The 115,343-nt window shown below is 38.4% G+C and carries 113 protein-coding genes and 1 tRNA gene (1 of these 114 only partly in view); 16 read left to right on the forward strand and 98 right to left on the reverse strand.

Going from position 1 to position 115,343, the window contains the following annotated elements:
• Positions 1–111 precede the first annotated feature (111 nt).
• The 11 genes from secG to OK414_RS26295 all read right to left on the reverse strand — a co-directional run bounded on the left by secG (position 112) and on the right by OK414_RS26295 (position 10,851).
• Positions 112–345, reverse strand: coding sequence for a preprotein translocase subunit SecG (gene secG / locus OK414_RS26245; RefSeq protein ID WP_013059697.1), 234 nt, complete (start codon positions 343–345; stop codon positions 112–114).
• 209 nt (positions 346–554) lie between these two features.
• Entirely contained in the window at positions 555–1,850 is a 1,296-nt protein-coding gene (gene eno / locus OK414_RS26250) for a phosphopyruvate hydratase (protein WP_013059698.1), read from the reverse strand.
• Between the two features lie 24 nt (positions 1,851–1,874).
• Positions 1,875–3,407: a 2,3-bisphosphoglycerate-independent phosphoglycerate mutase gene (gene gpmI, locus OK414_RS26255; RefSeq protein WP_034648416.1), complete on the reverse strand. Its 1,533-nt coding sequence runs from the start codon at positions 3,405–3,407 to the stop codon at positions 1,875–1,877.
• The gene (tpiA, locus tag OK414_RS26260; protein WP_013085385.1) at positions 3,407–4,162 is read right to left on the reverse strand and encodes a triose-phosphate isomerase; all 756 of its coding nucleotides are present in this window, start codon (positions 4,160–4,162) and stop codon (positions 3,407–3,409) included. The genes gpmI and tpiA overlap by 1 nt, the downstream gene beginning before the upstream one ends.
• 175 nt (positions 4,163–4,337) lie before the next feature.
• Positions 4,338–5,522: a phosphoglycerate kinase gene (locus OK414_RS26265; protein ID WP_013059701.1), complete on the reverse strand. Its 1,185-nt coding sequence runs from the start codon at positions 5,520–5,522 to the stop codon at positions 4,338–4,340.
• Between the two features lie 309 nt (positions 5,523–5,831).
• Complete coding sequence (gap, locus tag OK414_RS26270) at positions 5,832–6,839, reverse strand: type I glyceraldehyde-3-phosphate dehydrogenase (protein WP_013059702.1); 1,008 nt, start codon at positions 6,837–6,839, stop codon at positions 5,832–5,834.
• A gap of 45 nt (positions 6,840–6,884) precedes the next feature.
• Positions 6,885–7,913: a sugar-binding transcriptional regulator gene (locus OK414_RS26275; protein WP_034648413.1), complete on the reverse strand. Its 1,029-nt coding sequence runs from the start codon at positions 7,911–7,913 to the stop codon at positions 6,885–6,887.
• 133 nt (positions 7,914–8,046) lie between these two features.
• On the reverse strand, positions 8,047–8,295 hold the full coding sequence (locus OK414_RS26280; protein WP_013085387.1) for a glutaredoxin family protein: 249 nt from the start codon (positions 8,293–8,295) through the stop codon (positions 8,047–8,049).
• 12 nt (positions 8,296–8,307) lie between these two features.
• Positions 8,308–9,618 (reverse strand): RNA polymerase factor sigma-54, encoded by a 1,311-nt coding sequence (rpoN, locus tag OK414_RS26285; protein ID WP_263045911.1) that lies wholly within the window; start codon positions 9,616–9,618, stop codon positions 8,308–8,310.
• A 286-nt stretch (positions 9,619–9,904) separates the two neighbouring features.
• On the reverse strand, positions 9,905–10,579 hold the full coding sequence (locus OK414_RS26290; RefSeq protein ID WP_263045912.1) for a hypothetical protein: 675 nt from the start codon (positions 10,577–10,579) through the stop codon (positions 9,905–9,907).
• A 200-nt stretch (positions 10,580–10,779) separates the two neighbouring features.
• Positions 10,780–10,851 (reverse strand) — tRNA-Arg (locus tag OK414_RS26295).
• 220 nt (positions 10,852–11,071) lie between these two features.
• Between OK414_RS26295 and clpP the strand changes: the two genes are divergently transcribed.
• Positions 11,072–11,659: an ATP-dependent Clp endopeptidase proteolytic subunit ClpP gene (gene clpP / locus OK414_RS26300; protein WP_013059707.1), complete on the forward strand. Its 588-nt coding sequence runs from the start codon at positions 11,072–11,074 to the stop codon at positions 11,657–11,659.
• 32 nt (positions 11,660–11,691) lie between these two features.
• On the opposite strand, the gene OK414_RS26305 is transcribed toward clpP, so the two are convergent.
• From OK414_RS26305 to uvrB, 25 genes are all read right to left on the reverse strand, one after another.
• Positions 11,692–11,946 carry an HPr family phosphocarrier protein gene (locus OK414_RS26305; RefSeq protein WP_013059708.1) on the reverse strand — a complete coding sequence of 85 codons (255 nt, stop codon included), beginning with the start codon at positions 11,944–11,946 and terminating at the stop codon, positions 11,692–11,694.
• A gap of 28 nt (positions 11,947–11,974) precedes the next feature.
• Entirely contained in the window at positions 11,975–12,919 is a 945-nt protein-coding gene (whiA, locus tag OK414_RS26310; protein ID WP_013085390.1) for a DNA-binding protein WhiA, read from the reverse strand.
• Positions 12,920–12,952: 33 nt separating this feature from the next.
• Positions 12,953–13,939 carry a gluconeogenesis factor YvcK family protein gene (locus OK414_RS26315; protein WP_013085391.1) on the reverse strand — a complete coding sequence of 329 codons (987 nt, stop codon included), beginning with the start codon at positions 13,937–13,939 and terminating at the stop codon, positions 12,953–12,955.
• Positions 13,936–14,829, reverse strand: coding sequence for an RNase adapter RapZ (gene rapZ, locus OK414_RS26320; RefSeq protein ID WP_013059711.1), 894 nt, complete (start codon positions 14,827–14,829; stop codon positions 13,936–13,938). Before rapZ ends, OK414_RS26315 begins: the two co-directional genes overlap by 4 nt.
• A gap of 41 nt (positions 14,830–14,870) precedes the next feature.
• A complete protein-coding gene (locus tag OK414_RS26325; protein ID WP_013059712.1) occupies positions 14,871–15,329 on the reverse strand; it encodes an 8-oxo-dGTP diphosphatase in 459 nt (152 codons plus the stop codon).
• A gap of 303 nt (positions 15,330–15,632) precedes the next feature.
• Positions 15,633–16,586, reverse strand: coding sequence for a thioredoxin-disulfide reductase (gene trxB, locus OK414_RS26330; RefSeq protein ID WP_013059713.1), 954 nt, complete (start codon positions 16,584–16,586; stop codon positions 15,633–15,635).
• Between the two features lie 111 nt (positions 16,587–16,697).
• On the reverse strand, positions 16,698–18,200 hold the full coding sequence (locus tag OK414_RS26335) for a tetratricopeptide repeat protein (RefSeq protein WP_013085393.1): 1,503 nt from the start codon (positions 18,198–18,200) through the stop codon (positions 16,698–16,700).
• A gap of 181 nt (positions 18,201–18,381) precedes the next feature.
• Positions 18,382–19,005, reverse strand: coding sequence for a bifunctional phosphoribosyl-AMP cyclohydrolase/phosphoribosyl-ATP diphosphatase HisIE (gene hisIE / locus OK414_RS26340; RefSeq protein WP_013059715.1), 624 nt, complete (start codon positions 19,003–19,005; stop codon positions 18,382–18,384).
• Positions 19,002–19,760 (reverse strand): imidazole glycerol phosphate synthase subunit HisF, encoded by a 759-nt coding sequence (gene hisF, locus OK414_RS26345; RefSeq protein ID WP_016765868.1) that lies wholly within the window; start codon positions 19,758–19,760, stop codon positions 19,002–19,004. The genes hisIE and hisF overlap by 4 nt, the downstream gene beginning before the upstream one ends.
• Positions 19,760–20,494, reverse strand: coding sequence for a 1-(5-phosphoribosyl)-5-[(5-phosphoribosylamino)methylideneamino]imidazole-4-carboxamide isomerase (hisA, locus tag OK414_RS26350; RefSeq protein ID WP_013085396.1), 735 nt, complete (start codon positions 20,492–20,494; stop codon positions 19,760–19,762). Before hisA ends, hisF begins: the two co-directional genes overlap by 1 nt.
• Entirely contained in the window at positions 20,481–21,128 is a 648-nt protein-coding gene (hisH, locus tag OK414_RS26355) for an imidazole glycerol phosphate synthase subunit HisH (RefSeq protein ID WP_034648409.1), read from the reverse strand. The genes hisA and hisH overlap by 14 nt, the downstream gene beginning before the upstream one ends.
• Positions 21,129–21,713 (reverse strand): imidazoleglycerol-phosphate dehydratase HisB, encoded by a 585-nt coding sequence (hisB, locus tag OK414_RS26360; RefSeq protein WP_013059719.1) that lies wholly within the window; start codon positions 21,711–21,713, stop codon positions 21,129–21,131. It lies immediately after the preceding gene.
• Between the two features lie 50 nt (positions 21,714–21,763).
• On the reverse strand, positions 21,764–23,056 hold the full coding sequence (gene hisD, locus OK414_RS26365; RefSeq protein ID WP_263045913.1) for a histidinol dehydrogenase: 1,293 nt from the start codon (positions 23,054–23,056) through the stop codon (positions 21,764–21,766).
• Positions 23,057–23,071: 15 nt separating this feature from the next.
• The gene (gene hisG / locus OK414_RS26370; protein ID WP_013059721.1) at positions 23,072–23,704 is read right to left on the reverse strand and encodes an ATP phosphoribosyltransferase; all 633 of its coding nucleotides are present in this window, start codon (positions 23,702–23,704) and stop codon (positions 23,072–23,074) included.
• Entirely contained in the window at positions 23,704–24,885 is a 1,182-nt protein-coding gene (locus tag OK414_RS26375; protein ID WP_034648405.1) for an ATP phosphoribosyltransferase regulatory subunit, read from the reverse strand. Before OK414_RS26375 ends, hisG begins: the two co-directional genes overlap by 1 nt.
• Before the next feature lie 183 nt (positions 24,886–25,068).
• Positions 25,069–25,596, reverse strand: a complete 528-nt coding sequence (locus OK414_RS26380) for an acyltransferase (RefSeq protein ID WP_034648402.1) — start codon at positions 25,594–25,596, stop codon at positions 25,069–25,071.
• Positions 25,593–26,240, reverse strand: a complete 648-nt coding sequence (gene ppaX / locus OK414_RS26385) for a pyrophosphatase PpaX (protein ID WP_034648399.1) — start codon at positions 26,238–26,240, stop codon at positions 25,593–25,595. Before ppaX ends, OK414_RS26380 begins: the two co-directional genes overlap by 4 nt.
• Positions 26,241–26,300: 60 nt before the next feature.
• Complete coding sequence (lgt, locus tag OK414_RS26390) at positions 26,301–27,134, reverse strand: prolipoprotein diacylglyceryl transferase (protein ID WP_013085403.1); 834 nt, start codon at positions 27,132–27,134, stop codon at positions 26,301–26,303.
• Between the two features lie 16 nt (positions 27,135–27,150).
• Positions 27,151–28,086: an HPr(Ser) kinase/phosphatase gene (gene hprK / locus OK414_RS26395; protein ID WP_016765874.1), complete on the reverse strand. Its 936-nt coding sequence runs from the start codon at positions 28,084–28,086 to the stop codon at positions 27,151–27,153.
• A 188-nt stretch (positions 28,087–28,274) separates the two neighbouring features.
• Positions 28,275–28,640 carry a phage holin family protein gene (locus tag OK414_RS26400; RefSeq protein ID WP_013085405.1) on the reverse strand — a complete coding sequence of 122 codons (366 nt, stop codon included), beginning with the start codon at positions 28,638–28,640 and terminating at the stop codon, positions 28,275–28,277.
• Positions 28,641–28,642: 2 nt separating this feature from the next.
• The gene (locus tag OK414_RS26405; RefSeq protein ID WP_013059728.1) at positions 28,643–28,837 is read right to left on the reverse strand and encodes a PspC domain-containing protein; all 195 of its coding nucleotides are present in this window, start codon (positions 28,835–28,837) and stop codon (positions 28,643–28,645) included.
• Positions 28,838–28,878: 41 nt separating this feature from the next.
• Positions 28,879–29,970 (reverse strand): DUF4097 family beta strand repeat-containing protein, encoded by a 1,092-nt coding sequence (locus OK414_RS26410; RefSeq protein ID WP_034648394.1) that lies wholly within the window; start codon positions 29,968–29,970, stop codon positions 28,879–28,881.
• 38 nt (positions 29,971–30,008) lie between these two features.
• Entirely contained in the window at positions 30,009–30,320 is a 312-nt protein-coding gene (locus tag OK414_RS26415; RefSeq protein ID WP_013059730.1) for a hypothetical protein, read from the reverse strand.
• 87 nt (positions 30,321–30,407) lie between these two features.
• Positions 30,408–33,284 carry an excinuclease ABC subunit UvrA gene (gene uvrA, locus OK414_RS26420; RefSeq protein ID WP_013085407.1) on the reverse strand — a complete coding sequence of 959 codons (2,877 nt, stop codon included), beginning with the start codon at positions 33,282–33,284 and terminating at the stop codon, positions 30,408–30,410.
• A 6-nt stretch (positions 33,285–33,290) separates the two neighbouring features.
• A complete protein-coding gene (uvrB, locus tag OK414_RS26425) occupies positions 33,291–35,270 on the reverse strand; it encodes an excinuclease ABC subunit UvrB (protein WP_013059732.1) in 1,980 nt (659 codons plus the stop codon).
• Positions 35,271–35,606: 336 nt separating this feature from the next.
• Here uvrB and OK414_RS26430 point away from each other — a divergent pair, with 336 nt between their 5' ends.
• Complete coding sequence (locus OK414_RS26430; RefSeq protein WP_034648388.1) at positions 35,607–37,268, forward strand: sigma-54 interaction domain-containing protein; 1,662 nt, start codon at positions 35,607–35,609, stop codon at positions 37,266–37,268.
• A 66-nt stretch (positions 37,269–37,334) separates the two neighbouring features.
• On the opposite strand, the gene pruA is transcribed toward OK414_RS26430, so the two are convergent.
• The 8 genes from pruA to ftsE form a co-directional block, all read right to left on the reverse strand.
• On the reverse strand, positions 37,335–38,906 hold the full coding sequence (gene pruA / locus OK414_RS26435) for an L-glutamate gamma-semialdehyde dehydrogenase (protein WP_034648381.1): 1,572 nt from the start codon (positions 38,904–38,906) through the stop codon (positions 37,335–37,337).
• Positions 38,907–38,933: 27 nt separating this feature from the next.
• Positions 38,934–39,848, reverse strand: coding sequence for a proline dehydrogenase (locus OK414_RS26440; RefSeq protein ID WP_263045942.1), 915 nt, complete (start codon positions 39,846–39,848; stop codon positions 38,934–38,936).
• Positions 39,849–40,165: 317 nt separating this feature from the next.
• Positions 40,166–40,390: a DUF2198 family protein gene (locus OK414_RS26445; RefSeq protein WP_013059736.1), complete on the reverse strand. Its 225-nt coding sequence runs from the start codon at positions 40,388–40,390 to the stop codon at positions 40,166–40,168.
• A 26-nt stretch (positions 40,391–40,416) separates the two neighbouring features.
• Positions 40,417–41,607, reverse strand: coding sequence for a PDZ domain-containing protein (locus tag OK414_RS26450; protein WP_016765880.1), 1,191 nt, complete (start codon positions 41,605–41,607; stop codon positions 40,417–40,419).
• Between the two features lie 162 nt (positions 41,608–41,769).
• Positions 41,770–43,209 carry a S41 family peptidase gene (locus OK414_RS26455; protein WP_013059738.1) on the reverse strand — a complete coding sequence of 480 codons (1,440 nt, stop codon included), beginning with the start codon at positions 43,207–43,209 and terminating at the stop codon, positions 41,770–41,772.
• A gap of 173 nt (positions 43,210–43,382) precedes the next feature.
• Positions 43,383–44,591, reverse strand: a complete 1,209-nt coding sequence (locus OK414_RS26460) for a murein hydrolase activator EnvC family protein (protein WP_034648370.1) — start codon at positions 44,589–44,591, stop codon at positions 43,383–43,385.
• A gap of 160 nt (positions 44,592–44,751) precedes the next feature.
• On the reverse strand, positions 44,752–45,642 hold the full coding sequence (gene ftsX, locus OK414_RS26465; protein ID WP_016765882.1) for a permease-like cell division protein FtsX: 891 nt from the start codon (positions 45,640–45,642) through the stop codon (positions 44,752–44,754).
• A complete protein-coding gene (gene ftsE / locus OK414_RS26470; protein ID WP_013085414.1) occupies positions 45,632–46,318 on the reverse strand; it encodes a cell division ATP-binding protein FtsE in 687 nt (228 codons plus the stop codon). The genes ftsX and ftsE overlap by 11 nt, the downstream gene beginning before the upstream one ends.
• A gap of 338 nt (positions 46,319–46,656) precedes the next feature.
• Between ftsE and OK414_RS26475 the strand changes: the two genes are divergently transcribed.
• Positions 46,657–47,193 carry a flavodoxin family protein gene (locus OK414_RS26475; RefSeq protein ID WP_013085415.1) on the forward strand — a complete coding sequence of 179 codons (537 nt, stop codon included), beginning with the start codon at positions 46,657–46,659 and terminating at the stop codon, positions 47,191–47,193.
• A gap of 25 nt (positions 47,194–47,218) precedes the next feature.
• On the opposite strand, the gene cccB is transcribed toward OK414_RS26475, so the two are convergent.
• The 6 genes from cccB to secA form a co-directional block, all read right to left on the reverse strand.
• Complete coding sequence (cccB, locus tag OK414_RS26480; protein ID WP_013059743.1) at positions 47,219–47,533, reverse strand: cytochrome c551; 315 nt, start codon at positions 47,531–47,533, stop codon at positions 47,219–47,221.
• 124 nt (positions 47,534–47,657) lie between these two features.
• Positions 47,658–48,374: a twin-arginine translocase subunit TatC gene (tatC, locus tag OK414_RS26485; protein ID WP_034648361.1), complete on the reverse strand. Its 717-nt coding sequence runs from the start codon at positions 48,372–48,374 to the stop codon at positions 47,658–47,660.
• A 59-nt stretch (positions 48,375–48,433) separates the two neighbouring features.
• On the reverse strand, positions 48,434–48,652 hold the full coding sequence (locus OK414_RS26490; protein WP_034648359.1) for a twin-arginine translocase TatA/TatE family subunit: 219 nt from the start codon (positions 48,650–48,652) through the stop codon (positions 48,434–48,436).
• Positions 48,653–48,678: 26 nt separating this feature from the next.
• Positions 48,679–50,412, reverse strand: coding sequence for an alkaline phosphatase D family protein (locus OK414_RS26495; protein WP_370531032.1), 1,734 nt, complete (start codon positions 50,410–50,412; stop codon positions 48,679–48,681).
• A gap of 304 nt (positions 50,413–50,716) precedes the next feature.
• Positions 50,717–51,815, reverse strand: a protein-coding gene (gene prfB, locus OK414_RS26500) for a peptide chain release factor 2 (RefSeq protein WP_114324550.1) whose coding sequence is annotated in 2 segments (ribosomal slippage) — positions 50,717–51,751 and positions 51,753–51,815 — 1,098 coding nt in all. Because the reading frame shifts where the segments join, the coding sequence is not laid out codon by codon here.
• Between the two features lie 99 nt (positions 51,816–51,914).
• On the reverse strand, positions 51,915–54,431 hold the full coding sequence (gene secA, locus OK414_RS26505; protein WP_034648353.1) for a preprotein translocase subunit SecA: 2,517 nt from the start codon (positions 54,429–54,431) through the stop codon (positions 51,915–51,917).
• A gap of 226 nt (positions 54,432–54,657) precedes the next feature.
• Here secA and OK414_RS26510 point away from each other — a divergent pair, with 226 nt between their 5' ends.
• A complete protein-coding gene (locus OK414_RS26510; RefSeq protein WP_016765889.1) occupies positions 54,658–55,062 on the forward strand; it encodes a GNAT family N-acetyltransferase in 405 nt (134 codons plus the stop codon).
• Positions 55,063–55,133: 71 nt separating this feature from the next.
• Here OK414_RS26510 and hpf read toward each other — a convergent pair whose 3' ends face one another.
• From hpf to OK414_RS26535, 5 genes are all read right to left on the reverse strand, one after another.
• A complete protein-coding gene (gene hpf, locus OK414_RS26515) occupies positions 55,134–55,685 on the reverse strand; it encodes a ribosome hibernation-promoting factor, HPF/YfiA family (RefSeq protein ID WP_013059750.1) in 552 nt (183 codons plus the stop codon).
• A 189-nt stretch (positions 55,686–55,874) separates the two neighbouring features.
• Positions 55,875–56,276 (reverse strand): flagellar assembly protein FliT, encoded by a 402-nt coding sequence (locus tag OK414_RS26520; RefSeq protein ID WP_234943174.1) that lies wholly within the window; start codon positions 56,274–56,276, stop codon positions 55,875–55,877.
• Positions 56,216–56,617, reverse strand: coding sequence for a flagellar export chaperone FliS (gene fliS / locus OK414_RS26525; protein ID WP_025752547.1), 402 nt, complete (start codon positions 56,615–56,617; stop codon positions 56,216–56,218). The genes OK414_RS26520 and fliS (OK414_RS26525) overlap by 61 nt, the downstream gene beginning before the upstream one ends.
• Positions 56,618–56,633: 16 nt before the next feature.
• On the reverse strand, positions 56,634–58,436 hold the full coding sequence (locus tag OK414_RS26530) for a flagellar hook-associated protein 2 (protein WP_216875709.1): 1,803 nt from the start codon (positions 58,434–58,436) through the stop codon (positions 56,634–56,636).
• Between the two features lie 202 nt (positions 58,437–58,638).
• Entirely contained in the window at positions 58,639–59,319 is a 681-nt protein-coding gene (locus OK414_RS26535) for a hypothetical protein (protein WP_016765892.1), read from the reverse strand.
• A 331-nt stretch (positions 59,320–59,650) separates the two neighbouring features.
• On the opposite strand from OK414_RS26535, the gene OK414_RS26540 reads away from it, so the two are divergent.
• Entirely contained in the window at positions 59,651–61,048 is a 1,398-nt protein-coding gene (locus OK414_RS26540; RefSeq protein WP_034648348.1) for an amino acid permease, read from the forward strand.
• 37 nt (positions 61,049–61,085) lie between these two features.
• Here the strand turns inward: OK414_RS26540 and OK414_RS26545 are convergent, their stop codons facing one another.
• Positions 61,086–62,798, reverse strand: coding sequence for a sodium:solute symporter family protein (locus OK414_RS26545; protein WP_047931143.1), 1,713 nt, complete (start codon positions 62,796–62,798; stop codon positions 61,086–61,088).
• A 628-nt stretch (positions 62,799–63,426) separates the two neighbouring features.
• On the opposite strand from OK414_RS26545, the gene betB reads away from it, so the two are divergent.
• Both betB and OK414_RS26555 read left to right on the forward strand, forming a co-directional pair.
• On the forward strand, positions 63,427–64,917 hold the full coding sequence (gene betB, locus OK414_RS26550) for a betaine-aldehyde dehydrogenase (protein ID WP_263045914.1): 1,491 nt from the start codon (positions 63,427–63,429) through the stop codon (positions 64,915–64,917).
• Between the two features lie 21 nt (positions 64,918–64,938).
• Positions 64,939–66,141: an iron-containing alcohol dehydrogenase gene (locus tag OK414_RS26555; protein WP_074681776.1), complete on the forward strand. Its 1,203-nt coding sequence runs from the start codon at positions 64,939–64,941 to the stop codon at positions 66,139–66,141.
• 42 nt (positions 66,142–66,183) lie between these two features.
• Here OK414_RS26555 and cudC read toward each other — a convergent pair whose 3' ends face one another.
• The 15 genes from cudC to OK414_RS26630 form a co-directional block, all read right to left on the reverse strand.
• Entirely contained in the window at positions 66,184–66,738 is a 555-nt protein-coding gene (cudC, locus tag OK414_RS26560) for a choline uptake/conversion transcriptional regulator CudC (protein WP_034648343.1), read from the reverse strand.
• A 228-nt stretch (positions 66,739–66,966) separates the two neighbouring features.
• Positions 66,967–67,197 (reverse strand): carbon storage regulator CsrA, encoded by a 231-nt coding sequence (gene csrA, locus OK414_RS26565; protein WP_263045915.1) that lies wholly within the window; start codon positions 67,195–67,197, stop codon positions 66,967–66,969.
• 24 nt (positions 67,198–67,221) lie between these two features.
• On the reverse strand, positions 67,222–67,644 hold the full coding sequence (fliW, locus tag OK414_RS26570; protein ID WP_016765897.1) for a flagellar assembly protein FliW: 423 nt from the start codon (positions 67,642–67,644) through the stop codon (positions 67,222–67,224).
• Positions 67,645–67,725: 81 nt separating this feature from the next.
• A complete protein-coding gene (flgL, locus tag OK414_RS26575; protein ID WP_034648341.1) occupies positions 67,726–68,607 on the reverse strand; it encodes a flagellar hook-associated protein FlgL in 882 nt (293 codons plus the stop codon).
• Positions 68,608–68,609: 2 nt separating this feature from the next.
• On the reverse strand, positions 68,610–70,133 hold the full coding sequence (gene flgK / locus OK414_RS26580) for a flagellar hook-associated protein FlgK (RefSeq protein ID WP_128821407.1): 1,524 nt from the start codon (positions 70,131–70,133) through the stop codon (positions 68,610–68,612).
• A gap of 18 nt (positions 70,134–70,151) precedes the next feature.
• A complete protein-coding gene (locus tag OK414_RS26585) occupies positions 70,152–70,613 on the reverse strand; it encodes a flagellar protein FlgN (protein WP_223269021.1) in 462 nt (153 codons plus the stop codon).
• 21 nt (positions 70,614–70,634) lie between these two features.
• Positions 70,635–70,889 carry a flagellar biosynthesis anti-sigma factor FlgM gene (flgM, locus tag OK414_RS26590; protein ID WP_263045916.1) on the reverse strand — a complete coding sequence of 85 codons (255 nt, stop codon included), beginning with the start codon at positions 70,887–70,889 and terminating at the stop codon, positions 70,635–70,637.
• Positions 70,890–71,048: 159 nt separating this feature from the next.
• A complete protein-coding gene (locus OK414_RS26595; RefSeq protein WP_263045917.1) occupies positions 71,049–71,462 on the reverse strand; it encodes a TIGR03826 family flagellar region protein in 414 nt (137 codons plus the stop codon).
• 61 nt (positions 71,463–71,523) lie between these two features.
• Complete coding sequence (locus OK414_RS26600; RefSeq protein WP_233335182.1) at positions 71,524–72,159, reverse strand: ComF family protein; 636 nt, start codon at positions 72,157–72,159, stop codon at positions 71,524–71,526.
• Positions 72,160–72,212: 53 nt separating this feature from the next.
• A complete protein-coding gene (locus OK414_RS26605; RefSeq protein ID WP_171776515.1) occupies positions 72,213–73,721 on the reverse strand; it encodes a DEAD/DEAH box helicase in 1,509 nt (502 codons plus the stop codon).
• Between the two features lie 79 nt (positions 73,722–73,800).
• The gene (locus OK414_RS26610) at positions 73,801–74,646 is read right to left on the reverse strand and encodes a DegV family protein (protein ID WP_034648322.1); all 846 of its coding nucleotides are present in this window, start codon (positions 74,644–74,646) and stop codon (positions 73,801–73,803) included.
• 106 nt (positions 74,647–74,752) lie between these two features.
• Positions 74,753–75,190, reverse strand: a complete 438-nt coding sequence (locus tag OK414_RS26615; protein ID WP_263045918.1) for a YaaR family protein — start codon at positions 75,188–75,190, stop codon at positions 74,753–74,755.
• 119 nt (positions 75,191–75,309) lie between these two features.
• Positions 75,310–75,741 carry a flagellar export chaperone FliS gene (fliS, locus tag OK414_RS26620; RefSeq protein ID WP_080743085.1) on the reverse strand — a complete coding sequence of 144 codons (432 nt, stop codon included), beginning with the start codon at positions 75,739–75,741 and terminating at the stop codon, positions 75,310–75,312.
• Positions 75,742–76,163: 422 nt separating this feature from the next.
• Positions 76,164–76,847 (reverse strand): response regulator, encoded by a 684-nt coding sequence (locus OK414_RS26625; protein ID WP_013059772.1) that lies wholly within the window; start codon positions 76,845–76,847, stop codon positions 76,164–76,166.
• A gap of 77 nt (positions 76,848–76,924) precedes the next feature.
• Entirely contained in the window at positions 76,925–78,073 is a 1,149-nt protein-coding gene (locus OK414_RS26630) for a sensor histidine kinase (RefSeq protein ID WP_034648316.1), read from the reverse strand.
• A gap of 439 nt (positions 78,074–78,512) precedes the next feature.
• Here OK414_RS26630 and OK414_RS26635 point away from each other — a divergent pair, with 439 nt between their 5' ends.
• Together OK414_RS26635 and OK414_RS26640 are read left to right on the forward strand one after the other, a co-directional pair.
• Positions 78,513–79,148 carry a YigZ family protein gene (locus tag OK414_RS26635; RefSeq protein WP_013085443.1) on the forward strand — a complete coding sequence of 212 codons (636 nt, stop codon included), beginning with the start codon at positions 78,513–78,515 and terminating at the stop codon, positions 79,146–79,148.
• 195 nt (positions 79,149–79,343) lie between these two features.
• Entirely contained in the window at positions 79,344–80,342 is a 999-nt protein-coding gene (locus OK414_RS26640) for an LCP family protein (RefSeq protein ID WP_034648314.1), read from the forward strand.
• 38 nt (positions 80,343–80,380) lie between these two features.
• Here OK414_RS26640 and OK414_RS26645 read toward each other — a convergent pair whose 3' ends face one another.
• Positions 80,381–81,433 carry a glycosyltransferase family 4 protein gene (locus OK414_RS26645; protein WP_013059776.1) on the reverse strand — a complete coding sequence of 351 codons (1,053 nt, stop codon included), beginning with the start codon at positions 81,431–81,433 and terminating at the stop codon, positions 80,381–80,383.
• A gap of 626 nt (positions 81,434–82,059) precedes the next feature.
• Here OK414_RS26645 and OK414_RS26650 point away from each other — a divergent pair.
• A complete protein-coding gene (locus OK414_RS26650) occupies positions 82,060–82,593 on the forward strand; it encodes an NfeD family protein (RefSeq protein ID WP_034648312.1) in 534 nt (177 codons plus the stop codon).
• Between the two features lie 20 nt (positions 82,594–82,613).
• On the forward strand, positions 82,614–84,143 hold the full coding sequence (locus OK414_RS26655; protein ID WP_013085445.1) for a flotillin family protein: 1,530 nt from the start codon (positions 82,614–82,616) through the stop codon (positions 84,141–84,143).
• A gap of 36 nt (positions 84,144–84,179) precedes the next feature.
• Here the strand turns inward: OK414_RS26655 and OK414_RS26660 are convergent, their stop codons facing one another.
• From OK414_RS26660 to galU, 3 genes are all read right to left on the reverse strand, one after another.
• A complete protein-coding gene (locus OK414_RS26660) occupies positions 84,180–84,887 on the reverse strand; it encodes a WecB/TagA/CpsF family glycosyltransferase (RefSeq protein ID WP_013059779.1) in 708 nt (235 codons plus the stop codon).
• Between the two features lie 66 nt (positions 84,888–84,953).
• Positions 84,954–86,237: a nucleotide sugar dehydrogenase gene (locus tag OK414_RS26665; RefSeq protein ID WP_263045919.1), complete on the reverse strand. Its 1,284-nt coding sequence runs from the start codon at positions 86,235–86,237 to the stop codon at positions 84,954–84,956.
• 245 nt (positions 86,238–86,482) lie between these two features.
• Positions 86,483–87,367 carry a UTP--glucose-1-phosphate uridylyltransferase GalU gene (galU, locus tag OK414_RS26670; RefSeq protein WP_016765909.1) on the reverse strand — a complete coding sequence of 295 codons (885 nt, stop codon included), beginning with the start codon at positions 87,365–87,367 and terminating at the stop codon, positions 86,483–86,485.
• A 241-nt stretch (positions 87,368–87,608) separates the two neighbouring features.
• Here galU and OK414_RS26675 point away from each other — a divergent pair, with 241 nt between their 5' ends.
• The 3 genes from OK414_RS26675 to OK414_RS26685 all read left to right on the forward strand — a co-directional run bounded on the left by OK414_RS26675 (position 87,609) and on the right by OK414_RS26685 (position 93,138).
• A complete protein-coding gene (locus tag OK414_RS26675; protein ID WP_263045920.1) occupies positions 87,609–89,171 on the forward strand; it encodes a replication initiation protein in 1,563 nt (520 codons plus the stop codon).
• Complete coding sequence (locus OK414_RS26680; protein ID WP_047933499.1) at positions 89,164–91,794, forward strand: DEAD/DEAH box helicase; 2,631 nt, start codon at positions 89,164–89,166, stop codon at positions 91,792–91,794. The genes OK414_RS26675 and OK414_RS26680 overlap by 8 nt, the downstream gene beginning before the upstream one ends.
• Positions 91,795–92,091: 297 nt before the next feature.
• Positions 92,092–93,138: a LysM peptidoglycan-binding domain-containing protein gene (locus OK414_RS26685; RefSeq protein ID WP_263045921.1), complete on the forward strand. Its 1,047-nt coding sequence runs from the start codon at positions 92,092–92,094 to the stop codon at positions 93,136–93,138.
• A 517-nt stretch (positions 93,139–93,655) separates the two neighbouring features.
• Here the strand turns inward: OK414_RS26685 and ssb are convergent.
• Positions 93,656–94,018, reverse strand: a complete 363-nt coding sequence (gene ssb, locus OK414_RS26690; RefSeq protein WP_016765913.1) for a single-stranded DNA-binding protein — start codon at positions 94,016–94,018, stop codon at positions 93,656–93,658.
• A gap of 96 nt (positions 94,019–94,114) precedes the next feature.
• On the opposite strand from ssb, the gene OK414_RS26695 reads away from it, so the two are divergent.
• Complete coding sequence (locus tag OK414_RS26695; RefSeq protein WP_013085451.1) at positions 94,115–94,552, forward strand: YwpF-like family protein; 438 nt, start codon at positions 94,115–94,117, stop codon at positions 94,550–94,552.
• Between the two features lie 523 nt (positions 94,553–95,075).
• Positions 95,076–95,498 carry a helix-turn-helix domain-containing protein gene (locus OK414_RS26700; RefSeq protein ID WP_034648293.1) on the forward strand — a complete coding sequence of 141 codons (423 nt, stop codon included), beginning with the start codon at positions 95,076–95,078 and terminating at the stop codon, positions 95,496–95,498.
• Between the two features lie 28 nt (positions 95,499–95,526).
• Here the strand turns inward: OK414_RS26700 and fabZ are convergent, their stop codons facing one another.
• The 22 genes from fabZ to wecB form a co-directional block, all read right to left on the reverse strand.
• Positions 95,527–95,961 (reverse strand): 3-hydroxyacyl-ACP dehydratase FabZ, encoded by a 435-nt coding sequence (fabZ, locus tag OK414_RS26705; protein WP_013059788.1) that lies wholly within the window; start codon positions 95,959–95,961, stop codon positions 95,527–95,529.
• A gap of 83 nt (positions 95,962–96,044) precedes the next feature.
• Positions 96,045–96,866, reverse strand: coding sequence for a flagellar hook-basal body protein (locus OK414_RS26710; RefSeq protein ID WP_034648291.1), 822 nt, complete (start codon positions 96,864–96,866; stop codon positions 96,045–96,047).
• 23 nt (positions 96,867–96,889) lie between these two features.
• The gene (locus tag OK414_RS26715) at positions 96,890–97,714 is read right to left on the reverse strand and encodes a flagellar hook-basal body protein (RefSeq protein WP_263045922.1); all 825 of its coding nucleotides are present in this window, start codon (positions 97,712–97,714) and stop codon (positions 96,890–96,892) included.
• A 114-nt stretch (positions 97,715–97,828) separates the two neighbouring features.
• Positions 97,829–98,830 (reverse strand): rod shape-determining protein, encoded by a 1,002-nt coding sequence (locus OK414_RS26720; RefSeq protein WP_013085455.1) that lies wholly within the window; start codon positions 98,828–98,830, stop codon positions 97,829–97,831.
• Positions 98,831–99,016: 186 nt separating this feature from the next.
• Positions 99,017–99,280 carry a sporulation transcriptional regulator SpoIIID gene (spoIIID, locus tag OK414_RS26725; protein ID WP_013059792.1) on the reverse strand — a complete coding sequence of 88 codons (264 nt, stop codon included), beginning with the start codon at positions 99,278–99,280 and terminating at the stop codon, positions 99,017–99,019.
• A gap of 275 nt (positions 99,281–99,555) precedes the next feature.
• Positions 99,556–100,386, reverse strand: coding sequence for a M23 family metallopeptidase (locus OK414_RS26730; RefSeq protein WP_016765919.1), 831 nt, complete (start codon positions 100,384–100,386; stop codon positions 99,556–99,558).
• Positions 100,387–100,548: 162 nt separating this feature from the next.
• On the reverse strand, positions 100,549–101,571 hold the full coding sequence (spoIID, locus tag OK414_RS26735) for a stage II sporulation protein D (RefSeq protein ID WP_263045923.1): 1,023 nt from the start codon (positions 101,569–101,571) through the stop codon (positions 100,549–100,551).
• Between the two features lie 162 nt (positions 101,572–101,733).
• The gene (gene murA / locus OK414_RS26740; RefSeq protein ID WP_013085458.1) at positions 101,734–103,038 is read right to left on the reverse strand and encodes a UDP-N-acetylglucosamine 1-carboxyvinyltransferase; all 1,305 of its coding nucleotides are present in this window, start codon (positions 103,036–103,038) and stop codon (positions 101,734–101,736) included.
• A gap of 31 nt (positions 103,039–103,069) precedes the next feature.
• Positions 103,070–103,810 (reverse strand): YwmB family TATA-box binding protein, encoded by a 741-nt coding sequence (locus OK414_RS26745; RefSeq protein WP_013059796.1) that lies wholly within the window; start codon positions 103,808–103,810, stop codon positions 103,070–103,072.
• 160 nt (positions 103,811–103,970) lie between these two features.
• Positions 103,971–104,207 (reverse strand): DUF1146 family protein, encoded by a 237-nt coding sequence (locus tag OK414_RS26750; RefSeq protein WP_013059797.1) that lies wholly within the window; start codon positions 104,205–104,207, stop codon positions 103,971–103,973.
• Positions 104,208–104,481: 274 nt separating this feature from the next.
• Complete coding sequence (locus OK414_RS26755; RefSeq protein ID WP_013085460.1) at positions 104,482–104,886, reverse strand: F0F1 ATP synthase subunit epsilon; 405 nt, start codon at positions 104,884–104,886, stop codon at positions 104,482–104,484.
• A 26-nt stretch (positions 104,887–104,912) separates the two neighbouring features.
• Positions 104,913–106,334: a F0F1 ATP synthase subunit beta gene (gene atpD / locus OK414_RS26760; RefSeq protein WP_013059799.1), complete on the reverse strand. Its 1,422-nt coding sequence runs from the start codon at positions 106,332–106,334 to the stop codon at positions 104,913–104,915.
• A gap of 36 nt (positions 106,335–106,370) precedes the next feature.
• Positions 106,371–107,228, reverse strand: a complete 858-nt coding sequence (locus OK414_RS26765; RefSeq protein WP_013059800.1) for a F0F1 ATP synthase subunit gamma — start codon at positions 107,226–107,228, stop codon at positions 106,371–106,373.
• Positions 107,229–107,333: 105 nt separating this feature from the next.
• Positions 107,334–108,842 (reverse strand): F0F1 ATP synthase subunit alpha, encoded by a 1,509-nt coding sequence (gene atpA / locus OK414_RS26770; protein ID WP_013085461.1) that lies wholly within the window; start codon positions 108,840–108,842, stop codon positions 107,334–107,336.
• Positions 108,843–108,857: 15 nt separating this feature from the next.
• Positions 108,858–109,403 carry a F0F1 ATP synthase subunit delta gene (locus OK414_RS26775; protein WP_013059802.1) on the reverse strand — a complete coding sequence of 182 codons (546 nt, stop codon included), beginning with the start codon at positions 109,401–109,403 and terminating at the stop codon, positions 108,858–108,860.
• Complete coding sequence (locus tag OK414_RS26780; protein ID WP_013085463.1) at positions 109,400–109,918, reverse strand: F0F1 ATP synthase subunit B; 519 nt, start codon at positions 109,916–109,918, stop codon at positions 109,400–109,402. Before OK414_RS26780 ends, OK414_RS26775 begins: the two co-directional genes overlap by 4 nt.
• A 102-nt stretch (positions 109,919–110,020) precedes the next feature.
• Positions 110,021–110,233: a F0F1 ATP synthase subunit C gene (gene atpE, locus OK414_RS26785; protein ID WP_013059804.1), complete on the reverse strand. Its 213-nt coding sequence runs from the start codon at positions 110,231–110,233 to the stop codon at positions 110,021–110,023.
• Positions 110,234–110,323: 90 nt separating this feature from the next.
• Positions 110,324–111,034, reverse strand: coding sequence for a F0F1 ATP synthase subunit A (atpB, locus tag OK414_RS26790; RefSeq protein ID WP_013059805.1), 711 nt, complete (start codon positions 111,032–111,034; stop codon positions 110,324–110,326).
• Between the two features lie 18 nt (positions 111,035–111,052).
• A complete protein-coding gene (locus OK414_RS26795; protein ID WP_013059806.1) occupies positions 111,053–111,424 on the reverse strand; it encodes an ATP synthase subunit I in 372 nt (123 codons plus the stop codon).
• A 6-nt stretch (positions 111,425–111,430) separates the two neighbouring features.
• Entirely contained in the window at positions 111,431–111,652 is a 222-nt protein-coding gene (locus tag OK414_RS26800; RefSeq protein ID WP_013085464.1) for an AtpZ/AtpI family protein, read from the reverse strand.
• A 297-nt stretch (positions 111,653–111,949) separates the two neighbouring features.
• Positions 111,950–114,142, reverse strand: a complete 2,193-nt coding sequence (locus OK414_RS26805) for a S8 family serine peptidase (RefSeq protein WP_263045924.1) — start codon at positions 114,140–114,142, stop codon at positions 111,950–111,952.
• Positions 114,143–114,209: 67 nt separating this feature from the next.
• Positions 114,210–115,343 carry the 3' portion of a non-hydrolyzing UDP-N-acetylglucosamine 2-epimerase gene (gene wecB, locus OK414_RS26810; RefSeq protein ID WP_016765923.1) on the reverse strand. It continues 18 nt past the right edge of the window, so the window shows 1,134 of its 1,152 coding nt (coding positions 19–1,152); the start codon falls outside the window, past its right edge; its stop codon occupies positions 114,210–114,212.

Here is a 115,343-nt window from a genome sequence, read left to right on the forward strand (position 1 = left end):
ACTTAAAAATGAAATTAAAGTATTCAACACGCCCATTAAAAAACCACCTAATACATAAGTTGGTATACACCAAGTACATATGCATTAGGTGGCAGTCTATCCAGTAACATATTAAAGTTTGAAATAAGATACAGCAAGTGTTAACACAAAGAATAAGATAGATAACACTACTGTCAAACGGTGTAAAACTAAGTCAATTCCACGTGCTTTTTGTTTCCCAAATAACGTTTCAGCTCCACCGGAAATAGCTCCAGATAATCCAGTAGTTTTACTTGATTGTAAAACGACCACAACAATCAAAGCAATTGAAACAATCACTAGCAAAGTAATCAGCAATGTATGCACTAAGACACACCTCCTACACCAAGTAATAGTCCATCAGCGGGGTTTCTTCATCCCTTCTGATTGGCATTACCGGGGATAAAGTACGCGCACTACGCTAAGGTTAATTTATCATAAAAAACCCTCTCGTACAAGTAATGGCAGTGAAATACAACGGATTTTAACGTAAAAAAAACGGACGACAATCGTCATCCGTTTTTTATACTTTCAACTTATTTTTTTAAGTTGTAGAAAGATTTAGCGCCATCGTATACAGCTAGAACACCTAACTCGTCTTCGATGCGTAATAATTGGTTGTATTTCGCAATACGATCTGTACGGCTCATAGAACCAGTTTTGATTTGACCAGCGTTTGTTGCAACAGCGATATCAGCGATTGTTGCATCTTCAGTTTCACCAGAACGGTGAGAAACTACTGCTGTGTAACCAGCACGTTTAGCCATTTCGATAGCTTCGAACGTTTCAGTTAATGTACCAATTTGGTTAACTTTGATAAGGATAGAGTTACCTACGCCTTGTTCGATACCTTGAGCAAGTTTTTTCGTGTTTGTTACGAATAGATCGTCACCAACAAGCTGTACTTTTCCGCCAATGCGCTCAGTTAATAGCTTGTGACCATCCCAGTCATTTTCGTCTAAACCGTCTTCGATTGAAACAATTGGGAATTCGTTAACTAACTGCTCGTAGAAATCTACCATTTCAGCAGAAGTTACGCCTGTACGGCCTTCGCCTGCTAAATCATATTTACCAGTTTCTTTGTTGAAGAATTCAGAAGAAGCTACGTCCATACCTAATTGGATGTCTTTACCAGCTTCGTAACCAGCTTTTGTGATTGCTTCTACGATTACTTCTAATGCTTCACGGTTAGAACCTAAGTTAGGAGCGAAACCACCTTCGTCACCTACAGCTGTGTTTAAGCCTTTAGCAGATAAAACAGATTTTAACGCGTGGAATACTTCAGCACCCATACGGATTGCTTCTTTGAATGTAGGAGCTCCTACAGGTAAGATCATGAATTCTTGGAAGTCAACGTTGTTATCAGCATGAGAACCACCGTTGATGATGTTCATCATTGGAGTTGGTAATTGCTTAGCGTTGAATCCACCAAGGTAACGGTATAATGGAAGACCTACGAAATCAGCTGCTGCGTGAGCTACTGCCATAGATACACCAAGAATAGCGTTGGCACCTAATTTACCTTTGTTTTCAGTACCGTCTAACTCGATCATAAGGCGGTCAATACCGATTTGATCAGTTACGTCCATACCTACTAATTCAGGAGCGATAATTTCGTTTACGTTTTCTACTGCTTTTAATACACCTTTACCTAGGTAGCGAGATTTGTCACCATCGCGTAATTCTACTGCTTCGTATTCACCAGTAGAAGCACCACTTGGTACTAAAGCGCGTCCGAAAGCGCCTGATTCAGTATATACTTCAACTTCAACTGTTGGGTTACCGCGAGAATCTAATACTTCGCGTGCATAAATGTCAAGAATTGCTGGCATTTTAAAACTCTCCTTTATAATTAATTATTTAATTAATGTTTTACCTGTCATTTCTTTTGGCTGTGCTACATCTAGAAGAGTAAGCATCGTAGGAGCTAGATCTCCTAGAATACCATCTTCACGAAGCTCTAAGCCTTGTTTGGTTACGATTACTGGAACAGGATTCGTTGTATGAGCCGTCATTGGATTACCTTCAAGTGTAATCACTTCATCAGCATTACCATGGTCTGCTGTGATGATTGCTGTACCGCCTTTAGCTAAAATTGCATCAACGATTTTGCCTAAGCACTCATCTACTGTTTCAATCGCTTTTACCGTTGGTTCTAGCATACCTGAATGGCCTACCATATCAGGATTTGCAAAGTTTAACAAAATAGCGTCTTGCTTATCGCCTTCGATTTCTGCAAGCAACGCGTCCGTCACTTCATAAGCACTCATCTCAGGTTTCAAGTCATATGTTGCTACTTTTGGTGAATCGATTAAGATACGTGTTTCACCAGGAAACTCTGCTTCACGTCCACCGCTCATAAAGAACGTTACGTGAGGATATTTTTCTGTCTCGGCAATACGAAGCTGCTTTAAGTTATTTTGAGATAATACTTCACCAAGCGTGTTATCTAAGTTATTTGGCTTAAAGGCTACATATCCGTCAACTGTTTCGCTGAAGTGAGTTAAACATACAAAATGTAAGCTTTTCGGATGTTTTTCACCGCGATCAAATGAACGGAAATCTTCGTTTGCGAACGTATTTGAAATTTGAATTGCGCGATCTGGACGGAAGTTGTAGAAAATAACTGCATCTTCGTCTTGAATTGTCGCAACTGGCGATCCGTCTTCTTTTGTAATAACAGAAGGTAAAACGAATTCGTCATAGATTCCATTTTCATACGAATCTTTTACGCACTCTTCAGCGCTTGTATATGATGGACCTTCGCCGTACACCATTGCGCGGTATGATTTCTCTACGCGCTCCCAGCGTTTATCGCGGTCCATTGAGTAGTAACGTCCTGAAAGTGTTGCAATTTCACCAACGCCGTACTCTTCAATTTTTTCATTAAGTTCTTTTAAATACGTTTCAGCAGATTGAGGTGCTACGTCACGGCCATCTAAGAAACCATGAATGTAGACTTTTTCTAAGCCTTCACTCTTAGCTAGACGCAATAATGCATATAGATGTTCGATATGACTGTGTACGCCGCCATCAGATAAAAGACCGAAAAGATGAAGGTTTGTACCCTTTTCTTTTGCGTGCTTTACAGCTGCTAGAAGCGTTTCGTTTCGTTCAAACTCGCCTTCACGAATTGCTACGTTTACACGAGTTAAGCTTTGGTACACAATTCGGCCTGCGCCGATGTTTAAGTGACCTACTTCAGAGTTACCCATTTGGCCTTCTGGTAAGCCTACAGCTTCTCCAGACGCCTGAAGTGTAGCATGAGGATACTCGTTCCAGAAACGGTCGAAGTTTGGTTTTTTTGCATGTGTTACCGCATTACCTTTATCTTCATCGCGTAATGCAAAACCATCTAAGATGATTAATGCTACTGGCTTTTTACTCATTACTTACCAGCCTCCAAAAGCTGTAAGAAAGAATCTGCTTCTAAGCTTGCTCCACCTACTAAAGCTCCGTCAATGTCTGATTGAGACATATATTCTTTAATATTAGCAGGTTTTACGCTACCGCCGTATTGAATACGTACAGCATCTGCAACATCTTGAGAGAATTGTTCTGCAACAACGCTACGGATGTATGCACAAACTTCGTTTGCACCTTCAGCAGTTGAAGATTTACCTGTACCGATTGCCCAAATTGGCTCATATGCAATAACCGTTTGCTTTACTTGCTCATCAGTTAGACCAGCTAATGCTTTTTGCACTTGATTAGCTACAACTGTTTTTGTTTGATCTTGTTCGTACTCTTCGTTTGTTTCACCGCAGCAAACGATTGGTGTTAAACCGTGTTTGAATGCAGCAATTGTTTTTTGGTTTACTGTTTCGTCCGTTTCAGCAAACATTTCACGACGCTCAGAGTGTCCTAAAATGACATAGTTCACACCTAAGTCTGCTAAAGCAACAGGGCTCACTTCTCCAGTGAACGCACCGTTTTCTTCAAAGTGCATGTTTTGTGCACCAATTTTTAAGTCTGTGCCTTTAGTCGCTTCTACTAAACGATCTAAAAATAGTGCAGGTGCACATACTACTGAATCTACGCTTTCAGGAGATGGTACTGCTCCTTTTACTTCTTCAACAAAGCTAGTTGCTTCAGAAAGTACTTTGTTCATTTTCCAGTTTCCTGCAATAATTGGTTTACGCATGTATAACACCGTCCTTTGTTTATTGTGGGTTTTCCCTTCACGCGTTAGATGTCCAAGAGGGTGCTGTTAAAAGTGATTCGGTCCCTTTTATCTCTTGGTCATCCATCTTCGCTGCTTGATAATTTTTTATATTATCAGTCGTCAGGTCGGTCCTCCGTCTTACTGAAACATAAACTTACTTATCGTTTAATGCAACTACGCCTGGAAGTTCTTTACCTTCCATAAACTCTAGTGACGCACCGCCACCTGTAGAAATATGGCTCATTTTATCAGCTAAGTTGAATTTTTCAACAGCTGCTGCAGAGTCTCCTCCGCCGATTACTGAATATGTGTCAGTTGCTTCTGCTAAAGCTTCTGCTACTGCTTTTGTTCCGTTAGCAAATGCATCTAATTCAAATACACCCATTGGTCCATTCCAAATAACTAACTTAGAGTTTTTGATTACGTCAGCATAGATTTCACGCGTTTTCGGTCCTGCGTCTAAGCCTTCCCAATCGCTTGGAATATCTTCAATTGATACAACTTGAATATTAGCATCATTTGAGAAGTCATCTGCTACTACCACGTCCACTGGCATGTAGAAGTTTACTCCGTTTTTCTTAGCTTTTTCCATGAAAGATTTTGCAAGTTCAATCTTGTCTTCTTCAAGAAGTGATTTACCTACTTCATGGCCTAGTGCCTTAATAAATGTGTAAGAAAGTCCTCCACCGATGATTAAGTTATCTACTTTATCAAGCAAGTGGTCAATTACACCGATTTTGTCTTTAACTTTTGCTCCACCAACGATTGCAGTAAATGGACGTTCTGGGTTTGATAATGCTTTTGAAAGCACATCAAGCTCTTTTTCCATTAAGAAACCTGCTACTGCTGGAATATGTTGTGCAATTCCTTCTGTTGAAGCATGCGCACGGTGAGCTGCACCGAATGCATCGTTTACGTACACGTCTGCTAATTCAGCAAATGCTTTTGCTAATTCAGGATCGTTTTTCTCTTCACCTGGGTAAAAACGTACGTTTTCAAGTACTAAAACATCGCCTTCGCTCATGCCGTCGATTGTTTTCTTTACTTCTTCACCAAAAGCTTCGTCAGCTTTTGCAACGTCTTTACCAAGAAGAGCTTGTAAACGTTCTGCAACAGCATTTAGACGTAACTCTTCAACAACTTCGCCTTTTGGACGTCCAAGATGGCTAGCTAAAATTACTTTTGCACCTTGTTCTACTAAATATTGAATAGTAGGAATAGCTGCACGAATACGAGTTTCGTCTGTTACTTTTCCGTCTTTCATTGGTACGTTAAAGTCTACGCGACAAAATACTCGCTTTCCTTTTACATCGATGTCTTTCAACGTTTTTTTGTTCATCGTTAAAAGGCCTCCTTAAGTATTTATGGTACTAAGCAAGTAGGCTTCTATGTAATCATCAATCCACAAACCACCGTAGATTTCATTTTATATATTGGCGCCTTTCTATATAAAGTGAAACTCCAGTTAGCTGCTTATGACGCTTTTTCATGTAGAAGCCAATACATAAATCAAGGAAGAGGGGGTATGCCCCTCTCTTCCTTAGCAAGTCTTATTATAGTCGTTCTATTTTCAGATATCCAATAAAAAAGGAAAGTCTAGTCGATTTCTGTCTTATTGAATAAAATAGAAGCGAATTTTAAGTTATTCTTATAGTCCTTTAGCAGCGATGTATTGAGCAAGGTCTACTACACGGTTAGAATATCCGCTCTCGTTATCGTACCAAGAGATAACTTTAACCATGTTACCTTCCATTACCATTGTAGATAATGCATCGATTGTAGAAGAGTTGATGTTACCATTGTAGTCACCAGATACTAGTGGCTCTTCGCTGTAACCAAGGATGCCTTTAAGATCGCCTTCAGCAGCTTCTTTAAGAGCGTTGTTTACATCTTCAACAGTTACTTCTTTGTCAAGTTCAGCAACTAAGTCTACTAAAGAAACGTTTGGAGTTGGAACACGCATAGCTCCACCGTTTAATTTACCTTTTAATTCAGGTAATACTAGAGATACAGCTTTAGCAGCACCAGTTGAAGTTGGGATGATGTTTTCAGCAGCTGCACGAGCACGACGGTAATCTTTGTGTGGTAAGTCTAAGATTTGTTGGTCGTTTGTGTAAGAGTGAACTGTTGTCATCATTCCGCGTTTAAGACCGAACTTGTCATTTAACACTTTAGCAAATGGCGCTAAGCAGTTAGTTGTACAAGAAGCGTTTGAAATTACGTTGTGGTTAGCCGCATCGTATTTGTCTTCGTTAACACCCATTACGATTGTGATATCTTCGTCAGATGCTGGAGCAGAGATGATTACTTTTTTAGCTCCTGCTTCTAAGTGTTTCGCAGCGTCAGCGCGTTTTGTGAAGAATCCAGTAGATTCAACAACGATTTCTACGCCTTGTTTGCCCCAAGATAATTGAGCTGGGTCACGTTCAGCAGAGATTTCGATTGTTTTACCGTTTACTACTAAGTTGCTACCATCTACTACTACTTCTGCATCTAATTTTCCGTGTACAGAATCATATTTTAAAAGGTGAGCAAGCATGTTAGCATCTGTTAAGTCGTTGATTGCTACTACTTCAACGTTATCATTTTTTAAAGCTGCGCGGAATACATTACGGCCGATACGACCAAATCCGTTAATACCAATTTTTACTGCCATGGGTATTTCCTCCTTGAATGTAAAAAGTATTTTTTATATGAGGGATTAATTAAAACCCCTTACTAACTCTTTTGCGGCGCCTTCATCTGTAATGAGAATCGAATCATGCGCTTGTTGCATAAACGCTTTAATTGCCTTTGCTTTTGATGAACCTCCTGCAACAGCAATAACACATTTATTGTTCTTTAAATCATCGAGTTGTATGCCAACTGTTTTAACTTTATGAACAACTTCGCCTTGATGATTAAAATAGTATCCAAATGCCTCACCTACAGCATGTCCATTTTTCACTTTTTCTAAGTCTGCTTGTGGTGTTTTACGGCGTTCTGCCATTGTCATAGCGTCTCCTATTCCGTGAACAACCATACCAGCGGACTTAATTAAATGAAGCATGTCTTTAATAGATGGTTCACCGATAATGGATCGGTATGCTTCATCACTAAGCTGATCTGGAACATGAAGCAAGCGATAGTGACTCATGGACTTTTCAGCCATCTTAGCACAAATCGTATTTGCTTGGTTTTGTACATTTTCACCTAGCCCTCCGCGAGCAGGTACAAAAAGTACATCAGGGTGTTTTAAATCAGGTGTCATCATTTCGGCAACGGCGGCAAGCGTCGTACCACCTGTAACAGCAACGGTATTTTTTTTACCAACAAGGCGCTCCTTGATACACGAAACAGATGCTCGACCCATTTCATTTTTGACCCAAGGAGACTGATCACTATCTCCAGATACAACAACAACTTCTGATAAAGAAAACGCCTCTTTTAATGTTGTTTCCAATAACCGAAGTCCTGAAACTTCCTTCATTACTTCTTCTAATTCAGCCAGAAGGAGCTCTCCCTCATTTGTAAGCGTCATTCCACTAGGGTAAATGTCAATCAAATCTTGTTCTTTTAAGAATGTTACTTCGCTTCGTAACACACGCTCTGTTAGCCCAAGGCTTACAGCTAAGTTTCTGCGGCCAATCGGCTGCATTAAACGTATGTATTGCAAGATTTGATAGCGCTTTTGCATAACTGAGAGAAGTTCAGGTAATAATTTTCGTTGTACTTCTATTAAAGAACGCATGTTAAAATCCCCTTAAGGCATAAACTCGCTGGACACATTTCGTCCCGTATAGACATATTATGTCCCACCTTGCGCAAAAAAAATTCACCCTGCTACAAAATCTATTCTAACAGGAGTGAATCCTTTATTCAACTCATGTGTTGCCTATTTTTAAAAGTAAGCGTTTTCTTAATGGAATACCTGTTATTTTTCCATATTCCACTTCTTCTCCGTCCATTTCTACTACAGGAATCGTAAGATGATATTTTTCCAACCACTCATCGTTTTTATAAATATCTCGTTCAATAAGCTGAAAGGGAAAATCCGACTGCAGCTCTGCAAGCAGCTTCTTTGCATCATCGCATAAATGACAGCTATTTTTGGTATACAGTACGACTTCCACATTCCCACTCCTTTACTGCGTGACAAAAAGTTTTCGTTGACTGGATGGTAGAACGTTTAATTGATCTCGATATTTGGCTACCGTTCTTCTTGAAATAGTAACGTTATAATTGCTTTGCAAGACGTTAGCTAACTGCTGATCTGAAAGCGGACGCTGTTTGTTTTCTTCTGATACTAGCTTTTTAAGCAGTTCTTTTACATGAGTTGTAGAAGTCGCTTCGTTGTTGCCCAGTTGAATACTAGTTGAGAAAAAAGATTTCATTGAAAAGGTGCCAAAAGGTGTTTGAATATATTTGTGCCGAGTAGCACGGCTAATCGTCGATTCATGCACGGACGTTTGTTCCGCTACTTCCTTCATTGTTAAGGGTTTCAAATACGAAGGACCCTTTTTAAAAAATGCTTCTTGTTCAACAAGTAAGGTATTCATTAATGCGTTTAATGTATCTTTGCGTGTGTATAAACTTTTCATAATCCATTGAAATTCACGATATTTCTCTTGTAAATAAGAAAACATTTCTTGGTTTTGCCTGTTTTTCAGCTGGAGTTTGTATTGTTCATTCACTGAAAGGCGAGGTTCCAAATCCTCATTTGCATAAGCAACGACATTTCCATCTTCAATTTTTACAATAAAATCCGGTACAATGAATCGTTCATTGGACTTCATATAAAATGATCCAGGACGAGGATTTAATTTTTTAATCTGTTCATGTAATTGTTGAAGAGCTTCAAGTGAGATTTGACATAACTTTGAGATTTTCATCCATTTTTTATACGCAAATTCCTCAAAGTGATGTGTCAAAATTTGCTCTATTTTTTCTGTCCATTGATTATTCCTTTTTAATTGAAGCATTAAGCACTCTTGTAAACTTCTTGCCCCTACTCCTGCCGGGTCCATCTGCTGCACAAGCTGGAGAGCCTTTTCAACCTGCTCTTGACCTTGACCAAGCTGGTTAGCAAGTATAATTAACTCATCGTGCAAATAGCCAGCATCATCCAGACTATGAATAACAAACTCAACGGCTGCCTGCTCACATTCATCTAATTTTAATAATGCGGATTGATTCATTAAATGTTCGTACAGCGTTTCTTTAGGAGCTGGTATACTGCTCATATAATCTGTTGAATCAGAAGTTGCATGATTTTTTTGATTGTGAGATGTATAGACGGGCAGCTCTGAAAAATCTATAAGCGGATTTTGAAGCGCCTGCTCATGTAAAAACGCTACAATATCCATCGATGAATATTGTAAAAGAGAAATAGCTTGTGATAATTCTTTTGACATCGTCAGCTTTAACGACTGCTGCTGAAATAATCCAATCTCCATTATTTCTCCCCTCCCCTTTATCTATTTTACTATAAAAACGCTTTCAAAGAGCATGTAACTATTTTTTATATGTAATTTTTTCATCAAAAAATCTCCGTCAACCTTTGTTAACGAAGCGGTTCATCCTATTTTTAATTACTAACCATCAAAAAAGTAATAGAGCTATGTACCTTTATAACTTTTCATTATAATTCGCACCAACCACATGATCCGAGTAATAATCCGACATGACGTTCTCTTCGTCATGTCGGATTTTCTGCATGTGTATAATATATAGAAGAATTACTTATTGAATGGTCTGTGCCATTTGCATAAACTTGTCCAAGTTTTCTTCGTCGTTTTTCGTGAAGATGGTTAGCTTCGTTGGTTTCTTTCCTTTAACCAACACAGCGTTTACCTTATGATCGCCAGATGTGGCTTCATACCAAACAGAATCTTTGAAGATTCCATTCTCTTCAAGATTCTTTTTCTCTGCTGCATTTTTATCAACTGCTGTTGCCGTTTGTTTAACAGATTGAGCAGCGTCGTCCATCGATGCTTTTGATGACATCATTTCGATACGCATAAATTGAGAATCATCTGAAGTTAATACTAACGCATCTTTTCCTGGTTCTTCACCCGTTAGTTTATAACCGTCCATTACTTGAATAGAATAATCTTGTTCTGGGCTTTTTGTTAGTTTTGTTTCTGAAGAAGACGTTGACTGTTCATCATCCGCTGTTTCGCTAGTTGATGATTGACTTCCTGAAGGTTTGGCTGAGACCTCAGAAGAATCCGCATCTTTTTTCGAATCTTCTTTTGCAGCGCCTGATGTTTGATCAGATTTAGAAGCTGTGTCCTGCTGAACATTTTCTGCTTGATCATTAGACTTCGGCTGAGCAGAATCTTCGTTCGTCCCGCATGCAGACAGCAATAGTGCTACCGATGCACTGACAATGAAAAGTTTGTTCATACATTTCATATTTATTCCTCCTCCGTGTTTCTTTTCCTTATATACTGTTTTATAGTATTCTGACAAATTCCGCAACCGGTACAATGGAATTAATTCTTGCTTCCTTACGCGTATAAGAGGGTATAGGAGGAAAATAAATATATTTTTTTGAGAAGATGAGTCTTTTTACTCAAAATAAAAAACGTTGCGTAATCCGCAACGTTTTAAGACGCCCTCGACAGGATTCGAACCCACCCTAAGAGAACCGGAATCTCTTGTGCTATCCACTACACTACGAGGGCATATTTGTCACAACTTCCATTATAGGAGAGAAAACTTCTCTTTTCAATAGAATACTACGTTTATTTTTTTTAGAAGGGGGAAAAATTTTAATAATGTCAAAGAGGAATATATAGTCTTTTAAGCGAATATGTGTAGTAGAGGTTCTTTTGTTTGACCTTTATTGACCATACGTGTATTATAGGTACATAACAAATTATTCTTGTTAAGGAGGAATTTAATATGAACTTAATTCCTACAGTTATTGAACAAACAAACCGTGGTGAACGTGCTTATGACATTTATTCACGTTTATTAAAAGACCGCATTATTATTTTAGGTAGTGCTATTGACGATAATGTAGCTAACTCAATCGTTTCTCAGCTTCTATTCTTAGCTGCTGAAGACCCAGAAAAAGATATCTCACTTTATATCAACAGTCCAGGTGGCTCTATTACAGCTGGAATGGCTATCTACGATACGATGCAATTCATTAAGCCAAAAGTTTCTACAATTTGTATCGGTATGGCTGCATCAATGGGTGCTTTCTTACTGGCTGCTGGTGAAAAGGGCAAACGTTTTGCTCTTCCAAACAGCGAAGTAATGATTCATCAACCTCTTGGTGGTGCTCAAGGACAAGCTACTGAAATCGAAATTGCGGCAAAACGTATTCTATTCTTACGTGAAAAACTAAATTCAATTTTAGCTGAGCGTACAGGTCAACCGTTAGAAGTGCTACAACGTGATACAGATCGTGATAATTTCATGACTGCTGAACGCGCTTTAGAATACGGTCTAATTGACAAAGTATTAGAAAACGACCCTAAATAAAAAAAGCCTTTCCCGGAGCGGGAAAGGCTTTTTTATGCATCGTTCTCTACGTAAGCTACTAACGCATCCATTGCTTCTTTTTCATCTACCCCTTCAACAATGAGCGTAATAAGAGAACCGTTATTAATCGCTAAGCTCATTAACCCCATGATACTTTTAGCGTTGACCACTTTCTCATCTTTCTTCAAGTACACATCAGATGTAAAACGAGTTGCTTCTTGCACAAATAGTGCGGCAACACGAGCTTGTAATCCCGTTTTTAATTTTACTTCTACTTGTTTTTCCATGATAAAATCCTCCCCCTTGCAATTCCCCTTATGTGACTGGCTGACCGGCGCGAAGCTTGTCTGCTATTTGGTCAATTTTACGCAACCGATGGTTAATGCCCGATTTGCTAATTTGACCTCCAGATACCATCTCACCAAGCTCCTTTAACGTAACGTCTTGGTATTCCACACGCAAACGAGCAATTTCTCTTAGCTTTTCTGGTAAGATGTCTAATCCAGCTGTTTCATCAATATAACGAATGTTTTCCACTTGACGAATAGCCGCTCCGATCGTTTTATTTAAGTTAGCTGTTTCACAATTGACTAAGCGATTAACGGAATTTCGCATATCTCGGACGATTCTTACATCCTCAAACCGTAAAAGAGCGTTATGGGCTCCAATGATATTTAGAAACTCCGTAATTTTTTCAGCTTCTTTCAAATAGTTAATATAGCCTTTTTTCCGTTCTAATGTTTTACTATTCAATTGAAATTCGTTCATTAAATTGCATAAAGCTTCGTTGTGCTCTTCATACAATGAAAAGATTTCAAGATGGTACGATGATGTCTCTGGGTTATTAATAGAACCGCCGGCTAAAAATGCGCCTCTTAAGTAGGATCGCTTACAGCATTTCTTTTGTACTAGCTCTGGTGAAATACGATGTGTAAACGTGAATCCTTCTTCTACAATTTTTAAGTCTTCCAAAAGCATTCTCGTTTTCTCTACTAATCGAACAATATACACATTATTTTTCTTCAATCGCATTTTCTTACGTACAAGCAGTTCTACTGACACATCATAATTTTTCTTAAGCAGGACATAAATGCGCCGAGCAATCGCTGCGTTTTCTGTTTGAACATCAACCGTGAATTTTTTATTCGAAAAAGAAAGTGAACCATTCATTCGAATTAATGCAGAAAGCTCTGCTTTTGCACAGCAATCTTTGACTTCTAAATTCGTTAACTCTTTTTTTGTTTCTGATGCAAATGACATAACTTCACCTCCAATCTACATACGGAAATGGTGTTAAACACCCGTATTCGCTTTACCTTGCAGCGATGTCAGCATAGAATACACAAGCTTTGCTACTTTTTTTGTATCATGCCTAATTACGCTGCCGTCATACTGAATAATTTGATCTTCAATCACTTCTAACCCTAATTTTAGCAATACTTCACGATCATATTCTACAGGCTGAGCCTGCTCTACTTGATATTTCTTTTTTAAAGGTGCTGGAATAGGTGCATTATTGACGATAATTGCATCTAAAAATGCACACGGCATATGATTGTAAAGCGCTTTAATATGATCACTTGCCTTAAAGCCCAATGTCTCACCCGGCTGCGTCATCACGTTGCATACGTACACTTTCTTGGCTTTTGTCGAACAAAGCTCGTTACAAATATCCTGCACCAGTAAATTCGGCAAAATACTTGTATAAAGACTTCCGGGCCCCAACACAATTAAATCAGCGCGTCGAATCGCTTTTATTGTCTCGACAAGCGGTTTCACATCGGCGGGCGATAAAAATACTTTATTAATTTTTTTATTAACTTCTGGAATTTTAGATTCACCTGTTACGATGGATCCATCTTGCATCTCCGCATGCAGCACAACACTTTGATTAGCTGCTGGAAGTACTTTCCCTCTGACGTTTAGTACTTTGCTCATTTCTCGTATAGCATGCACAAAATCGCCAGTAATAGACGTCATAGCTGCAAGCAACAAATTGCCAAGAGAATGGCCTGTAAGCTCATTTCCTGTATCAAATCGATGCTGAAAAAGCTCTTCAACTAGTGGCTCTACATCAGATAAAGCAACTAGCACATTTCGAATATCACCAGGAGCAGGGATTTCAAGTTCATCGCGCAATCGGCCAGAACTTCCCCCGTCGTCTGCTACGGTTACGATGGCTGTAAGATCAAGAGGGTATTCCTTCAACCCTCTTAACAGCACTGGTAAACCCGTTCCTCCCCCAATGACGACAACTTTTGGAAGCTGTTCACTGCTCATCTATGATTTTCCTTTCTCCTCTCAATGTCACGATGAGAAATATGAGTTTTGTATTCATTCTGGAAATGGTGACCTAAATATTCAGCTAATGTGACGGAGCGATGCTGCCCGCCTGTGCATCCTATAGCAATGACCAGCTGGCTTTTACCTTCTCGCTTGTATTGTGGAAGCATAAACGAAAGTAAGTCTACTACTTTTTCAATGAACTTTTGAGTTTCCGTCCATTTTAATACGTAAGAAGAAACCTCTTCTTCAAGCCCTGTTTTAGGACGCATATGGTCAATGTAGTGAGGGTTTGGCAAAAAGCGCACATCAAAGACTAAATCAGCGTCAATAGGTACACCATATTTAAAACCAAACGACATCACATTAACAGTAAAAACCTGTGAAGCGTGCGACGAAAACTGAGTTAAAATCTTTTCTCTAAGCTCTCTTGGTTTTAACTCTGACGTCTCATAAATAAGCTGAGCTCTTCCCTTTAACTCCTCAAGAAGCTCACGTTCCATACCAATTCCTTCTAAAGGTAAACCCGAAGGAGCTAGCGGATGTGAACGTCTTGTTTCTTTATAGCGTGTCACCAATACAGAATCTTTTGCATCTAAAAATAAAATTTGTGGCGTGACCCACGTTGTTTCACTCATGTTATCTAATGCTTCAAACAGGCTTTCAAAAAACTCTCTGCCTCGCAAGTCCATAACAAGAGCAACTTTATTCATTTTATTCCCTGACTCTTTCATGAGTTCTAAAAATTTCGGTAGCAATGTAGGGGGTAAATTATCTACACAAAAGAACCCTAAATCTTCAAAACTCTGAATTGCTACTGTTTTTCCTGCACCTGACATTCCAGTAATAATCACTAATTGAATATCGCTTACAGACCCAGTACTCATTTTCCATCCCCCTCAATCTATGCATACATGTCTATTTATCATTAACAAGGATCAATTCGATAAGATAATAACTCGAAATCCGTTGTATACGTAAAGTTGCCATAAATAACACCCGACCCTTTTGCTACATAATCGATAATGTGATGATCTCCCGGCGCCATCGGCAATTCACTTACTTCACTCAAATTATGCCAACCAAGTTTGCCTTCTTCTGATTCTAGCACATTTGTCCCATCAAAATCTGTAGCAAAAAAAGTAAACATCATCCATTCAGATGAAATTTGATCGTTTTCTTTCATCGTAAAAGTAAAGATACCTTTTACAGTGGGATTTTTCAAATAAATTCCCGTCTCTTCACGAAATTCTCTTACAACAGAGTCTTTTACAGATTCTCCTTGCTCCATTTTCCCACCCGGGGCCACCCACCAGTTTCTTCGTGGCTTTTGAAGCAACAATACTTTATCATCTTTCATTAATACACAATTTGTGACCCTTTGCATGTTTTCCACCTCATCATATGTATACTGACATTTTCTTTTATTATACTACGAAACAAACTTCTCTCACAACGGAGATGAACTAACTATTACTAAATTTTCTGAAAATAATCAATTGCTGTTATATACGTAAATCCAATCTGTTATAGTCACAAAAAAGAGGCATAGGAACACGTCCTATGCCCGACATACATATATTTTATAAAAGGGGGTCAATTACTATCTATATAGTACCCCATCAATGTTTCACAGGTGTTACAGAACAGTTAAAACCGAATTACGTTTTGTAAAAGGTTGATTTCAGCCTTATTGCTGAATAGCTTTTAACTTTTCTTTTAACTCTTCTACATAGTGCTGAGCCGCTTGAGCCGCAATGCTGCCATCACCTGTAGCTGTTACAATTTGACGAAGAGCCTTTTCACGAACATCTCCAGCTGCGAACACACCTGGTACTTTTGTTTCCATTTGCTCGTTCGTTTCAATATATCCTTCTTTATTCGTGATGTTTAGGCTTTCGAATGGTTTTGTTAGTGGAACCATTCCAACATAAATGAATACGCCGTCCGCACCGAACTCGCGCTCTTCACCTGTTTTGGTGTCTACTAACGTTACGCTGCCTACTTTACCGTCTTTTTCATTTACTTCTTTGACCGTTGTATTCCAAATAAAATCAACTTTTTCGTTGTCAAATGCACGCTGCTGTAGGATTTTCTGCGCACGAAGCTCATCACGTCGGTGAATAATTGTTACTTTTGTTGCGAAGCGTGTTAAATATACGCCTTCTTCAACTGCAGAGTCTCCACCGCCTACAACGACTAGCTCTTTACCTTTAAAAAATGCGCCGTCACATACAGCACAATAAGATACGCCGCGGCCGCCTAGTTCTTTTTCTCCTGGCGCGCCTAATTTTTTATATTCCGCACCAGTAGCAACGATTACTGAACGTGTTTTATATTCTTTGCTGCCTGCACGAACTGTCTTGTATTCTTCTCCGTCGATGATTTCTTTAATATCACCGTACGCATATTCCGCACCGAATTTTTTTGCATGCTCAAACATTTTGTTAGAAAGGTCAGGGCCAAGGATATGGTCATAACCTGGATAGTTTTCTACATCTTCCGTATTAGCCATTTGACCGCCTGGAATTCCGCGTTCAATCATTAGTGTTGATAAATCTGCACGAGATGTATATACAGCAGCAGTCATACCTGCTGGACCTGCCCCAATAATAATGACATCATAAATTTTTTCTTCTGTCATTGCTTTACACTCCTTTTAGGAAATTCCTTCGTAGTTGATTCCAAATTTATGGATAATTATTTCGTTACCACTATCCTAATATGTTCTTCCTATTATCGTCTATTTTTTTGCTCAATTTAATAATGTATTCACAATTTTACTGTACTTTCTCACTGTTGCAGCGGAAATGGAATATTGTTTTGCCGCATCGGCTTGAGTAATAGCCTGCCTTTTTTCTTTCGCCCATATATATGTGACGGCTGCAGCCCATGCATTTACGTTCACATGCTGAAAATCATAGGATTGTTTATATACCTGTACATATACATAAAACCAAAAGCTTAAAAGATCCTGGGTATCACTTTCATTCTGCGATTCCATCTCCAGTTCAATAACATCTGCCACCTCAAAAATCACATGTTGTTTATCCTGCCATACATACGTATATACTTCATCCAAAAGTGTACTCATATGTATAGAAGACTTGATTTCTTCTAAAAGGAGCAGGCGCTGTTGTTCAGGAAGCTTTTTTGCCATATACAAGCTGTAAAGCTGATCGTGAACATTTTTTGTTGCACACTTCTTTTTCGCTGTAACATCCACTTTCGATTGAAAAACCTTCGCAGCTTTTTGACTGATGCGCCAAGGCTCCTCTCCTTCTTTATCAGGAACGTCTTCCAATGCCAGCTTCCACATTTCTTTAGCGAACGCTTCACGCCCGGTATAGTAAGAAGCATATGAGAGCCAATAATGAAATGAGTTGTCTCCTTGAAATCCTTGTGTATAAAGCTTTTTTAACCATCTGTATGATAGTTTGTATTGACCAATCAATGCAAATGTTGCTCCAAGCTTATAGCGGTGTTCAAATGACATTGGATAAACGCGGCTAAGCCCGTCTGTAAGCTCCTCAACTTCTTTATGCTTATGGCAATAATAATAGAAAATCAGCTGATTGCATAACGCATGAAGATTTCCAGGGTTTTTCTCCAATACTTCATTCAGCAAATCCATTGCCTCATCAATTTTATTTAAATAAAAATAAGCTAACGCTAAATTATTATATGCAGACCAGAATTCTGGATACTCATCAATTATTTCAGTTAACAAATCCACTGCTTCTTCAAAATTTGTTGCTTCAAGCAGTCGTTTTGCTTGTTCTTGTTTTATAATCAGCATGTCCCCTAGCTGATTTTTAGGCTCTTCATCTTCTTCATCCACATCAATTGATAGTAAATCTAACAGATCTGTAGCCGATCGAAAGAGGTCACCATTTGGAAAATGCTCAATGTAATACATCGCGTATTTTTTTGATTCTTCAAACAGTCCAAGATGCGCATAGCTGTTGGCTATATAGTAGTAACAGCTTCCTAATGTATCGTCCATATGATGAATCACATGGAGAAAAAGCTCGTTGGCATCTTGATAATCTCCCTGCTCCGTTAAAGCTACTCCAACGTTTGTAAGAAGCTGTGGATTACGGGCATTTTCTTTGTTTGCACGCGTTAAATACTTGAGCGCTTTATCCGACTCCTCTTCTTCAAACGCCTGCAGCGCTTTTTCGAAATAGAAGTCACCCGTTTGCGAAAATGGAATTACTTGTGCCATTTTTTGAATTACTTTTGAGTGTTTTTCCATTAAGCCCTCCAAATAAGTTGATAATTTCGACGTTCGTAGTATATCACATTTGCCAAGAAGTTTAATACCTCTATTCAAAAAAGGAGCCTGTAAGCAGTCGTTTCTTGACGCAAATAAGAGAAGGTTTTGCCTCTTTTATCTAAAATGAGACAACTCCTTCTCTCTTTTCACTATGTAGCTATTAGCTAGAGTGACGCTCTTTTAATACTGATAGGACATCGTCTAAAGGCAGCTTTTGCTCACGAAGTAAAACAAGTACGTGGTACAATAAATCTGCAACTTCCCACTTCAGTTCATCATGGTCACGATTTTTTGCTGCAATAATCACTTCACCAGCTTCTTCTCCTACTTTTTTGAGGATTTTATCTACGCCTTTATCGAATAAGTATGTTGTATAAGCTCCTTCTGGCATTTCAGCTTCACGCTTAGCGATTACTTCTTCTAGCTCATTAATAATAGCAAACCGATTATCGTTTTGTTTATTTTCGCCAAGAATTGTTTCATTAAAGCAGCTGTAAGCGCCCGTATGACAAGCAGGACCTTGAGGCTCCACTTTTACAACAAGAGAATCAGCATCACAGTCATATGCCATGCTCACAATTTTTTGTGTGTTTCCAGAGGTTGCCCCCTTGTGCCACAACTCTTGTCGAGAACGGCTGTAAAACCATGTTTCACGTGTATCAATTGATTTTTGAAGTGATTCTTCGTTCATATAAGCCAATGTTAAAACTTCTTTGCTCACAGCATCTTGTACAATAGCTGGCACAAGTCCATCACTGTTGAATTTAATATTTTCAATCGTCATCGAATGCTCACTCCTTGTTGTTTTGCATAGCTTTTAATTTCTTTTACAGATGTTTCTTTATAGTGAAAGATCGAAGCCGCCAAAGCCGCGTCAGCTTCCCCTTTTTCAAACGCATCGACAAAATCTTGACCATTTCCTGCGCCGCCGGAAGCAATAACAGGAACGCTCACCGCTTGGCTGACTGCTTTGGTTAATGCTAAATCAAACCCTGACTTTTCACCGTCTTTATCCATACTCGTTAACAAGATCTCACCCGCACCGCGCTTTACTGCTTCTCTTGCCCAGTCGATTACTTCCCAGTCCGTTGCATTGCGGCCTCCGTGTGTGTAGACTCGCCATGATTGTAAGCTTTCATCGTACTTAGCATCGATGGCTACCACAATACACTGAGCTCCAAAAAAGTCGGACCCTTCTGTAATCAGTGTTGGATTGAGTACGGCCGCTGTATTTAATGACACTTTGTCTGCACCAGCACGAAGCATTCTTTTCATATCTTCTAATGCATTAATTCCTCCGCCCACCGTAAAAGGAATCGCTAGCTGAGATGCTACTTCTTCTACAACATGTACCATCGTTTTGCGTCCTTCATGAGAAGCAGAAATGTCTAAAAAGACTAATTCGTCTGCGCCTTCTTCGTCATAAAATTTCGCCAACTCTACAGGATCTCCTGCATCTCGAAGTTCCACAAACTGAACTCCTTTTACCACACGGCCGTCCTTTACATCTAAACAAGGAATGATTCGTTTTGTAATCATTACGCTTTCACCTCTTGAAGTGCTTCAGCTACTGTAAACTTATTTGTATAAAGTGCTTTCCCTACAATGGCACCAATAACGCCGTCAGCTTCATATTTCTTTAGTGCATCTAGATCAGCAAGTTTACTAACTCCCCCTGATGCAATCACACCTTTTCCAGTAGCCTTAGCCATCTCAACAATTCCTTCCACATTAGGACCAGACAGCATACCATCAGTAGAAATATCCGTGAAAATAAATGTTTCCGCACCAGCATTAGCCAATTCTTTTCCTAGTTCTGTCGCTTTGATTGTAGATGTTTCCACCCAGCCTTCCGTCGCAACATAGCCATCACGTGCATCAATACCAATAGCAATACGCGCACCATATTCCTTCAGCATTTTTTTCACAAATTCAGGATTAGAAATAGCTGCACTTCCTAAAATAACACGGTCAATTCCGTTTTCTAAGTAGTAAGCAACGTCAGCTTCTGAGCGAATGCCTCCTCCAATTTGCACACGTACATCTAATTTCTTTTTCACGCCTAGCACAAATTCATCATTCACGCGCTTAGCCGCTTTTGCGCCGTCTAAATCAACCATGTGAATCCACTGAGCGCCTTCACTTGCGAATTGTGTGGCCATATCTACCGGAGAATCTCCGTACACCGTTTCTTTTGAGTAATCTCCTTGAAGCAAACGGACGCACTTTCCTCCGCGCATATCAATGGCTGGATATATTTCAAATTTGCTCATACGATGGGCTCCTTTTCTCTACGAAGTTTGCATAATTTTGCAGCATTTGCATTCCGATTGCACTGCTTTTTTCAGGATGGAATTGAGTGCCAAATACGTGTTCTTTTCCAACAACTGCTGGAACTTCGACATCATAAGGACTTGTTGCTAAAAGCACGTCTTGATCATTTGTTTTTACGTAATAAGAGTGAACAAAGTACACGTGACCTTCACTGATTCCATCAAGCAGAGCAGATTGCTGATGAAAATCTAAAGAGTTCCAGCCCATATGCGGAACTTTATATGTCTGTCCTTCGGCAGTAATGCCGGGAATACGCTCGACTCTCCCTTTTAACAGTTCCAGCCCTTTTGTTACACCGTTCTCATCGCTTTCTTCAAATAAAAGCTGCATACCTAAACAAATTCCAAGCAAAGGCATTCCTTTTGCTACTTCTTCTTTAATAAAGTCCGTCAGCTTTGTTTGATTCAGCTGTTCCATCGCATCTTTGAATGCTCCAACCCCAGGAAGAATCAGCCCTTTTGCCTTACTTAGTTCTGCAGGATCTGCGGAGATAATATAGTCATAGTTTAATCGTTCCAGAGCTTTACTTACGCTGTATAAGTTGCCCATCCCATAGTCGATAATTCCAATCATTTACAACATCCCTTTCGTCGAAGGCACACCTTTGACACGCGGATCAATCGTTGTCGCTTCGTCCAAAGCACGTGCTAATGCCTTAAATACTGCTTCAATAATGTGGTGCGTATTTTTACCGTAGTGTACAATTACATGTACATTCATGCGAGATTCTAATGCGAATTTCCATAAAAATTCATACACAAGCTCTGTATCAAATGTACCAACGCGCGACGCGGGAATATCACCTTTAAATTCAAAATGAGGACGATTGCTTAAATCTACTACGACTTGAGCCAACGCGTCATCCATTGGTACAAAAGCATTTCCATAGCGTTTAATTCCTTTTTTATCACCGAGCGCTTCTTTGAACGTTTGACCAAGGCAAATACCGATATCTTCCGTTGTATGGTGATCATCAATCTCCGTGTCCCCGTCTGCTTTTACATCAAGGTTAAACTGTCCGTGTTTTGTAAATAAATCGAGCATATGATTTAAAAAAGGAACGCCTGTATCAATGTTCGCTTTTCCTTCTCCATCGATTCCAATCGCTAATGCAATATCCGTTTCGTTTGTTGTACGTTTAATACTTGACTCTCTCATTGTGAAACTCCTTTCAACTGTGCATGTAATAAGTAAAGAAAAGAACATTTCTACTCTTTTCTTTTAATCTCCACCTTATTTTTAAAGCGTTCTTCAACCGCCCTTGCATGAGCTTCTAGCCCTTCTAAACGAGCAAATGCTGAGATTTTCGAGACATTTTTCTGGAGAGCTTGTTGGCTGTATGAAATGATACTAGACTTTTTCACAAATGAATCAACTGATAAAGGACTTGAGAATTTTGCTGTCCCATTTGTTGGAAGAACATGGTTTGGTCCCGCGAAATAATCGCCAACAGGTTCTGAGCTGTATCTTCCTAGAAAAATAGCACCGGCATGACGAATGGAACCTAAAAGTTCAAGTGGACTTTCAGTCATAATTTCTAAATGCTCAGGAGCTAATTGATTAACAGCTTCAATCGCTTCTTCTAATGACCCGGTCACATAAATAGCGCCATGGTTATCAATAGAAGGTTTTGCAATTTCTTTACGAGGTAAAGATTCCACTTGTCTTTCCACTTCTTCTTTAACAGCTTCGGCTAATGTCATCGAAGGTGTAACTAAAATACTTGAAGCTAATTTGTCATGTTCTGCTTGAGACAATAAATCAGCGGCCACTTCGTTCGGCTTAGCCGTATCGTCTGCTAGTACGACAATTTCACTAGGTCCAGCAATTGAGTCAATGTCTACTAAGCCATATACTTCTCTTTTCGCTAATGCAACAAAGATATTACCTGGCCCTACAATTTTATCGACGGATTGAATTGTTTCTGTTCCATAGGCAAGTGCTCCTACTGCCTGAGCTCCCCCTACTTTATAAATCTCTTTGACCCCAAGCTCACTCGCTGCTACCACTACTCCAGCAGGAAGCGCGCCGTCTTTTCCTGGAGGTGAAACCATCACGATACGTTTTACACCTGCCACTTGAGCAGGAATGACATTCATCAAAACTGAAGAAGGATAAGCCGCAAGGCCTCCCGGTACATAAACACCTACTGCATCTAAAGGCGTTACTTTCTGCCCTAAAATGGTGCCGTCTTCTTTTGTTGTCATCCAAGACTGCTCGACCATTCTTTCGTGGTAATCACGAATGTTGTCAGCAGCTTCACGAATGATTGACAGCATATCTGCATCAACCAGCTCATAAGCACGCTTCTTTTCTTGTTCTGTCACAAGCAAAGAAGAAAGCTCAACGCCGTCAAATTGGGCTGTATACCTTTTTAAAGCTTCGTCTTTTTGCTCTTGCACCTGCTTTAAAATATTTACGACAATTTCTCTTTGAGCACTTGTCCCTTGATCAATCGTACGCTTTAAGCTCACTTGTTCTGTTACACGTGTAATTTTCAATGTATGTCACCTCTTTTATACAGGTTGAACCACTTGGGCTAAACGATTCACTAAATCATCAATTCGTTCGTCTTTTAAACGATAGCTCACAGGGTTCACAATCAAACGCGATGTAATATCTTCAATATGCTCCAATTCAACAAGTCCGTTCTCTTTTAGTGTTTGTCCCGTTGATACAATATCAACGATCCGATCAGCCAGGCCGATTAAAGGCGCTAATTCAATTGAACCATTCAATTTTATAATTTCTACTTGCTCTCCTTGCTCCCTGAAATAAGTAGATGCTACATTTGGATATTTGGTTGCCACTTTTTGAGCAATTTCTGATTTTTTAGCATTAGGCAAACCGGCAACGGCCAAATGACATTTACTAATATTTAAATCCAACAGCTCATAAACATCTCGTTCTTCTTCTAACATTACGTCTTTACCTGCAATACCAAGATCCGCTACTCCGTATTCTACATAAGTAGTAACGTCCATTGGTTTTGCTAAAATAAAGCGCATGTTCTCTTCAGGAATATCTACAATCAGCTTGCGCGAATCGTCAAATTCTGGCGGCAATTGAAAGTCTGCTTGACGCAAAAGTTCAGCTGCTTCTTCAAAAATACGTCCTTTTGGCATTGCAATTGTTAATAGTTCACTCATTATTGTCCCCCCTTGCCTCGTTTTCCAATTAGAAACGTGACTTCTTCAAACTGTGCAGTAAATACATCAACATCATCAACGCCTGCAATTTCCTGAGTCACTACCCGGTATCCTTGCTTGCGCTGCTCAGTAGCTAAAGCTAACGCCTCATCCAAACGCTCCTGGCTATATAATATGCCGTATACTGCTGAAGGCTCATATACTTCTTCGCCCAGCGCTTCAATTAAGCGGTCAAGCTGAATTCCAAATCCTGTAGCTGGTGTTTTAGACGCAAATTTTTCAAGAAGCTGGTCATAACGTCCTCCATTACCGATATGGAAACCAACGTTTTCAGCAAAGACTTCAAATAAAATACCTGTGTAATAGCTCATATGACTGACTAAGTTAAAATCAATTTTAATTTCATCCGTTACACCGTATGCATCAAGCATATTCCATAGCTTTTTCAAATCACCGGCTGCTTTTTTACCAGCTTCGTTTTCAACTAGTTCAACCGCTTCTTCAATCTTCTTTTCATCTCCGCGCAGGTTAAGCAGCTGAAGAAGACGCTGTTTATCAATAGAAGATAGATTCAAATCTTTTACATGATTACGATAGCCCACATAATTTTTCTCATATAAAAAGCGGCGAAGCACGTTAGCACGTTCTTCATTTCCGACAATTTCTAAAAAAAGCGAATTAACAAACCCGATGTGGCCAATTGCCACTTTAAATGATTTAAGTCCCGCTCTTTTTAATGCGCCGATCATGAGAGCAATCACTTCAGCATCGCTGCTCATCGTAGCGTCTCCAATTAGCTCAACGCCTATTTGTTCAAACTCCGCCGGGCGGCCACCCTCACGCTGCTGAGCTCGGAATACATTTGCTTCATAAGCTAAGCGCAAAGGAGAATTATTTAAAAGTTTTGAAGCGGCCACACGTGCAAATGGTGTTGTTACATCCGGTCGCAGCACAAGCGTATGCCCTTCTTTATCTAAAAGTTTAAACAATTGTTGATCTAAAATAGCTGATGCGCTTCCTACCGTCTCGTAGTATTCCACAGTAGGCGTTGCCATATATTGATAGCCCCAGCTGCCGATTTCATCTGCCAGCTGATTGCGAACTTGTTTTTTTCTTTCAAAAAGAGCTGGCAGGGTATCTCTCATTCCAAGGGGTTTTTCAAACATAAATAACTTTGACATTCCGACACGTCCTTTAAGCTTGATTTTATCTATTAAGGAACCATTGATAGGTTGATTTTACTTTATCACACTAATGTATTAGCGAAATAACAAATTAAAGTTATTGATAGTTTACACCCGATAAAGTCAGCCGTCAACCGCCAGCTGTTCAAATTTACAAAAAAAACCACAGCTTAGTTCTTGCTAAGTTGTGGCTTTAGGTTCTGCTTCCCTGCGCTTTTCCATTTCTTCTTTTGTATAGATGACACGCATAGGGTTACCTCCAACAAAGAAACCGGGTGCTACATCTTTATGAACCACCGTTCCAGCCGCTACAACCGCTTTGTTGCCGATTGTTACGCCTGGAAGGATGGTGCTATTTGCTCCAATCATCACTTCATCCCCAATGATGACATCTCCAAGACGATATTCCGTTATCAGATATTCATGAGCGAGAATAGTTGTATTGTATCCGATAACCGTATTGCGTCCTACTTGTATTTTTTCAGGAAACATAATATCGAGCATCACCATAAGGGCAAAGGATGTTTGAGGTCCTACTTTCATCCCTAAGCACACTTTGTACAGCCAGCTTTTCATCGAAAGAAAAGGTGTATAGCGAGCGCATTGAATGATTAGGAAGTTGCGCACTACTTTCCAAAAAGGCACGGTCTTATAGACATGCCAAAGGGAATTAGCTCCTTTAACCGGATAGCGCGTCGTTTTTCTCACTGACGTTCTCCTTTTAATATATCAATTAAATCCGTCATATTCTCTAAAATAATATCAGGATTATAAGAAGCGATATGATCTCTTCCTTTTGCACTCCAAGCAACTCCAGCTGTTTTCGTATAAGCTCTTTGGCCAGAAACGATGTCATGATGGTTATCTCCCACCATCAGTGCTTCTTCAGGTTTAGCATCCAATAGCTTCAGTGCTTTTTCTACCGGCTCAGGATGCGGCTTTGCATTTGTTACGTCTTCAATTGCGACAATCGTATCAAAGAACTGCTCTAACTTCGTTAACTTAAGCCCCATCATGACCGTATTTCTTTGCTTTGTTGTGACAATACCTAATTTATAATTCTGCTCGTGCAGCCATTTAACTGTTTCAAGTACGCCTTCAAATTCTTTAACAAGCAAATCGTGATTGGCTAGATTATGCGTGCGATACATCTCAATCATTTCGTTTACTTTCGTTTTATCCATTTCTACAAACGTGTCGTATAAAGGAGGCCCCATAAACTGTAAAATATCTTCACGAGTATATTGTTCAGGATAATAGTGATTAAGCGTATGAGTAAACGAGGCAATAATTAATTCATTTGTATCAATTAACGTACCGTCTAAATCAAACAAAACCGTATTAATCGTCATTATTCATTTCCTTCCCTTGCGTCAAATCAAGTTTGTGTAAACCTTGTAGCTTTTCTTCATTTACGCCTTAGATTGTGCTTCTTCATTCTCTAAGTATTTCTGTTTACTCATTCCCGTCACGCGGCGGACAATAATTAAAATAATGGCTATTACAATCAGTGCAAGTGAAACAACTTGAGCGATTCTGAGTGTATGCGTCAACATTAAACTATCCGTGCGAAGCCCTTCTACAAAGAAGCGTCCAACTGAGTACCAGATTAAATAAGATAAGAAAATTTCTCCTTTTCGCAGACTGGTGCGGCGAAGTACCATCAACAGGATAAATCCGGCAAAATCCCATAATGATTCGTATAAAAACGTAGGATGATAGTATGTACCATTAATATACATTTGGTTAATAATAAAATTTGGAAGGTGCAACCCTTCTAAAAAAGCACGGGTAACCGGCCCCCCATGTGCCTCTTGATTCATAAAGTTTCCCCAGCGCCCAATGGCTTGGCCAAGGATTAAACTAGGCGCAGCAATATCAGCCAACTTCCAAAATGAAATCTTTTTTACTTTCGAATACACAATGGCAGTTAATACGCCTCCGATTAAGCCACCATGAATGGCAATCCCACCTTGCCAAATCTGAGGTATTTCATTTAAATGCTTTGAATAGTATCCCCATTCAAAGGATACATAATAAATTCGTGCACAAATAATAGCTATTGGCACAGCAAATAAGATAAGATCAACAAATGTATCTTTTGATAAGCCTCTTCTTACACTTTCTCTTGTCGCAATATAAAGACCTAATAGAACACCTGCACCGATAATTACGCCGTACCAGTAGACCGTTAGAGGGCCAATTTCAAGGAAAACGCGATCTAACGGCTGAATAGTTGCTTCCACAAGTTAACACCCTTTCTTATAAATCTTCACGGTCTCCTTCTTCAATTACATCTGTTAGACGTGCAGAAAATTGTTCTGCTGCGTTAATACCCATACGCTTTAAGCGGAAGTTCATTGCTGCCACTTCAATGATAACAGCTAAGTTTCGTCCCGGACGTACTGGCAATGTAATTTTTGTAACGTCTGTATCAATAATTTTCATTTTATCTTCTTCTAAACCAAGGCGATCATAATGTTTCTGCTGATCCCATGTCTCTAACTGAATAACAAGTGAAATTCGCTTATAGCTTCGTACAGCTCCTGCGCCGAATAGCGTCATCACATTGATGATCCCTAGTCCTCGAATTTCAAGCAAATGCTCGATTAAACCAGGCGCATTTCCTACAAGCGTGTCTTGATCTTCTTGACGGATTTCCACACAGTCATCGGCTACTAGACGATGTCCCCTCTTAACAAGCTCTAGAGCTGTTTCACTTTTACCAACGCCGCTTTTTCCCATGATTAATACACCAATTCCGTATATATCAACTAATACGCCGTGCATGGCAGTAGTAGGTGCTAGCCGGCTTTCAAGAAAATTCGTTAAATGGCTGGAAAGTCGCGTTGTTTTAAAGCTTGAACGCAACACAGGAACTGATTCACGCTCTGAAGCTTCGATAAGTTCTTTCGGTACCTCCATTTCGCGCGAAACAATGATAGCCGGCGTGATATCTGTACACATCTTTTCCATCCGAACTTTTTTTTGTTCATCATCTAATTGTTTAAAAAATGATAGTTCTGTTTTACCTAACAGCTGGATACGTTCTGCTGGGTAATATGTAAAATAACCTGCCATTTCAATACCTGGACGTGAAATATCACTTGTTGAAATAGGACGGTCGATTCCTTCTTCTCCGCTAATAAGCTCTAATTTAAATTTCTCAATGATGTCTTTTGTACGTACTTTAACCACCGTGCATCCTCCTTTTATGAACAGTCATATACCTGTTCATGTCTACAGTATATCCAACTCTCGCTTTTATGTCGCGTTTGGTTCTAGCCATTTTATTTTATCATTAATACGGAAAGAAAAGAAAAAAAAGATGGCATAGGCTGCATCGCCTTACCATCTTTTTTAGAAAATTAAATATTGCAAGAAAGTTATCTTCTATTTTGAAGCGGTTCAACAATCACTCGTTGAATAAGCGCATTTAAAAGCGACATAATTACTGAGGCTAAAAGTGCTGTACCAAACCCGTCAATATTAAAAGAATCTCCCATAACACTTTGTGTAATCATCAGCGTAATGGCATTAATGACGAATAAAAACAGCCCAAGCGTAAGAAATGTCACCGGCAGGGTAAGTAAAATTAAAACCGGCTTAACAAACACGTTCAAAATAGATAGAATCAAGCTCGCGATAATAGCTGCACTGACTGATTCCAAGTGGAAAGTGTCGATATAACCTGCAATTACGATTAATACGAGGGCATTGATTAAAATACTAATGATTCCACGCAATAACATCTTTAGAAATCTCCTTCTTCATTTGGAACTAAAAACACAAAAATCATATATAAAATGACCGGAGTACCTACTGTAAAAAATAAACTGATGATAAACAATACGCGGAGTAGTGAAGCATCTATTCCGATATACTGAGAAATACCGCCGATAACACCCGCAAGCTTGCGATTTGTTCGCGAACGATACAACTTTCGCACGTTAATCATCTCCTTTGTTTTTTTACTAAAACAAGTGTTTTCTATTTTATAACAATTGAGCCCGTTTTGGATTCAGCTAACAATTTATAGCCTTTCGGCGAAGCGACATTTGCTTTGAAACGAAGTTGTTTCATCACCGTTTCTTTTTTCTCATCTACTATTTCCATCTCAGGAAGTGTACACGTAAAATTCCCAAAGTTAGATTTCAAATCTCCATCAACGGAGAGATGAGGCGGCGTATAGAGCGTAATGCTTCCTGTAGTCGTTTTGAAAAATGCTTTTTCAATGCGCTCTCCTTTTAAATACGTATCGATATCTCCGTTAAATGTCTGAACATCAATCTTTTTTGTATCTCCATCAAATTTAACCGTTCCATTGATTGTTTCAAGCTCACATTTCGAAGCGAGTATCCGAGAAAGTTCCATATGCCCGTTTGATGTCTCCATTTCAAGAGAATGGCTGTTCACATCGTAAAAGCGGATGGTACCATTAGCTGTTTTGGCTTTCAGGTCTCGTACGCTTAGTCTTTCCCCATCGATTGAACCATTAAACATACGGAGCTTGACGCGTTCATATTCCATTTCTGGAATATAAATAATCGCTTTCACTTTCATTTGCTTTTGCTGAATTGCAAAGCGCAATTTGCCATTTTCGATCGAAAATGCCGTATGCTGCAAGAAAGTGCGGCGCGCTTCATCCGAATTTTCTACTCTGTAGATAGCAGCTTCACACTCTATTCGTACTTCTGTACTTCCCCAAGGTCGGAGTTGAACACTTCCATTTGCTAAATCTACGTCAATCTCTTGAATATATGCTTCTGATTGTTGAAAGATGTGCTGAACGTCAATCGAAGGACCAAAGTTAAAATCTAAATCTCCTTCTTTTACTTTTTTTACCGTTTGATCTACAAATGTAAATAATTTTTCCTTTAAAGAGCTTTGAGATGACTTAGAAGCGTACGTTTTTTTCTGTTTTCCTCCTACATAAGGGGATAGCTCAGCTTTATCAGGCGTAGCATAGGAAGAATCATTAGCTGAGTCTTTTTCCAGTGAATTTAGCAAAGTTAAAGCCTCATCTACGCTAAGTTTCCCTTCTTCTACCATCTGTAAAATTTGTTTGCGCTTTTCACTCATACCTTCCATCTCCTCTTTGCGTTTTAGTCATTTAACTTTTATCTGCTTAATATTTGTATCCCTTTTACAATATTCCATACAAACACAACAACATTAACTAAAGAAACAACAACTAAAGCTACAATTAAAAGAATAAATACCGTTCCACTAGAGCCAGTAAGAGCAGGAAGCAAGAAAAATAAGAACAAGATCGCTGTAGCGATAGGTAATAAATGTGACAAAAATGCAGTTTTTGCATGTTTCTTTACTTCTATGTTATGAACAACAAAATAAATAATAATAGGTAATAAAAATGGTGCAAAGAAAACGCTAAAATAATTTAAGGAAGATAGTATGCGATTTCCTTCCATAATAATCAGCTCCTTATATCATGTATTACGGTTTAATGAGTTAAAAAGTTTCATTCTTTATAAAAAAGACACCAATGCTGGTGTCTTTTAACGAGTTAATGCCTCTGCTTTTTCAACTTTCTTCTCCATACGCTTACGGTCACGTTCTAAAATTGGCTTCAAATAATGACCCGTATAGGATTCTTTTACTTTTGCCACTTCTTCTGGCGTACCCATAGCCACAATTTGTCCGCCTTTATCTCCACCTTCAGGCCCTAAATCAAGCAGGTAATCAGCAGCTTTAATGACGTCTAAATTATGTTCGATCACTAGAACTGTATCTCCATTTTCAACTAAACGCTGGAGCACTTTTAATAATCGTGCAATATCATCGACATGAAGACCGGTAGTCGGTTCGTCTAAAATGTACAGCGTTCTTCCTGTTGAGCGGCGGTGAAGCTCTGAGGCTAACTTTACACGCTGTGCCTCTCCACCGGATAAAGTAGTAGCCGGCTGTCCAAGCGTGATATAGCCAAGTCCTACATCGTAAATTGTCTGCAGCTTCCGCTTAATCTTTGGAATGTTTTCAAAGAAGTGAAGCGCGTCTTCAACGGTCATATCCAACACATCTGAAATGTTTTGATCTTTGTATTTCACTTCTAAAGTTTCACGGTTATATCGTTTGCCGTGGCAGACTTCACAAGGGACGTATACATCTGGCAAGAAATGCATTTCAATTTTGATAATACCGTCTCCTCGACAAGCTTCACAGCGGCCGCCTTTCACGTTAAAGCTAAAACGGCCTTTTTTATATCCGCGCACTTTTGCTTCGTTTGTTTGGGCAAATACATCTCGAATGTCATCGAATACACCTGTATACGTTGCAGGGTTCGAACGAGGCGTACGGCCTATGGGAGACTGATCAATATCAATGACTTTATCTAAGTGTTCAATGCCTTTGATTTCTTTATGTTCTCCTGCTTTGCTTTTTGCTTTATGCAGCTTTTGCGCCAATGATTTATGAAGGATATCATTTACCAACGTACTCTTACCTGATCCGGATACACCTGTAACAGCCGTGAACATACCTAACGGAAGCTTTGCTTTTACATTTTTTAAATTGTTTTCTTTTGCTCCTATAATTTCAATCATTCGATCTTTATCTATTGACCGTCTTTCCGCTGGAAGAGGAATAAACTTCTCTCCTGATAGATATTGACCCGTTAAAGAGTTTTCATCCTCCATCACTTCCTGAGGCGTACCTTGAGAAACCACAGCACCCCCGTGTACTCCGGCTCCTGGTCCGATATCAATTAAATAATCAGCTGCCATCATCGTATCTTCGTCATGTTCTACAACAATCAACGTATTTCCAATATCGCGCATATCTTGCATTGTGCGAATTAAGCGATCATTGTCACGCTGATGAAGACCGATAGAAGGTTCATCTAAAATATAAAGAACCCCCGTCAAGCGAGAACCAATTTGAGTAGCTAAACGGATCCGCTGTGCTTCTCCTCCTGAGAGAGTTCCAGCAGAGCGGTTTAATGTTAAGTAATCAAGTCCCACGTTAATAAGAAAGCTTAGACGCTCACGAATTTCACGCAGTATCATATCCGCAATCTTCATGTCTTTTTCAGATAGGCTGAGACTTTCAAAAAAATCATATGCTTCTTTTACTGAGAAGCGGGTTGTATCTCCTATATGCTTTTCGTCAATAAGCACCGCTAAGCTTTCCCGTTTCAAGCGATTTCCTTTACATTTTGGACAAGCTTGCTGAGCCATGTACTTTTCCATTTGCTCACGGATATAATCTGAACTTGTTTCATGATAACGGCGCTCTACATTCCGAAGCACGCCTTCAAATTCGATATGATTTTCTCTTACTTGGCCAAAATCATTTTCATAGCGAAAGTAAATTTTTTCTTTACCGCTGCCATATAATACTTTATCAAATAAATGTTCCGGGATATCTCGCACCGGCACGTCCATATCGATGCCGTAATGTGTACATACGGCTTCAAGCAGCTGCGGATAGTATTGAGAACTTGTTGGCTCCCAAGGTGCAATTGCGTGCTGACGAAGCGTTAAGTCATAGTTAGGAATAACTAAATCTTTATCCACTTCTAATTTCGTGCCTAACCCGTCACAAGTTGGACACGCCCCGTACGGACTATTAAATGAAAACATGCGGGGCTCAAGCTCTCCAATGGAGAAACCACATTTTGGGCAAGCATGATGCTCACTAAAAAGCAGTTCTTCTTCACCTATCACATCAATAATTACTTTCCCTTCTCCAAGGCGAAGAGCTGATTCCAAAGAGTCCGACAAACGAGCGGCTACACCTTCTTTTACAACAACGCGATCAATCACTACTTCAATGGAGTGCTTTTTGTTTTTTTCCAGTTCAATTTCTTCTGTTATTTCACGCATTTCTCCGTCTACTCGAATGCGAACGTACCCTTCCTTTTTAATATCTTCTAACACTTTTACGTGGGTGCCTTTTCGGCCAGATACCACAGGTGCCAGTACTTGAAGCTTTGTGCGTTCAGGGTACTCTAAAATTCTATCTACCATTTGCTCAATCGTTTGAGATGTAATTTCGATTCCATGATTAGGACAAATCGGCTTTCCTACACGAGCAAACAAAAGGCGCAAATAGTCATAGATTTCCGTCACAGTTCCGACGGTTGAACGAGGGTTTCTGCTCGTTGTTTTTTGGTCGATTGAAATAGCAGGCGACAATCCTTCGATTGAATCTACATCCGGCTTATCCATTTGACCTAAAAACTGTCTTGCATATGCCGAAAGCGACTCGACATAACGTCTTTGTCCTTCTGCATAGATTGTATCGAATGCCAAAGAAGATTTACCAGAACCTGATAACCCTGTTAATACCACTAATTTGTCTCGTGGGATTTCAATATCGATATTTTGCAAATTGTGGGCTCGTGCACCTTTTACCACGATTTTTTCCATCGCCATGTTTTATCACCCTTCCGCTTTTAATTCTAGAATCAAGTCACGAAGCTCAGCTGCGCGTTCAAAGTTAAGCGCTTTGGCTGCTTCTTTCATTTCTTGTTCCATTTCTTCTACGAGCTTTGCTTTTTCTTTTTTGTTGAGCTTATCAAATGCCGGTGCTTCTTCATACGTTTCTGTATCTTCTGCTACTACTGTTGCACGAATTGAGCCTCGAACTTCTTTTTGAATCGTTGTCGGTGTAATACCATGCTCTTCATTGTAAGCTTCTTGAATACTTCTACGACGCTTGGTCTCATTGATAGCAATGTCCATGGAGTTTGTGATGCGATCTGCATACATAATGACATGTCCATTAGCATTTCGTGCAGCACGTCCGATGGTTTGAATAAGCGATCGTTCTGAACGTAAGAATCCTTCTTTGTCGGCATCTAATATGGTTACTAACGAAACCTCCGGAATATCTAAACCTTCACGAAGTAAGTTAATTCCTACAAGCACATCATATTTTCCAAGCCGCAGCTCTCGGATAATTTCAATACGCTCGAGCGTCTTCACCTCAGAGTGAAGATATTGAACTTTAATGCCAATTTCTTTTAAGTAGTTCGTTAAATCCTCAGACATTTTCTTTGTTAACGTCGTAACGAGCACTCGTTCATTTCGCTTAATCCGATCATGAATTTCTCCAATTAAATCATCAATCTGTCCTTCAATTGGTCGAACTTCAATATTTGGATCCAATAATCCCGTTGGACGGATAATTTGTTCAATCACATCAGGTGCCTTCTCAAGTTCGTAAGGACCTGGTGTTGCAGAAACATGAACAATTTGGTTAATATGCTGTTCAAATTCATCAAATTTAAGCGGGCGGTTATCTAATGCGGACGGCAAGCGGAAACCATGGTCTACTAACACTTGTTTACGTGCTTGGTCTCCATTGTACATTCCTCTAACTTGAGGAATCGTAACGTGTGATTCATCCACAACAAGAAGGAAATCTTCAGGGAAGAAGTCCAGCAGTGTATAAGGTGTAGAACCAGCGGGACGAAGCGTTAAATGACGAGAGTAGTTCTCGATTCCCGAACAAAAGCCCATTTCTCTCATCATTTCTAGGTCGTAGCGCGTGCGCTGCTCCAAGCGCTGCGCTTCTAAAAGCTTGCCTGCTTCTTTTAGCTTCTCTAGCTGTTCTTCTAGTTCTTTTTCAATATTTTGAATGGCAACACGCATTTTTTCTTCTCTCGTGACAAAGTGAGATGCCGGGAAGATAGCTACATGTTCACGATCACCAATGATTTCTCCTGTTAGAGCGTCAACTTCTCGAATGCGGTCAATTTCATCACCGAAAAACTCGACGCGAATACAGTGTTCATCTCGAGATACAGGGAAAATCTCCACAACATCACCGCGAACGCGAAACGTTCCGCGTTTAAAGTCAATATCATTTCTTTCGTACTGTACATCTACTAGCGTACGAAGCAGCTGATTACGCTCTTTCTCCATTCCTACTCGAAGAGATACGACCATTTCTTTGTATTCTTCCGGAGACCCTAAGCCATAAATACAGGATACGCTGGCAATAATAATGACATCTTTTCGTTCAAAAAGAGAAGAAGTTGCCGAGTGACGAAGTTTATCAATTTCATCATTAATGCTTGCATCTTTTTCAATAAATGTATCTGTTTGAGGTACATAGGCTTCAGGCTGATAGTAATCATAGTAACTGACAAAGTATTCGACTGCATTATTAGGAAAAAACTCTTTAAACTCACTGTACAATTGACCAGCAAGCGTTTTGTTATGAGCCATAATTAATGTCGGCTTATTTATTTCCTTAATAACATTAGACATGGTGAAGGTTTTTCCCGTTCCTGTAGCACCTAATAAAACTTGATGCTGCTTACCTTCTTTAATTCCTTTCACAATCTTTTCAATTGCCTTTGGCTGATCACCTTGCGGTTGATATGGGGATACTAATTCAAACTGATCTTTCAAATGAAGGCCTCCGTTTCCATTTTCTTGTTTTATCTATTTTTTATTACGATATGTAAAAACCGAAAACACGAACTGATATTCGTATTTTATCACTTTATACTCATAAATGAAACTAATCAGTATTAATCTTATATAGTGTTTGTTTGTTTTTATTTTTTACCCTGTTACTTTATTACCCACTAAATTCTTATACTACCCTTTTCGAAGGAAATACAACTCTTTGGATGAAAGCAATAAAAGAAAGTAAGCTGCATGATTGTTTGAAAAAAATAGGCTTTTGCGCCAATTTCTAAATTATGATACAGTATAAAAAATATGTACTGAGAGGGGTTTAGTATGGCAAGCGTTGATCAAGTTCTTATAAATAACTCCTTTATAACAGTTGAAGAATCAACTTCTTTAGCTAAAGTGACATCTGAACTTTCCAACTACGACTTCGTTGTAGTCACAGCAAGTACCTTTTATGTAATACAAAAAGATGAACGATACCTTTTAACAGGTCATGACGAGGCATCGTCCATAAAAAAAGTAATAGCGGATACAAATTGGCCTTCATCTTCTACTTCTACGTTAGCCAATTTACAAGCCAACACAAACTGGAACAGACCAGTCCTCATTCAAGCAGAAAACCAAGAAACCACAATAGGACTTGTAACACCTTCACAGTGGATTACACATTTGCAGAGCCAAAATGAGATATTAGCTTCCTATTTTGATACATTGGCAGAAACCATTAATGATGCAGTGACAGCGGTCGATAATGAAGGAAATGTAATCTTGTGGAATACTGCTGCGGAACATACGTATAAGATTCAGAGAGATGATATTATGGGGAGAAAAATCGGAGAGCATTTCAAAGATGAATCCATCATTCTACATACGATTCTAAATGAAGGGCGTCCTGTGCGCGGAACGTATCATCGTCCTAATGAACAAACTCACGTGCTCATCAATGCATCTCCTATTATAAGAAATAACCGAGTCATAGGTGGAGTCGCAACCGAACATGACATTACCAATATTGTACGATTAAATGAAGAAATTGATGTGTCTCTTCTCATTCCAAAAGATAATCCATTTTCTTCTTTCGCGGGTATCAGTCCTGAAATTAAGCAAGCCGTTGACATTGCCAAAAAAGTGGCATCTACAGATATGCCTATTTTATTAACAGGAGAACCTGGTTCTGGGAAAGAAATGCTGGCTCAGGCCATTCACTACGGCGGATCCAAACATAAAGAACCTTTTTTATCTTTAAACTGCGCGACTATTCCATCGGGACTCTTGGAAATTGAGCTCTTTGGTCATCAAAAAGATGTCTTTTCAGAAGATCCAACAACCATTGCAGGAAAACTCGAGCAGGCTCATAACGGGACGCTATTTATTGAAGAAATTGATAAAATGCCTCTCGAAATTCAAGTTAAGTTTCTCCGTTACTTGGAAGAACGATCCTTTTATCACGTTGGAGGCACGGAAGAAATTCAAGTTCAAACCCGAATTGTAGCCTCTACCACGACGCCTTTGGAAGAGTTGCTAAAAGCCGGTGAATTCCATGAAAACCTTTACTATTTGCTGACCGTCATTAATATTATCATTCCGCCGCTTCGAGACCATAAAGAAGACATTGAAGCATTAACTCAGCAATTTGTACAGGAATTTAGTAAAAAGTATAAAAAGAAGGCTCCTTTCATCAGCTCTGAAGTTCTCGAAGCCTTTATGCAATACGATTGGCCAGGCAATATTCGCGAGCTGAGAAATACGATTGAACGAATGACTTTTCTAAGTGATCAGTCGTTGATTACCCTTACGCACCTTCCTGACAACCTGAAGGATGCAAGTTCTTTCACAGAAGTTCAAAAAGAAGAAGATTCTCTCCAAGAAGCTAGGCTAATAGAAGAGACTCTTCAAAAAACCTATGGAAACAAAAGTGCAGCAGCGGATCTGCTTGGCATTTCACGCGGCACCCTTTACAACAAAATCAAAGAATATGGATTAAACTAATCAAAAAATTCGACACGAAGCCAAAGATGCTTCGTGTCGAATTTTTTGATTTCCTATAGACTGAACTTATTTCTGTTTTCTCGCTGTCATCTTCCCTTGTGTAAATAATAGAAGATAATCATACCCTCCGGCTTTCGAGTCCGTTCCGGACATATTAAAACCGCCAAAAGGATGAACACCAACTAATGCTCCTGTACATTTTTTGTTAATATATAAGTTACCGCAGTGCATGGTAGCTAACGCCCTTTGAATTCTCTCTTCGGTTTCAGAGAAAAAGGCTCCCGTTAAACCGTAATCAGTTTCATTGTAAATCTCAATGGCTTCTTCCCAGTTAGCTGCTTTTGTCAACGCAAGGACCGGTCCAAAAATCTCTTCTTGCATAATTCGTGCTTTTGAATCCACATCTTTGAATACTGTAGGTTCTACATAATAGCCATTTCCGGGAGCTTTAGCTCCCCCGGCAATAAGCTTTCCTTCTTCTTTGCCAATTTCAATGTAGGCCAATACTTTTTCATACGCTTTTTGATCAATAACAGGTCCCATAGAAGGGTTGTCTTCAGGCAGTCCGACGGTTAATTCTTTTGTTAATGCGGCTACCTTTTGGGCAACCTCTTCATAAACAGATTCTACAATAATCGCTCGAGAGCCAGCGGAACACTTTTGGCCTTGAAATCCAAACGCAGATGCTACGATCGCTTGCGCTGCCGCGTCTAAGTCTGCCGTTTCATCTACTACAACGCCATCTTTTCCTCCCATTTCAGCAATGACGCGTTTCAGCCAAATTTGTCCAGACTGTACTTTTGAAGCACGTTCATAAATACGACATCCTACTTCTCTTGATCCCGTAAAAGAAATAAAACGAGTTTGAGGATGTTCGACTAAATATTCTCCAACTTCTATGCCATCTCCAGGGATAAAATTTAGAACACCAGACGGAAGACCGACTTCCTCCATTAATTGAACAAATTTCGCAGCAATAACCGGTGCAGAATCAGCTGGCTTTAAAATAACCGCATTTCCAGATACAATTCCAGCTACAGTCGTTCCAGCCATAATGGCAAGCGGAAAATTAAAAGGTGAAATGACTACTCCTACTCCTAAAGGAATATACGTCATCTCTGTTGTTTCACCTTCTACCGGCGTTAAAGGCCGATGCTCATTCGTTTCACTTAAACGAATCATTTCTCGCGCATAAAATTCCATAAAGTCAATAGCTTCCGCGGTATCCGCATCAGCTTCTGCCCAGTTTTTCCCCACTTCATAAACGAGCATGGCAGAAAATTCATACTTTCTTTTTCTCATCAGCTCTGCTGCTTTGAATAAATAATCAGCACGTTCAGCAGGCGGGACGTGCTTCCATGATTGAAATGCTGCTGATGCTTCTTGCATTGCCTGCTCAGCATAAGCTTTAGTGCCACGGCTTACTCTCCCAATCACTTCATCTACTTTTCCCGGGTTCGTAGAGACAATCACTTCTTCTGTTGAGATTTTATCCTTTCCAATCGTGAGAGGATATGTTTGTCCCAATTCTTTTTTCACTTTCATTAACGCCGCTTGCATCGCTTGTTTATTCTCTTCTAACGAAAAATCAGTAAACGGTTCATTTTTAAAAACTGAGATTTTTGTACTTACTGTCATTTCAACCAGTCCCCTTTAATTAGAAATTTATTTCGCGAAGTTTTTCAGCACGAACCATACGTTGGCGGGACGTTCGGCTAGGCGTCTCATGAAATACCCAAACCAATCAATGCCGTAAGGAACATAAACCCTGACTTTATATCCTTCTTTTACTAGACGGTCCTGCAGCTCTACGCAAATTCCATAAAGCATTTGGAACTCAAATTGGTCATTTGAAATACTATTTTCTCTTACTAATCGTTTTGTGTACTGAATCATTTCTTCATCATGACTTGCTACAGCTGTATAGTGACCATTTAATAAATGCATTTTAATGATTTTTTTATAGTTTTCATCTACGTCTTTCTTTTCTGGAAATGATACTTCTGGTGATTCTTTATAAGCTCCTTTTACTAGACGTAAATTAGCTTGATATTGATGTAAGTCATTCATATCTTGTTCTGTACGATAAAGATACGCTTGAATCACAATTCCAACATTATCAAATTCTTTGCGTAATTCTTTATACATATCAAGGGAGATTTGGCAGTGCAAGTAGTCTTCCATATCAATTCGAACAAAAATATTATTCATTCTGGCCGTGTGTAGAATTCTGCGCATATTTTCCATACAAAGCTCTTTGCTAATATCCAATCCTAAAGAAGTCATCTTTAATGATAAATTTGATTGAACGCCCGATTCTGCAATGGCTTCTAGTGTCTGAATGCACATGGCAGTAGACAACCTGGCTTCCTCTTCTGTAAAAACAAATTCTCCTAAATGATCAAGTGTAACAACTTTTCCATTATTGTTAAGCTCCTTAGATGTTTGAATTGCTGATTCGGTTGAGTCTCCAGCAACAAAACGAGCTGCCCCCATCCTCAATCCATACTTTTTAGCTAATTTGTTCATTGAATGATTTTTGCCAAGCGACTGAAACATCGTTCTCATTAATACTTCCATCAATCCTAAACCTCCTTTTATTTTTTAAAATTAAAAAAATAAACTAAATTTTCAGATTAATAATTTTATTTTTCTATACCCTCCTCACATTTCTGTACACTTATTTAAATAAATTTATACATAAGTGTTTAAAATATTTTACAAATAAACATATTTGTCTAATTAATTTGATTATACTCGCTCATTAAATGAACCGAAACAATATTGTTATAAGTTCTAACTCACTTTTTTACACACAAAAGCTCTCCACGTTGTGCAGAGAGCTTTTGTGTACAGTTTAATAATAAGCGATTAACTTATCATCAAACCAACAATCTTTATTTTCCAGCTGCTAGCATGCTTTTTGCATATATAAAACCGATGGCTGCTGAAAGTAAATCTATTAAAATAATAAGCGGATAATCTGCGTACCCTTTATATACAGAAACAGCTATCAACAAAAGCGTCAGCGCTGTGGCAACATATAAGTTATATGTTACTCTAGCAAACAGAACAAGCAATATGGCGGGTAGAAAAACTGCGGCAATCGTTTTGACTTCCACAAACATTTCTCCTTTTTATCCGTCTTTTAACCAGCTTGTGAATCACGTTTTGTATAATTGTGTACAAACAAAATACCTAGTTCATGATGTTCGTTGTCATACAATGCTCGCTGAGTAAAGCGAACTTCTCCATTTTCGTCAATAACTTCTAGCTTACAAAAAGCACGGTTATTAACTTGTAATGCTTCATAAAATTTATGGACTTCAGATACAGCGATTCCATTTACCTTAATAATCACTTCTCCTACTTTCAAACCCATTTTCTCTGCCGGAGAATGAGGGATGATTCCTAACACAACCAAACCTTGTGTACGCTTAGTAAATAGTGCGGGCGCTTTTTCATCGCTCCGACGCTGCTGCAAACGAATCCACTCTCTTCCTATGATCGCTAGAATAACAACAGCTACAGCGGCAAGAGGATAAAAAATGGCAGCAATCGTAATGACCGTTAATCCCACGCCTAATGCTAATACACGCTTACCGGTAAATTCAATAGATTTAAACGGCACCATACTTTGAATTCGCTGATAAAAACCGATAGCAAAAGGAACAAAAAACAGGCTAAATGACGTTCCGTCAATAGATAACACAGGCCACCATGGAAACACAGACGTAATGGCGCTGCCTGGAATTAAGACAAAAAGCGGGACAACCCATAATTTTTGAGAGTAATGAGCTCCAATTTCCTGCCCTCTTTTACTTTTCACAATGGCTGGAGACGTACCTTTTGCTCCAAATTTCCAAATTAAATATCCTTCTGCTAATACAAGCAGAGACATTAAAATAGTCAGAGAAGGTAAATCTGCGTTATGAGCTTGCACAGACCACGTTTGAATAAATCCTTCACCGAAACCAGATGCCGGAATAACCAAGGTTGCAAGCACAGCCAGTCCTACGGTGTAAGAAGGAGAAAGCCATTTAAACGTCCAAGGGCCGCTTATGATAAAAGTTAAAACAGCTACAAGTACAATCATTCCTATAGATACATAGACACCTAGCAACACGGTAACAACGGATAAAATCAACCCAATAATGATACCTGGAAAAAATAAATATTTTGCTTCTAAAATAAAATCAAACACGCGAACATGAAAATTCTGACGCTCTCTCTTGACGCGAGAAAGACCTACAAAAAACGAGACGAGCAGAAATAAATAAGTTAACGGATGTAAAAACAAACGTCCGATACCTTTTAAAAGCTCTAATGCAAAATCCATTTTTTCACCACCTGTATTTTTCACATTTTTATTACAACATTTACGATTGATTGTTATGTATCATAGGCTTCTTTATTTTATCAAAATGCATCACTAACCGACAATGTTGTTTTTACTAAAAAAGTTCCGTGCTTTGGAAAAGCACGGAACTTTTTCTACTTCTTATTGACTAGCTAGCTTTAAAGCCGTTTGAAGCTGACGATCTTCATCTTTTGATTTAATTTTTTCTAGAAGTTTTGTTTGTAAAAGCGCTGCTGTATCTTCATCGATTTCACCTGTAGCTTTTTGCTTATTGGCTTTTTGGAATGCAGTTACAGCTGTTTCTGTCTCTTTACTAAAGTATCCGTCTGTACGTCCAGGTTCAAAGCCAAGGCCTTTTAGCATCACTTGAGCATTCTTCACTTGGTCACCTGTCATATCACGTGTTAATGGCTTTTTATCAACTTGAATTGGATTTGCATAATAATAATCCGGCTGCTTGACTTCTACTGTTGGCTTTATACCTTTTTCGTTAATCCAGTTTCCATCAGGCGTTAGCCATTTATAGAACGTTAATTTTAAATTACTGCCGTCTTCCATTGGAACAGCTTGTTGAACGGTTCCTTTTCCATAGGATTTTTCACCGACTAGCTTGTATCCTCCTGCTTCTTTTAATGCCCCGGCAAGAATTTCAGAAGCGGATGCACTCCCTCCATCAATCAAGGCCACAATTGGATAATCCTTTTGCTTTTTCATTGAAGAAACCACTTTTTGACGTTCACCGTTACGATCTTCAATTTGGATATATGGCTTTTTATTCGTTACTAATTTATCAAGCATTTTTTCAACGCTCGTTAAATAGCCACCAGGATTTCCCCGAACGTCTAGAACTAAGCCATCGATATTTTTATTTTCAAGTTTTTTCAACTGTTTCGTAAATTCGTCTCCCGTTGATTCAGAGAATGACGTAATTTCCATGTAGCCAATTTTTTTATTGTTTACATTTTTAACAGAAGAATAGACGGTTTCAATTGGAATCTCATCTCTTACAACTTTTACTTTCATCGTTTCTTTCACGCCCGGTCGTTGAACATCTAATGTCACGGTAGAGCCTTTTTTACCGCGAATTTTTAATACTGCTTCATTCAATTCCAGACCCGCGATACTTTTACCATCGATCTTTAAAATCTGATCATTTGGTTTTAATCCTGCTTTTTCCGCAGGAGATTGTTTAAACGGAGCTACGATTGTTACTTTTCCATCTACCATGCTTACTTCAGCGCCAATTCCCTCAAACGATGAATCAAGAGACTGCGTGAATTGCTGTGCCGTTTTCTTATCCATGTAAGATGAGTGAGGGTCTCCTAAGGTTTGTACCATCCCTTGGATTGCGCCATCTAATAATTTTTTGTCATCTACATCTTTGTAATATTTTGAAGATATCAGTTCATAAGCTTGCTTGATTTTGTCTAGCTCTTCCTTTTCCACTTTACTATCATTTGAAGAAGTTGTAAGGGGGGTACTGACCGTTCCAGCATTTGCATACTGAATGCCAAAATATGTACCAGCTGCTCCAACAACTAAGGAGAGTGCCATTAATAGTGCAACGATTTTCCGATTCAAGTTCTTTCATCCTCCTCAACCTTAAGCCATCTCTTCTTATTATAATAGATACAACCAAAACTATGTAATAAAAAGGATGCATGTGTTATTTGTAGCAAAAGGCACCACACAAATCAAGTGCGATGCCTTTTTGTTAAACTATATGTTGAGCTTGTACCACGTATGCTAGGAACTTAAAATTTAATATAACTTTCAGGGTTTACAGCGGAACTTTTACCTTTCCAATCGCCTTTATGCAATTCAAAATGCAGGTGAGCACCAAACGAACGTCCTGTGTTCCCTATATAACCTAATTGTTGACCTTTATTGATAGATTGACCGCTTGAGACGCTGTAGCTCTCTAAATGAGCATAAACTGTAACCCACGTCTGACCTTCTACATTGTGACGAATAAATACGGCATTACCAAAAGAAGAAGAGTGATATGCTCTAATTACCTTTCCGCTTGCTGCGGCTACAACTGGCACACTTTCTCCTCGCTTTCCAATATCAATACCATAGTGTCCTCTTCCAAACGTTTCTCGATACCCAAAATGAGATGTTACCGGGCCCTTTGCTGGCCTCATAAACGACCCGCTTGTAACAGGGGGTGCCTCCTCCGTTGCCCCGGCTTTTTCAATTTCTTGCTGTTGAGCTTGTACTGCATTTTTTTGATCAGCTAAAATAGAAGCTTGCTCTTCTAATCCAACGGCTTCTTCATTAAATTCTTTTTCCTGATCTTTGAGCGTTTGCATGAGCTGATTCTTTTCATCCACTTGTTTTTGCAGCTGCGCACGAAGATTTTTAAGCTCTTCAAGCGCTTGATTTACTTCCGTTAGCTTGTTTTGAACTTTTGTTTCTTTCTCTTCTTTTGCCTTTTTATCGGCTTCATGCTGCATTAACAAATCACGGTCAGCCCCTACAATTGTCGAAACCGCACTCACTCTGCTAATAAAGTCTCCGAAGCTTTCAGAGCCTAGCAGTACATCTATGTAATCCACAGACCCGCCATTTTCTTGTAAAGCCCGAGCACGTTTTTTTAATAGCTCATTTTGTTTTTCAATTCGTTTTTTTACAACGTCAATCTCGCTTTTCAGCTTTTCGACGTCTTGCTTTGCTTTTTCTACTTCAGATTCACGGCTGCGGATATCTGCATTCGTTTGTCCGACTTCTGAATCCAAGCGCGCAATCTCAGCTTCTTCATTTTTTTGCTTTTCTTGAACCTCTTTTAATTTCTCTTTATTTTGATTAATATTTTGGTTCACATCATCACTTTTTTTCTCTAAATCACTGAGTTTAGTAGTGCTGGCACTTTGTGCATAAGCAATTTTTTCATTACCTATCCAAGCCGCACTTAGTCCAACTAAAACTGCTGCTGTCATTACTAATGTCTTACGTGTCATTTGTTTCTCCCCATCTGCACATATTTCCCCGTATAAACGGGCATTAGCAAGACCCCCATTAGCACTTTTTTCTATTTTTATGTGTAATTACACAACAACCTCACATTTGATAAACATCAAATGTGAGGTTGTTGTAATCTATTATGTTAAAAATCTATTCTTATTTTCGCAAGAACTTACGGATGGATAATGTACTTCCCCACATCCCAATTAGACCGCCGATTAACAGTAACAGTAGCGATACTTGAAGCACGAATGGAAAGGCAGGTAAAAGTTCAAAGAATCCATCAAATTTAGGTTGAACTTCATTATATAAAACGCTGTATACACCGATAATAACTGCAATTGGCACAATAGAACCAAGCACTCCTAAAAACAGACCTTCAATAAAGAACGGCCAGCGAATAAAGGAGTTTGTGGCTCCAACTAAGCGCATAATTTCAATCTCTTCACGGCGAGCTACAATCGTAATTTTAATTGTATTTGAAATTAGGAACATTGCTGTAAATAGAAGCCCTAAAATCAGCACTACTCCGATATTACGAGCTACTTTCAGCACTTTAAATAACTTTTCAACTTGATCTTGGCCGTATTGAACTTTTGCTGCATACGGATATTTCTCAATTTGTTTAGCTACTTTTGCGACATCAGTCGGCTCTTTTGTTTTAACAACAAATACATCATTTAATGGGTTTTGCTGTTCAAACGGTTCAAAAGCTTGTCCTTCATCACCCATACTATTAATCAAATCTTTTAACTCTTTATCTTTAGAAGAAAACGTCACCGTATCAACTTGCTTAATTGCATCTAGCTTTTCCTTCATTGCTTTTCGATCATCTGCTGTCGCTGCAGCATCAACGTGAACGCGAATTTCCACATCATTTTCAATCAATTTAGCAATGTGGTTTAAATTCATCATCAACATAAAAAATACGCCTACAAGCAAGAGCGTCACGGTAACAGCACTTGCAGATGCGAATGTCATCCAGCCGTTTCTTCCTAAACTTTTAGATCCTTCACGTAAGTGGCGACCGAATGTCCTAGCCTTCATATCCGTATTCACCTCTTACTTCATCGCGCACAACATTCCCATTTTCAATCGCAATTACGCGCTTTCGAATTGTATTTACAATTTCACGGTTATGCGTTGCCATTAAAATAGTCGTACCGCGTTTATTAATCTCCTCAAAGATATCCATAATTTCCCACGAAGTCTCCGGATCAAGATTCCCTGTCGGTTCGTCGGCGATGACAACCTTAGGACTATTCACAATTGAACGCGCAATAGACACACGCTGCTGCTCTCCTCCAGATAGTTCATCAGGGAAAGAATCCATTTTACCCTTTAACTTAACAAGCTCTAGCACCTCTAGCACTCGCTTTTTAATTTCTTCGGGACTTTGCTCAATTACTTCTAGTGCAAAAGCAATGTTTTCGTAGACCGTTAATTTTGGAAGCAGCTTGAAATCTTGAAAGACTACACCAATATGACGTCTAAAGATAGGAACTCTGCTATCTTTTATTTTTGCTACATTTGCACCGTTTACAATGATATTTCCTGAAGAAGGCTTTTCTTCACGATACATCATTTTAATAAAAGTGGATTTTCCTGCTCCACTTGGTCCTACGATATAAGCAAACTCACCTTGATTAATCTTGATGCTAATGCCATTGATTGCTTTTACACCGTTCGGATACGTTTTATATACATTTTGCATTTCAATCATAAGTAATCACCTAATCAAGTGTGTTATTTTAATACTATGTAAAACTTGTCAAAATACGACAAAACTCTACAATTCAAACCAAAAATTCGACTCTTCTCACGCGCTTTCTCATTATAACATCACTCTTCGTGAAAATAAGCCCCAAAAATATTACATTTTTATTTCAAATATGACATAAGTAGGATATTTTTAGCAAGGTATGAGAATTTATCCTTATTTATAATTCTGTTGTTTTTTGCTGTTCATTTTTTACGAATATCGTTAGACAAAGCAGATTCATGTCTACTTTTTTTACAAACAAGGTATGATAAATAAGAAAAACGATGAGGAGGGATAACATGATCACCATTTATGGAAGTTCACGAGAAAACGGAAATACGGAGGAATTAGCTAAAGCAGTCTTAAAAGATATCAATACGGAAGAAGTTTACTTGCGCCGGCATACCATTAATCCCATTACTGATATGCGTCACGATGAACTTGGATTTACCAATCAACAAGATGATTATTATGATATAGCGAAAAAGATGGCAGCGCACGACACTATTTTATTTGTTACGCCTCTTTACTGGTACGGTATGAGCGGATTAATGAAGAACTTTGTGGATCGTTGGTCTGAAAGTCTTAGAGATTCGACAATCAACTTTAAAGAACAAATGAAAAATAAGCGCGTGTATGTATTAGTAGTAGGGGGCACAGGTGCATCTGTAAAAGCTCTTCCTCTTATTATGCAATTTCAATACATTGTCGATTTTATTGGCTCTTCCTTTAGCGGATACATCATTGGAGAAGCCAATGCACCTGGAGACATAGCAAAAGATGTCAAAGCTCAAAAGCAAGCCATTGTCTTAAACCAAGAATTAAAGCAGCTTTAACACAAAAATAAGACGGGTATCCGTCTTATTTTTTCTTTGCCAGCCAAGCAGCAACTTTCTTTGCATCTTCTTCATTAATTAGTCCCTTTGGCATACCGCCTTGACCATTATTGATAATGTTTTCAATTTCAGCTTCTGAGTGCTTGCTGCCTACATGCTGCAAGCTTGGTCCATTCGCTCCTCCTAAATCTACTCCGTGACAGCCTGTACAGTTTTTCTTCACAATGTCTTCTGCACTCGCTGAAGATTCACCAGCAGATTCATTTTTAGAGCTTCCTCCGCCGCACGCGGACAAAACAAGCGCTAGACCGATTGTTAACGTCAGTAATACTTTTTTCAAGCCTTCTCCCCCTTGCTGTAGAGTTTTCACTCTATTATAACCTACTCCAGAATGTTTAAAACACTCTGTTTACAAGGACTTTGTTTCAATTTCATGAATTCTCTCATCACACTTATGTATACGATTAAGCAATTGATTCGTTTCCTAAACGTTTTTTGTATACTACGCGTGAAATTGTCACACTGAGCTCATATAAAAGCAGAAGCGGGACAATGACTAAAATATCCGAAATAAAATCAGGAGGAGTAATAAGTACGGATATCACAATTAAAGCAAAATAAGAGAGCTTCCTTGCTTTAGCTAATCTTAATGGGTTTAGAACCCCTAAGCGCGTTAAGAATAGAACAACTAAAGGCATTTCAAATAAAAACCCAAACGGTAAACAAAGATTAAGCATAAAACGGAAATAATGCTCCGCCGTAAACATCAGTGAAAACTGATCATTCGATAAGCCCGTTAAAAATGCTAAAACCATTGGAAATAAAACAAGATAACCGAACCCCAGTCCGCTTACAAACAAAAGAAAAAAGAATGGAATGAAGGTAATCAGAACCTTATATTCTTCCTTTTTTAACCCGGGTGAAACAAACCGAAATACTTGATAAGCAGCTACTGGAAGTGTAAAAGCCAGCGCAAAAACAAATGCAATCACCATATAAATCCATACGATTTCACTTGGTCCAAGTACCGCAAGCTTGCCGTCCAAATCTTTTACTAGCCAGTGATAAATATCTTGCACAAATACAAAACTAACAATAAGTAAAACTACAAATGCACAAAGTGTTTTAATAATACGAACACGCAATTCTTCAAGGTGCTCCATCAAGCTCATTTCTCCCATTGTCTTTCTCTCCTTTCTGACAAGTAGAAATAGACGAGTTTCCTCGTCTATTTCCTTACTTACAATGTGGATTCCTTCCCTTTTTGTTCAGAAACGGTTGCGGTCTGCTTTTCTTTAACACTTTCATCATCTGATACGAGCCCTTTTGCTGCTCCTTTAAATTCAGTTAATGTTCGTCCAAACGCTCGTCCAACTTCCGGCAGCTTAGACGGTCCAAAAATTATTAACGCAATGACTAAAATAATAACCAAACCAGGGATTCCAATATTAGAAAACATACTTGACCTCCTTTTTCTTACTTAGTTTACTGCTGAACCTTTTCTTTCTTTTTCAACTCTTGTTTTTCATGTGCTTTCCCGTGTGCCCGCATACGATCTTCCTCTACTTCCTTAGAAATCTTTAGTCCACGCGGCACGTTATTTACTTCAACTTCCGTCATACCTTTTCCATCTTTTTTATATTGAAAGGAAGCTCGAGTTGAAATTTCTGCACCAGGCTCTGTTACAAAAGGCACAACGCGATAATCGGCTTGCCATATATCAGGAGTTACCGTACACCTTACATATCCTCTATAATCATTAAAAAATGTGAGGTGTGGATTTTGACTTAAAATTTTATCCGTGTCTGCTCGTTTATCTGCTCCGTTCCCTCCGGAAGTGATGGAGGTGCCGATGAACTCTGCACCAATAATTCTTGAATTAAGGTTAGCAAAATCCGCGTATAAGTTAGAAGCCCAGTTAGCGTGTACATCTCCAGTTAGTACAATGACATTGTCCAACTTTTTCTTTTCAATAAAATCAATGACGCGCTGACGATTCGCCGTATACCCATCCCATGCATCCATGCTGTATGTAGGCTTAGCAGCCGTTCCAAATTTTCTTGGGGCAAAGAAAATTTGTTGAGCCAGTACGTTCCAATGACACGCTGACTTTTCAAGATTAGTAAACAGCCATTTTTCTTGTTCATTCCCCAATAGCGTACGTTTGGGATCAAGAGATTCTGGCGTTTGCGGCTTTGTTCCGTCTCCGTTTGCTTGATCGTCTCTGTATTGACGCGTATCCAACACTTGAAAAGAAGCTAATTTCCCATATGAAAAGTCACGATATAATCTCATATCCGCTCCGTGAGGCAAGGATGTTTGACGCAAAGGCATGTGTTCGTAATAAGCTTGATAAGCTGCCGCACGGCGTTGAATAAATGCTTCTACTGATTGGCCTTTTTCAGGAATTACATTTGCATAATTGTTTTCTACTTCATGGTCATCCCACGTCACAATCCATGGAAAAACAGCGTGAGCAGACTTCAAATTGGCATCTGCCCTGTACTGAGCATGCCTGTTTCGATAATCTTGCAGCGTTTGAATTTCTGCGCTGCTGTGAGTACGAACGTTTCCGCTTGCAGCCACGTACTCGTTTGGTCCATATTCATAGATGTAATCGCCCAAATGAACGACAAAATCTAATTGTTCTTTAACCATATGCTCATAGGCTGTAAAGTACCCATGTTCATATTGCTGACACGAAGCAAATGCAAACGTCATACTGGCTACTTCTTCATTTGCTGAAGGAAGTGTTTTTGTTTTTCCAACCGGGCTTAACTCATGGCCGCTTTTAAATCGATAATAATAAATATGACTCGGCTTCAATCCTTTTACATCAACGTGAACCGAATGAGCAAGTTCAGGTCTAGCCACTTCTGTTCCTCGTTTGACAATTCGATGAAAGTCTTCATCTTCACTAAGCTCCCATTTTACTGGAATAGGTTGATTAGGCATTCCCCCGCCATTCAATGGGTCTGGTGCTAATCTTGTCCAAAGAACAATGCTATCTGCTAAAGGGTCTCCTGATGCGACGCCTAGAGTGAACGGATAACTTGAAAATTTAGGCGCTGCAGCTGAAACTTCTACTGCATTTAAACCAACAGACTGAGCAATTGTTAAGCCAAGTGATACTCCCGCTACTTTTCCAGCTCCTTGTAAAAAACGCCGTCTATCAAACCCTTTACTCGAAGAAAAGCTATTCTGTTTCACTTGCTCTATTAATTCGTTTAACGATTTATTTTCCACTGCACATGCCCCTTCCTCATGATTTAACTCAAATTATAAATACTGTTTGTAAAAGGAATATAAAGGATTGTAAAGAAGCACTTACTGCAAAACAGGTATTTTTAACCATTTTATTTCATTGACAAAATAATTGAACTGACGACAGCAACCTTTAAATTTCTTCATTTTCTTAATTTTCTTTTTAACAATAGTTCTTTACGCTCGTTTTTCTTCATCCAAATTTTACAAAGTCCAACAACTAAAAAAAGGCAGCATACCTAAGTATGCTGCCTCTTAATTAAATATGAGAACGTAAATACGCATCGATAAACGGATCTAGATCTCCATCCATTACGCTTTGCGTGTTTCCGACTTCCGTATTTGTGCGGTGATCTTTTACTAATGAATACGGATGGAATACGTACGAACGAATTTGACTTCCCCATCCAATATCTTTTTGTTCTCCGCGAATTTCAGCTAGCTGTTCTTGCTGCTTTTCAATTTCTAATTGATACAGCTTAGATTTTAACATCTTCATTGCTTGCTCACGGTTTTTAATTTGTGAACGTTCTGTCTGACAAGATACGACTACATTAGTTGGGAGGTGAGTAATACGAACAGCTGAATCTGTTGTATTGATATGCTGACCTCCCGCACCACTTGCACGATACGTATCAACCTTCAAATCTTCCGTACGAATATCAATTGAAATTTCATCATTAAATTCCGGCATTATGTCGCACGATACGAATGATGTATGACGACGGCCTGATGAATCAAACGGAGAAATACGAACGAGACGATGAACGCCTTTTTCAGCTTTTAAATACCCGTACGCATTATGACCTTTAATTAAAAGCGTTACACTTTTAATACCAGCTTCATCTCCAGGTAAGTAATCAAGCGTTTCTACTTTGAAACCTTTTTTCTCCGCCCAGCGCGTATACATACGTAGTAACATTGAACCCCAATCCTGTGATTCTGTTCCACCAGCACCTGGGTGCAGTTCTAAAATGGCATTATTTTTATCATACGGCTCGCTTAAAAGCAGCTGTAATTCAAAGTCATTCATGCCTGATATAAGCTCTTTTAATTCACTAACTAGTTCTTCTGCTAAATCTTCATCGTATTCTTCTTTTACAAGTTCATGAGACACTTGCAAATTTTCATATGTTTCATCCAAGTGGTTAAATTGATTTACTGCATCTTTCAAACCATTGGCTTCATTAATAACAGTCTGAGCTGCCTGCTGGTCATTCCAAAAATTTGGATCAGCCATAGTCTCATCTAATTCATCGATACGAGCTTGTTTTGTATCGAGGTCAAAGAGACCCCCTAAAGTCCGCTAATCGCTTAGCTGTTTTGTCAAGTTCTTGCTTAATTTCTACTAAATCCATGAGTTGAACACCTCTATTTTATTTTTGACGCACAGGAAGGAAATGAGAAGACTCATTTCCTTCCTGTACTAATTCATTCTATACTAATTGACTCTTACTTTATGATTCTTTACCGCAGCAGTTTTTATACTTTTTGCCACTTCCGCAGATACAAGGATCATTTCGGCCAACTTCTATTGCATTTACTTTTGGCTTCTTCTTAGCCGGCGCATCTCCTTCTTTTGGATGAACAGCCGCCTGACCTTGCGCTACCTCTTGACGCTCAAGGTTGTTGTTAATTTCTGCTTTCATGATATACTTCGTCACTTCTTCTTCAATGCTTGCAATCATATTTTCAAACATCGCAAAACCTTCCATTTGGTATTCGCGAAGAGGATCTGTTTGGCCATACGCACGAAGGTGGATACCTTGGCGAAGCTGATCCATCGTATCGATATGATCCATCCATTTAGAATCAACTGCTCTAAGAACAACAACTTTTTCAAATTCACGCATTTGTTCTTCAGGGAGCTGCTCTTCTTTTTCATTATAACGAGCTTTTGCATGATCTACCAGCAGTTCTACCATTTCTTCAGGCTCTTTACGGCGAAGATCTTCTTCTGTGACTTCACCTTCCTCAAGAACATTAGCATTTACGTAATCAATAATCGCTTGTAAATTCCATTCTTCTTCTAATTCTTCACGCGGTGTGTTTACTTCAACCACACGCTGTAGAGTTGATTCAATCATACGTTCTACAATCGCACGCAGGTTGTCTGAATCAAGTACTTCAAAGCGCTGTTTGTAAATAACTTCACGCTGTTGACGAAGCACGTCATCATATTGAAGCAATTGTTTACGCGCATCGAAGTTATTACCTTCAACGCGTTTTTGAGCGGATTCAACAGCTCTTGTTACAATTTTACTTTGAATTGGCTGTGAGTCATCCATACCAAGGCGATCCATCATTGCCATCATATTATCTGAACCAAATCGGCGCATTAATTCATCTTCCATGGATAGATAGAATTGAGATACCCCTGGATCCCCTTGACGTCCAGCACGTCCGCGAAGCTGATTATCAATACGGCGTGATTCATGACGCTCTGTACCAATTACAGCAAGACCTCCAGCTTCAACGACACCTTCACCTAGTTTGATATCTGTACCACGACCGGCCATATTTGTTGCGATTGTTACCGCACCTTTGTGACCCGCATTTTCGATAATATCCGCTTCACGCTCATGCTGTTTTGCATTTAAAACGTGATGAGGAATGCCTTTTTTCTTTAATAAAGCTGATAAAATTTCAGATGTTTCAATCGCAACTGTACCAACAAGAACAGGCTGTCCTTTTGCGTGGCGCTCAGCAATATCATCTACTACCGCATTAAACTTGCCTTCCATTGACTTATAAATTAAATCTGCTTTATCATCACGTGAAATTGGCTTGTTTGTCGGAATAACAACAACGTGCATATTGTAAATATTACGGAATTCTTCTTCTTCCGTTTTAGCTGTACCCGTCATACCTGATAATTTTTCATACATACGGAAGTAGTTTTGGAATGTGATCGTAGCTAACGTCATGCTTTCATTTTGAATCTCAACATTCTCTTTAGCTTCGATAGCTTGATGCAAGCCGTCGCTAAAACGTCTTCCTTTCATTAAACGACCAGTAAATTGGTCAACGATTACGACCTGATCTTCATCAATTACGTAATCCACATCATTTTGCATCGTTACATGTGCTTTAAGCGCTTGGTTGATGTGATGGTTTAGCGCTACGTGTGAAATATCAAATAAGTTTTCAATGCCAAATGCGCGCTCTGCTTTTGACATACCTTCTTCGGTTAGCTGAACGCTTTTTGTTTTGATATCAAAAGTAAAATCGGTTTCTTTATCAAGCGTGCGAACGAATGCATTAGCTTGAATATAAAGAGCAGTCGATTTCTGCGCGCTGCCGGATATAATAAGCGGCGTACGTGCTTCATCAATTAAGATAGAGTCAACTTCATCGATTACGGCAAAATGAAGCGGACGTTGAACCATTTGTTCTTTGTAAAGCACCATGTTATCACGTAAATAGTCAAATCCGAGTTCATTATTTGTACTATACGTAATATCCGCTGCATATGCTTCTTGCTTTTCTTCACGCGTTAAATGGTTTAAATTTAAACCTACTTTCAAGCCTAGGAATTCATATAAACGACCCATTTCACTAGCATCACGGCTCGCTAAGTATTCATTGACTGTTACTACATGTACACCTTTTCCTGTAATGGCGTTTAAGTATACAGGCATAGTAGCTGTCAACGTTTTACCTTCACCCGTTTTCATTTCCGAGATATTCCCTTCATGCAGAGAAATACCCCCCATTAGCTGAACTTTGTACGGATACATGCCTAACACACGTTTCGCTGCTTCCCGTACAACCGCAAAAGCTTCATCTAATAGGTTATCGAGCGATTCGCCATTTTGGTAGCGTTGTTGAAATTCAGCCGTTTTTTCACGAAGCTGATCGTCTGTTAAAGACGCTATTTCAGGACCTAACGCATCAATTTGGTCCGCCATTTTTTCTAAACGGCCGATTTGGCGCTGATTGCCGTCAAACACTTTTTTAAATAATCCAAGCATATTAAAACGCTCCTCTATTTATAATCAGTACATTTTATACTATTTTCATTCATATCTGTATCTTTCATTATAAAACATTCTGAGTAAAATTGTAACATTGCAGCTAAACAAGTAGCAACTTGTACCCTTTTTCGTCTGTCTCTTTACTAGTACTACTCTATTAACAAGTTATTTTCTATTGTGATTTCCCCTGCCTCACTCTTACAATAAAAAAGGGGAATGTAGAATGAATATTCAATCGATTACAAAAGAACAAGCTTGGGAAGTCCGACATACCGTCATGTGGCCTGATAAAGATTTCAGTTATATTCAGCTGAAAGATGATCCATTAGGCATTCACTATGGACTGTTTGAAGAAGGAGAGTTAAAATCAGTTGTTTCCTTATTTATAACAGGTAATGAAGCTCAATTTCGAAAATTTGCTACTCTCAAAGAAGAACAAGGAAAAGGATATGGCAGTCGTCTACTAGAGGAGGTTTTTCTCAAAGCTAAGAACCTTGGGGTACGAAAGATCTGGTGTAACGCACGAGAAAATAAAGTCTCTTTTTATCAGGCATTCAACATGAAAGAAACCACGCGTGTATTCACCAAATCTTCTACGCGCTATGTAGTGATGGAACTATTTTTTTAAGCAGCTAAAAAGCAGCGTGCGGAGGCACGCTGCTTTTACTTTACTGCTCTTGTTTAAGAGAGCCTATAATCTTAGTTTGGTTCAATCAATCCATATCGTCCATCTTTTCTTCGATATACAACGTTTGTAATGTTGGTCTCAGCGTTTGTAAACACAAAGAAACTATGTCCTAACATATTCATTTGCAAAATAGCCTCTTCACTATCCATTGGCTTTAAGTTAAATCGTTTTGTACGAACTAGCTCTAATTCATCTTCTTCAGTTGCAACTGCTACGTTCGCTTCGCTTTCTAATGCTGCGAACAGATACTTCTCAGCGCCTTTTTCACGCATTTTTCGATTTACTTTTGTTTTATGTTTACGAATTTGACGCTCTAATTTATCTAGGACAAGATCGACAGCTGCGTATAAATCACTGTGTGTCTCTTCAGCTCTCAATACGAGATCATTCATTGGGATTGTGACTTCTATTTTTTGATCGTTATTGTAGACTTTTAAGTTTACATTTACGTCAGCAGTTGGTGTTTCGTCGAAATAACGCTCTAACTTACCAAGCTTTTTCTCTACGTATTCCCTAATTGCTGGAGTCACCTCAATGTTTTCACCGCGAATGTTATACATCATGTTCGAACTCCTCCTTTAATCCATTGCTATACCTCTACAATTCTACAATACCCGACACAATCCCTTCCTAAACTATTAAAATTTTTTGAAAATTTAGTTAAAATTTATGGAACCTGAGAAAAGTTTATGAAAAAACCAAAAAAATAGACCTTCTTCATAAGAAGAAGGGTTGTATTTTTTTACGCAGGATTAATTTTTTTTATCGTAAAACATTCCATCAAACGTTTTTGTTTCGTAAGGGTTTACATATCTGTTACTATGCTTTTTTTTCGCTTTTAGCAAACGGAGATCTACCATAATTTGATGCCGAATTAAGATGAGCTTTTGATCAATTTCCTTATTCATTTCGACAATTTTCTTACCAATCGATTCATTATCCCTACTTTTTGGCGGCAGTTTCTCTATGAGGTCACGTCTTTTTAATAGAAGATACTCTAACTTTTGAATGCCTTCTTCTCGATTTTTGTCAGAAAATGTTTGAATAAGCCGATAAATCTCATCAGTTAGCTGATATAGGTCGTTAATCATATTTATGCTTGACCGCCGCTTCCATGGACTTGCTGGCGGTGAAGCTGCACGACTTGCTTCCATGTATCGCGGAATTCTGTTACATATTGTTCCGCTTCATCCAAGCTTGCTGTGTCATTTTTTGTATTTGCTTCAATTAAACACTGGTTAATATAGTCATACATAGCCATCATAGACTTAGCAACTTGCACGTTTGTATCAAGGGTAATCATTAATTCTTGAATAATATTTTGTGCTTTTAACAGATTCGTATTTTTCAGCTCAATATTTTTTTCCTGTATGCCTGTTCGTGCAAGTTTGATAAATTTTAAACACCCGTTATACAGCATAAGCGTTAACTCTCCTGGAGAAGCAGTCTGAACAGCTCCTTGCTGATACGCTTGATATGGATTATTTGCTGCCATAAACGTTCACTCCTTCTTAACTAAAATATTGCGATAACTGCGCGCTTTGAGCATTTGCATTTTGAATAGCTTTTTCCATTGCTGTAAACTGACGATAATACCGGTCCTCTACTTGTGTGAGCCTGCTTTCAAAACTAGTGATTTGGCTATTTACGCTTTTTAAATTCCGCCCAAGTAAAAATTGTTCACTTGTCCATGTTGAACGGCCAGCGCGCTGCTCAACTTTGGATACGGTTTGAGTAATCGTATCTCGTAAACGTCGTACAACCCCTTTTTCACTTGTTGTACTTCCACTTTTCATAAATAAATCCATCACAGACTGAGGATCTTTTTCAATTGCTTCTTTTAATTTAGTTCCGTCGCCTTCTATGACTAGCTTGCCTCGATCGGTATAGTTTGCGCTAGTTGAAATGCCAATGTCGGTTAGCTGCGAAAATCCTCCGCTCATTCCTGATACAGAGGCATACCAGTTAGAACGCATTTGGTTTAGCCCGCTTGATAAAATTGAGTCTCCTTTTAACAAACCGCTTTTCGCCTTTTCATCCCACTGCTCAGCTTGTTTATCGGTTAGTTTTTCTCTTTCTTCATCAGTCAAAGGCTGATAGTTCCGGTCTCTTTCTTCCGTAATCTTCCCATTAATTTTCTCAATCAGTTCATTGTATTTGGTCACGAAATCTTTAATTGTATCAAATACTTTTTGCGTATCATTACTTACGTTAACGCGCACATCTCCTGTGAAATTGTTTTGAAGAGTATAGGTAACGCCTCCCGTTGTAAATGTATTGGACTTACGAGTTGTTTCTAGACCGTTTAGCGTGAATTTTGCGTCTGTTCCTTTGGCATCACCGGCGAGCTGTAAAAAGCCCGTCAAAAATCCTCCTGAAAAAACCATGTTTGAACCATCCGCACTATCAGCAGAAGATAAATTTCCTGTATCTTTACGAGTCATGACAACTTTATTTGTTCCTTCATCGAAAAAGGCTGAAATGCCTACTTTTGAATTGCTGATTTGTGTGAGAAGGGTGTTTAATGAGGTGGAACCGTCAAATTCAAATGGCGTACTTCCCCCATCTTGAATATTTCCTGTTGCTTTGCCTGTACTATCATAAGTTGTCACAGAAAAGTTCAGCACATTTTGCTGATACGAGAACGCTTCAATTGTACTGCCGCTTGTTAATGTTGTACCAAACGTCATTTCACCTGTGTCTTCGTTAATGAATACTTCATTAGAATTTATAATTCCCGCCGCTGTTCCTATTCTTACGGTATAGGCTTTACTTGTACCATCCGTGGTAACAGATATAGAGTTTAAAGTGCCTGTGTTCTGATTTACAGCAGAAACAGCACCTTTAGCTAATTTCACTGTACTAGTATCCGCACTTAATGTTATGGCAGCTTGTTCCACTGTTTTCTCAGTCCACACACTTGAATCCATCGACCCGCGTTGAGACCACAAGCTTTTCGTCGGATCTATACTAGAATCAATACTAGTGCTAATACTCTGAGCAGCAGTCGCCATTGTCACGTTTGAAAGAGTATAAGAGGCATTTGCTGCTGAGGAAGTAGCTGCTGCTTTTACTTTCGTTTCATCCGATGAAGATACCGTTTTGGATGAATAAGAAGACTGCAAGGTCATATTAAAAGCGAGATTATTAAATTCTGATAACAGCAAGTTCATAGAGCGATAATCATCTCGCTGCCACTCTAACGTTTGCTTTTGTTTTTTCATTTTATCAATAGGCATACGTTCAGCCTTCATTAAATCACTGACGATTTGATCAATATCCATTCCACTTGCTAGCCCACTTACTCTTACCACTTACCATCACCACCGTTTTTTTATTCATCTATCCATCAACTGTTAGTCATAAAATATGAGTGTATTTTTTCGAATCTTCTTATTCGTTCATAGGTTCAACACTTCTCTATTTTGTATCGGTAAAACAAACATTTTTTTCATAGGTCAAATGGTGCAAGATAGAAAAAGCTCACTTATTTTTCTACAATAAGTGAGCTTTTTATTATTGGCCAAGCAAGTTCAGTTTCTGGGATAAATTTCTTTGAATATCCTTAGGAATAAGGTATGGTGCTAGATTTATAATATCTCGTAACGAATCAATGGTTACAGAGGCAGATAAATTTATATATTCATCCGTTGTATCTGCTTGCTCAAACGAAATGGAATCTGGCAAATTATTGAGCAGAGTAATTTCATTCATTTCTTTATCGACCGTGACATCAGAAGCCTTATCAATATTTAAGCGATCCCAGACAAGTGACATCGGAATCGGCATTCTTCCTAAATGCACGCTATTCACCTTTAAAACAAGCTTTCCATTTTCGGCATTTGGTGTTACGTCAACTATAAACTGTGATTCCATAAAAGATACTACATGTTTATTAATATAAAATTTTATATGTTTTGGAAGCAACACAGCTTCTGCTCCGTCAACCGTTTCATCATTTTCGTAAAGGTAGCTGCGCAAATAATCATTAACATCGCTCTCGCTTAATCGGTATCCTAAAATAGGAGAGCCTCCGTTCAGTTCTAGCGACGTCGCATGAGCGGACTTTTCTTGTGCCAGTGAAGATAATGAAGCAGTCTGATCAAGTTTTTCAATATTTCTGACTGGACTAACGAAAAAGTACAACCCAACTAAAAGGATAATAAATAGAAAAATAACAGCTATAAATTTTCTCAAACACATGCACCCTCTCAAACATTCTTCTTGGAATATAATACCGATTTCTCTTTTATCATACAAGATAAATAAGATGTATGTCGAAAACTTGTATAAAATGTACGTATATACCAGACGTCCCAAACGGTGAATAAGTCTACGATGAATAAATCAAGTCTTTTTAGACTTAAAAAACGACAATTTTAGTAACTTAAAGTCGATTTTTATAGGAATTTGATAATTGGCACACTTCTTGCTTATTATAAAGGTAAGGGGAGGAATTTCTATTTATATTTTCAGAATTTACTTTATTTTCTAATAGTCTTTCGATAATTTTAAAGGAGTGAATACGATGGGAAACAAAACAGAATCACACGGAAAGTTAAAGCAACGTCACGTTTCCATGATTTCCATTGCAGGTATTATCGGAGCCGGCTTATTTGTAGGAAGCGGATCCGTTATTAATGCAACAGGCCCAGCAGCAGTAGTTTCATATGCAGCAGCCGGACTGCTAGTCGTTCTATTGATGCGTATGCTCGGTGAAATGGCTATGGTAAACCCAGATAAAGGCTCATTCGCAACATATGCTCAGCAAGGAATTGGCGCATGGGCAGGTTATGCTGTCGGATGGCTTTACTGGTTTTTCTGGCTAATTGTAATTGCGATTGAAGCCACTGCAGGAGGAGCAATTGTTCATGAATGGCTCCCTTCCGTACCAATTTGGCTTTTAAGCTTAATCTTAACCTTTGCATTAACTTTAACAAACTTGTTCTCTGTCAAATCATTTGGAGAATTTGAATATTGGTTTGCTATGATTAAAATTGTGGCAATCGTTGCTTTTATGGGAATCGGTTTAGCTATCATTTTCGGATTAATCCCAGGTACATCTTCACCTGGTCTAGCTAATTTAACGGGCCACGGAGGCTTTATGCCAAAAGGTACGAACTCTATCTTTTTGGGAGTTATCACCGTTATTTTCTCTTATTTCGGGGCGGAAATTGCGGCTATTGCAGCTAGTGAATCAGAAAACCCAGCAAAAGCTATCACAACTGCTATTCGCAGTGTCGTATGGCGAATTTTAATTTTCTATATTGGTTCAGTTGCTATTTTAGTAACTCTTTTACCTTGGAACTCAGCTGATTTACTAAAAAGTCCATATGTAACTATGTTAGAAATGGTCAATATTCCAGCAGCTGCACAAATTATGAATTTAGTCGTATTAGTATCCGTTTTGTCTTGCTTAAACTCTGCTTTGTATACGAACTCACGAATGATTTTATCATTAGCTCAAAAGGGACAAGCTCCTCGCGCTTTAGCAAAAGTAAGCAAATCAGGCGTGCCGGCAAGAGCCGTATGGATTAGCACAGCTGCCGCATATGTATGTGCTATCTTTAGCTTCGTTTCGCCGGATAAACTCTTTTTATTCTTAGTTAATGCATCAGGAGCCATTGCTCTTATTGTGTACTTAGCTATCGCTATTTCTCATTTACGCCTGCGTAAGAAAATGATTCAAACCAACCAGCCAATTAAAGGAATGAAAATGTGGTTGTTCCCGTATTTAACATACGTAACAATTGCTGTTATTACCGTGATCTTCTTATCGATGGCATTTATTGATTCGATGCGCTCACAGTTTTTCTTAACTCTTGGATTAACCGCTGTGGTTCTTCTTTCATACTCGTTCATCAAAAAAACAAACAACAAGCGACCTGACGATCAATTTTCCGAGTCAGAAAATATTGCAAAATAAAAAAGCCGCAGATGCGGCTTTTTTATTTTGCTTTTGATTATTTCTCAACCGATAGGTCACGATGAAGATTTCGAAGCGGCTGAGGAGGGCAAATACGTCGCGTCGCGTAAGAAACGATAAAAATAGTTAACAACCCGCCTACCATCGCAAATGTGCGAAACGGAAACATGACCACTCCATCTTCAATCATCGGATACGGAAGCAGCGCTTTTAAATGAAGCAGCGGTTCTCCTCCACCTATTCGAAGAACAAGAGACACAATAAACCCAGCCAAAGATCCGTACCAGTTAGCTCCTTTAAAGAATAAAGCACAAACCAACTGCGGAAAAAGTATACAATACACGAGGTCCCCTGATAAATACCATAAAGAGTAGACACTCTCAGAGTTCAAAGCAATTAGAGTTGCTCCCGTTCCAATGATAATGATAGAACGTTTAATAACTTTATCTAACTGCGCCTGTGTCGCATTTGGTTTTACAATCGGACGATACACGTTCCAGGCTGCCATCCCCGACGCTGAAAGCAACGAAGCCGCTACTGCAGCCATAACGGCAGCAGCTAGTCCTCCAAGTGCAATCGCTCCTACTAAATCGGGCGTTAGGTATTTAAATACATACGTTAGAATCATGGACGCACTCTCAGGGCTTGACGCTCCAAATGAAGACCAGTCTGCACTATAACCTATCATTCCTATTAAAGTTGGAGGCAAGGCCGCTAACGCGCAAAAGATGCCGGCTGTAATAGATAGCCACATTGCTGCTTTTTCGTTTTTAGCAGATAACACGCGCTGAAAATAAATCTGCCATGGAATACCACCAAAAATAAGTAAAAATGTGCTATCCCACCATTGCCAATATGTATTTCCCCATTTCGGATCTTCCCAGCCTTTTATTGGAGGAAATAAACGAAGAGAACCAGTCATGCCTTCTGAATAAGTAGAAAAAACGGCTCCCACTCCTCCCGTATTCGAAAATGCAAAGGGAAGCACCAGAAATAGTCCTAAAAACATAATAGAAAGCTGTAAGATATCGGTATGTGCTACTGCCCACAAGCCGCCAATCACGGTGTATGCAATGGCAATAAGTGCGGAAAGAATGATGGAAATTGAAAAACTGAGGCCTAAAATCACACCGAATGTTGTTCCTAAAGCAGTTAAGATAGCTGCGCTCCAAAACAGCTCTCCCAGTATAGCTGGAAAATAAAGAACCGTAGCCATTTTCTTACCGAAACGAGATTCTAGAGGATCGAGCATTGTCATAAACTCAAACCTTCTCATCTTTCTAGCAAAAAAGATACCGCCTAAAATCAAGCTGATTGAATAACACCATGGCGCTTGAGTCCATGTCAGCCCTGAGGAATAAACGGTTTCGGCCGTTCCAGCAATATACCCTCCACCTACCCAAGTGGCGGTCATTGTGAACATTGAAATCCATAGCGGCATAGATCTTCCTGCAACAAGCATATCATCTGATTTTCCTTTTTTACTTGCAGCGGCTCGAGCACCAATAAAATAAATAACACCATACATAATGAACATTAAAATGAGGCCTGGCCAATAGAGATCTGGATTATAGAGAGAATAGATAAATGCGACAACCATAAAGATGGAAAATCCTATAATAGTTGTCCATAAGGGGGTTAGTAGACGGTTGTTCCTGTTTGATTTCCCTGAAAAGTCAGAAGTCTCATTCGACTTTTCAGGCCTGGCTTGTTGTGTGTCTGAACGAAATGGCTTTTTAGCATTTTGCATCGTCTCACATCCTTTAAATTGATAAAGAAATCTAAAGACATAATTGTCCTCTATTCCTTTTTCCTACCAGCATACAATTAAACCTAAAAATAGATTTTTTAGAATAAAATATAAATAGTTGGATTATAAATACCAATGCGAAGGGGAGAAATTACGTTTATATAATTATATTAAAATAATTTAAATTGACTTTTTTTATTATTTTGCTAAGAACTCATAATTATTTTCATCTTCCATCTAAACTCCTTTCTTAATTTCCACATTCAAAATCCTTTGTTTCTCAAGGTTTGTATGCAAGCAGATATAGTACTATGGTTAATATATCTGAATGTTTAAGATATTGTCAAAAAAGTTTGAGTGTTTTCATATAAAAAAAGAATAATATTCTCATAGCTCGTACATAAAAAAACCTTTTGTATCAAGGGACATAGCAATCAGTGATTTTTTATTACTTTTTGTTAAATTTTTTCTTAATATCCGAATGATTAGTCTCTTCCAGAGAAGATAATCTAATAAATTCTGAACATTTCGATTTTTTAGATTTGACTAAATTGAATAGCCGATGCTATAATTCGAATTGTTAAGAACGTTAAATATAAATTTAACAAATTCTATTATTTGGAGGTCGATGCTATTGGAACAAACACTGACGCTTGAAAAAATGCACATAAACGGCGAATGGGTTGAAGCACGCAGCGGCGAGAAAAGAGAGATTATAAATCCTTTTAATCAAGAGGTTATCGCTGTCGTTACAGAAGGAACTCGTGCTGATACTGTAGAAGCTATTGAAGCAGCTAGAAAAGCTTTTGATGCAGGTGAATGGTCTAAATTCACAGCGGCCCAAAGAGGTTCTTTACTATTTAAAGTAGCGGAAGAAATTCGTAATGATCGTGAAGAACTCGCTAAACTTGAAACCTTGAATACTGGAAAAACCCTCGTTGAAAGCCTGGCAGACATGGATGGAATTGCTGATGTCTTTCAATACTATGCTGGATTAGCAGATAAAGATGGTGGACAGATGATTGAGTCACCTAATCCCGATTCTGTTAGCCGCGTTGTCCGCGAACCTGTAGGTGTATGCAGCCAAATTACTCCTTGGAATTATCCTTTATTGCAAGCCTCTTGGAAATTGGCTCCGGCACTTGCTGCTGGGAACACAATTGTTATTAAACCAAGCGAAATCACCCCTTTAACAACTATTCATATGATGAAAATTTTTGAAAGAGTTGGCTTTCCATCAGGCGTCATTAACATTGTACTCGGCCCCGGTGCGACCGTTGGACAAGAAATGGCAGAAAGTGACTTAGTAGATTTAGTTTCCTTTACAGGCGGCGGTGTATCTGGACGTAAAGTCATGCAGGCTGCCGCAGGCAACTTTAAAAAAATCGCTCTTGAACTCGGTGGGAAAAATCCGAATATCGTCTTTGCTGACGCTGACTTTGACACTGCGGTTGACTATGCATTAAATGCGGTCTTCTTTCATGCCGGTCAAGTTTGTTCAGCTGGTGCGAGATTACTCGTTCAAGATGATATTCACGATAAATTTGTTTCAGCAGTTATTGAACAAGCCAAAAAAATTAAGCTGGGAGACGGCATGGATGAAGCCACTCAAATGGGACCCGTCATCTCAAAAGAACACCTAGCTAAAGTGGAACATTACATTGAACTTGGGAAACAAGAAGGTGCTTCTCTTGTTTTAGGAGGCAAACGTCCAACTCAAGAATCTTTACAAAAAGGTTTATTCATTGAACCAACTATTTTTACAGACTGTCATGGAGATATGAAAGTTGTCCTAGAAGAGTCATTTGGTCCAATTATGACCATTGAGCGCTTCAACACCGAAGAAGAAGCGGTGGCACTTGCTAACGATACAATCTATGGATTAGCTGGAGCCGTTTGGACAAGTGATATGAATCGAGCTGAACGTGTAGTGAAAGCACTCCGTATGGGAACAACTTGGATTAACGATTATCATCCCTACTTCCCGCAGGCTCCTTGGGGAGGTTATAAGCAATCTGGGATCGGAAGAGAGCTTAGCCACATTGGGCTAGAAGAATATACGGAAATTAAACATATTTATACGAATACGAATCCACAGCCAATGCGCTGGTTTCAATAAAATTCAAGGGGGAATGTAAAGATGTTTATGCGATTTGAAAGAATGGAACGTTTAAAAAGTTTTGAGATGCCAACGGTTGTAAAACATGGAATTGGTGCTGTTAAGCATACTGGAGAAGAAGTAAAAAAACTAGGTGTATCTAAGGTTTTACTAGTAACAGATCCTGGTGTAAAAAAGGTAGGTTTAGCAGATCCTGTAATCGCTAGTTTAAAAGAAGCGGACGTAGACGTTATTCTATTTGACCAAGTAGAAGCCAACCCTTCTATTCACGTGGTAGCAGACGGCACAAAAATGTACAAAGAAAATGGATGCAACGGACTAGTAGCTGTTGGAGGCGGAAGCTCAATGGATACGGCAAAAGCTATTGGTGTAGAAGTAGCTCATAATGCTCCCGTCTTAGATTATGAAGCAGCTGAAGGAAAAAAACCTTTAACAAAACGTATCCCCCCTTTAACAACCATTCCTACAACTGCGGGTACAGGAAGTGAAGTCACACAATGGGCTGTCATTACGGATCCTGTTCGTGAGTTTAAGTTTAATACAGGTGGACCTTTAATTGCTGCCCACTTAACAATTATTGATCCAGAACTTCACGTATCTATGCCTTCACATATTACGGCCGGTACAGGAATTGACGCCTTAGCTCATGCAATTGAATGTTATACATGCCATTTTGCACAACCAATGACAGACTCTGTTGCTTTGTTAGCTATTGAGTACGTTGGAAAATACTTACGACGTGCAGTTGCAAATGGACAGGATATCGAAGCACGCTATGGAATGGCGCATGCAGCTATGCTCGCTGGCCTTTCATATGGAAGTGAATCTGCAGGAGCAGCTCACGCGATGGCTCAAACATTAGGAGGCATTTATCCAATTGCCCATGGCCCTTGCGTAGCAGCAATGCTAGGTCCTGTAATGGAATATAACTGGATGGGCGAGCCTGAAAAATTTGCGCGCATAGCTCAAGCTTTAGGAGTTAATACACACGAATTAACGCTTGAAGAAGCAGCTCAAGCAGCTGTTCGTGAAGTATATCAACTAGTTAAAGATGTACAAATCCCTTCTTTAGAAGAACAAGGTGTTCCAAAAGAAGCGGTTTCTCGCTTAGCTCAAGAAGCATTTAATGATCCACAAACAGTTGGTAACCCTCGTGATTTAACTGTAAAAAGTTACGAATGGATTTATAATCGCTGTTTTGAAGCTACACCATTAACTGTATAAAAATGATAAAAAGGCTGTTGATTCTTCAACAGCTTTTTTTATTTACTCTTTCGCTAATTCTTCATTTAAAATATCGATGATTCTTCGGTCGTCAAAAACTTTCACTACTTTTTTCAAGAAATGATAATAATTTTTGGACTCTATAATCTGCGCTAAATTACGCTTTGCTTTTACTGCGATCTCCTCAGGCACATCTTCATCATTTAAGAGAATCTGCAACTTGTTTTCCGCTTCTTCGATTGCCTCTAAATTAACTGAAATTTCTCTTTGCCACTTCTTACAGAAAAATGAAAAAAAGGACTTAGAAAAATCTTTTTCAGCTTCATATAAGTCTTTTCGAACACCTTTTTTCCACACTTTGTGGACCATATCAATATTTTGCAGTGAACGAATGGATGTACTCATCGTTGGTTTACTCATACCCAATTCTTCACTCATTTGATCTAATGTAACAGGCTCATCCATAAAATAAAGCATGCCATACAGCCTTCCTACTGAAGGTGTGACCCCATATAAATCCATCGTATCAGCTAAAGCGCTGACAACTACATCTTCTGCTTCTTTTAATAAATCATGATACTCTTGAAAATCACTCATTTACTCTTCTCCTCTTTTGTTAAATTTATTTGAATTATACTTAATAAATTTAATGATACATGATAAAAAGGAAAAAAACAGAAATTTAGTTCGATTTTTTTGATAAAAAAGAAGCCTTTCTCTTGAAGAGAAAGACTTAAGACATAGTGGGGAATACTATATGTTTATCTTTCCCGATTTAGATATTATTTATACCGTATATTTTTGATTATTTTCAAACTGATCGTTTTATTTCTTTTTCGGTAATTGTTTCAGCATGTCAATAGCATGTAATGTAATTTGAGAAGCACTTGTATTTTCGTTACGTATTTCTTCATAAATCTCTTGTCTATGAATATCTACAGACTTTGGAGCTTGAATTCCTAACTTTACTTGATCACCATTAACTGCAAGGACGGTCACTTCAATTTCATCACCTATTTTGATTGTTTCATTTAACTTTCGTGTTAAAACAAGCATGGACTCACTCCTTATCTATTCCTCTTACTCAAATAACCTGTGCTTCGTTTCGTAAGCTGTATTCATTAAAATCACTTGCTTAGCAAGCTGTTTCTTTGTATTAATAATAACAGGCGCCTGCAAATTAGCCGTTATCTTTTCCACCGAATTTGACATCGTAAGCAATACGTAAACAGCTGCATCTTCCACTTGTTGTAATTGAAGCTTTTCGATTTCCTGAGGTTCTAGTTGAAAATCATAATCTAAAAAAAACTGAAATGGATCCGTGATAATAAAAGCTACTTCTTTGGTTTGAATAGACTGCAGAACTTGGAAAGCTTCGGCTTCTGGAAGTGGTAAAATAACAAATTCAGTTTCTTCCAAAAAACCTGGAATCCCTTGATTGAATGTCAGTGTTTGTTGATTATCTATTTCTATATCTCCATGATAGCTTGTTGAAATTTTCATCTCATCACACCTTTGCTAATTGATTTTTTCTTGTTATCTTTTTTCATTGTAAAAAAGCTCCTTCTGTTTAGAAGGAACTTTTTAACGCAAGAAATCTAGCAGCGTAGGCTGAATAATTTGAGCCCCTACTCCCAAAGCAGCACGATGCACGCTTTCTTGTACGGTTAAATCCGTAATGACTTGTTCAATATCTGCATCTTCATTATTTGAAAGCATCTTAGTAGCCGTAATTTCCTGTGAATCAAGGCGGTTTTCGATCAGCTCAAGCCGATTGCTTCTTGCTCCCAATTCAGATCGCTCCGCTAATAGCGTAGACAGCTGCGTGTCTACCTGTGTAGAAAGATCTTTTAGTGAGTTTACATCATTTTGCTCAAAAGCTGTTTGAACATTGTTCATTAAGTCAAATGCACCTTGTCCAAAAATGTTTTCAGGGTGAATATTGACTCTTAACTGGATACCTTTTGAGACTTCAACTGAAAAAGGATCCAGGTTAATATTCGATTCTATCATACCGCTTGCATTCTCACTTATAGGCGCTGTTCCTACATTTACACCGTTAAAGATATAGTTTCCTGCCACCTGCGTATTGCCTACTTGCATATAATCCAGCTTTAACTGTTCAATTTCACGTGCAATCGCTTGACGGTCATCACTTTCATTCGTACCGTTTAACCCTTGCACGACCAACTCCTTAGTGCGCTGAAGAATGGAATTGACTTGTTCAAGTCCTGATTCTGAACTATCAAACCAAGACTGTGCTTCTGTTAAATTACGTTTATATTGATTTACTTCAGAAAGATTCGAACGATAAGCCATTCCTTTAGTAGCCACTACCGGGTCATCAGAAGGACGAGTAATTTTCTTTCCCGTTGATAATTGGTTTTGAAGTGTTTCCAGCTTATTATAGCTATTGCTAATCTGTTTTAACGAATTAGCCGCTAACATTCCTTGTGTGACGCGCATCTTTACCTTCCTCCAGTTCCAAGACCGTTTACAATTTTATCAAGCATTTCATCAATCATAGTCACCATACGGGCACTAGCGTTATATGCATGCTGAAACTGAATCATATTGGTCATCTCTTCATCTAATGAAACTGCACTGATAGACTGGCGCCTTTGCTCTACAGCTCCCTGAAGGGTTTCTGAATTACTTTTTAAGCGGTTGGCTTGTTGGGCATCTACTGACATTTGGCCAATAACAGATTGATAAAAGCCATCTAGGGAAACAGCTTGATTCCCGGAATTAATAAGCACCTTTTGACGAAATTGAGACAATAGCTGAGCAGTTTTTCCATCTCCTTTGCGACCAGTTCCATCATCCCCAGAGGAGCCCGAAGAAGCAGCAGCAATATTGTTTATGTTTTGTTTAATTTTATCAGCAATAACAATTCCAGTTGCAGCCCCTTCTTTCTGAGAAATCTCATTAAAAAAGGACATACCAGTATCACCATCTAGTGTGACACCTTGTTGGTGCTTATCATTAAACCAATTTACAAATTCATATGCCATTTCATCTAAATCATCAATCATTGAAGCGTAAACACCTGTTTTATTACCACTATTATCTATATATCCAGAAGCCTCAATTAACCCTTTAAGTTTTCCTTGAGGAAATGACTCAGGGTTCCGTATCTCATCCCCTATATGAATTTCCGTCACATAGGAATCTTGATTTGTTTTCAAACTGATGGCATTTACTTGATGAGTTTTCCCATCTAAAAGAGTAATAGGCCCCTGAGACGTTTGAAGCTGAACCGTTACCACTCCTTCTGACGTTGCAGAAGCGTTCCCGCTGCTTTTTGTATACTCTAAAGAAACCGGCATAAATTTAGAAATCTCATCTAGCAGCCGATCTCTTTCATCATACAAATCATTAGGCAAATAGCCATTCGGTTCTACGTTTTGTATTTGTTGGTTCACATTACTTATTTGCTCTAACAAAGAATTCACTTGTGTTACCGCTACGTCACGCTCGTTTTGTAAATCACTTTGAACCGTTTTTAAAGAAGTAGATAAATAAGAGAAAGTATCGCCTACTGCTTCGGCTCGTTCAATCATAACAGACCTGGCTCCTGCTTCTGAAGGGTGTGAAGCTACATCTTGAACGGACTCAAAGAATTGATTAAAAACAGCTGAAAGTCCATCTTCAGTAGGTTCATTCATAATTTCCTCCATTTTTTCAAGAGCACCAGCGCGCGCATCCCAATACCCCACTTTAATGGTTTCATCTCGATACTGGGTATCTAAAAATGTATCACGTATTCGCTCTACCGTGCTGGCTTCTACTCCCATTCCTATTTGGCCCGCAGTTCCAGTCTGATTCATCCCTGGGGCTGGATAAGCTGGGAACGTTTCTAAACTTACTCGCTGACGCGTATAGCCCGGCGTATTTGCATTAGATACGTTATGGCCAATCGTGTAAAGAGCCGCTTGTTGGGCATCCATTCCTCGTTTAGCCACTTGCAAACCATGAAATGTTGAACTCATTCTGCTTTCCTCCGTTCTTTATGCCTTCGAATTAAAAATAGAGTTTGATTGAAACGATCTATTATTTGTTTTTGTGTAATTGAACGAATCCTCTCGTTTCGATGGAACAAGAAGGTCTAGTTCGGTATGAATCAGCTGCAAAGACTGTGTGAGCAGCTGATTGTTTAAGTCATTTGCATACTTTATATCTTGAATTATATCTATTAGCTGTTTTTGAAAGGGTATCAAGATGGAGTACTCAGAGAATGAGCCTGCTATTTCTTCAATGGAGCGAGCAGCATGTCCGCTTTTTTCCATCGCTTCTATACGTTTTGTTTCCAGTGCAGAAATAGCAGCTATATGAGATTGCTCTTTTTGCAAAGAAGCCGTCAATGCCTTTACATCTTGTTTAATAATAAAGTTCGTTTTCTCTTTAACAATGACAGACAAACTTTTGTGAAGCGTTACTTGTTTTTCTAGTATCGTTTGAATTTCTTGCACGTTCAATCAATGTCATTCCTTTTATTTTTTATAGAAATCTACAATACTTTTAGCAATTTCTTTTCCGTTAATTTCGTATGTTCCGCTGTTAATTTGCTGTTTTAGTTTCTCCAATTTTTCAAGTCTTTCTGGAGATGGTTCATTTCCCTGAAGTTTCTTCGCCTTAGATGAAATATGAATCTGATCTTGTGGATTCTTTTTAGAGACCTGTTCTGTTTTTTCTGATTGTTTTTTGTACGGATTTATTCCAAATAAGTTCGATGGGTTAATCTTCATCTCTCTCACCTCTTTTTATATTTGTATCCGTTATCTCTATTCATTATATCGGAATTTCAGCCTAAACCTTTAGCATCGGCAAAGAAGTTGAGACCATTTTCACAGTCCACCTTAAACATAGGTCTATAGATAGAGAATCTGCAAACACTCCGCACACTTTTACTCTTTTTTCCTTTCGTTAGAACGATAGGTGGGACGCGTCGGCTCTTCATTTGAACGAATTATCTCATGATTATGCTTTTCTAACCCATGTTTAATTTCTTGAGAGCATGAATGACAGAGTTTACCTTCTCGAATCTGAGCGTTGCATTGCATGCATGGATAGCTTATGTTTGGAAAGTTCGTTAGCACTAATCGACCTTGTCGAATAAATTGATGAATTAACGAATCTGAAACGCCCGTTTCTTTCATTACTTCGTAAGTCGTTGCTGTACGATTTGCTCTCTTCTTCAAGAATGAAGAAACACGTTGAAACAGAGCTTCTTCTTTGTCAAAATATGATTTACATATGTTTATTGATCCACTTTTTACAAATAAATGACCGCATTCCCTGCAATTATCTAACGTTCCCATATTCGAAACTCCTCATTTGTTTTTTATTTTACTATCGGTCAAATTTTTAAATTATACATCTTCATGCGCGAATTAAAGTGAGCGAACGAACTGAACGTGCTCCAGCTTCCTGCAAACAATTTGCCGCTTGGCGCACAGTTGCTCCTGTTGTATAAATATCATCAATCAAGAGAAATTCTTGATTCGTAACCATTGAGGAATCGACTACTTTAAATTCCAGTCTTTCTGCCAGCCGACTTCGCCTATTTTTCTTTGATTGCTTTGTTCCTGAACAGCGAACAAGAGGCATTTCTATGTTGCCACTGATCAGTTCAGCTAGCGCTAAAGATTGGTTAAACCCTCTCTCATATAATCTTTCGTCCGTTAAAGGTATAGGAACTAGTATAGCTTTTGGATTACATTCTTTTTTATAAAACTTATACCACTGCTCCTTGAATGCTTGGATAATTTCATAATCTCCTTGAAATTTAAAACGTTCTATTATGCTTTGCATAAAATCATTGTACGCATAAAGAGAACGGTTAAAAAAAGAAGCATCATTCCATTTCTGACAGTCCATACATGTGTCTAGCTCATAATGAGAAGAAGCCAGGTCTGCAAGAGAACGGCCGCATCCCCTGCAAATGCTGCTGATGATGATGGGACATTTTTGCAAGCAAACAGTGCAAATTCTGTCCGTTGAAGAAGGTTTTAACAATGACCTCCAATCGAAAGAAGAGACAAGAGGTTCAAAACAAATCAGACATATTGTCATCGATCAACCAGCCCTTCCTTATAAGCTAGAGCATTCATATATTCAATATGCTCTTTTGCTTTTCGCATAGACAGAGACTGCCCATAATGAAAAAACACCACGTCTCCCGTTGGAAATTGAGCACTCCTCCCCACTCTTCCTGAAATCTGAACAAGAGCACTTTCAGTAAAAATCGTTTCTTCTGCTCCCAATACTGCAACATCTATGTTGGGAACCGTTACGCCTCGCTCTAATATTGTTGTCGTTACTAAAATAACGAGCTGCCCTTCTCTAAATTTCATTACTTTTTCTTTTCGCTGGGAATCTTCAGCATGGACACCGTCTACCTTTTCCGTCAACTTCCGAATCATGTCTGTGATCGGAGCAATCCACTTAATTTGCGGGACGAAGATAAAGCATTGTTTCCCTTCATTTATTCTTTTTTTCAGCCATTTCTCAACATTAGCAGGCAAAGTATTTGTTTTCATTTTTTTCTTCCAATTGCCACACCATTCAAACCGGGGAACAGGAATAAGCATTCGGTGATAGCGGGCTGGAATTTTAACTACTTGTTTTTTACCTTGCTCAACGTCTTTTTTTAATGATTCATTTGGAGTCGCTGTTAAATAAATCTTTGATGCAGCGTGTTTAGCTGCTTTTGCAACAGCATAGTGCAGCATAGGCTCTGTCGAATACGGGAATGCATCTACTTCGTCAATAATCAGCACATCGAATGCTTGATAATAATGCAGAAGTTGATGAGTGGTGGAAATAATAAGAGAGGATTCATGAAAACGGTCTTCGCTGCCTCCATACATAGCCAGCACAGACATGTCCGGGAATGCTGATTGAATTCTTGGCTTTAACTCAATAACTACATCTGTTCTTGGAGTAGCAATACAGACTTTCTTTCCGCTGTTCAACGCTGCTTCAATACCTTTAAATAAAATTTCCGTTTTTCCTGCTCCGCAAACAGCCCAAATTAACAGCTCTTCATCCTTTTTTATAGCTTGAATGAGTTCATTTGAAGCACGTTCTTGAGCTTTAGACAGCATTCCTTTCCAATTCATCACGCTGCTTTTTGGCAGGACATTACTTGTTGGTCCTTCCCAGTTTATAAAAGGTGTGCACTCACTTACTTTCCCCATTGCAATACATGCTCGGCAATAGCAGCACTCCTGGTGACATCTACTGCATGGAAATGAAGCAAAATAAAAGGGGCTATCACTTCCACACCGGTTGCATTTATATCCGTTTTCTTTCTGGGTAAGTGCTTTTTGATAGGAAATATATCCGTTTAGATAATGTTCATGAATGAGAGATAAAGGATAGGGAGTCTGAGTTAGCAGAAGCTGCTTTCCGCTTAGAGAGCGCTGAAGATCTAAAGAGTAGGGGTATGAAGGATTTAAAGGTGGAGTTCTCCACGTATCGAGTTTTGAGAGAGGAAAAGCAGCTGGGCTAGGTACTTGAACGGGATTTAGCAATTCTTGTTTAACAGTAAAAAGCATATCTTCATTCCTTTCCATGTTTATCGTACACATCTATATACGCAAAAAAAGGTGTTTTTTCCTGCAAAAAAACCAAATCAAATGATTTGGTTTTCGATTACTTTTTATACCAGCCTATACCGATGGCACCTTCACCTAAATGCGTGCCAATCACAGCGCCAAAATAAGAAAGACTCCATTCAATATGAGGATATTCTTGTTCTAAGTCTCGTTGAATTTCTTTTGCTTCATTTTCACGATTAGAATGAATAACTACAGCTTTCATAGGTACATTTTCTTTTGCATCCTCATCAAGAAGCTCCGTGATTCGTTTTAACGCTCGCTTACGCGTACGAATTTTTTCAAATGGAACAATTTTTTTAGATTCAAAATGCAGCACTGGCTTTACTTGAAGCAGACTGCCGATAATAGCCTGAGCAGCATTTAGGCGACCTCCACGCTGCAAGTGAGATAAATCATCTACCATAAAATACGCACGCATTGATAGTTTCATCTCTTCAAAACGCGCAATGATTTCGTCAGGATGTTTATTTAATTGGACCATCTCGGCTCCTTCAATCGCATAAAAGCCTTGAACCATACAGCTGATTTCTGAATCAAATACGTGCACGTCAAAGTCTTCTACCATGCTACCTGCCGTCAAAGCTCCCTGATACGTTCCGCTAATTCCACTAGATAACGTAATAACGATAGCAGCATCGAATTGATCTCGTTTTAACTGTTCAAACAACTCTACAAATTCTCCGATAGCAGGCTGAGAAGTGGTTGGAAGATTTTTTGCTTCTTTAATTTTTTCAAAATATTGATCTGCAGTCATATCTACTTCTTCACGATATGTTTCTTCACCGAAAATAACGCTTAGCGGCACCATATGTATATGATAGTTTGATTGAATTTCCTCTGATATATAGGCGGTACTATCTGTAATAATTGCTGTTTTCATAAGATAGGGATCCATCCTTTGTTATATAAAATAATTTCACTCTATTCTACAACATTTAGAATTAAAATGCATGTAACGAGAGGTTTACCTATTAGTAAAAGCTCCCTCACGTATACATATTGATTAACAAACCTTGAATTTCTCCAACCCGCTTGAGTAAATTTAAACTGTTTTTTTCTTTTTGAAGGATATCATTTGTCAAGTCAACTAGTTTCGTATCCACTTCTTTCACTAACTTATATACTTTAGTCGTTCCTCTATGATTAAATCCTCTTTCTTCATGAAGTTCAAAACCATTTTTAACGGCTTCGTTCATAAACTGCTTCACAAGCGTCTTGTATTTCCGCAAAGAATCAATAGTTTGACTTTTCACTAACTGCTTTCCCTGTTCTTCAATTTTATTTATCACTTGAGTTAAATGTTCATAGGTTAGTTCGTTTTGTTTCTTGGCCATTACTCCTGTAAATGAAACCGAACCACTTACTTCTTTTTCTCTAATGAGATTCATGGAAGAAGAAAGACTGTTAATTCGCTGTACCTCCACTATGTATCTCTCCTTTCTCTGTTAGTATACACTCCATTCAATTTAGACTTTTAGATATGCTAGCTGGATTAGCTGAAAGTTTCGAGAGGCATCTGATGCGTGGATATGATGATTCCCCTTTAGCTAACAGTGATGCTTATGTGCTGTTCATAAGAAGACAGCTTGTTTTTTCGGAGCGAAGAGGTAACTTTAGGCGTCGCTTTTAACACTTCATTCCAAGCGTTAGAAAGCTGCTTCATCATTTGTTGAACTTCACATAAAATAAACGTATCTTTTTTAAAATTAGCCTTAATTAATCGCTCAGACATATAGTTGTACAGGGTATCTAACTGCTCTGCAATGATACCTGCTTGATATGTTAAGCCAATTCCTAGCTGATATAAAATATCGTTGCACTGTTTAATTTTTTCATTCGCTGTAAAATAATCGCTGTGTTGAATTGCTATAACAGCTTCATCAATATTTTGAATAAATTTTTCATACATCATAGCTGTTAGCTCTTGCGGAGATTTATGATAGATTAATTCTTCCGTTATAAAATTCAGCTTCATCACCTTCTTGTCTTCTTTAAATCAGTTTTCTATTTATTTCACTAAAAGCTAACTTATAAATTTTTAAAGGACACCAGTTGAGGTTTGAATAAATTTTTCTAAGACCTCATATGTATCTCAATGTATTAAAGACCTTTTCTTACAAGAGCATGCATCAACTTGATGGACATTATTTTGAGGTATGGATGCTTTCGTCGAAGGGTGTAGGATCCTTAAGATTCCCTTTATGCTTAAGCGAAGTTAAAGGACGAGTAAATGTGTAAAGGTATCACCCTTTGCCTTCCTAAAAGATATTTTCTCCCCTTAACTTATCGGTTGTTTTACTCTCTCATTAAACATGCCTTTTTACCTACAATTTCAAAAAAATTTATAAAAAGAAAAAAAAAGTCCGATATACCTAGTGGTATATCAGACTTTTGAACTTATCTTACTTCTACCCAACCGTTTTTGATTGCCACAACGACAGCTTGAGTACGATCATTTACATTCATTTTTTGCAAAATATTACTCACATGGTTTTTAACGGTTTTCTCACTAATATATAATGCTTCTCCGATTCCTCGGTTACTTTTACCATCAGCTAACAGTTGGAGCACTTCGCACTCACGACGTGTTAACAAATGTAGTGGACGACGAATCTCAATTGGTTCGTGCGGATAAGAAGACGATTGTCCTTGAGCTGCTAGTCGACGGTACTCTTTTACTAAACTATGCGTTACTTTCGGGTGTAAATATGAACCACCTTCTGCAACTACTTTCACCGCCTCAATTAACGCATCCGCATCCATTTCTTTTAGCAGATAGCCTCGTGCACCTGTTTGTAAGGCGTGAGTTACATATGTCTCATCATCATGGATAGATAAGATAATAACTTTAGCGTCCGGATTTACTTCTACAAGCTTTTTCGTAGCTTCTACACCATTTACAGCCGGCATGTTAATATCCATGATTACAACATCAGGTTGATGTTCTTCTACAAGGTCAATAACTTCGCTACCGTCGTCACCTTCTGCAACTACTTCAAAATCTTTTTCGAAATCTAAAATTCTTTTTACTCCTTCACGGAATAATTGGTGATCGTCGATTATGATAATTCTTGTCTGCATGTTTGATTCCTCCCCAAATCGAACAACAAATGTTTTACTCTATATTGACCCCTATTTATATACATATCTCTGCCTTTTTAAGCGGCTATAATCGGTACTTTAATCATAACAAGCGTGCCTTGGTTAATTTTCGAATGAACAGAAATAGTCCCATCTAACAAATCAACACGCTCTTTCATTCCTATTAAGCCGAACGAATTCTCTTTTTTCTCTTCTTGATTAAAACCGCAGCCGTCATCTTTGACAAGCAAAATAGCGTATTCATTGTTGAACTCTATCTTCACTTGGATTTCCGTCGCGTCTGCATGTTTTAATGCGTTCGTTACAGCTTCTTGCACTAAGCGAAACAGTGCTACTTCTAATTTTGAAGCAGTTCGCTTCTCTTGTCCAATGGAAATAAACGTAATCCGAGGCTTGCCTTCGTTATAATCTTCGATTGTATCAAGATATTTACGCAGCGTCGGAATTAGACCTAAGTCGTCAAGTGCCATCGGTCTTAAATCATATATAATTCGACGCACTTCGTATAGGGCAGAACGAACCATTTTTCGTAAATCCCGAATTTCCTCCATTGCTTCTTTTGCACTACGTTCCCGGTAAATTCGGTCAATTAATTCCGATCTCATCATAACATTTGCAAGCATTTGAGCTGGGCCGTCATGAATCTCTCTTGACAAACGTTTCCGTTCCTCTTCCTGAGCTTCAATAATCCGAAAGCCAAAATACTCTTTTTGAATGGCATCTTCTACTATTTCCCCTACTTGTTTTAAATCACTTGTTAAATAATTTAACACAACGGAAATTTGACCTACTAGGTGATCTGCACGTTTAATCGTTTCTTCTAATGTAAGCAAGCGTCTTTCTAGTTCATCTCGACGATTACGCAGCTGATATTCGCTTTGCTGATTCATCAGCAGCTTGGTTTGTAATTCATGTGCTTTTTCATAAGCGTCTTTTACTTCAGGCTCTGAATAAATTTGAAAATGTCGGCTCACATCAGACAAACGCTTTCGAGCCAACCTTGCCTGGGTTTCCAATTTATCGCCTTGCTCTATCGTCTCAAGAACTTTCCCTTTTAACACTTCTAACTCTTCTTTTATTTGCTGATATTCTTGTCTGGCATCTTCAGAAAGACGATAGACTTCATTTTTACTATCTCCCACTGTGCCAATAATTTTCTCAAAAATTTCATCAAGTGCCTTACTTGTTAATTTATGTTTCGACATTTACTCACCCCAAACTATACTCACATTCGGAGAAATGTCTATACGTTCATGCTATATATAGTATTCGTATGACCTATCTGAATTGTGAGGATAAGATCCATATTTTCTCCCTATCTGACTTTTTATATCCAAAAAGTAACGGTTGTTTTTAGTACCCTCAAACTCGACATCAATCGACGCTTGACTCGCGTTATTTGAATAGATTACCATTTACGCTCACTCTTCAACAGTGACTAACTGCCTGTTTAAACCATTTCATTATTTAGCTATGCAAGCCTGCACACTCTTTTATTATAACGTATATTCTGTATAGCTTGTTCAAGTGAGGTTGAATTTGATTAATTGATGTCTTTTCATAAACATTTTATACTAATAGCAAGTAAACAGTACGTAAATACCCGTTTTTCTTCTATTTATAACGCTAAGGAGGATTTTTTGATTGTTATCACAATATTATACCGTAAAACAAGAAGGTTCACATGAAATCACTATTCAAAAATCTAGATTCATTTGTCATATGAAACGTGTAACAACTGAGGAAGAAGCTCAGCAATTTATTCAAGACATTAAAAAACAGCACTGGAATGCTACTCATAACTGTTCAGCTTACCTAATTGGAGAACGAGATCAATTTCAAAAAGCAAACGATGATGGAGAACCAAGTGGAACAGCAGGCGTACCAATGTTAGAAGTGCTTAAAAAAAGAGGCTTAAAAGATACGGTGGTCGTCGTTACGCGCTATTTCGGAGGCATTAAATTGGGCGCAGGTGGCTTGGTGCGCGCATATGGGAAATCTGTTTCCGAAGCGTTAAATGAACTAGGTACAGTCAAACGAACTCTCATGGCGGTTATGCATACAACCGTCGACTATACATGGCTTGGAAAATTAGAAAATGAACTTCGCAGTTCCGTTTATCTATTAAAAGAAATCCACTACGCAGATATGGTAGAGATTGAAACATTTGTAGAGGAAGCTCAAACAGAAGCATTTACTGAATGGATGACCGAGCTAACAAACGGCCAAGCAGATATTCGAGCAGGTGAGACGACCTATTTAGAAGAAGATGTAGAATGAATTATTTACTCTTATTAAAAAACATTGTACAATTGATAAATAGCGCAACTATTCTGATGGTTGCGCTACTTGTCAATGAGTAAAAACCTCGTACAGATGCATAGCTTTGACGAGTTTGATTCATACATTCCAATTTATAACACATACTAATTGTCACAATAAGTGTTCGAATATACGAATAAAAGGAGAAACCGTATGGCTCAATATAGACGTTTTCAAAAAAGAGTAAACAAACGGAAAAGAAAACGAAGGCTTTTTACATTTTTTCTGTTACCTATCCTTATTTTAGGGCTTTCTGCGACTGCTTATGGCTCTTATTTGTTTGTTAAAGCTAAAACAGTAGCTTCTGATTCTTATGAAGGACTCGGAGATCGCGATAACTCTCCTATGCGTGATCGTAAAATCGATCCCAAAAAAGATGATATATCCATTTTATTTATGGGCGTAGATGATAGTGAAACCAGGAAATTCGGGAAATCAGCCCGTACGGATGCTTTAATTTTGGCGACCTTTAACGAAACCAATAAAACCGTAAAGCTTGTAAGCATACCTCGAGATTCGCGGGTTTATATACCTGAAGTGAACAGAAAAGATAAAATCACTCATGCGCATGCTTACGGAGGTCCAAAAGCAACTGTAGAAACGGTAGAACATCTGTTTAATGTCCCCGTTGATTACTATGTTAAAGTGAATTTTAAAGCTTTCACAGACATTGTAGACTCACTTGGGGGAATCGATTTTGATGTACCTTATGCGATGAGTGAAAAGGACTCAAAAGATCGTCATAATGCTATTGTCTTAAAACCAGGAAATCAACATTTAAATGGCGAAGAAGCGTTAGCTGTTGCTCGAACACGAAAACAAGACAACGATATTGAGCGAGGAAAAAGACAACAGCAGTTGATTGAAGCCATGATTAAAAAAGCTGCTTCCATTGGATCACTAAATAAATATGGAAATCTTATCGAAGCTGTTGGCGATAATATGAAAACGAATTTAATGTTCGGTGAAATGCTTTCATTTTATGATTATGCTTCGAAAAAAGTAGACATCGAAACCATTAACTTAGACGGCAGCGATGAAAAAATTAACGGCGTGTACTACTTTAAACTAGACAATGATTCAGTAGAAAAAGTAAGTGAAAAGCTCCGCAAGCATTTAGGCATTGAATCAACTTCAGATACAACAGAATAATTAAAAAGACCTCTTGGATATCCAAGAGGTCTTTTTAATTAATTTTTTAAACGAAGTCCACGGACCATGTTGAGAATTGGCCTATATGTCTTATCAACTAGTCCTATCTTTTCAACGATAATTTCAATCGCTACAAGGAGGATAGCTAGTACAAGAAAAGATCCCCACATTGTTTGTACCTTTGAGAAGATAACTGCCGCTAAACCAAATATCGCACTCATTCCATAAATAATTAAAACCGTTTGTCTATGGCTGTACCCTAAGCGCAACAAGCAATGATGCAAATGAGATTTATCAGGAGCCGATAGCGGTTGATTTTTTACGATTCGGCGAATAATAGCAAAGAACGTATCTGAAATTGGTACCCCTAAAATAATAACTGGAACAATGAAGGAAATAACCGCTACATTTTTAAATCCTAACAGAGACAAAACAGAAATCATATAGCCTAAAAATAGTGCTCCTGTATCGCCCATAAAAATCTTAGCGGGGTGAAAGTTGTAAAACAAAAATCCGAGCGTACTTCCCAATACGATGAAACCCATGCTTGTCACAAACACATTGCCCATCATAATAGCCATACCCGAGATGGTAATCAATACAATAGAGGAAACGCCGGCAGCTAATCCATCCAATCCATCAATTAAATTAATAGCATTGGTAATTCCTACAATCCATAATACCGTAATTGGAATACTTAACATTCCGAATTCTAATTTTCCGCCAAACGGCAAGTTAATGAAATCAATTTGGACTCCACCGTATACAACAACAATTAATGTCGCTACTAGCTGACCGCCTAATTTGATTTTAGCGGATAGCTCAATCATATCATCTAAGACACCGGTAATGATGATAATGATGCTTCCGATTAAAATCGGCAGCGCATATTTACTGTCAGGCTGTAAAACGAGGTATCCAATAAGAAAACTAAAAAATATCGCCAAACCTCCAAGGCGAGGCATAATTTTTTGATGAACTTTTCGTTGATTTGGTTTATCCGTTGCACCTATTTTAAACGCCAGCTTCTTAACCAGCGGAGTGATCAGAATAGATGTAATAAAACAAATAAACAAGGTCAAATATAGCATGGAGACCCTCCTCAGGTTTATGTTAACCAAAACCATAAAAAATGTATCCAACTTTATATAATTGGATAGTATTTCAAATTGCGTATAACAATAATTACTTACTTATTCCCAAAATGGATTATATCACAATGATTCTACTACTTAAATAGAAATTTATTCTCAAAAATTAGCACATTTACAAACTATCAATAGAAAAGAATTGTATTTTTTTGTGTATAAACAGCTGATTTACTTTATTCTTATGTGGTTATTTTATGTAGAACATTTTCTTTACTATGCTTTATTAAAATATAAGCGAACTCCCCCCTTTTCGTCTAATTTATTCGTCATCTCTAACTCTTTTTCCTTTTTATTAAGCATATTTAAACCTTTATTTTTATTTCATATGGCCCACTCATTATATGAACAAACTTTTGACCTATGCATGTCCACTATTTCAAACCACATTCACTGAATCGTTGTCCTTATCTTATATCATTTAAAAGTTAAAATATAGTAAAATGGATAGAGATAAAATTAAACAAAAAAAGGAATTTTATCAAAAAAATGAAACTTTTTTCGATACGGTTCGTAATACATAAGGAACAGCATCAATCATCTTACATAAAGGGGGTGTTGAATGAACTATGTTCGGTCTATCTGTTCAAACAGTGTATTTGTATGGATTAATTATCTGCGGAAGTCTCACCTTCTTATACATTTTATTTAGCGATTTGTTAGATGGATTATCTGAAGCGATACCTTTTTTTAACCCCACTCTTTTTTTTTCTTTTTTAACATTCTTTAGTGCCAGTGGATATTTGTTCGCCTATACGTCATTGCAAAATTATTTGATTATTTCGATTTCCGCTCTTATTGCCCTTCTACTCGTTATTTTGCTCAATGTTTTTGTATTGATTCCTTTATCATCGGCTGAAGAGTCTCTTGCTTTTACTGAAGATTCGTTAAAAGGAAGACTTGGTACCATTATTACTTCCGTTCCTGCAGATGGTTATGGAGAAGTATTTATCGAAGGGGTTAGCGGCACTATTTCCAAACCCGCTGCCAGCTTTAAAAACACTGCTATACCTTTAGGCAGCAAAGTGCTTGTTGTAGATATACAAAGGGGCAACGCACTCGTTGTGATTTATGAAGAAGTTATCACCAATCACTCATTATAAATAGTATTAGGGGGAGTTTTATGTTTTCAACACCTATATTAGTTGTCGTTGGAATTGTTGTTTTTTTATTAATTGCGCTGATTGCCGTATTTATTACAAAATACCGTACAGCAGGTCCAGATGAAGCGTTAATTGTAACAGGAAGCTATCTGGGAAATAAAAACGTGCACGTCGATGAATCCGGAAACCGCATTAAAATTGTTCGCGGAGGCGGTACGTTTGTGCTGCCAGTTTTTCAGCAGGCTGAGCCTCTGAGCTTGCTGTCAAGCAAACTTGAAGTATCTACACCTGAAGTATATACAGAACAAGGTGTTCCTGTTATGGCTGATGGGGTATCAATCATCAAAATTGGAGGTTCTATTTCAGAAATTGCAACGGCCGCTGAGCAGTTTTTAGGCAAAGCAAAAGAAGATCGCGAAACCGAAGCTAGAGAAGTCTTAGAAGGTCACCTTCGCTCGATTCTTGGTTCTATGACGGTAGAAGAAATTTATAAAAACCGTGAAAAATTCTCTCAAGAAGTACAGCGCGTAGCTTCACAAGATCTGGCTAAAATGGGCTTAATTATTGTATCGTTTACAATTAAAGACGTTCGGGATAAGAACGGCTATCTAGAATCTCTAGGGAAACCTCGTATTGCTCAAGTTAAGCGAGATGCTGACATTGCAACAGCAGAAGCTGAAAAAGAAACAAGAATCAAGCGTGCTGAGGCTCATAAAGATGCCCAAAAAGCGGAGCTTGAGCGAAATACAGAAATCGCGGAAGCTGAAAAAATGAATCAGTTAAAAACCGCTGAATATCGTCGCGAACAAGATATTGCCAAAGCTCGTGCTGACCAAGCATATGATCTAGAAACAGCTCGCGCGAAACAAGATGTAACAGAACAAGAAATGCAAATCCGCATCATTGAACGTCAGAAACAAATTGAATTAGAAGAAAAAGAAATTCTTCGTCGTGAGCGTCAATACGATTCTGAAGTAAAAAAGAAAGCAGATGCAGATCGTTACTCTGTTGAACAATCCGCAGAAGCTGAAAAAGCAAAACAGCTTGCTGAAGCAGACGCCAACAAATATCGAATTGAAGCAATGGCTAAAGCTGAAGCTGAACGCGTTCGAATTGATGGTTTAGCAAAGGCGGAAGCTCAGCGTGCCCAAGGTGAATCTGAAGCTGAGATTATCCGCTTAAAAGGTTTAGCTGAAGCTGAAGCTAAACAAAAAGTAGCTGAAGCATTCGAGCAGTTCGGTCAAGCGGCTATTTTAGATATGATTATCAAGATGCTTCCTGAATATGCAAAACAAGTTGCAAGTCCTTTAGCAAATATCGACAAAATTACGGTTGTGGATACAGGAAGCAACGGTGAAAACAGCGGAGCTAATAAAGTGACTGGCTATGCAACAAACTTAATGTCTTCTCTTCAAGAATCGCTGAAAGCATCCTCAGGTATAGATGTGAAGGAATTGATTGAAAACTTTTCTGGAAAAGGAAATGTGCGACAAAGCTTGCACGAACTAACGGATGAAATCAAGCAACAAAACAAGAAAGAAGATATCTAAAAATAAAAAGCATGCGGATTATATCCGCATGCTTTTTTAACCTCTTAACACTCGAAGAAGAAACCTAGGTAATTCTAACTGACGCTTCCATCTCCATGGTTCTTTTAACAGTCGATAAAGCCACTCTAAACCAAACTTTTGAAAAACAGCAGGTGCTCGGTTCAATCGTCCTGAAATAACATCGAACGAGCCCCCTACGCCTTGATAAACAGAAGGATTAAGTTTCTCTTTATGAGCAATAATCCAATTTTCTTGGGCTGGACTGCCTAAAGCCACAAAAACAATTTCTGCTCCTGAATCATTAATCGTACGTTCAATGACTTCTTCATTTTTTTCATAGCCATTTAATGTTCCAACAATTAAAATCCCTGGAAACATCTCTTCCAACTTAGCTTTGGCTTCATCTGCAATTCCAGGCTTGGCTCCGTATAAAAAAATCCTTTTACCGTTATTCGTTGCTTCTTTACACAGCTTCAGCATCATATCAATACCCGTTACACGCTCACGAATACGTCCCTTTTTGAGCTTTGAAGCTAAAATCACACCGATTCCATCTGGAATTTGATAAGTCGCTTGATTTAATAGTGACTTTAATTCCCTGTCTTCTTGTGCTTTCATAATTTTTTCAGGGTTGATTGCTACAATAAATGATTTTCGGCCTTTATCTATATCCTGAAGTAACTTTACCGCTAGCTCATCGTACGTGTCGCTACAAACGTCTATTCCTAAGATGTTTTCCTTCATTAAATCACCCGTATGTTGATTTTTTAGTTTTTTACAAACGAAAGACAGGCTGTTCAGCCCGTCTTTTTATAAAGTAGAAACTTTTGAATCACCAAGTAACACTACGTCAAAGCCTGCTGCTTTCCATTGATCACGCTGAATGCAGTTTTTCGTATCAAAAATAACTTTTGTACGCATGCGATTTTCAACAGCTGATGGAAGAAGCTCTTTGAACTCATTATGATCTGTTAAAATAAGAATCACATCCGCATGTGCAACAGCTTCATCCAAACTTTGCGTCTGACGTTCGATTTTATTCTCTTTGATATGAGGATCAAATGCTGTGTAATCAACGCCCAGCTTTTCTAAATGATGAAGTACATCTGTTGATGGACTTTCACGCATATCGTCAATATTTCCTTTAAAAGCTAAACCTAAAACAGCTACACGTCCATGTTGAATGCCCTTTTCATCTAGTAGGCTTTTCGTTTTCAATGCTGTATATTCAGGCATTGAATCATTTGTATGACGAGAAAGAGAAATAATTTTTGCCAGTTCTGGCTGAAGCTCCGTTAAGAACCAAGGGTCAACAGCAATACAGTGGCCGCCTACACCAGGACCTGGTAAATGAATGTTTACACGCGGATGATAGTTCGCTAACTTAATCGCTTCCCACGCGTTTACACCAATTTTTTCACTGATTTTTGCCAGCTCATTTGCAAACGCAATGTTCACATCACGATATGTGTTTTCGATTACTTTCACCATTTCAGCTGTTGTAGCATCCGTTACGTGAATATTTCCTTTTACAAATGTTTTATAAAGCTCAACAGTCAAACGACTAGACTCTTCGTTAATACCACCGACAATACGGTCATTATTGACTAATTCCTCAAATACTTTTCCTGGAATAACGCGTTCAGGTGAATGAGAAACAAATAACTCACTGCCTAATTCTAAACCAGTTTCTTTTAGCACAGGTAGCATAACGTCTTCTACTGTACGCGGAGGAACTGTGGATTCTAAAATTACTAAATTTCCTTTACGAACGTAAGGAACAATCGATTTTGTCGCTTCTCGAACATAGTTCAAGTTTGCCGTTTTATCTTCATTAATTGGTGATGGTACAGCAATAATAAAAATATCCGCCTCTTCAGCTGTTGTGCCTACCGTGAAGTGTCCGTTGTCAACTGCTGATTCTAAACGTTCTTGTAAGCCGTTTTCTTCTATATGAAGTTGCTTATTTTTAATTAATTCTACTGCTTTTTCATTTACGTCGACACCATGTACATATAAGCCGTGATTGGCAAACATAACAGCTGTCGGTAAACCTATATATCCTAAACCAACTACACACAATTTCTTTGTCATTGCAGAAAATCTCCTTTATATGACATGCTTAATAAATAAAACCTATCTGATATTATATCGAAAAATGTCATTTCATGATAGCATTTATATAAAAACATGAAATAATTTCTTGTACTTATTATTATGTAACATTTTATGAGAATTCATCAATAAACGATATAACCATCTTTTGTACAACGAGCTCTAACCCAAAAGAACTATTGAAAATCTCCTTGATTCCCAATAGTTCCCCTAGTAAATATATTTTACATATGCCCTTCTTTTTCGACAATTTCTCTAAAATAGCTCACTAACTCTTCTCGCAGCGGTTCTCTTTGCAGAGCTAAATCAATTGTTGCTTTAATGAATCCAAATTTATCTCCAACATCATAACGTTTTCCTTCGAAATAATAAGCAAGAACACGTTGAAATTCATTCAGGCGTAAAATAGCATCTGTTAATTGAATTTCTCCTCCTGCGCCAATCTCTTCTCTGCTTAAGATATCAAAAATTTCCGGTGTTAAAATATAGCGCCCCATAATTGCATAGCCAGAAGGGGCCTCTTCTGGATTCGGTTTTTCAACGAGCGTTTCTACGTCTAATAATCCTTTTTCAAGAGGCTCTCCTTTAGGACCTACAATTCCGTACTTTGAAGTTTCTTTCCTAGGCACCTCCTGTACACCAACTACAGCGCATTCATATTTTTCGTATACGTTCATTAACTGTTTCAAACAAGGTGTTTCTGATTGAACTACATCATCGCCTAGCATAACAGCAAAAGGTTCATCTCCGATAAAACTTCTTGCACAGTGAATGGCATGACCTAACCCTTTAGGTTCCTTTTGACGAATGTAGTGAACATTAGCCAAATTCGAAATCCCCTGCACTTCTTCGAGCATGTCCCACTTTTCCTTTGCGGCTAATGTTTCTTCTAACTCATATGATTTATCAAAATGGTCTTCGATTGCTCGTTTTCCGCGACCGCTTACAATTAAAATATCTTCAATACCTGATGCTACTGCTTCTTCCACAATGTATTGAATCGTTGGTTTATCTACAATTGGCAGCATTTCTTTAGGCTGTGCTTTTGTAGCCGGCAAAAAGCGTGTCCCTAATCCAGCTGCTGGAATAATAGCTTTACGAATTTTCACTTACTTTTCCTCCTGTCAATGTCAATCGTGCTTATTGGTTATAGTATAGTAAGTCTGCGATTGAGTATGTACACAAAGTCATGTTGAATCCATTTCTTTTTATAAAGAGTCATGTTGGATTCTGCTTTATCATAACAAAAGATTTTGTATAATTCTATTTTTATCATTTATAATGAAAAGAAAATTAACCAATTATAAATATAATTTTATGCTCCACTTATGTATAGAAAGGAATGGGATTATGAGTTCGTTTTCAGATCACTTACAGCACCAATTTATACATCATTTCCCGTACAGTGATGTACGCTATCGCATGAATGCCCAAGCAGGGCTAGACCTTTACCGTACCCATTCATTCTTCATTTTGCACAATGATGAACAGATATTAAATGTTAAAATCGATTCGTTTTATGTGGAACTAAACAAGCAGCTGCTCCCTGAAAGTACCTGTTCTTGTCAGCATAACGGATTTTGTGAACACTGCTTTGCAGCGTTTTTTTATATGTACTCATTAATAGAACCGCTTGCGCCCCTATTCAAAGAATGGCGAAACCATGAAAAAGCAGCTTTGACTATGCTATCTGCCAAACAAGTGTTAAAAAAGCCGAAGGCAACTTTTCAAGAGTGGAGACAAACTTTTGAGGAGCAGTATACGCTTTTTATGCAGGGGCGGAACGAAAATGACCGTTCCATTTATCATGAATATTATCAGTACTATTACCGTGCTTTAGTGAAAAAGGCTCCTGAGCACCCATTGCTTTATGCTTTATTTTGTATGTATGGAGGGGTTCATACATTCTATAAACTATCAGCTCAATTACAGGCACATCAGCTTTCTACTAACATCGAGGAATCATTCGTATATAGTCACGTCTACAAAATAACAAATGAAATTTATGCTACCGCTGATTCATTAAAGCAAATGAAATACGATGGAGATGCATTATCTATTATAGAGGATAGCATTCCATACATCCGAGAATTATTGCATAAAGATATGCCTTTACAATATGAACGTATTGAGATTTATCGCGTTATTTGGCAAAAAATCTTCACGTTAGAAAAGTGGCGAAAAACTGAGGAAAGCAAATTAAAAGCTAAGTACGGTTCTTTTATAAACAATACAGCTCTTTCCTATCTTTTATTCCTTCAAGAAAAAGATGGGGAATCAAAAGAACGTTTGAGCGATGAAACACTACAAACAATTCCCTATCTTATTCCTTGGTTAAATGATTTATTGCATGAAAAAGAAACTGACCGCTTTGCTCAGTGGGGCTCTTATATAATGACCTATATAGGAGATTACGTACGCACCGTTCCGGCTACTTATCAAGGAAGCCGAAACATGGTCTCCATGATTGTAAATTTATTTCAGCACTATAAAGACTTAACGAACGATCAAACTTTGTATATTGAAGCATTGCAAACATTACTTCCCTATAGTTTTATTGAATACAGTGATTTTCTATATGCTTCTGACCAATTGAAAAAGTGGGTTGAATTACAGGTGCTTCTTCAATATGACAGCATCAAATATGACGAGCAAACGATAGAAGCCTTAAAACAAAAAGATGAAAAGCTGGTTATTCCTCTTTATCATCAAATGATCTCAAAGCTGATTTATGAAAAAAAGAAAAGCAGTTACCAAGAAGCCTATATCTACTTACAAGAATTAAAGAGACTTTATCTACAAATGAATCGCTCTCTACTATGGGAACATTATATGGAAGAATTAGCGATAAAAACAAAGAAACAGCGCTCGTTTCAACAACTATTAGAAAAAGGAGATTTACTGAATGTTTGATTTGTTCCATTTAACACTTGAAGTCGAACCTGTACACGGTGACTTTTTTCTCTACTGTGTATCACCTAGCGGCCAAATTTTGCTCCCTGATACATGGAAAGATGCGCTGTTTCTATGGCATGAACAGACCTATTACGGAAGCGAAGCCACACAGGTTGAGATTAATGGAAAAAAAGGAATTCTTCTTTCTGCATGGCAAATGTTCACTTTCATACAATTACCTATTCAACAGCATGTGTTGAAACCGGCTTTGTCCGCTTCAGCGGAAGCTTATCAGCAAATTGCAGTCGATATGACAAAGAGGATTATCCAAGGGAAATTTCATTCTCTTCCTTTAAAAAAACAAATGACTGGATCGCTTTCACAAGCTGATGAGCAAGAGTGGCGAGCACAAATTAAAGAGAGCCTATTAAAAAAGGAAGGAAAGGACTTTTTAATAAGCATAGAAGGCGAGAGCTATAATCCTCCCTTTGACCTTTCATTGCGTATTGTAGAGCCAACGACCGATGGAGATGTATGGACGGCTGAAACATTCGTGATTCCCCACGATGAAGCCAAAGAACCTTTTATACTGGGAAGAATGCTTCCTAAAGAGTGGAATCACTACGAATCATATATCGCTTATGAACACGAGCGATGGAAAGCATTGGCTCCTACTTTATACCAAAAAGGAGCGTTTATTCAGTCTGTCCTAACAGATGAGGAAGTATGGGAATTTCTAACTCAAGATAGTGCAGCATTGATTAAACAAGGTGTCTCTATCCATTTGCCAAGCTGGTGGGAATCATTAAAAAAAGCCACCATAAAAGTATCTGGTACTATAGAAAATACTTCATCTGCATTGTTTGGTAAACAAGCTATCAGCAGCTTCCGCTGGTCATTTTCTATTGGCGATCAAACTTTCTCAGAAGAAGAGTTTCGGAAATTAGTCGAACAAAAACGCCGATTATTATCTATTAGCGGACAGTGGATTCAACTGGATTCTAGATTAATTAAACAAGCGCAGAAAATTGTTAAAGAAGCTAGTAAAAAAGGCGTCTCAATTCATGAAATTTTAAAAACGAAGCTAACCTACATGGCAGACAGTAAAACCGATGAAGAAGAGGTAAAAGTTGAGTTCCAACTCCCCGCTTCCTTTCAATCATTTATTACATCCTTAACGGATTTAGAACGGCTGCCGGAAGTGCTGCCTCCCTCTGAATTTAAAGGTGCATTAAGACCTTATCAGCAGCAAGGTTTGAATTGGCTCATGTTTTTGAGAAAGTTTAACTTAGGAGGATGTCTAGCAGATGACATGGGGCTAGGTAAAACCATTCAATTAATTAGTTATTTAACAAATATTCATCCGTTACATAGCTCTCCTTCTCTTATCGTTTGCCCAACTTCTTTAATTGGAAACTGGGAAAAAGAATTACAGAAATTTGCCCCTTCTCTTCGTGTTCATGTTCATTACGGGCCGAAAAGAACCAACGGATACGCATTTGAGAAGATATGTGAAAGTACTGACGTTGTGATCACGACTTATCAAGTTGCTCTTTTGGATGTCGAATTGTTGAAAGGGTTTATGTGGAACAGCATTTCCTTAGACGAAGCACAACATGTTAAAAACCCGCAGACTAAACAGGCGAGAGCCATCCGTCAGCTGCAAGGAAGACACAAAATTGCGCTTACTGGAACTCCAATTGAAAACCGTCTGCTGGAACTATGGTCATTATTTGAATTCATCAATCCTGGTTATTTAGGAACAATTAATTCATTTAAAAACCGATTTGTAGCAGGTATTGAAAAAGGCGAGAAACCTGAACGAACTGTTGAGCTTAAAGCACTCATTCAGCCTTTTTTATTGAGAAGAACGAAACAAGATAAAAACATCGCCCGCTCACTGCCTGATAAACAAGAACAAAAAGAATATATCCCGCTGACAGCGGAACAAGCTTCACTTTACCAGGAGCTAGTTCAAGGAATGTTTCAAGAAACAGAGGAAAAAACAGGATTTGAACGAAAAGGCATAATTTTGCAAACACTAAATAAGCTAAAATTATTATGCAACCATCCAGCTTTGTACTTAAAGGAAAGTGCAGCTAAACAAACGGTAAGGCGATCTCATAAAAGTGAAAAAATTATTGAACTCGTAGAGAGCATTCGCACACAGCAAGAAAGCTGTTTAATCTTTACTCAGTATATTGAAACAGGACTCATGCTGCAAAGAACCTTAGAAAAAGAAATCAACGAGCCGGTTTTATTCCTCCACGGAAGTTTGTCAAAAGAACAACGAGATGAAATGGTTGCTCAATTTCAAGCAAGGAACAAAGCCATCTTTATCCTTTCTCTTCGCGCAGGTGGAACTGGATTGAATTTAACAGCTGCAAATCACGTTATTCATTTTGACCGATGGTGGAACCCAGCTGTTGAAAACCAAGCAACCGATCGCGCCCATCGAATTGGGCAGAATAAATTTGTTCATGTTCATAAGTTTATTACAAGAGGAACGATTGAAGAAAAAATTGATGAAGTGATCAATCAAAAACAACATCTAAACAATGAACTCATACAAGGAGATCAATGGGTAACAGAACTTTCTAATAAAGAACTACAAGAGCTTCTTGCATACAGAAATGAATAAGAAAAATTATAAAATGTGTTACAACTTTACTGAAAAGAGGACTTTTTTACTTGTCCTCTTTTTTTATTAGATCATTCGACACAAAAAAATAAGTGTAAATCATTATCCAGCTACTTATAAAGATACAAAAAACGCAATAAATAGCGTTTTTTGTATAAAAAGGTATTTTTATAGAGAAAAAGACCCTTTACTTTCTCTTTAAATTCCAGCATATTTATACATATAATATTTTTGTAATTTAATAGACATATTGGAAAAATAAATATGAAACATTTACATAATTAGGGGGATTTATTAATGAAAAAAAGGCAGCTCGCTTTATCTCTAGGCGCCATTGTTGGCGGGACATTCTTATATCACGCTTCAGCTGAAGCATCTGCTTCAACTGTTCAAGTGAAAGCTGGAGATACACTTTGGTCATTATCTACCAAATACCATACAACGGTAGAAGCTTTAAAAAGCGTAAATAAGTTATCTTCAAATACAATTCACATAGGACAAACGTTATCGATTCCTTCTGCTTCAACCTCTCAACCATCTAATAAGGAAGAACAGCCTTCAGCTCCTTCTACTGGTTCGACATATAAAGTTCAAAGCGGCGATACCCTTTGGAAAGTTGCTACTCGTTTTAATATGAGCGTAGAAGAATTAAAACGTTTGAACGCTCTTTCTTCTAACATTATCTATATTAACCAAACGTTAAAAGTAAATGGAAGCAATAGCGCAGCGACTCCAACTACGAGTAAACCAGCAGAAACTCCTTCTAAGGATGCAAATGGAACTTACAAAGTTCAGCGTGGAGATAGCCTATCTAAAATAGCTTCGACATTTCACATGAGCGTGAGTGAGCTAAAACAAATAAACGGATTAACGTCTAATACGATTTATGTAAATCAACAATTAAAGGTATCAAAAAGCAGCGAAACAACTACGCCAACAACAAAACCAAGTACATCCACACCTTCAACTTCTAACGGAACATTAAATGTATCGCAAATGATTTCAGAGGCAAAACGTTATATAGGTGTTCCTTACAAATGGGGTGGCACAACTCCTTCTGGTTTTGACTGCAGCGGATTCATTTATTACGTAACGAAACAACAAATTTCTACAACGCGCTATACGACGGCTGGTTATTGGAGTGTATCAACACCCGTCAGTAATCCACAGCCTGGAGACTTAGTGTTTTTTAATACATATTCTAGCGGTCCTACACATATGGGCATTTACCTTGGTAATCGTCAATTTATTCATGCTGGATCTTCTACGGGTGTAACCATTGCAAGCTTAGATAACAGCTACTGGAGCAAGCGCTACTTAGGTGCAAAAAGATTTTCTAAATAATTGATAGAAGCTGAAACAAAAGTATTTTAGTTGAAGGAAGACCCGAACGAGTTTGATTCTTGATGAAGAATCAAACTCGTTCGGATTTTTTCATTGGTAGGGTGGAAGTAGTTTTCATATATGTAGGGAGGGCAAAGCGAAGACTCCTGCGAGAAAAGCAGAATAGATGATCCCGCGCGCAAGTGACGAGGAGGCTCATCAGCCGTCCGCGGAAAGCGAAGCCTTGCACGGAAATCAACAGTGGTTTAACAAATGATCCATACTAGCTCATCCCATTTGTTTGTCTTTAGATTGCATTAATTCAGTTATGTCTCAATCTCTTATATACAGAAAAAAACCGTTAAATGATTTAACGGCTGAAATAGAGGAATAGTTCGGGGATAGTGAATACTTTAATTTTCTCTCTTGAGAACATAGAAAGAGCCTTGCTCTTAAAAAGGATCTATCTTCTATTATGATAGATAAGAGGAATTAAAACCTTAGCTGAACTAATCACCCCCTTTCATACTAGATAACTTTATTCTTCTTGTTGATTTGAATCAAATGAAGAAAAACCGGATGGCTTTCCACTTAAAAACTTAACAGCATCAGCCACAACGTCGGTCATATATACTCGTTGCTGAAGATTATTTTCAAATGTGCGCGTTTGTACACGCCCTACTACACCTACAACCGCTCCTTTATCACAGTAAGCAGCCGTATTTTCTGCATTTTTTCTCCACAGAGTAATGTTGACAAAATCAGCATCATATTCACCTTCAACATTTCGAAACGTTCGATTAATTGCTAAAGTAATAGTAGATACTGCAATCCCTTCATGGGTATATCTAAGCTCAGGTTTTTTTGTCAGTCTTCCTACAAGAACAATATGGTTAATCATAGTCTACCACTCCAACTGATTGAATAATGGGAATCTTTAAGCTCATTCATGTTATAATATGGATAACCTACTATTTACGTAAAGGAGGAAACATCAATGAAAACATTTAAACTTGTGTCATTTCAATTGGTTGATGATCAAGAAAAGCGTCAGTCTGTCTCACTCACTAATGGCCTTATTATTAATAAAGAAGACGGCGAAAATAACTGGATTTTAGAAGCAGTTATCGATAAGAAATGGTACGATGAATTTCATGTTTTGTTGAAAGATAAACAAAAAATAACGGTAGAAGCTAAAATTACGAAAGAAACAAATGATCCGGCTACCTTTATAGCTACCGTGGCTTCCATTACTTCAATTGGTGAAAATCGTATTAGTTTGTTGATGAAAGGTGTTTTAAAAGAACGGAGACTTCATTATGCTGAAATGCTCTTAGAGGATTTAATTAACCAAGGGTTATCAGGTCAAGATTTACTTCAACAGTTCAAACTGCAGCTTCGAAACAGACCGATAAAAAGTACATCTAAAAAATAAGTCAAGTCATCTCAAGGTGTCTGGATTTAAAAGGGAGGATTATTGTTTGCGGCCTTTTTCGTTGGTGCATGAGTAGGGTAAAGAAAAGAGAACTCACTGGAGAGGTACCTTTCTTTTTTTCCTAAAAATAAATGAGCACAACTAGAACGTTTGAAGCGATTATCTCTTATGCGAGCGCCTTGCCTTTTCAAATAAAAATTTGTCATTTTTTCACTCCTTTTTCTTTGTAATTCGTATATTAATGCATTTTTCCCCGTTATTCAACCATTTTTTTCAATATACCGAACAAAAAATAGGATTTTTTTACTATAAAAACCTCTATTTTTGTTCTTTTTTTTATATCCATGAAGAAAAACGAATCTTTTTAGAGAAAAAAAAGAAATAAAAACAGGTTTTATTCCCTTTATTGCAGAAGGTAAAGTGTATATGTTTCATATTGTGCGAATTCAGCATGTTACAAAGAATATGAACTACATTCGAACAATAAGACATATATTTATCTTTACGAAATCAGGTGATGCATATGAAAGATTTTGGAGAAAGAATTAAACAGTTCAGACTAAAAGGAGGATTTTCACAAGAAGAATTAGCAAATCAGTTGAATGTTTCTCGTACAACTATTTCAAAATGGGAATGTTCAAAACAAACACCTTCTATTTTTGATTTTTTATCTTTATGTAATTGTTTTCAAATTACGCTGGACCAACTTATTGAGCCTTCCTCTTATAAACAAGATCATTTACATGACTTCCAACTTCTTTACTTAACAAGAAAATGTGAATCGGATTCACATGACGAGACCATTTTAACCCTCATAGATAAACAGCCCTTATTGAAACATGTGCTCTTACAATTTTCATCTCTGTCACCAACACTTCAAAAAGAGTTGCTAACGGATATTATACCTTTATTAAAGAAACTTTTTTCTGCTTTGCAGCGCCAATAAAAAAAGCTGCATCAGCAGCTCTTATGTACTATTCTTTTTTATCGCCTAAAGCAAACATAATATCTGTTTCGCAGACTAACTCTCCATCTACAGTTGCGATACCTTTTCCTTTGCCAATAGATCCACGCGCACGTACAATTTCCACCTCTAAACGCAGTTGATCACCAGGTCTTACTTGCTTTTTAAAGCGGCAGTTGTCAATGCCTGCAAAAAATGCTAAACGTCCTTGATTTTCTTCTTTTTTTAGCATAGCTACTGCCCCTACCTGAGCCAAAGCTTCTACAATTAAAACCCCTGGCATCACAGGATAGTCAGGGAAATGCCCGTTAAAAAATTCTTCATTGGCAGATACGTTTTTTAAACCAACTGCTTTTTTTCCCTCTTCCACTTCTAAAATACGATCGACCAATAAAAATGGATATCGGTGTGGAATAATTTCTTTAATTTGTTCAATATCAAGCATAAATAAGTCTCCTTTCAAACCGCATGTAACATACGATACTATTATCAATATACAGAATGCTCAATTGAGAAGCAACTACTTGCTTAAGCTCTGATTCCATTAACCAAGCCCATCATTTGATCTGCAATTGAAATAGAGCGGGAATTAAATTGATACGCACGTTGAGCAATGGACATATCAGTAAGTTCTTTACTCAAATCTACATTTGACTGTTCCAATTTCCCTTGCTCTACGCCTGCTGTTTCTCGAGCTTTTCCAGTCAAATCTGTAAACATATTCGGTTGGTTCATCCCTGCTGGAAAAGCAAATAGATTTTCTCCTTTAGCTTCTAGCACCTGCGGCTTTTGGACATTTGTTAACCCAAGTGTAAACTGGTCAACACCCTTATTCGTAGTAACCGTTATCGTTCCACTTCCATCAATTTGTATATCTTTGAACGCGTTACTGAAAATAATAGCTTGACCATTTTCCCCCAGCACATCCTGACCAGAGCCGTTTACTAATTTAACATTGTTCGGGCCTTCAGGGCTAAGATGAAAAGAACCATCTCTCGTATATTGTACAGGCTGTTGGGAATCGTTTACGGCAACTTGAAAATAAACGTTTGGATTTGATGCAGCTACATCTAATAGTTTATCTGTATTCTGAAAAGCACCCTGCGTCATATTCAAGCTCGTTTGATCTAAATAAGCGCCTGTGCCTTGCCGAATTCCAGCTGGCGTAAGCCGCTTTTCTGTTCCCTTATCTTCTTGATTGTTCACTTGTTGATACAGCATATCGTTAAATGAAGCATCTCTCGCTTTATATCCTGTCGTATTTGTATTAGATAGATTATGGCCAATGACATCAAGCTGCTGCTGCAGCTGTCCCATCGTATTAGCCGCTGTTATCATTGTAAGGTTCATCCTTCTCATCTCCCCTGTTGCTTTTAGCGCACACGCCCAATTTCATTTGCCGCTTTATCCATGCTTCTATCGTAAGCTTGCATTATTTTTTGATTTGCCTCAAAAGCTCTGTAAGCCGTTAGTAAATCAGTCATACTTTGAGCAGCATCTACATTGGAACGTTCAACAAATCCTTGCTTTAACTGATAAGAAATGCCTGGATTATTCCTAGCTGAAGGCAAGGGCTGATTGTTCAGCGTTTCATACAATCCATTCCCTGCCTTTTTAATCGTTTGTAAGTTACTAGCATAAGCAATATCGATTTGTGCAACCTGGTGATTATTTTCCGTTACGTTACCTTGTGAATCAACTGTAAAGTTTTCACTTTTTAGTTGAATTGGTTGATTATTTGTATTTAATACATAAGCTCCGGTAGACGTAGTTAAAAACCCTTGCTGATCTAATGTAAAATTACTGTTTCTTGTATATTGAGGCGTATTATCAGGGCTTTGTACCACAAAAAATAGTCCGCCCTCTTTTGTAGGCATATTTTGCTCCATCAATGCAATATCAGTTGATTGAGACGTTTGCTGAAGATCACCTTGTGTAAAATTTGGAACTGTTTCTTGCATATACACGCCCGTATTAATCGTACCTATTTCTTTTTTGTTCTGAACAGAGATGCTACGGTCAGTAGGTAAATCTTCAGATTCCATTCGCTGCAGCAACATATCAGGAAATGCCTTTAACGTACCTTGATCTGCTTTAAATCCCGGCGTATTAGCATTTGCTATGTTATTCGTTAATAAGTCAGTTTGACGCTGTTGAGACAGCATACCCGCTGCTGCCGTGTAAAACCCTTTAAACATACTTCATCCTCCTTACAAGTAAACGTTGCTCGTTATAGCCAGCTCACAGAGTATAATAGATAAAAGAAGAGACTCCTCTGTATGAAACGAGCCAATAGAGGAGTCTTCATTTATTTAAACAATATTGCGACGAGATAGTTTATCAATATTATCGAGCATAATACCTGTTCCAACAGCTACACAGCCCATTGGATTTTCTGCAATTAGCACAGGCACCTTTAATTCTTCCGCTAACAGCTGGTCCATACCGTGAAGCAATGCTCCACCGCCAGTTAAAATAACGCCTCTGTCTATAATATCGGCAGAAAGTTCAGGAGGTGTACGCTCTAATACACTTTTCGAAGCTTGTACAATGACGCTGACAGACTCTCTAAGTGCCTCCTCTACTTCTTCAGAATAAACAGTAATCGTACGAGGTAGGCCTGAAACCATGTCTCGCCCTCGAATGTCCAGCTCTTCATTACGAGCTTTAGGAAACACCGTACCAATTTTCACTTTAATTTCTTCTGCTGTACGCTCTCCGATTAAGAGCTTATATTTTTGCTTAATGTACTGCAAAATTTCGGCATCAAAACGATCACCAGCCATCTTAATAGAAGCTGCTGTTACGATATCACCCATTGAAAGGACGGCCACATCGGTTGTACCTCCACCAATATCTACGACCATATTTCCGCTCGGCTGAAAGATATCCATTCCAGCGCCAATTGCCGCGACTTTTGGTTCTTCTTCCAAATAAATGGTTTTTCCACCGCTCTTTTCAGCAGCTTCGCGAATGGCTTTTTGTTCAACAGAGGTAATATTTGTTGGACAACAAATTAAAATGCGAGGCTTGGATAAAAAACCTTTTACATTTAATTTGTTAATAAAGTGTTTGAGCATAGACTCTGTAATTTCGAAGTCAGCGATAACACCATCTTTTAAGGGACGAATGGCAATAATATTACTGGGCGTTCTTCCTACCATACGTCTCGCTTCTTCCCCTACTGCTAGCACTCTATTTGTATTTTTATCAATCGCCACAACAGACGGTTCATTTAACACAATTCCTTTGCCTTTAACGTGAATTAAGACGTTAGCTGTACCTAAATCGATACCAATGTCTTTTGCTAACATACCTTAAATCCTCCTTCTATTTACATATCTTTGCATGATAACCATTCTTTTTTCCTAATTTACTATTTTATCACAATTTGTATATGTATGTTGTTATTAGCAAAAATATTTATTATATACCTATTTTATCCAAAAAATAAAATGCCCTATACTACCTCTATAAAAAAGGCAATATTGGGCATTTTTTCATTTTACAGTTTCTTCTTCCTTTTTGTACTTTAATTTTGTTGCTTCTCCCCCACGCAAATGCCGAATAGATTTATGATAATCAAGAATTTCTTTTACTTCATTTGCTAACTCAGGATTTATTTCTGGTAGACGCTCTGTTAAATCTTTATGGACAGTACTTTTCGAAACGCCAAATTCTTTCGCAATTACACGAACTGTTTTCTTTGTTTCTACAATATACTTTCCAATCTTGATAGTTCTCTCTTTGATGTAATCGTGCACACTACTCGCCCTCCCCAAATTGGATATGAGAAGTATCCAAGGGAATGTATATATTATCCCTTTTCTAACATTCTCTTTATAGGTTTGTAACAGTTTATTAGCTTGTGTGCAGATATATGCTAGAAAAGTCAGTAAGGACAAGTGATTTCTTATATTTTTTTGAAAATTTAGTGTTTTTTATTTACTTTTTTGACATAATGCATCTCATTTTAGAAAAATTCATAAAAAAAGAAGCTCGATTTTATCCAGCTTCTTTTCGTATTTATGGTCTTGCCTTATGCATTTGGTTTAGACGTATCTGTTGAAGGGTGTTTTGAATCTTTATCTTCTTTAGTCTTTTCATCAGATGATTTTTCGCTATCCTTTGATTCTTCAGAAGAAGAGTCGTCTTTTGGTTCTGTCACTTCAGCTGCTTTGACTTCTTTGATAGAACTAACAGATTTTCCAAAATAACTGCTTGGATTAATTGCTACACCATCTTTACGAACTTCAAAATGTACATGTGTTTTTGCTTCTTGATTATATAAGCTTTTTCCAGCTTTTGCGATGGTTTGGCCTTGTTTAACAATATCTCCTACTTCTACATCAGCTTTCTCAAGAGATTGATACTGTGTGACTAAACCATCTTTGTGATCAATTTCTACTACATAACCTAGTAAAGGATCTTTTGTTGCTTTTGTTACTGTACCGCTAGCTGCTGCTACAACATCAAATGATTTATCTCCCTTAACAGCTAAGTCAACACCTGTGTTTGGATGATACGTATTGTTGTAGAAAACTAGTGCTTCTTCTTGCTGTTTTTCAGATGCTTGATCGTCGTAGAAAGGCTTTTTCACGATAGCTGATGCTTCACTAGCAACTGGCATCTTTAAATTTTCAAGCGAAGCATTTACCTCTACAGCGTCGTCTCGATAAGCCGTACCGTCTTGGCTATAGCCGCTTTTGTCTTCTTTGCTAATATCGTTTCCATTAGCTTGAAACCAAAGGACTGCTGTAAGAATAATTGCTGCACTCGCTAAATAGATAGCCGGGAACACCCAACGCTTTCTAACTAATTTTTGAACTTTCGATTTTGGAGAAGTACGTTTCTTTTCTTCCTCTCTCATATATCATCACCTCAGCAATCAGTCTGAACACAATTGAATGAATATATACACAGCGATAAAAAATTTTTTTCGATTATTTTTCAACAGATGAATCTAAAATATACATTTTATTTAAAAAAAGTGAAAAACATAAAAAAAGACCCTTCTATAAAGGTCTTTGAATTAGCGTTTAGCTGTCAATTGTGCAACAAACTGATCGTTAGGGGTAATCGCAACACCTGTATAATAATGAGTAACAATATCTTTATAGGTTTTTCCTTCTAGTGCCATACCATTTGCTCCGTACTGACTCATCCCAATACCATGTCCATATCCTTTTGTGTTGATGATAATCTCATTACCTTTTTTTGTCCAATGAAAGTCGGCTGAGGATAAACCCAGTTTTTCTCGAACATCTTTTCCCGACAGTTCTTTACCGTTTATCTTTACGTAATCTACGCGCTGACCCGGCGTTCTAGAGACAATTTCACCTACTGATCCAGTGTTTGTTAATTTCACTCCAAGCCTCTGTTCAAAGCTAGCAACAGACATTACTTTCTGATTTGTAAATTCAGGGGACTTTTTATCCCACGGACTAGCTACACTTTTTAGATAAGGAATGGAATTCTTCCAATACGCTTCTGAATTTTCAGTGTAACCATTGCTGGTAGAAAAGAACGTAGCATTAATTGGCTTATTTTTATACGTAAGAATTTGACCTTGGGTGTCCTTCACTGCTTCTTGAATTTTTTTGATTTTCCAATCATAGTCTTTGTTCCATCTGCTTCTTAGCTCATCTTTATTTAAATATACTTGGTACTCTACGGTATCAGTCACATCCGCTCCTTGGGGAAGATGACTATTTCCATTCATCATAGTTTGCACAATATAGGTTCTGGCTGCCAAACTTTGAGCCTTAAGTGCTTCAAGCTCAAAAGTAGCAGGCATTTCAGCTGCTACTACCCCTACAAGATAGTCTTCGAGCGGCAGTTTTTCTACTTTTTTCGTTTCCGTACGATAAACACTGACGTCAAGAGGAGACGCTGTCACTTTTTGTAGTTTTTCGGTTTTTGGGGTCTGTTCGACATTTTCATGTAGCTTTCCATCTGTCTTTTCAGTAAAAGGAACAACGAGAAGTGTTGGGATGAGTAACACAACGAAAAAAAAGATGACTCCTAGTACGATGATTGGCTTTGCTTGTTTCATGAACGCCTAGCCTCCATATCTATTATTTTGACAAGGAACACCTATATCCCTATATTTCATATGTATGGAGGTGGACAACCTTTTATGACAGCAAACCGGCCATAAGGGTCGTCCAACGACAAAAAAAGCATCTCGCTATGAGATGCTTTTTTTATGACATATTTACTTGACGTCTGAAGCCTGTTGAGTTTGTTCTACTTGCTTTGTTTCATCATTTACACGTTCAATATCAGCGCCTAAAGCGGCTAATTTATTGTGGAAATTTACATAACCACGATCAAGGTGTTTTAATTCCGTTACACGCGTATAGCCGTCTGCTACAAGTCCTGCTAATGTTAACGCTGCTGCTGCACGAAGATCTGTTGCTGCTACTTCAGCGCCTTGTAGTTGAGTAGGTCCGTTAATGATAACAGAGCGCCCTTCAATTTTAATATCAGCGTTCATGCGGCGAAACTCTTCTACGTGCATAAAGCGGTTTTCAAAAACTGTTTCTGTAATCATACTTGTGCCTTCTGCTGCTAACAATAATGCCATCATTTGAGATTGCATATCTGTAGGGAACCCTGGATGAGGCATTGTTTTAATATCTACTGATTTTAGCTTTTCAGGTCCTACAACACGTAAGCCGTCGCCTTCTTCAGTAATTTCAACACCCATTTCTTCCATTTTAGCAACAAGTGAACTGATGTGCTCTGCTACTGCACCGCGTACAAGTACGTTTCCACCTGTAATAGCTGCTGCTACCATGAATGTTCCAGCTTCGATACGATCTGGAATAATTGCATGTTCTGCACCATATAATTTATTAACACCTTCAATACGGATCGTACCAGTTCCTGCACCGCGAACTTTAGCACCCATTGCGTTTAAGAAGTTTGCTAAATCGACAATCTCAGGTTCTTTTGCTACGTTTTCCATAATTGTAGTGCCTTCCGCTAATGCTGCTGCCATCATAATATTTTCTGTGGCGCCTACACTTGGGAAGTCTAAATAAATTTTAGCACCTTTTAGTCTTCCTTCAACTTTTGCATCAATAAAACCATTTCCTACTTGAACTTTAGCACCCATTGCTTCAAAGCCTTTAAGATGCTGATCAATCGGTCTTGATCCAATTGCACATCCGCCAGGTAAAGCTACACGAGCCTCACCTGTACGCGCCAATAAAGGACCCATTACAAGTACTGAAGCGCGCATTTTTCTTACATATTCAAAAGGTGCATCTGTTTTTAACTCTCTTGATGCATCTACAACTACACGATTTGTTTCAAAATCTACTTCTGCATTCAGATGTCTTAAAACTTCGCCAATCGTAAATACATCGGAGAGAGCTGGTACATCATTTAGAATTGTTTTTCCTTCACTAGCTAATAAGGTTGCAGTGATAATAGGTAAAACGGCGTTTTTTGCTCCTTCAACTTTAACTGTACCGCTTAATCTATTTCCACCGCGGACGATGATTTTTTCCAAGGTATTCCCCTCCGCGTCCATTTTCTCTATATTAATATTCAGACGTAATGATAGGTGTGCCAACAACTATGGTTGTTTGACCGCCCATTCTTGTCTTGCGTAATGCAATTTGTAAGTTCATTTCCTGCTTTTTCGTTTGAAGAGCTTCTTTCCACAGTCCAGTATATGCTGAAACAGAGGTAAATGACTCTTCCACTAGAGATTCCACTGGTTTAGCATTGAAAGCTCGTAATAGGTCTTGAATTTCAACAGACAAAACACTTTCCATCTTATCATTGATTTCCCCAGTTGCACAAGAGAAAATTATGGGTTCTGATAGGAAAATTTTTTCATAATTTGTCTGAAATACATTTTGAAAATGGGTCATATTTTTTTCTTTCAAACCTTGTCCCGTTACATGATACGATATGTACGCATTGCTGTGTTCATCGATCGCATAAGTTAACAGAATGACTTCGTTCACATCTTCACTTTTGCGTGTACCTATTGCTTTCCATAGGTCTCTTTCCCTCTTCACTTCCCATTTAAAACCTCTAAAATTACTTTTAATACTTTTAGCTTGCGAATAAAAGGTTTTTTGGTCAGTAACAGCTTTTACTTCTTCTCTTGCATACAACGATACTTCAGTTAACGAAACATGCTGCTTATTTAAGGTGTGAACAATCTTCTCAATAGTAGTTTCATTGTTTTGGGCATTGCTCACATAACTTCCATGATATACGAATAAGCCAGTAATGAAAATAGCCAAAAAGACACTAATTTTTTTAAACATTTCGCCACTCCCTCTCCGTACTCATCAGTCTTTCCAGAAGGCGATGATACATACATGAAAAGGGTCGTCATATTTAGACATAGCGACATACATTAGCGTATAAATTCGTATATCTTCAATGAATGAACGCCTATTTTATCATAGACTCATAGCTTGCCAATCATTGAAAAAATGAGGGAATGCGCTGTGACCAAAATAAATAATCCAAAAAGAAATTACTTACTGTTGATGAAATCGTAATGGTCAATAAAATAAGCATTAATTTTGCTTGAAACACATGATTAGGTTTCATCAGCTTTTCAATTTGAAAGCCTTGCAAAGCATACCAAGTAATCACAATAAAAATCAAATGTGAAATCATGGTTAGTAACGTTTGCTGTTCAATTCCTCCAAACAATAAAAGCACTCCTTTTAAACACCATATGAAAAGAAGAGACGATGATCGTCTCTTCTTTTCATATTAAAGCACAATTATGCAAATTCGTAAACGGTAACATGAAAAACATTTATTTTATTCCCTATTTTAAGATCCTTTTCCACTATTGAGCAAAATAAAGAAGATAGATGCGCTTAGTTAAATGGAATATATAATCATAGATCAATGCTATTTGCTCTTCCCTTTTTGTATAATAGAGCAAAAAAGCCCTCTCATTCGTTTGAGAGGGCTTTTTTTAGAACTTACGTTGACTAATATCTAAACGATTGACTGCCCGTTTTAAGGCAATTTCAGCACGCTTAACATCAACGTCATCTTGTTTGCTATCAAGGCGCATTTCAGCGCGCTTTTTCGCTTCTTCTGCACGAGCTATGTCAATCTCTTCAGCTGTTTCAGCAGCCTGTGCAAGAATTGTTACTTTGTCAGGTCTTACTTCAAGAAATCCTCCGCTAACAGCCACAAGTTCTGTACTGCTTGCTTTCTTCAAGCGGACGGCTCCAATTTGTAAAGGAGCAACCATCGGAATATGGCCATGTAAAATACCAAGCTCACCACTCTGTGCTCGGGTACTTACCATTTCCACTTCTGATTCGTAAACTGGGCCATCAGGAGTCACTACACTGACATGGATTGTCTTCATTTAAAAAACCTCCTATGTCCCTTAAATTAAACTTCTACTCCCATACGTTTCGCATTTTCAATAACTTCTTCAATGCGACCAACTAAACGGAACGCATCTTCAGGTAAATGATCGTATTTACCTTCCAAGATCTCTTTAAATCCTTTAACAGTTTCTTTTACAGGAACATAAGAACCTTTTTGACCTGTAAATTGTTCTGCTACGTGGAAGTTTTGAGATAAGAAGAATTGAACGCGACGAGCACGTTGTACAACAAGTTTATCTTCATCAGATAACTCATCCATACCTAGGATTGCAATGATATCTTGTAACTCTTTATAACGCTGTAACGTTTGTTGAACTTGACGCGCAATTGCATAGTGCTCTTCTCCAACAATTTCAGGAGATAAAGCGCGAGATGTAGATGCTAATGGATCTACCGCAGGGTAAATACCCATCTCTGATAATTTACGCTCTAAGTTTGTTGTTGCATCTAAGTGAGCAAATGTTGTCGCTGGAGCTGGATCCGTATAGTCATCGGCTGGTACGTAAATCGCTTGAATCGATGTTACAGAACCTACGCTTGTTGACGTAATACGCTCTTGAAGCTGACCCATTTCTGTCGCTAACGTTGGCTGATAACCTACTGCTGATGGCATACGGCCAAGTAATGCTGATACTTCCGAACCCGCTTGTGTGAAACGGAAGATATTATCAATAAAGAATAATACGTCTTGACCTTGTTCGTCACGGAAGTATTCTGCCATTGTTAATCCTGTTAATGCAACACGTTGACGTGCACCAGGTGGCTCATTCATTTGTCCAAATACCATAGCCGTCTTCTTAATAACACCAGAATCTGTCATTTCATGGTATAAGTCATTACCTTCACGCGTACGCTCACCTACACCAGCGAATACTGAAATACCGCCGTGCTCTTGAGCAATGTTATTGATTAATTCTTGAATCAATACTGTTTTACCTACACCGGCACCACCGAATAGACCGATTTTTCCACCTTTAATGTAAGGAGCTAATAAGTCTACTACTTTAATACCTGTTTCAAGAATTTCAGCTTGTGTAGATAGATTTTCGAACTTTGGTGCTTGACGGTGAATTGGATCACGACGTGCACCTGCATCGATTGGGGCGTCTAAGTCGATTTTTTCACCTAATACGTTAAATACACGACCTAACGTAACGTCACCAACTGGTACTGAGATTGCTGCACCTGTATCTTCTACTTCTAATCCACGAACTAAGCCGTCAGTGGATGACATTGCTACTGTACGAACTGTGTTATCACCTAAGTGAATCGCAACTTCTAATGTTAATTCGATTGCAACTTCACTTGCACTGCTCGGTTTATGTGAAATTTTAAGGGCGTTATAAATTGCCGGAAGGTGTCCGTTGTCAAACTTTACGTCTACAACTGGACCCATGATTTGAGTAACGCGTCCTTTTGTCATCGTGTTCCCTCCTAACTTGCTTTTCCATTAAACTTTCTATTCTAACGCTGCCGCTCCGCCAACAATTTCCGTAATTTCCTGGGTAATTGCCGCTTGACGTGCACGGTTATATGACAATGTAAGATTATTGATAAGATCTTTTGCGTTGTCTGTTGCACTTTTCATCGCTGTCATACGAGCAGCATGCTCACTTGCTTTTCCGTCAAGTAGGCCGCCGTAAATTAAACTCTCTGCATACTGAGGAAGTAATACTTCTAAAATCTCTTCTTGTGATGGTTCAAATTCATAACCAACAAGTTTACCAGAAGGTTGAAGATCTGTTAGAGGCAATAGCTTCTTCTCCGTCACTTCTTGTGAAATCGTATTGATAAAGTGATTGTAGTATAAGTAAAGTTCATCAAACGTACCGTCTGCAAACATTTGAACTGTTTGTGAAGCGATTCCTTGAATGTCAGCAAAAGCTGGCTGATCTGCTAAGCCTGTGATTTCAAGCAAAACCGGAATGCCGCGTTTCACGAAGAAATCTCTCCCTACTCGTCCAATTGCAATCACACCGTATTCATCAGGTGATTGATGGCGTTCTTCAATAGCTTGAGATACTTTTCGCAAAATATTACTGTTATATGCTCCTGCTAGGCCGCGATCTGAAGTGATTACGATGTAACCAGTCTTCTTCACACTGCGCGCAGTTAGCATTGGATGTGAAGCGCCTCTGCTGCCTAGGGCTACGCTTGAGACTACTTCTTGAATTTTTTCCATGTATGGAACAAACGATTTTGCATTTTGTTCCGCTCTATTCAGCTTTGCAGCTGAAACCATTTCCATTGCTTTCGTAATCTGGCTCGTTTTTTTCGTCGATGTGATTCGAGTTTGTATATCACGTAATGATGCCAAAGGTTTCACCACCTTGTTTTAGAAGATCACGTGGTATGAAAGGTGAACAAATGTTCACCTTCACCTTATTGAAAGATTGTCTTAACATACCATGCTGACAATATATTATTCAGATGCAATAAATGTTTTCTTGAATTCTTCAAGTGCTGATTCGAATACGCCAGCTTCAGGAAGTCCACCAGTTGTACGGATTGATTCAAGTACTTCTTTACGGTTTGATTCTAACCATGTTAAGTACTCGTCTTCAAAGCGCGTAATATCTGATACCGGAACATCATCTAAAAAGCCTTTTGTTAATGCGTAAAGCACAGCTACTTGTTTTTCTACGCGAAGCGGTTTGTGTAAACCTTGTTTTAAGATTTCAACTGTACGCGCTCCTCGATTTAATTTTGCTTGAGTTGCTTGGTCAAGATCAGAACCGAACTGAGCAAACGATTCAAGCTCACGATAAGATGCAAGGTCTAGACGCAGTGTACCTGCTACCTTTTTCATCGCTTTAATTTGTGCAGATCCCCCTACACGTGATACAGAAAGACCAGCATTAATCGCAGGACGCACGCCTGAGAAGAATAGATCTGACTGTAAGAAAATTTGTCCGTCTGTAATCGAAATTACGTTCGTTGGGATATAAGCAGATACGTCTCCTGCTTGCGTTTCAATAAATGGAAGAGCTGTTAATGAACCTCCACCTTTTGCGTCCGATAACTTTGCCGCACGCTCTAATAAACGAGAGTGCAGGTAGAATACATCCCCTGGATACGCTTCACGACCTGGAGGACGGCGTAATAGTAATGAAAGTTCACGATAAGCTGATGCTTGTTTTGTTAAGTCATCGTAAATAACAAGTACGTGCTTACCGTTATACATAAACTCTTCACCCATTGTTACCCCAGCATATGGCGCTAAGAATAATAGTGGGGCTGGTTGTGAAGCTGATGCTGTTACAACGATTGTGTAATCTAGAGCACCGTGTTTACGTAATGTCTCTACTACGTTACGAACTGTTGATTCTTTTTGGCCAATCGCTACATAGATACATACCATATCTTGATCTTTTTGGTTTAAGATTGTATCGATTGCTACCGATGTTTTACCCGTTTGACGGTCACCGATAATTAACTCACGCTGTCCACGACCGATCGGCACAAGTGCGTCAATCGCCTTGATACCTGTTTGAAGCGGCTCATGTACTGATTTACGATCCATAACGCCAGGTGCAGCACCTTCAATTGGACGTGTTTTTGTTGTTTCTACTGGGCCTAAGCCGTCTACTGGCTGACCTAATGAGTTAACAACACGACCGATTAACTGCTCCCCTACTGGAACTTCCATGATGCGTCCTGTACGGCGAACTTCGTCACCTTCACGAATTTCCGTATATGGTCCTAAAATAATGATACCTACATTGTTTTCTTCTAAGTTTTGTGCCATTCCCATGACACCATTTGAAAATTCAACCAGTTCTCCAGCCATGACATTGTCGAGGCCATGAGCACGTGCGATACCGTCCCCAACTTGGATAACAGTACCTACATCACTCACTTTAATCTCAGACTGATAGTTTTCAATTTGCTGCTTGATCAGCGCACTAATTTCTTCAGCTTTGATGCTCATGAATTTCACCCCTATCTACGATCTGTGTGCAAGAAGTCCTCGGTGGATCGTTTCTAATTTGCTGCTAATGCTGCCATCATAGATACGATTACCAATGCGAAGCTTCACGCCGCCGATTAGGCTTTTATCTACTATATTTGAAATATTTAACGTATGTTTTCCAACTTTAGAAGCAAATGATTGTGAGATTGCTCTTTTCTCATCTGCACTTAAAGGTTTGACAGAATAAACAGTTGCATCTGCCACGCCACGTACTTCGTTCGCTAGGAAACGATACTCTTTTACCATTTCGCTAACAATTTGAATGCGGTGACGCTCTAATAATAGAAGAACCGTATGTTGAACAGTTGGTGAAAGTTCAGCAAATGCCTCACTTACAAACTGTTTTTTTCGCTCAATTGTAATTTTTGGATGAGTTAATACATCCATTAATTCAGGTGTTTTAGCAAACACCTCTTCAACGATTTGTAGCTGGTCTTGCATTTCATCGATCATCTGTTTTTCTGTTGCTAATTGAAAAAGAGCTAGTGCATAGCGTTTGGCTACAGCTGGTTGACTCATCGTACATCCCCTACTTCTTGGATATATTCATGAATTAACTTCTCTTGATCTTGTTCAGAAAGTTCTTTTTCAATAACTTTCGACGCAATTAAAACAGATAATGAAGCAACTTGCTCACGTAACGCAGCAACTGCTTGATCTTTTTGCTGTTCGATTTCTTGTTTTGCTGCAGCTTTTAGACGCTCAGACTCTTCGCGTGCTGCCGCAATGATTTCTTCTTTTTTATCTTCTGCAGACTTTCTAGCGTTTTCCATCATTACTTGCACTTCTTGACGAGATTGCTTTAAGATTTCACGCTGCTCTTCAACAAGCTTCTTCGCTTCCTCATTTTGCTTTTCTGCTTCATCAATCTCACCGGCAATATGCTCTTCACGTTTTTTCATGATTCCCATTACAGGACCAAACGCGAATTTTTGAAGTAACGCAAGTAGGATAAGGAACATCACTAATTGGAAAAGAATATCTCCACCATTAATGCCTGCTGCTCCTAACACAAACATGTTCGACACGGCCATGTTCACTCCCTTCAGAGACTCCACATATATAATTTACTTATTAAAGACATAAAGTAATGGCGAAGGTTCTTTTGAATGATCTTCGCCACATGTAACACATTATTATTTACCTTGTACCATGAATGCAATAACTACGGCGATAATTGGAAGCGCCTCAACTAAGGCAACCCCAACGAACATCATTGAAGTTAATGTACCACGTGCTTCTGGTTGGCGAGCTGTGCCTTCAATCGTCTTAGAAACGATAAGACCGTTACCAATACCAGCACCTAGTGCCGCTAAACCAATCGCAATTGCAGATGCTATTAAACCCATTTTATAAAGTCCTCCCTTAATATATATGATTTTGTTTAACTAAGTTTTGTTTTGTCCAAATTGGGTATTACTTGAACAAAGCTTTATAAATTAATGGTCGCTACTCACTTTGTGAGATAAATAAACCATCGTTAACATTGTGAAAATGAAGGCCTGAATTGCGCCTACAAAAATACTGAATCCTTGCCATAAAAGCATTGGAATAGCAGCTCCAATTGTACCTAGGAAGCCTGTTGTTGCTAAACCAGCTAGCAAGCTTAACAAAATTTCCCCAGCATAAATATTACCGTAAAGACGAAGGCCAAGCGTTAACGTATTGGCAAACTCCTCGATAATCTTAAGCGGGAATAAAAACGCCATTGGCTTGAAGTAATCTTTCGTGTATGCAGAAAAACCTCGCATTTTAATACCATAATAATGTGATAGTACAACTACCATAACGGCTAACGTCAGCGTAATTGCTGGATCAGCGGTTGGCGATTTCCACCATAAGTTATGGTCAATCACGATGGCAAATGGAAGACCCAACATATTTGACACAAAAATGTACATAAGTAAAGTTACACCTAGCGTCAAAAAGCGGCCACCTGTTTTCCAATCCATATTGCTATTAACGAGTCCTTTAACAAAATCTAAGACCCATTCAATAAAGTTTTGTGCACCGCTTGGCTTCATAGCAAGAGTACGAGTACATAAAACTGCAATTAAGAATACAATAACAGAAGCTACGGTAACCATAAGCAAGTTACTTTGACTAAAAGTAAGGCCTAGAAACTCTATAGTTGGTGATTCATGACCCAACTGTGTTCACCTCTCTTTCTATCTTCTACGCATATTTTGAACAACTAAATCTATGATAATGACAACGTAATACGTCATTAATCCCACAACTACACTAATAATATGAAAGGTTTTTGGATAAGAGATGGTAATCACAACTGCGAGAGCAGCTGTTGCAAATCTTACAACAGTCCCAATTGAACGGGGCTTTTTCCCCTCATCCAACGCCTGTCCAAACTGCTCAAACTTTCTTACTAAGTTCCACAAATTATACAAACTCAGGGCGGTTCCTAAAATTAAACCTGCAAAAACAGCCTTATAACTTGTAAATCCCCAGCCGAGAACGTATAATGCTAACAAATACAATATGTATGAACGAAGTCTTGGAAAAACGTGCTGCAAATCCTGCATGAATTATTAATCTCCTGAAAAAAAATGGTGGACTGTCCGCAGCATCATAAAAACACCTGCTGCTAGCCCTGAAAGAAGGCCTAAAATCAAAAATAGTGGTTCGGTGTCAAGCCATTGATCAGCCCATCTTCCAGAGAATAAGCCAATTAAGACTGAACCTGCTAACTGTGATAGAATGATTGACACTAATGCCATCGCTTGCAAAGGATGACGGTTGCGATCTTTCATAAGCTCATACCCCTTTTGCAAAATTTTCTTTTTTCCGAATTCTCTATCGTTTTTATAGCTCAATATATGATAGAAAGGCAAAAAAAATTGCTAAAAAAGGTAAAAACAGCTAATAAAATACGCAGAAATATCAACGGTTTTCACAGGTTGAAAACCTTATCATTTATATTCCCTGTAAGCATACAATAGCGTATATTTAATGTCAATGTGTTTAAGCTAAAAACTTCACAATCTCTTCTTATTGTTCACATTTCTGCCACACATAAAACCTCTTCAAATGAAAACATTTAAAGAGGTTCATTCAATCGTTATTGTACTGTGTACAACCTGCTCTTGTCTATGCTTTTTCACAAATGCAAATATTTGGTAGGCCCCCGGCACAAGCGATTCATCGATCGTTATTTTCTGTTTTCTCATGCCTCTTTCTACATCAACGTCAACATCTAAATATGATATAAACTGTAAAGACTGCTTATCAAAAAGAGCAACGCCTAACTCATCTGCTCCTTCAGGCAAAAACAGTTCATAGCTATAAGTATTTTTCTCTTTTTCCGCTGCTACTTGCAATCCCATGATACGAGGATAATCTGGAATGCTAACCATGTACATATAAGGAAGCGAAAATGTTTCACGTGAATCATTTATTTCCAAATATCCGTCATATATACCTTTATTTTTAAAACGGGGCTGCACCGATAAAGTGACAGCTATTTCTTTTGTCTGATGGGGCTGCACCGTGACGGGTAATGGAACATCCCAGTTCACTCCTTCATCCCTTCTCGGAACGTTTAAGCGATACGTTTTTGCTTTATCAGACTGGTTATCAATTTTAAATGATAAGACTTTCTTTGATGAGCGCGTAAAAATACCGAAAGATAAAGAAGATGGATAAAATAAAGAGTCTGCTGTGACAGCTTTTGCTATTTGAATTCTCCCAGCTCCTTGTTCATATACGCGATACGTTTGACCATTTAGCTGCTGCATTACTTTACTTGTGTTCATCAATGAAGCTTTGACTTGTTCAGGAGACCAGTTCGGGTGAGCTTGTAAAATAAGAGCGCACGCTCCAGCTACATGGGGCGCAGCCATACTTGTTCCATGCATGCGTTCGTATCCCCCAGGAACTGTACTATTAATGAAGTAACCAGGTGCGACGACGTCCGGCTTGATTCCCCAAGTAGTCGTTACAGGTCCTCTTGAACTGAAAGATGTGAGCAAGTCTTGCACCACTTGCTTGCCAGTACGTAAGTATGGCTGTTGAGACTGAATGTATTGACTAATGGTATCACCGTTTTTTTTACTTATCCATATCACTGGAATATTTACTGACTCCTGTAGTTTACCGATTATGCTTTTTTCAGTCGGACTATATAAAATAACGGCTCTTGCTCCTGCCTGTTCAGCTTGTTTAATCTTTTTTTCAACCACATTTCCTTCTGCTTTTAGCAAAATGACGTTACCCAACGCATGCTTTTGCTCTTTGAAGTATTCTTCATTTATTACACGCAGCGTTTGATTAAACGTCCATGGACGAGACCCTTCTACTGGCGCCATCATAATTTTTTCTTTGCTAAATCCAATTGTTAGAAATTGAACTGTTGTCGGGGAAACAGAAGCGCCAACCGAAATAGCTTTTCCCGCTGTACCTGGAGAGCCCACAGTCCATAAACCTGGACCTGAATTGCCGCTGGATGTAACCGTTACAATTCCTTTTTCAACAGCTCGATCTAACGCTAAGCTTGTTGGTAAATCAGGGCCATTCACATCATTTCCTAATGATAAATTAATAATATCTACATCATCTTGAATTGCTTTTTCGATAGCTAGAATAACACTTTCAGACGTTCCAGCTCCACCAGGTCCAAGAGCTCGGTATGCGTAGATCTCCGCTTGAGGTGCTACACCTTTAATATTTCCATTTGCTGCAATAATACCAGCTACATGAGTGCCATGCAGAGTAGGCTCTCCTTGCTCCCGAGTGGTTTCCATCGGCTCATAATCTTTATCTATTACATCATACCCTCCCCTGTAGGTTTGTTTTAAATCGGGATGAGAATAATCAACACCCGTATCGATGACGCCTACTTTGATCCCTTTTCCTGTTAAGCGCCGATTATAAGTATCAAATAAGCCCCTTACCTGTTCTGAGCCAATGAAGGTTACGCTATTTTCTTCTGCAACCTGGTAGTTTTTAATAGAATGTGAACCAATAATAGAAGGATTATGAGATAGTTTTTCCAAATCCGAGATGGAGCCGTTTAATGAAAGTCCTGTAAATACCGTGTGAAATTCGCTCTTAATCTTTATATTAGGATAATTTTTTTGTAGCTGATTTTTAAATTCCGCGAATTTTTCTTTTTCAACCATGACAATTATTGATTTTTCCTGATGATTCATTTCTTGTTTTATAGAAGGAAATATCGGATTGAACGACATTTGCCCTCCCCCGCTCCCTAATATAAAGCTAATCATTAACCATTTAATCCACATAAAAAAACACCTCTCACACTATCGTGTCTCAAAGAGACACTTTTCATGTGAAAGGTGTTTAGAAATCTTACGAAAGCGGATTAAAAGCTTCCGGTCTATTTTCACGGCGGTTGAAATAGTAGCTAATAGCATCACAAATACGTTTAGAAGCTAAGCCATCTCCATAAGGATTCGATGCTTGTGACATTTGCTTATATACGTCTTCATCTATTAACAGCTCTTTTGCTAGCGTATAAATTGTTTCTTCTTCCGTTCCTGCTAGTTTGAGCGTTCCTGCTTCAATTCCTTCCGGTCGCTCTGTTGTATCACGAAGTACCAATACAGGTACGCCTAATGAAGGAGCTTCTTCTTGAACACCGCCCGAATCTGTCAAAATAATATGAGCGCGCTCAGCGAAGTTATGGAAGTCAATTACATCTAACGGTTCAATTAAATGAATGCGTGGATCATTTCCTAAGATATCGTTTGCTGTTTCTCTAACTACCGGATTCAAATGAACAGGATACACAACTTGCACATCTTCATGTTCATCCACAATACGTTTAACAGCACGGAACATGTTTTTCATTGGTTCGCCTAAATTTTCGCGTCGATGCGCCGTTAATAAAATAAGACGATCATCTCCCAATTTCGTTAACACTTCATGCTCATATGTCTCTTTTACTGTCGTTTTTAACGCATCGATAGCTGTGTTTCCAGTCACAAAGATTCGCTCTTCTTTTTTATTCTCTGCTTGCAAATTAGCTGCAGACTTATCTGTCGGAGCAAAGTGCAAATCAGCGAGAACGCCTGTAAGCTGACGGTTCATTTCTTCCGGATATGGAGAATATTTATTCCATGTGCGCAAACCTGCTTCAACATGTCCCACCTGAATTTGATTATAAAAAGCTGCTAGTCCGGCAATAAACGTCGTAGTTGTATCGCCGTGTACAAGTACGATATCCGGCTTTACTTTTTTCATTACGTCGTCCAAACCTTCTAATCCTCTGGTCGTTACGTCCATAAGAGTTTGGCGATCTTTCATAATGTTAAGGTCATAGTCAGGCTGAATGTCAAAAATGCTCAATACTTGGTCTAACATTTCACGGTGCTGAGCCGTTACCGTAACAATCGCTTCGAACTCCTCCGGTCGCTTTTTAAGCTCTAGCACTAGAGGGGCCATTTTAATTGCTTCTGGTCTTGTCCCGAATATCGTCATTAC

This window comes from Priestia sp. JV24, from assembly GCF_025910025.1.
Lineage (GTDB): Bacteria > Bacillota > Bacilli > Bacillales > Bacillaceae_H > Priestia > Priestia megaterium.

Bases quoted from the DNA above. Each gene is read 5' to 3' on its own strand.
- OK414_RS26335 (WP_013085393.1), bottom strand. From the start codon at position 18,200: ATGGAAAAACACTCAAAAGTAATTCAAAAAATGGCACAAGTAATTCCA.
- OK414_RS26475 (WP_013085415.1), top strand. From the start codon at position 46,657: ATGATCACCATTTATGGAAGTTCACGAGAAAACGGAAATACGGAGGAA.
- OK414_RS26545 (WP_047931143.1), bottom strand. From the start codon at position 62,798: ATGCAAAATGCTAAAAAGCCATTTCGTTCAGACACACAACAAGCCAGG.
- OK414_RS26665 (WP_263045919.1), bottom strand. From the start codon at position 86,237: ATGACAAAGAAATTGTGTGTAGTTGGTTTAGGATATATAGGTTTACCG.
- OK414_RS26415 (WP_013059730.1), bottom strand. From the start codon at position 30,320: ATGGAAGGAAATCGCATACTATCTTCCTTAAATTATTTTAGCGTTTTC.
- OK414_RS26440 (WP_263045942.1), bottom strand. From the start codon at position 39,848: ATGGAAGTATTAATGAGAACGATGTTTCAGTCGCTTGGCAAAAATCAT.
- OK414_RS26680 (WP_047933499.1), top strand. From the start codon at position 89,164: ATGTTTGATTTGTTCCATTTAACACTTGAAGTCGAACCTGTACACGGT.
- gpmI (WP_034648416.1), bottom strand. From the start codon at position 3,407: ATGAGTAAAAAGCCAGTAGCATTAATCATCTTAGATGGTTTTGCATTA.
- atpE (WP_013059804.1), bottom strand. From the start codon at position 110,233: ATGGGTTTAATAGCATCTGCAATTGCGATTGGTTTAGCGGCACTAGGT.
- fliS (WP_025752547.1), bottom strand. From the start codon at position 56,617: ATGGCAGCAAATAATCCATATCAAGCGTATCAGCAAGGAGCTGTTCAG.
- OK414_RS26605 (WP_171776515.1), bottom strand. From the start codon at position 73,721: ATGGAAAGGAATGAAGATATGCTTTTTACTGTTAAACAAGAATTGCTA.
- OK414_RS26650 (WP_034648312.1), top strand. From the start codon at position 82,060: ATGTTCGGTCTATCTGTTCAAACAGTGTATTTGTATGGATTAATTATC.
- OK414_RS26510 (WP_016765889.1), top strand. From the start codon at position 54,658: ATGAATATTCAATCGATTACAAAAGAACAAGCTTGGGAAGTCCGACAT.
- OK414_RS26400 (WP_013085405.1), bottom strand. From the start codon at position 28,640: ATGTTATTGCGTGGAATCATTAGTATTTTAATCAATGCCCTCGTATTA.
- OK414_RS26655 (WP_013085445.1), top strand. From the start codon at position 82,614: ATGTTTTCAACACCTATATTAGTTGTCGTTGGAATTGTTGTTTTTTTA.
- hisA (WP_013085396.1), bottom strand. From the start codon at position 20,494: ATGAGCAAATTTGAAATATATCCAGCCATTGATATGCGCGGAGGAAAG.
- OK414_RS26660 (WP_013059779.1), bottom strand. From the start codon at position 84,887: ATGAAGGAAAACATCTTAGGAATAGACGTTTGTAGCGACACGTACGAT.
- OK414_RS26780 (WP_013085463.1), bottom strand. From the start codon at position 109,918: ATGGCCGTGTCGAACATGTTTGTGTTAGGAGCAGCAGGCATTAATGGT.
- hisH (WP_034648409.1), bottom strand. From the start codon at position 21,128: ATGATTGGAATTATCGACTATGGGATGGGCAACTTATACAGCGTAAGT.
- flgM (WP_263045916.1), bottom strand. From the start codon at position 70,889: ATGAAGATTAACCCATCGAACTTATTTGGAATAAATCCGTACAAAAAA.
- OK414_RS26305 (WP_013059708.1), bottom strand. From the start codon at position 11,946: ATGGAAAAACAAGTAGAAGTAAAATTAAAAACGGGATTACAAGCTCGT.
- OK414_RS26695 (WP_013085451.1), top strand. From the start codon at position 94,115: ATGAAAACATTTAAACTTGTGTCATTTCAATTGGTTGATGATCAAGAA.
- spoIID (WP_263045923.1), bottom strand. From the start codon at position 101,571: ATGAAACAAGCAAAGCCAATCATCGTACTAGGAGTCATCTTTTTTTTC.
- uvrA (WP_013085407.1), bottom strand. From the start codon at position 33,284: ATGGCGATGGAAAAAATCGTGGTAAAAGGTGCACGAGCCCACAATTTG.
- OK414_RS26710 (WP_034648291.1), bottom strand. From the start codon at position 96,866: ATGAACCTTACAATGATAACAGCGGCTAATACGATGGGACAGCTGCAG.
- hisG (WP_013059721.1), bottom strand. From the start codon at position 23,704: ATGAGTGAACTATTAACAATTGCAATGCCAAAAGGACGTATTTTTGAA.
- rpoN (WP_263045911.1), bottom strand. From the start codon at position 9,618: ATGGAGATTGGATTATTTCAGCAGCAGTCGTTAAAGCTGACGATGTCA.
- fliS (WP_080743085.1), bottom strand. From the start codon at position 75,741: ATGAAGCTGAATTTTATAACGGAAGAATTAATCTATCATAAATCTCCG.
- flgL (WP_034648341.1), bottom strand. From the start codon at position 68,607: ATGCGCGTCACACAAGGAATGTTAGCGGCTAATTCGTTAAAACAGATT.
- OK414_RS26775 (WP_013059802.1), bottom strand. From the start codon at position 109,403: ATGAGTCAACCAGCTGTAGCCAAACGCTATGCACTAGCTCTTTTTCAA.
- trxB (WP_013059713.1), bottom strand. From the start codon at position 16,586: ATGACAGAAGAAAAAATTTATGATGTCATTATTATTGGGGCAGGTCCA.
- gap (WP_013059702.1), bottom strand. From the start codon at position 6,839: ATGGCAGTAAAAATTGGTATTAACGGATTTGGTCGTATCGGCCGTAAT.
- OK414_RS26490 (WP_034648359.1), bottom strand. From the start codon at position 48,652: ATGTTTTCTAATATTGGAATCCCTGGTTTGGTTATTATTTTAGTCATT.
- OK414_RS26730 (WP_016765919.1), bottom strand. From the start codon at position 100,386: ATGAGAGAGGAAGAAAAGAAACGTACTTCTCCAAAATCGAAAGTTCAA.
- atpA (WP_013085461.1), bottom strand. From the start codon at position 108,842: ATGAGCATCAAAGCTGAAGAAATTAGTGCGCTGATCAAGCAGCAAATT.
- tpiA (WP_013085385.1), bottom strand. From the start codon at position 4,162: ATGCGTAAACCAATTATTGCAGGAAACTGGAAAATGAACAAAGTACTT.
- OK414_RS26375 (WP_034648405.1), bottom strand. From the start codon at position 24,885: ATGTCAAAGTTATTTATGTTTGAAAAACCCCTTGGAATGAGAGATACC.
- eno (WP_013059698.1), bottom strand. From the start codon at position 1,850: ATGCCAGCAATTCTTGACATTTATGCACGCGAAGTATTAGATTCTCGC.
- OK414_RS26795 (WP_013059806.1), bottom strand. From the start codon at position 111,424: ATGCAGGATTTGCAGCACGTTTTTCCAAGACTTCGTTCATACATATTG.
- OK414_RS26290 (WP_263045912.1), bottom strand. From the start codon at position 10,579: ATGAAATGTATGAACAAACTTTTCATTGTCAGTGCATCGGTAGCACTA.
- ssb (WP_016765913.1), bottom strand. From the start codon at position 94,018: ATGATTAACCATATTGTTCTTGTAGGAAGACTGACAAAAAAACCTGAG.
- hisIE (WP_013059715.1), bottom strand. From the start codon at position 19,005: ATGACGATTGAAAATATTAAATTCAACAGTGATGGACTTGTGCCAGCT.
- cudC (WP_034648343.1), bottom strand. From the start codon at position 66,738: ATGAGTGATTTTCAAGAGTATCATGATTTATTAAAAGAAGCAGAAGAT.
- OK414_RS26520 (WP_234943174.1), bottom strand. From the start codon at position 56,276: ATGGAAGCAAGTCGTGCAGCTTCACCGCCAGCAAGTCCATGGAAGCGG.
- fabZ (WP_013059788.1), bottom strand. From the start codon at position 95,961: ATGCTTGATATTGAACAAATTAAAGAAATTATTCCACACCGATATCCA.
- ftsE (WP_013085414.1), bottom strand. From the start codon at position 46,318: ATGATTGAAATGCAAAATGTATATAAAACGTATCCGAACGGTGTAAAA.
- OK414_RS26555 (WP_074681776.1), top strand. From the start codon at position 64,939: ATGTTTATGCGATTTGAAAGAATGGAACGTTTAAAAAGTTTTGAGATG.
- OK414_RS26275 (WP_034648413.1), bottom strand. From the start codon at position 7,913: ATGCGTTCTTTAATAGAAGTACAACGAAAATTATTACCTGAACTTCTC.
- OK414_RS26675 (WP_263045920.1), top strand. From the start codon at position 87,609: ATGAGTTCGTTTTCAGATCACTTACAGCACCAATTTATACATCATTTC.
- hisB (WP_013059719.1), bottom strand. From the start codon at position 21,713: ATGAGAGAGTCAAGTATTAAACGTACAACAAACGAAACGGATATTGCA.
- fliW (WP_016765897.1), bottom strand. From the start codon at position 67,644: ATGAAAATTTCAACAAGCTATCATGGAGATATAGAAATAGATAATCAA.
- OK414_RS26685 (WP_263045921.1), top strand. From the start codon at position 92,092: ATGAAAAAAAGGCAGCTCGCTTTATCTCTAGGCGCCATTGTTGGCGGG.
- OK414_RS26720 (WP_013085455.1), bottom strand. From the start codon at position 98,830: ATGTTAGCAAAAGACATTGGTATCGATTTAGGTACAGCTAACGTCTTA.
- ftsX (WP_016765882.1), bottom strand. From the start codon at position 45,642: ATGAAGGCTAGGACATTCGGTCGCCACTTACGTGAAGGATCTAAAAGT.
- OK414_RS26450 (WP_016765880.1), bottom strand. From the start codon at position 41,607: ATGGATTTTGCATTAGAGCTTTTAAAAGGTATCGGACGTTTGTTTTTA.
- OK414_RS26805 (WP_263045924.1), bottom strand. From the start codon at position 114,142: ATGTGGATTAAATGGTTAATGATTAGCTTTATATTAGGGAGCGGGGGA.
- clpP (WP_013059707.1), top strand. From the start codon at position 11,072: ATGAACTTAATTCCTACAGTTATTGAACAAACAAACCGTGGTGAACGT.
- OK414_RS26800 (WP_013085464.1), bottom strand. From the start codon at position 111,652: ATGAAAGATCGCAACCGTCATCCTTTGCAAGCGATGGCATTAGTGTCA.
- csrA (WP_263045915.1), bottom strand. From the start codon at position 67,197: ATGCTTGTTTTAACACGAAAGTTAAATGAAACAATCAAAATAGGTGAT.
- OK414_RS26460 (WP_034648370.1), bottom strand. From the start codon at position 44,591: ATGACACGTAAGACATTAGTAATGACAGCAGCAGTTTTAGTTGGACTA.
- flgK (WP_128821407.1), bottom strand. From the start codon at position 70,133: ATGAGTTCAACATTTCATGGTTTGCAAGTGGCTAAACGAGGAATGGAT.
- OK414_RS26430 (WP_034648388.1), top strand. From the start codon at position 35,607: ATGGCAAGCGTTGATCAAGTTCTTATAAATAACTCCTTTATAACAGTT.
- OK414_RS26540 (WP_034648348.1), top strand. From the start codon at position 59,651: ATGGGAAACAAAACAGAATCACACGGAAAGTTAAAGCAACGTCACGTT.
- hpf (WP_013059750.1), bottom strand. From the start codon at position 55,685: ATGATGTATAACATTCGCGGTGAAAACATTGAGGTGACTCCAGCAATT.
- tatC (WP_034648361.1), bottom strand. From the start codon at position 48,374: ATGGGAGAAATGAGCTTGATGGAGCACCTTGAAGAATTGCGTGTTCGT.
- OK414_RS26700 (WP_034648293.1), top strand. From the start codon at position 95,076: ATGAAAGATTTTGGAGAAAGAATTAAACAGTTCAGACTAAAAGGAGGA.
- whiA (WP_013085390.1), bottom strand. From the start codon at position 12,919: ATGTCATTTGCATCAGAAACAAAAAAAGAGTTAACGAATTTAGAAGTC.
- hisF (WP_016765868.1), bottom strand. From the start codon at position 19,760: ATGATTACAAAACGAATCATTCCTTGTTTAGATGTAAAGGACGGCCGT.
- OK414_RS26715 (WP_263045922.1), bottom strand. From the start codon at position 97,714: ATGTTTAAAGGGTTTTACACGGCAGCAGCGGGTATGCTGTCTCAACAG.
- OK414_RS26325 (WP_013059712.1), bottom strand. From the start codon at position 15,329: ATGCAAAGGGTCACAAATTGTGTATTAATGAAAGATGATAAAGTATTG.
- OK414_RS26625 (WP_013059772.1), bottom strand. From the start codon at position 76,847: ATGCAGACAAGAATTATCATAATCGACGATCACCAATTATTCCGTGAA.
- OK414_RS26630 (WP_034648316.1), bottom strand. From the start codon at position 78,073: ATGTCGAAACATAAATTAACAAGTAAGGCACTTGATGAAATTTTTGAG.
- OK414_RS26640 (WP_034648314.1), top strand. From the start codon at position 79,344: ATGGCTCAATATAGACGTTTTCAAAAAAGAGTAAACAAACGGAAAAGA.
- rapZ (WP_013059711.1), bottom strand. From the start codon at position 14,829: ATGAGTACTGGGTCTGTAAGCGATATTCAATTAGTGATTATTACTGGA.
- OK414_RS26315 (WP_013085391.1), bottom strand. From the start codon at position 13,939: ATGAGCAGTGAACAGCTTCCAAAAGTTGTCGTCATTGGGGGAGGAACG.
- atpD (WP_013059799.1), bottom strand. From the start codon at position 106,334: ATGACAAAAGGACGCGTTACTCAAATCATGGGTCCAGTTGTAGACGTA.
- betB (WP_263045914.1), top strand. From the start codon at position 63,427: ATGCTATTGGAACAAACACTGACGCTTGAAAAAATGCACATAAACGGC.
- OK414_RS26410 (WP_034648394.1), bottom strand. From the start codon at position 29,970: ATGAGTGAAAAGCGCAAACAAATTTTACAGATGGTAGAAGAAGGGAAA.
- OK414_RS26595 (WP_263045917.1), bottom strand. From the start codon at position 71,462: ATGGGAACGTTAGATAATTGCAGGGAATGCGGTCATTTATTTGTAAAA.
- OK414_RS26645 (WP_013059776.1), bottom strand. From the start codon at position 81,433: ATGCTATATTTGACCTTGTTTATTTGTTTTATTACATCTATTCTGATC.
- pruA (WP_034648381.1), bottom strand. From the start codon at position 38,906: ATGACAGTAAGTACAAAAATCTCAGTTTTTAAAAATGAACCGTTTACT.
- OK414_RS26265 (WP_013059701.1), bottom strand. From the start codon at position 5,522: ATGAACAAAAAAACGTTGAAAGACATCGATGTAAAAGGAAAGCGAGTA.
- OK414_RS26610 (WP_034648322.1), bottom strand. From the start codon at position 74,646: ATGAAAACAGCAATTATTACAGATAGTACCGCCTATATATCAGAGGAA.
- secA (WP_034648353.1), bottom strand. From the start codon at position 54,431: ATGCTTGGATTATTTAAAAAAGTGTTTGACGGCAATCAGCGCCAAATC.
- ppaX (WP_034648399.1), bottom strand. From the start codon at position 26,240: ATGACGATTAATACGGTTTTGTTTGATTTAGACGGTACGTTAATTGAT.
- OK414_RS26755 (WP_013085460.1), bottom strand. From the start codon at position 104,886: ATGAAGACAATCCATGTCAGTGTAGTGACTCCTGATGGCCCAGTTTAC.
- OK414_RS26745 (WP_013059796.1), bottom strand. From the start codon at position 103,810: ATGTTTAAAAAAATTAGTGTCTTTTTGGCTATTTTCATTACTGGCTTA.